This is a genomic window from Buttiauxella cochleicola (assembly GCF_021282435.1).
Lineage (GTDB): Bacteria > Pseudomonadota > Gammaproteobacteria > Enterobacterales > Enterobacteriaceae > Buttiauxella > Buttiauxella massiliensis.
On record NZ_JAJSOT010000002.1, the window covers coordinates 229,830 to 345,172 of the forward strand.

Annotated in this window: 102 protein-coding genes, 7 tRNA genes and 2 pseudogenes (2 of these 111 cut by a window edge); 60 read left to right on the top strand and 51 right to left on the bottom strand. The window is 49.0% G+C overall.

The window, feature by feature from the left end:
* The 4 genes from menD to LVQ77_RS06860 all read right to left on the bottom strand — a co-directional run.
* Positions 1-1,580 carry the 5' portion of a 2-succinyl-5-enolpyruvyl-6-hydroxy-3-cyclohexene-1-carboxylic-acid synthase gene (gene menD / locus LVQ77_RS06845; RefSeq protein WP_232904037.1) on the bottom strand. Its footprint begins 91 nt before the window's first position, so the window shows 1,580 of its 1,671 coding nt (coding positions 1-1,580); its start codon is at positions 1,578-1,580; the stop codon falls past the left edge of the window.
* 145 nt (positions 1,581-1,725) lie between these two features.
* Positions 1,726-3,027, bottom strand: coding sequence for an isochorismate synthase MenF (menF, locus tag LVQ77_RS06850; RefSeq protein ID WP_232865135.1), 1,302 nt, complete (start codon positions 3,025-3,027; stop codon positions 1,726-1,728).
* A 121-nt stretch (positions 3,028-3,148) separates the two neighbouring features.
* The gene (elaB, locus tag LVQ77_RS06855; protein WP_232904038.1) at positions 3,149-3,448 is read right to left on the bottom strand and encodes a stress response protein ElaB; all 300 of its coding nucleotides are present in this window, start codon (positions 3,446-3,448) and stop codon (positions 3,149-3,151) included.
* Positions 3,449-3,529: 81 nt separating this feature from the next.
* Positions 3,530-3,979, bottom strand: coding sequence for a GNAT family N-acetyltransferase (locus LVQ77_RS06860; RefSeq protein WP_232904039.1), 450 nt, complete (start codon positions 3,977-3,979; stop codon positions 3,530-3,532).
* 228 nt (positions 3,980-4,207) lie between these two features.
* Between LVQ77_RS06860 and LVQ77_RS06865 the strand changes: the two genes are divergently transcribed.
* Positions 4,208-5,758 (top strand): phosphoethanolamine transferase, encoded by a 1,551-nt coding sequence (locus tag LVQ77_RS06865; protein WP_503489110.1) that lies wholly within the window; start codon positions 4,208-4,210, stop codon positions 5,756-5,758.
* 79 nt (positions 5,759-5,837) lie between these two features.
* On the opposite strand, the gene LVQ77_RS06870 is transcribed toward LVQ77_RS06865, so the two are convergent.
* The gene (locus tag LVQ77_RS06870) at positions 5,838-6,044 is read right to left on the bottom strand and encodes a YbfA family protein (protein ID WP_034456665.1); all 207 of its coding nucleotides are present in this window, start codon (positions 6,042-6,044) and stop codon (positions 5,838-5,840) included.
* Positions 6,045-6,575: 531 nt separating this feature from the next.
* On the opposite strand from LVQ77_RS06870, the gene kdpF reads away from it, so the two are divergent.
* From kdpF to kdpE, 6 genes are read left to right on the top strand one after another with little or no spacing between them, the layout of a single operon-like run.
* Positions 6,576-6,665 carry a K(+)-transporting ATPase subunit F gene (gene kdpF, locus LVQ77_RS22340; RefSeq protein WP_120066070.1) on the top strand — a complete coding sequence of 30 codons (90 nt, stop codon included), beginning with the start codon at positions 6,576-6,578 and terminating at the stop codon, positions 6,663-6,665.
* The gene (kdpA, locus tag LVQ77_RS06880; protein ID WP_232904041.1) at positions 6,665-8,350 is read left to right on the top strand and encodes a potassium-transporting ATPase subunit KdpA; all 1,686 of its coding nucleotides are present in this window, start codon (positions 6,665-6,667) and stop codon (positions 8,348-8,350) included. The genes kdpF and kdpA overlap by 1 nt, the downstream gene beginning before the upstream one ends.
* 13 nt (positions 8,351-8,363) lie before the next feature.
* Positions 8,364-10,412, top strand: coding sequence for a potassium-transporting ATPase subunit KdpB (gene kdpB / locus LVQ77_RS06885; protein WP_232904042.1), 2,049 nt, complete (start codon positions 8,364-8,366; stop codon positions 10,410-10,412).
* A 12-nt stretch (positions 10,413-10,424) separates the two neighbouring features.
* On the top strand, positions 10,425-11,000 hold the full coding sequence (kdpC, locus tag LVQ77_RS06890; RefSeq protein WP_232904043.1) for a potassium-transporting ATPase subunit KdpC: 576 nt from the start codon (positions 10,425-10,427) through the stop codon (positions 10,998-11,000).
* Positions 11,001-11,036: 36 nt separating this feature from the next.
* Positions 11,037-13,724 (top strand): two-component system sensor histidine kinase KdpD, encoded by a 2,688-nt coding sequence (kdpD, locus tag LVQ77_RS06895; RefSeq protein ID WP_232904044.1) that lies wholly within the window; start codon positions 11,037-11,039, stop codon positions 13,722-13,724.
* Positions 13,721-14,398: a two-component system response regulator KdpE gene (gene kdpE, locus LVQ77_RS06900; RefSeq protein ID WP_232904045.1), complete on the top strand. Its 678-nt coding sequence runs from the start codon at positions 13,721-13,723 to the stop codon at positions 14,396-14,398. The genes kdpD and kdpE overlap by 4 nt, the downstream gene beginning before the upstream one ends.
* Positions 14,399-14,448: 50 nt before the next feature.
* Here the strand turns inward: kdpE and pgm are convergent, their stop codons facing one another.
* Positions 14,449-16,092: a phosphoglucomutase (alpha-D-glucose-1,6-bisphosphate-dependent) gene (gene pgm / locus LVQ77_RS06905; protein ID WP_232865143.1), complete on the bottom strand. Its 1,644-nt coding sequence runs from the start codon at positions 16,090-16,092 to the stop codon at positions 14,449-14,451.
* A gap of 25 nt (positions 16,093-16,117) precedes the next feature.
* Positions 16,118-16,666, bottom strand: a complete 549-nt coding sequence (gene seqA, locus LVQ77_RS06910) for a replication initiation negative regulator SeqA (protein WP_154149798.1) — start codon at positions 16,664-16,666, stop codon at positions 16,118-16,120.
* A 308-nt stretch (positions 16,667-16,974) separates the two neighbouring features.
* On the opposite strand from seqA, the gene ybfF reads away from it, so the two are divergent.
* The 4 genes from ybfF (at position 16,975) to fur (ending at position 19,585) form a co-directional block, all read left to right on the top strand.
* Positions 16,975-17,751 carry an esterase gene (gene ybfF / locus LVQ77_RS06915; protein ID WP_232904046.1) on the top strand — a complete coding sequence of 259 codons (777 nt, stop codon included), beginning with the start codon at positions 16,975-16,977 and terminating at the stop codon, positions 17,749-17,751.
* 135 nt (positions 17,752-17,886) lie between these two features.
* Complete coding sequence (ybfE, locus tag LVQ77_RS06920) at positions 17,887-18,168, top strand: LexA regulated protein (RefSeq protein ID WP_064517087.1); 282 nt, start codon at positions 17,887-17,889, stop codon at positions 18,166-18,168.
* 151 nt (positions 18,169-18,319) lie between these two features.
* Positions 18,320-18,850 (top strand): flavodoxin FldA, encoded by a 531-nt coding sequence (fldA, locus tag LVQ77_RS06925; protein ID WP_034456675.1) that lies wholly within the window; start codon positions 18,320-18,322, stop codon positions 18,848-18,850.
* A gap of 282 nt (positions 18,851-19,132) precedes the next feature.
* On the top strand, positions 19,133-19,585 hold the full coding sequence (fur, locus tag LVQ77_RS06930) for a ferric iron uptake transcriptional regulator (RefSeq protein ID WP_034456677.1): 453 nt from the start codon (positions 19,133-19,135) through the stop codon (positions 19,583-19,585).
* 89 nt (positions 19,586-19,674) lie between these two features.
* Here fur and chiQ read toward each other — a convergent pair whose 3' ends face one another.
* The 4 genes from chiQ to nagE all read right to left on the bottom strand — a co-directional run bounded on the left by chiQ (position 19,675) and on the right by nagE (position 25,789).
* On the bottom strand, positions 19,675-20,007 hold the full coding sequence (gene chiQ, locus LVQ77_RS06935; protein ID WP_232904047.1) for a ChiQ/YbfN family lipoprotein: 333 nt from the start codon (positions 20,005-20,007) through the stop codon (positions 19,675-19,677).
* A gap of 47 nt (positions 20,008-20,054) precedes the next feature.
* Positions 20,055-21,452 (bottom strand): chitoporin ChiP, encoded by a 1,398-nt coding sequence (gene chiP / locus LVQ77_RS06940; protein ID WP_151992868.1) that lies wholly within the window; start codon positions 21,450-21,452, stop codon positions 20,055-20,057.
* Between the two features lie 471 nt (positions 21,453-21,923).
* Entirely contained in the window at positions 21,924-23,591 is a 1,668-nt protein-coding gene (gene glnS, locus LVQ77_RS06945; protein WP_232904048.1) for a glutamine--tRNA ligase, read from the bottom strand.
* A 176-nt stretch (positions 23,592-23,767) separates the two neighbouring features.
* Positions 23,768-25,789, bottom strand: coding sequence for an N-acetylglucosamine-specific PTS transporter subunit IIBC (gene nagE, locus LVQ77_RS06950; protein ID WP_151992870.1), 2,022 nt, complete (start codon positions 25,787-25,789; stop codon positions 23,768-23,770).
* A 333-nt stretch (positions 25,790-26,122) separates the two neighbouring features.
* On the opposite strand from nagE, the gene nagB reads away from it, so the two are divergent.
* The 11 genes from nagB (at position 26,123) to LVQ77_RS07005 (ending at position 33,150) form a co-directional block, all read left to right on the top strand.
* Entirely contained in the window at positions 26,123-26,923 is an 801-nt protein-coding gene (nagB, locus tag LVQ77_RS06955) for a glucosamine-6-phosphate deaminase (RefSeq protein WP_064517071.1), read from the top strand.
* A gap of 149 nt (positions 26,924-27,072) precedes the next feature.
* Positions 27,073-28,221, top strand: a complete 1,149-nt coding sequence (gene nagA / locus LVQ77_RS06960) for an N-acetylglucosamine-6-phosphate deacetylase (RefSeq protein ID WP_151992871.1) — start codon at positions 27,073-27,075, stop codon at positions 28,219-28,221.
* Positions 28,222-28,228: 7 nt separating this feature from the next.
* Positions 28,229-29,449, top strand: a complete 1,221-nt coding sequence (gene nagC, locus LVQ77_RS06965) for a DNA-binding transcriptional regulator NagC (RefSeq protein ID WP_232864274.1) — start codon at positions 28,229-28,231, stop codon at positions 29,447-29,449.
* Positions 29,450-29,511: 62 nt separating this feature from the next.
* The gene (locus LVQ77_RS06970) at positions 29,512-30,264 is read left to right on the top strand and encodes an HAD-IIA family hydrolase (RefSeq protein ID WP_034456689.1); all 753 of its coding nucleotides are present in this window, start codon (positions 29,512-29,514) and stop codon (positions 30,262-30,264) included.
* A 402-nt stretch (positions 30,265-30,666) separates the two neighbouring features.
* Positions 30,667-32,331, top strand: coding sequence for an asparagine synthase B (gene asnB / locus LVQ77_RS06975; RefSeq protein WP_232904049.1), 1,665 nt, complete (start codon positions 30,667-30,669; stop codon positions 32,329-32,331).
* Between the two features lie 250 nt (positions 32,332-32,581).
* Positions 32,582-32,658: transfer RNA gene (locus tag LVQ77_RS06980), tRNA-Met, on the top strand.
* A 16-nt stretch (positions 32,659-32,674) separates the two neighbouring features.
* Positions 32,675-32,759, top strand: a tRNA-Leu gene (locus LVQ77_RS06985).
* Between the two features lie 19 nt (positions 32,760-32,778).
* Positions 32,779-32,853: transfer RNA gene (locus LVQ77_RS06990), tRNA-Gln, on the top strand.
* Positions 32,854-32,892: 39 nt separating this feature from the next.
* Positions 32,893-32,967 (top strand) — tRNA-Gln (locus LVQ77_RS06995).
* Between the two features lie 25 nt (positions 32,968-32,992).
* Positions 32,993-33,069: transfer RNA gene (locus LVQ77_RS07000), tRNA-Met, on the top strand.
* Positions 33,070-33,075: 6 nt separating this feature from the next.
* A tRNA-Gln gene (locus LVQ77_RS07005) sits at positions 33,076-33,150 on the top strand.
* Between the two features lie 112 nt (positions 33,151-33,262).
* Here LVQ77_RS07005 and ubiF read toward each other — a convergent pair.
* Positions 33,263-34,438: a 3-demethoxyubiquinol 3-hydroxylase gene (gene ubiF, locus LVQ77_RS07010; RefSeq protein ID WP_232864272.1), complete on the bottom strand. Its 1,176-nt coding sequence runs from the start codon at positions 34,436-34,438 to the stop codon at positions 33,263-33,265.
* Positions 34,439-34,564: 126 nt separating this feature from the next.
* Between ubiF and miaB the strand changes: the two genes are divergently transcribed.
* The 9 genes from miaB to LVQ77_RS07055 all read left to right on the top strand — a co-directional run bounded on the left by miaB (position 34,565) and on the right by LVQ77_RS07055 (position 44,180).
* Positions 34,565-35,992: a tRNA (N6-isopentenyl adenosine(37)-C2)-methylthiotransferase MiaB gene (miaB, locus tag LVQ77_RS07015; protein ID WP_232904050.1), complete on the top strand. Its 1,428-nt coding sequence runs from the start codon at positions 34,565-34,567 to the stop codon at positions 35,990-35,992.
* Between the two features lie 199 nt (positions 35,993-36,191).
* Positions 36,192-37,253: a PhoH family protein gene (locus tag LVQ77_RS07020; RefSeq protein WP_151992878.1), complete on the top strand. Its 1,062-nt coding sequence runs from the start codon at positions 36,192-36,194 to the stop codon at positions 37,251-37,253.
* A complete protein-coding gene (gene ybeY, locus LVQ77_RS07025; RefSeq protein ID WP_034456694.1) occupies positions 37,250-37,717 on the top strand; it encodes an rRNA maturation RNase YbeY in 468 nt (155 codons plus the stop codon). The genes LVQ77_RS07020 and ybeY overlap by 4 nt, the downstream gene beginning before the upstream one ends.
* A gap of 100 nt (positions 37,718-37,817) precedes the next feature.
* The gene (corC, locus tag LVQ77_RS07030; RefSeq protein ID WP_034494022.1) at positions 37,818-38,696 is read left to right on the top strand and encodes a CNNM family magnesium/cobalt transport protein CorC; all 879 of its coding nucleotides are present in this window, start codon (positions 37,818-37,820) and stop codon (positions 38,694-38,696) included.
* A 7-nt stretch (positions 38,697-38,703) separates the two neighbouring features.
* Positions 38,704-40,245, top strand: coding sequence for an apolipoprotein N-acyltransferase (gene lnt, locus LVQ77_RS07035; protein ID WP_232904051.1), 1,542 nt, complete (start codon positions 38,704-38,706; stop codon positions 40,243-40,245).
* A gap of 413 nt (positions 40,246-40,658) precedes the next feature.
* The gene (locus LVQ77_RS07040; protein WP_151992880.1) at positions 40,659-41,570 is read left to right on the top strand and encodes an amino acid ABC transporter substrate-binding protein; all 912 of its coding nucleotides are present in this window, start codon (positions 40,659-40,661) and stop codon (positions 41,568-41,570) included.
* Between the two features lie 470 nt (positions 41,571-42,040).
* On the top strand, positions 42,041-42,781 hold the full coding sequence (locus LVQ77_RS07045; protein WP_034456698.1) for an amino acid ABC transporter permease: 741 nt from the start codon (positions 42,041-42,043) through the stop codon (positions 42,779-42,781).
* Positions 42,781-43,455, top strand: coding sequence for a glutamate/aspartate ABC transporter permease GltK (gene gltK / locus LVQ77_RS07050; protein ID WP_151992881.1), 675 nt, complete (start codon positions 42,781-42,783; stop codon positions 43,453-43,455). Before LVQ77_RS07045 ends, gltK begins: the two co-directional genes overlap by 1 nt.
* A complete protein-coding gene (locus LVQ77_RS07055) occupies positions 43,455-44,180 on the top strand; it encodes an amino acid ABC transporter ATP-binding protein (protein WP_232904052.1) in 726 nt (241 codons plus the stop codon). The genes gltK and LVQ77_RS07055 overlap by 1 nt, the downstream gene beginning before the upstream one ends.
* Positions 44,181-44,232: 52 nt before the next feature.
* On the opposite strand, the gene dctP is transcribed toward LVQ77_RS07055, so the two are convergent.
* Both dctP and LVQ77_RS07065 read right to left on the bottom strand, forming a co-directional pair.
* The gene (gene dctP / locus LVQ77_RS07060; protein ID WP_232904053.1) at positions 44,233-45,279 is read right to left on the bottom strand and encodes a TRAP transporter substrate-binding protein DctP; all 1,047 of its coding nucleotides are present in this window, start codon (positions 45,277-45,279) and stop codon (positions 44,233-44,235) included.
* 24 nt (positions 45,280-45,303) lie between these two features.
* The gene (locus tag LVQ77_RS07065; protein ID WP_064517046.1) at positions 45,304-45,786 is read right to left on the bottom strand and encodes a zinc ribbon-containing protein; all 483 of its coding nucleotides are present in this window, start codon (positions 45,784-45,786) and stop codon (positions 45,304-45,306) included.
* A gap of 253 nt (positions 45,787-46,039) precedes the next feature.
* On the opposite strand from LVQ77_RS07065, the gene leuS reads away from it, so the two are divergent.
* From leuS to nadD, 4 genes are read left to right on the top strand one after another with little or no spacing between them, the layout of a single operon-like run.
* The gene (gene leuS / locus LVQ77_RS07070) at positions 46,040-48,622 is read left to right on the top strand and encodes a leucine--tRNA ligase (protein ID WP_232864267.1); all 2,583 of its coding nucleotides are present in this window, start codon (positions 46,040-46,042) and stop codon (positions 48,620-48,622) included.
* A 14-nt stretch (positions 48,623-48,636) separates the two neighbouring features.
* Positions 48,637-49,269, top strand: coding sequence for an LPS assembly lipoprotein LptE (gene lptE, locus LVQ77_RS07075; protein ID WP_232904054.1), 633 nt, complete (start codon positions 48,637-48,639; stop codon positions 49,267-49,269).
* On the top strand, positions 49,266-50,297 hold the full coding sequence (gene holA / locus LVQ77_RS07080) for a DNA polymerase III subunit delta (RefSeq protein WP_232904055.1): 1,032 nt from the start codon (positions 49,266-49,268) through the stop codon (positions 50,295-50,297). The genes lptE and holA overlap by 4 nt, the downstream gene beginning before the upstream one ends.
* Positions 50,290-50,943: a nicotinate-nucleotide adenylyltransferase gene (gene nadD, locus LVQ77_RS07085; RefSeq protein ID WP_232904056.1), complete on the top strand. Its 654-nt coding sequence runs from the start codon at positions 50,290-50,292 to the stop codon at positions 50,941-50,943. Before holA ends, nadD begins: the two co-directional genes overlap by 8 nt.
* On the opposite strand, the gene cobD is transcribed toward nadD, so the two are convergent.
* Positions 50,915-52,009 carry a threonine-phosphate decarboxylase CobD gene (gene cobD / locus LVQ77_RS07090; RefSeq protein ID WP_232904057.1) on the bottom strand — a complete coding sequence of 365 codons (1,095 nt, stop codon included), beginning with the start codon at positions 52,007-52,009 and terminating at the stop codon, positions 50,915-50,917. The genes nadD and cobD overlap by 29 nt on opposite strands.
* Positions 52,010-52,094: 85 nt before the next feature.
* Between cobD and LVQ77_RS07095 the strand changes: the two genes are divergently transcribed.
* The 10 genes from LVQ77_RS07095 to lipA all read left to right on the top strand — a co-directional run bounded on the left by LVQ77_RS07095 (position 52,095) and on the right by lipA (position 61,636).
* The gene (locus LVQ77_RS07095) at positions 52,095-52,706 is read left to right on the top strand and encodes an adenosylcobalamin/alpha-ribazole phosphatase (RefSeq protein WP_232904058.1); all 612 of its coding nucleotides are present in this window, start codon (positions 52,095-52,097) and stop codon (positions 52,704-52,706) included.
* Positions 52,707-52,957: 251 nt separating this feature from the next.
* Positions 52,958-53,275 carry a ribosome silencing factor gene (rsfS, locus tag LVQ77_RS07100; protein ID WP_151992890.1) on the top strand — a complete coding sequence of 106 codons (318 nt, stop codon included), beginning with the start codon at positions 52,958-52,960 and terminating at the stop codon, positions 53,273-53,275.
* Positions 53,276-53,278: 3 nt separating this feature from the next.
* Positions 53,279-53,749, top strand: coding sequence for a 23S rRNA (pseudouridine(1915)-N(3))-methyltransferase RlmH (gene rlmH / locus LVQ77_RS07105; protein ID WP_151992891.1), 471 nt, complete (start codon positions 53,279-53,281; stop codon positions 53,747-53,749).
* A 27-nt stretch (positions 53,750-53,776) separates the two neighbouring features.
* Positions 53,777-55,678, top strand: coding sequence for a peptidoglycan DD-transpeptidase MrdA (gene mrdA / locus LVQ77_RS07110; RefSeq protein WP_232864261.1), 1,902 nt, complete (start codon positions 53,777-53,779; stop codon positions 55,676-55,678).
* A gap of 2 nt (positions 55,679-55,680) precedes the next feature.
* Entirely contained in the window at positions 55,681-56,793 is a 1,113-nt protein-coding gene (mrdB, locus tag LVQ77_RS07115; protein WP_064553411.1) for a peptidoglycan glycosyltransferase MrdB, read from the top strand.
* Positions 56,794-56,809: 16 nt separating this feature from the next.
* Complete coding sequence (gene rlpA / locus LVQ77_RS07120) at positions 56,810-57,940, top strand: endolytic peptidoglycan transglycosylase RlpA (protein ID WP_232904059.1); 1,131 nt, start codon at positions 56,810-56,812, stop codon at positions 57,938-57,940.
* A 143-nt stretch (positions 57,941-58,083) separates the two neighbouring features.
* Positions 58,084-59,295 carry a D-alanyl-D-alanine carboxypeptidase DacA gene (dacA, locus tag LVQ77_RS07125; RefSeq protein WP_034457229.1) on the top strand — a complete coding sequence of 404 codons (1,212 nt, stop codon included), beginning with the start codon at positions 58,084-58,086 and terminating at the stop codon, positions 59,293-59,295.
* 111 nt (positions 59,296-59,406) lie between these two features.
* Positions 59,407-59,670, top strand: coding sequence for a DUF493 family protein YbeD (gene ybeD, locus LVQ77_RS07130; RefSeq protein WP_034456720.1), 264 nt, complete (start codon positions 59,407-59,409; stop codon positions 59,668-59,670).
* Positions 59,671-59,756: 86 nt separating this feature from the next.
* Positions 59,757-60,398, top strand: coding sequence for a lipoyl(octanoyl) transferase LipB (lipB, locus tag LVQ77_RS07135; RefSeq protein WP_232864259.1), 642 nt, complete (start codon positions 59,757-59,759; stop codon positions 60,396-60,398).
* 272 nt (positions 60,399-60,670) lie between these two features.
* Positions 60,671-61,636: a lipoyl synthase gene (gene lipA, locus LVQ77_RS07140; RefSeq protein ID WP_232904060.1), complete on the top strand. Its 966-nt coding sequence runs from the start codon at positions 60,671-60,673 to the stop codon at positions 61,634-61,636.
* Positions 61,637-61,734: 98 nt separating this feature from the next.
* On the opposite strand, the gene tatE is transcribed toward lipA, so the two are convergent.
* Positions 61,735-61,938, bottom strand: a complete 204-nt coding sequence (gene tatE / locus LVQ77_RS07145; protein ID WP_064517012.1) for a twin-arginine translocase subunit TatE — start codon at positions 61,936-61,938, stop codon at positions 61,735-61,737.
* Positions 61,939-62,065: 127 nt separating this feature from the next.
* Positions 62,066-62,854 carry a deaminated glutathione amidase gene (locus tag LVQ77_RS07150; RefSeq protein WP_232904061.1) on the bottom strand — a complete coding sequence of 263 codons (789 nt, stop codon included), beginning with the start codon at positions 62,852-62,854 and terminating at the stop codon, positions 62,066-62,068.
* Between the two features lie 107 nt (positions 62,855-62,961).
* Here LVQ77_RS07150 and crcB point away from each other — a divergent pair, with 107 nt between their 5' ends.
* Positions 62,962-63,345, top strand: a complete 384-nt coding sequence (gene crcB, locus LVQ77_RS07155) for a fluoride efflux transporter CrcB (protein ID WP_232904062.1) — start codon at positions 62,962-62,964, stop codon at positions 63,343-63,345.
* Positions 63,346-63,557: 212 nt separating this feature from the next.
* On the opposite strand, the gene cspE is transcribed toward crcB, so the two are convergent.
* From cspE to LVQ77_RS07190, 7 genes are all read right to left on the bottom strand, one after another.
* Positions 63,558-63,767, bottom strand: coding sequence for a transcription antiterminator/RNA stability regulator CspE (gene cspE, locus LVQ77_RS07160; RefSeq protein ID WP_004100146.1), 210 nt, complete (start codon positions 63,765-63,767; stop codon positions 63,558-63,560).
* Between the two features lie 201 nt (positions 63,768-63,968).
* A complete protein-coding gene (gene pagP, locus LVQ77_RS07165; protein WP_370645005.1) occupies positions 63,969-64,526 on the bottom strand; it encodes a lipid IV(A) palmitoyltransferase PagP in 558 nt (185 codons plus the stop codon).
* Between the two features lie 189 nt (positions 64,527-64,715).
* Positions 64,716-67,835, bottom strand: a complete 3,120-nt coding sequence (locus tag LVQ77_RS07170; RefSeq protein WP_232904063.1) for an efflux RND transporter permease subunit — start codon at positions 67,833-67,835, stop codon at positions 64,716-64,718.
* Positions 67,832-69,289, bottom strand: a complete 1,458-nt coding sequence (locus LVQ77_RS07175) for an efflux RND transporter periplasmic adaptor subunit (protein WP_232904064.1) — start codon at positions 69,287-69,289, stop codon at positions 67,832-67,834. Before LVQ77_RS07175 ends, LVQ77_RS07170 begins: the two co-directional genes overlap by 4 nt.
* Complete coding sequence (locus LVQ77_RS07180) at positions 69,289-70,545, bottom strand: TolC family protein (protein WP_232904065.1); 1,257 nt, start codon at positions 70,543-70,545, stop codon at positions 69,289-69,291. The genes LVQ77_RS07175 and LVQ77_RS07180 overlap by 1 nt, the downstream gene beginning before the upstream one ends.
* 11 nt (positions 70,546-70,556) lie before the next feature.
* Entirely contained in the window at positions 70,557-70,904 is a 348-nt protein-coding gene (locus LVQ77_RS07185; protein ID WP_232864253.1) for a copper-binding protein, read from the bottom strand.
* A 65-nt stretch (positions 70,905-70,969) separates the two neighbouring features.
* Complete coding sequence (locus tag LVQ77_RS07190) at positions 70,970-71,380, bottom strand: DUF2946 domain-containing protein (RefSeq protein ID WP_232904066.1); 411 nt, start codon at positions 71,378-71,380, stop codon at positions 70,970-70,972.
* 413 nt (positions 71,381-71,793) lie between these two features.
* Between LVQ77_RS07190 and dcuC the strand changes: the two genes are divergently transcribed.
* Both dcuC and rna read left to right on the top strand, forming a co-directional pair.
* Positions 71,794-73,170, top strand: coding sequence for an anaerobic C4-dicarboxylate transporter DcuC (gene dcuC / locus LVQ77_RS07195; protein ID WP_232904067.1), 1,377 nt, complete (start codon positions 71,794-71,796; stop codon positions 73,168-73,170).
* A gap of 94 nt (positions 73,171-73,264) precedes the next feature.
* Complete coding sequence (gene rna, locus LVQ77_RS07200; RefSeq protein WP_370645006.1) at positions 73,265-74,062, top strand: ribonuclease I; 798 nt, start codon at positions 73,265-73,267, stop codon at positions 74,060-74,062.
* Positions 74,063-74,065: 3 nt separating this feature from the next.
* Here the strand turns inward: rna and LVQ77_RS07205 are convergent, their stop codons facing one another.
* The 3 genes from LVQ77_RS07205 to LVQ77_RS07215 form a co-directional block, all read right to left on the bottom strand.
* Complete coding sequence (locus LVQ77_RS07205) at positions 74,066-75,379, bottom strand: MFS transporter (protein ID WP_064516995.1); 1,314 nt, start codon at positions 75,377-75,379, stop codon at positions 74,066-74,068.
* 57 nt (positions 75,380-75,436) lie between these two features.
* Entirely contained in the window at positions 75,437-76,384 is a 948-nt protein-coding gene (locus LVQ77_RS07210; protein WP_232904069.1) for a 2-hydroxyacid dehydrogenase, read from the bottom strand.
* Between the two features lie 144 nt (positions 76,385-76,528).
* A complete protein-coding gene (locus tag LVQ77_RS07215) occupies positions 76,529-77,521 on the bottom strand; it encodes a LacI family DNA-binding transcriptional regulator (RefSeq protein WP_232904070.1) in 993 nt (330 codons plus the stop codon).
* A 193-nt stretch (positions 77,522-77,714) separates the two neighbouring features.
* On the opposite strand from LVQ77_RS07215, the gene idnO reads away from it, so the two are divergent.
* The 3 genes from idnO (at position 77,715) to LVQ77_RS07230 (ending at position 79,211) form a co-directional block, all read left to right on the top strand.
* Entirely contained in the window at positions 77,715-78,479 is a 765-nt protein-coding gene (idnO, locus tag LVQ77_RS07220) for a gluconate 5-dehydrogenase (RefSeq protein WP_232904071.1), read from the top strand.
* A gap of 10 nt (positions 78,480-78,489) precedes the next feature.
* Positions 78,490-78,963: a NanQ anomerase/TabA/YiaL family protein gene (locus LVQ77_RS07225; RefSeq protein WP_232904072.1), complete on the top strand. Its 474-nt coding sequence runs from the start codon at positions 78,490-78,492 to the stop codon at positions 78,961-78,963.
* Between the two features lie 98 nt (positions 78,964-79,061).
* Positions 79,062-79,211: a hypothetical protein gene (locus LVQ77_RS07230; RefSeq protein ID WP_232864246.1), complete on the top strand. Its 150-nt coding sequence runs from the start codon at positions 79,062-79,064 to the stop codon at positions 79,209-79,211.
* Positions 79,212-79,254: 43 nt separating this feature from the next.
* On the opposite strand, the gene LVQ77_RS07235 is transcribed toward LVQ77_RS07230, so the two are convergent.
* Positions 79,255-80,085: an alpha/beta fold hydrolase gene (locus tag LVQ77_RS07235; protein ID WP_232904073.1), complete on the bottom strand. Its 831-nt coding sequence runs from the start codon at positions 80,083-80,085 to the stop codon at positions 79,255-79,257.
* A 288-nt stretch (positions 80,086-80,373) separates the two neighbouring features.
* On the opposite strand from LVQ77_RS07235, the gene LVQ77_RS07240 reads away from it, so the two are divergent.
* Together LVQ77_RS07240 and rnk are read left to right on the top strand one after the other, a co-directional pair.
* Positions 80,374-81,750 carry a GntP family permease gene (locus tag LVQ77_RS07240; RefSeq protein ID WP_151992913.1) on the top strand — a complete coding sequence of 459 codons (1,377 nt, stop codon included), beginning with the start codon at positions 80,374-80,376 and terminating at the stop codon, positions 81,748-81,750.
* A 149-nt stretch (positions 81,751-81,899) separates the two neighbouring features.
* Positions 81,900-82,310 carry a nucleoside diphosphate kinase regulator gene (gene rnk / locus LVQ77_RS07245; RefSeq protein ID WP_232864244.1) on the top strand — a complete coding sequence of 137 codons (411 nt, stop codon included), beginning with the start codon at positions 81,900-81,902 and terminating at the stop codon, positions 82,308-82,310.
* Positions 82,311-82,348: 38 nt separating this feature from the next.
* On the opposite strand, the gene malI is transcribed toward rnk, so the two are convergent.
* From malI to LVQ77_RS07260, 3 genes are all read right to left on the bottom strand, one after another.
* Entirely contained in the window at positions 82,349-83,365 is a 1,017-nt protein-coding gene (gene malI / locus LVQ77_RS07250) for a Mal regulon transcriptional regulator MalI (RefSeq protein WP_232864243.1), read from the bottom strand.
* Positions 83,366-83,577: 212 nt separating this feature from the next.
* Positions 83,578-85,077 (bottom strand): PTS transporter subunit EIIC, encoded by a 1,500-nt coding sequence (locus LVQ77_RS07255; protein WP_151992915.1) that lies wholly within the window; start codon positions 85,075-85,077, stop codon positions 83,578-83,580.
* A gap of 262 nt (positions 85,078-85,339) precedes the next feature.
* Positions 85,340-85,867 carry a metal-dependent hydrolase gene (locus tag LVQ77_RS07260; protein ID WP_232864242.1) on the bottom strand — a complete coding sequence of 176 codons (528 nt, stop codon included), beginning with the start codon at positions 85,865-85,867 and terminating at the stop codon, positions 85,340-85,342.
* Between the two features lie 374 nt (positions 85,868-86,241).
* Here LVQ77_RS07260 and LVQ77_RS07265 point away from each other — a divergent pair, with 374 nt between their 5' ends.
* Positions 86,242-87,795 carry a peptide MFS transporter gene (locus tag LVQ77_RS07265; protein WP_232864241.1) on the top strand — a complete coding sequence of 518 codons (1,554 nt, stop codon included), beginning with the start codon at positions 86,242-86,244 and terminating at the stop codon, positions 87,793-87,795.
* A 141-nt stretch (positions 87,796-87,936) separates the two neighbouring features.
* Here LVQ77_RS07265 and ybcJ read toward each other — a convergent pair whose 3' ends face one another.
* Together ybcJ and folD are read right to left on the bottom strand one after the other, a co-directional pair.
* On the bottom strand, positions 87,937-88,149 hold the full coding sequence (gene ybcJ / locus LVQ77_RS07270; RefSeq protein WP_064516971.1) for a ribosome-associated protein YbcJ: 213 nt from the start codon (positions 88,147-88,149) through the stop codon (positions 87,937-87,939).
* 1 nt (position 88,150) lies between these two features.
* On the bottom strand, positions 88,151-89,017 hold the full coding sequence (gene folD, locus LVQ77_RS07275) for a bifunctional methylenetetrahydrofolate dehydrogenase/methenyltetrahydrofolate cyclohydrolase FolD (RefSeq protein ID WP_232864240.1): 867 nt from the start codon (positions 89,015-89,017) through the stop codon (positions 88,151-88,153).
* Between the two features lie 187 nt (positions 89,018-89,204).
* Here folD and LVQ77_RS07280 point away from each other — a divergent pair.
* Positions 89,205-89,281, top strand: a tRNA-Arg gene (locus LVQ77_RS07280).
* A 103-nt stretch (positions 89,282-89,384) separates the two neighbouring features.
* Here LVQ77_RS07280 and LVQ77_RS07285 read toward each other — a convergent pair.
* From LVQ77_RS07285 to LVQ77_RS07310, 6 genes and pseudogenes are all read right to left on the bottom strand, one after another.
* Positions 89,385-89,837: pseudogene (locus tag LVQ77_RS07285) on the bottom strand (DUF4942 domain-containing protein); the annotation flags it as partial.
* 57 nt (positions 89,838-89,894) lie between these two features.
* Positions 89,895-90,140: pseudogene (locus LVQ77_RS22345) on the bottom strand (DDE-type integrase/transposase/recombinase); the annotation flags it as partial.
* A 479-nt stretch (positions 90,141-90,619) separates the two neighbouring features.
* Entirely contained in the window at positions 90,620-91,564 is a 945-nt protein-coding gene (locus LVQ77_RS07295) for a PfkB family carbohydrate kinase (RefSeq protein WP_370644992.1), read from the bottom strand.
* Positions 91,565-91,591: 27 nt separating this feature from the next.
* Positions 91,592-92,947: a carbohydrate porin gene (locus tag LVQ77_RS07300; RefSeq protein ID WP_232904074.1), complete on the bottom strand. Its 1,356-nt coding sequence runs from the start codon at positions 92,945-92,947 to the stop codon at positions 91,592-91,594.
* An 80-nt stretch (positions 92,948-93,027) separates the two neighbouring features.
* Positions 93,028-94,455 (bottom strand): glycoside hydrolase family 32 protein, encoded by a 1,428-nt coding sequence (locus tag LVQ77_RS07305; protein WP_232864238.1) that lies wholly within the window; start codon positions 94,453-94,455, stop codon positions 93,028-93,030.
* A 21-nt stretch (positions 94,456-94,476) separates the two neighbouring features.
* A complete protein-coding gene (locus LVQ77_RS07310) occupies positions 94,477-95,718 on the bottom strand; it encodes an MFS transporter (protein WP_232864237.1) in 1,242 nt (413 codons plus the stop codon).
* A 272-nt stretch (positions 95,719-95,990) separates the two neighbouring features.
* Here LVQ77_RS07310 and LVQ77_RS07315 point away from each other — a divergent pair, with 272 nt between their 5' ends.
* Entirely contained in the window at positions 95,991-96,986 is a 996-nt protein-coding gene (locus tag LVQ77_RS07315) for a LacI family DNA-binding transcriptional regulator (RefSeq protein WP_172893312.1), read from the top strand.
* A gap of 84 nt (positions 96,987-97,070) precedes the next feature.
* On the opposite strand, the gene LVQ77_RS07320 is transcribed toward LVQ77_RS07315, so the two are convergent.
* The 3 genes from LVQ77_RS07320 to LVQ77_RS07330 all read right to left on the bottom strand — a co-directional run bounded on the left by LVQ77_RS07320 (position 97,071) and on the right by LVQ77_RS07330 (position 100,195).
* Positions 97,071-97,325 carry a SemiSWEET transporter gene (locus LVQ77_RS07320; RefSeq protein WP_232864236.1) on the bottom strand — a complete coding sequence of 85 codons (255 nt, stop codon included), beginning with the start codon at positions 97,323-97,325 and terminating at the stop codon, positions 97,071-97,073.
* A 2-nt stretch (positions 97,326-97,327) separates the two neighbouring features.
* A complete protein-coding gene (melB, locus tag LVQ77_RS07325; protein ID WP_232864235.1) occupies positions 97,328-98,755 on the bottom strand; it encodes a melibiose:sodium transporter MelB in 1,428 nt (475 codons plus the stop codon).
* Positions 98,756-98,839: 84 nt separating this feature from the next.
* Positions 98,840-100,195, bottom strand: coding sequence for an alpha-glucosidase/alpha-galactosidase (locus tag LVQ77_RS07330; protein WP_232864234.1), 1,356 nt, complete (start codon positions 100,193-100,195; stop codon positions 98,840-98,842).
* A gap of 281 nt (positions 100,196-100,476) precedes the next feature.
* Here LVQ77_RS07330 and melR point away from each other — a divergent pair, with 281 nt between their 5' ends.
* Together melR and LVQ77_RS07340 are read left to right on the top strand one after the other, a co-directional pair.
* Positions 100,477-101,403, top strand: coding sequence for a transcriptional regulator MelR (gene melR, locus LVQ77_RS07335; RefSeq protein WP_232864233.1), 927 nt, complete (start codon positions 100,477-100,479; stop codon positions 101,401-101,403).
* A gap of 582 nt (positions 101,404-101,985) precedes the next feature.
* Complete coding sequence (locus tag LVQ77_RS07340; protein WP_232904075.1) at positions 101,986-102,420, top strand: class I SAM-dependent methyltransferase; 435 nt, start codon at positions 101,986-101,988, stop codon at positions 102,418-102,420.
* A gap of 15 nt (positions 102,421-102,435) precedes the next feature.
* Here LVQ77_RS07340 and LVQ77_RS07345 read toward each other — a convergent pair whose 3' ends face one another.
* From LVQ77_RS07345 to fucP, 8 genes are all read right to left on the bottom strand, one after another.
* Positions 102,436-103,047 (bottom strand): helix-turn-helix domain-containing protein, encoded by a 612-nt coding sequence (locus LVQ77_RS07345; protein ID WP_232904076.1) that lies wholly within the window; start codon positions 103,045-103,047, stop codon positions 102,436-102,438.
* 35 nt (positions 103,048-103,082) lie between these two features.
* The gene (locus LVQ77_RS07350; protein WP_232904077.1) at positions 103,083-103,766 is read right to left on the bottom strand and encodes an EAL domain-containing protein; all 684 of its coding nucleotides are present in this window, start codon (positions 103,764-103,766) and stop codon (positions 103,083-103,085) included.
* A gap of 51 nt (positions 103,767-103,817) precedes the next feature.
* Positions 103,818-105,947, bottom strand: a complete 2,130-nt coding sequence (locus LVQ77_RS07355; RefSeq protein WP_232904078.1) for an EAL domain-containing protein — start codon at positions 105,945-105,947, stop codon at positions 103,818-103,820.
* A gap of 654 nt (positions 105,948-106,601) precedes the next feature.
* Positions 106,602-107,309 carry an L-fucose operon activator gene (gene fucR, locus LVQ77_RS07360; protein ID WP_151994880.1) on the bottom strand — a complete coding sequence of 236 codons (708 nt, stop codon included), beginning with the start codon at positions 107,307-107,309 and terminating at the stop codon, positions 106,602-106,604.
* Between the two features lie 65 nt (positions 107,310-107,374).
* Entirely contained in the window at positions 107,375-107,797 is a 423-nt protein-coding gene (gene fucU, locus LVQ77_RS07365) for an L-fucose mutarotase (protein WP_151994879.1), read from the bottom strand.
* A 2-nt stretch (positions 107,798-107,799) separates the two neighbouring features.
* Entirely contained in the window at positions 107,800-109,263 is a 1,464-nt protein-coding gene (gene fucK, locus LVQ77_RS07370; RefSeq protein WP_232904079.1) for an L-fuculokinase, read from the bottom strand.
* An 87-nt stretch (positions 109,264-109,350) separates the two neighbouring features.
* Entirely contained in the window at positions 109,351-111,138 is a 1,788-nt protein-coding gene (fucI, locus tag LVQ77_RS07375) for an L-fucose isomerase (protein WP_232864228.1), read from the bottom strand.
* Between the two features lie 49 nt (positions 111,139-111,187).
* A complete protein-coding gene (fucP, locus tag LVQ77_RS07380; protein ID WP_255666839.1) occupies positions 111,188-112,537 on the bottom strand; it encodes an L-fucose:H+ symporter permease in 1,350 nt (449 codons plus the stop codon).
* A gap of 501 nt (positions 112,538-113,038) precedes the next feature.
* Here fucP and fucA point away from each other — a divergent pair.
* Entirely contained in the window at positions 113,039-113,686 is a 648-nt protein-coding gene (gene fucA / locus LVQ77_RS07385) for an L-fuculose-phosphate aldolase (protein ID WP_232904081.1), read from the top strand.
* A gap of 38 nt (positions 113,687-113,724) precedes the next feature.
* Positions 113,725-114,873: a lactaldehyde reductase gene (gene fucO / locus LVQ77_RS07390; protein WP_151994874.1), complete on the top strand. Its 1,149-nt coding sequence runs from the start codon at positions 113,725-113,727 to the stop codon at positions 114,871-114,873.
* A 191-nt stretch (positions 114,874-115,064) separates the two neighbouring features.
* On the opposite strand, the gene LVQ77_RS07395 is transcribed toward fucO, so the two are convergent.
* Positions 115,065-115,343 carry the 3' end of a glycoside hydrolase family 36 protein gene (locus LVQ77_RS07395; RefSeq protein WP_232864225.1) on the bottom strand. 1,836 nt of this gene lie beyond the right edge of the window, so only the last 279 of its 2,115 coding nucleotides appear in the window; its start codon lies off the right edge, out of view; the stop codon is at positions 115,065-115,067.

The following is a 115,343-nucleotide window of genomic DNA, read 5'->3' on the forward strand; positions in this document are numbered from 1 at the left end:
GAACACCAGGCATGGGTCACTGCTTCCTGCAACTCATCCCAGCTTGCCGGATTGTTATAGGAGAGGCTGAACATCGCTGCTGCGTGGGCAAAATTGACGTTTTGCGGCATGGTATAGAAGCGTTCGCGTTCGTCTGCAGGCGTTGGCAACAGCGAGAATATTTGCCCGCCATTATTATTCACGATCAGCAAAACGAAGGGAGCGGAAACCTGACGTAATAATGCCAGTGAGTTGATGTCGTAAAGTGCCGATAGATCGCCAACAATCGCCAGCGTTGAACGCGCGGTGGCTCGTTGCACGCCGGCAGCTGTTGAAAGTAAGCCGTCAATACCGCTTGCACCGCGATTGCTAAATACCGGATAACCAGCGGGCAATTGCGCGAAAGCATCAACCAGACGAACAATCAGGCTATTGCCGACAAACAGCTGCCCGGCTTCCGGTAACAATTCAGCCAGGCGCGCCGCAACCTGGGCTTCGCCGAATTCGAGAGTGCCCTTTTTAACCGCCTGCTGGGCGATTTTTGCAAGCGTAGTTAATTTCTCATCCCACGCCACGCGCTTTTCAGCGGGGTGAAGTTCGAGCCATTGTGTAATATCGCAACACAAGCGACGGCCACGATGATTCGCAGGATCAAGTCGGCCTGGCAAATTATCCACCAACCAGTACTCTTCAGGCTCGCAGGTTGCCTGCCATTGCAGAACGCGTTTTCCAGTCAGGCTACTGCCAAACTGAATAATAATTTGTGCTTCGGCAAGTTCGGTCACCGCCTGGCTGTTGCTCAGCCATAAATCTGCACATGGCAACGGCTGCCCAGTTTGCGATAGCACATCGCCAATTAACGGCCAACCGAGCATTTTCGCCCATGCAGCGACCTGTTTTCCTTCTTCAGGATTCAAACGCCCGGCAACCACCACGCCGCGTTTTTGACGCCAGAAGAACCAGTCACGCTGTTTAAGCACTTCCTGAGTCAGGCCAGTACGTAACCAGGGTTTATCACCTTGCCACCAGCCGCCCAATGCCTGTTGCCAGCTCATGCCTGTTTCATCAGGCTCGCCATACAGCGGCTCGGCGAATGGACAATTGATGTGAATCGCACCAGCCATCTGCTGGCCTAGTGCGTTATCGATAGTCGAAACCAACCAGCGCGCAGGAATATCCTGTGTTGGACGAGGTAAATTAATCGATTGAGTAGGATGGGAGCTAAAAATCCCAGGCTGGCGAATCGCCTGATTGGCGCCGCAATCAATAAGTTCCGGTGGACGATCGGCGGTAAGCACCACCAGTTTTTCACCGGTCAAACCCGCTTCGATAATCGCCGGATAGAGGTTTGCCACCGCCGTACCGGAAGTCACGATAATAGCGACCGGAGCCTGGCTTGCTTTTGCCAGACCTAATGCCAGGTGACCTAAACCACGCTCGTCAAAATGTGTATGACAAATAAAAGCCCGATTTTCGGCCGCCCCAAGGGTCAGAGGTGTAGAACGCGAGCCAGGGGCAATGCAGACGTGGCGCACGCCGTGGCGAGTCAGCGTTTCAAGGATTACCGTAGCCCAACGGCGGTTAAACGAGCTTATCGACATGATTCAGTCCTGAGTCAATTTTGCTGACTCATTATAATTATTGCTGGAACGGTTATTTTGATATGGGTCGGTAATACCCTTCAAACTGCATTTTTGTTGGCAACAAGCACGATGAAGTTCGAATTGTCTCAGACATACCTATAATTTAGAACGTTGATTTTGTTAATAACGTTCGCAACCCGGCGGCTTTATTTTCTATTTCCTGCCATTCTTCCGCCGCATCAGAACCTGCGACAATTCCAGCTCCGGCATATAAACGCACCATATTATTGATTACTTTTGCCGAGCGTAACGCAACGCAGAACTCACTTTGACGCTGCGAGATATAACCCGCCGACCCCGCATACCATTCACGCTCAAACGGTTCATTATGGGCGATAAATCCGCGCGCCACATCACGTGGCAACCCGGCAACAGCGGCAGTAGGTTGCAACATTGCAAGGCATACAGCATCGTCAGGCTGAGCCAAATCGGTCCAGATGCAACGGCGCAAGTGTTGTACCTTTCTCAGACGTACCACCTGCGGCGGCAATACATCAATAGCCCCCACCTTTTTTTGCAAACGCTGGCAAATATCTTCAACGACCAACATGTTTTCACGTTGGTTTTTATCGTCTTTGAGCAACCACTGCCCCAAAGACCAGGCTCGATGGTCGTCGGGATGGTTAGCAACCGTTCCGGCAAGCGCTTCGGTGCGTAAAGCGCTATCGATGCGCCGCCACAAGCGTTCCGGGCTCGAGCCAAGGAACGCATGGCTACCATCAAACACCATCAAGAAATGATAGCAATTCAGGTTTACCCGGCGACTGGCCGCCATAAACCCGGCTGCGGAAACTGCGGTAGTAAATTGCAGATCGGTGGCTCTCGCCAGGACGACTTTATCGAGCTCGTGCTGCTCAATTGCAGATATTGCACGGTCAACTAACTGATTCCATTCTGGTTGTGTTGGAATATGTTGCTCACCGACGCAATTTAAACGCTGTAATGGTAATTGCTTTGCAGGCAGCATTTGCTCAAGGAATTGAAGGGCTACCCGTGCATCATCTTGCAGGGAAGTTTCGCTGTAAATATTAAGGAAGAGAAAAGCATCGCCACCAATGCGCCGCCATTCAAGGCGTGGGAGAAATAAAAAACTGCTGGTGGGTGAAAATGCATTTACGCCAGTAATACGAACAGCTGGCTGGTCCGCATAGGCATCAATAAATGCCCTGGCGGCATCTAAGGTATCGAACTGGCAAACAGCACCGAGGGCGGCAATTTCGTCATCGCCATTGCGCTGTTGCCAGTAAAACTGAGGATAAAGACGTTGGCTAGTCAACCATGCGAGTGCATCTGAGGCATCACTGAGGGTAACAGCACAAGATAACTGCTGTAAGCCCGGTGCATCCGCAAATTCTGCGTTCAATGCAAGCTGTAACTGTTGCAGCGCGACGACAACTGAATTCACGTTTACCTCACCTTCCCTGAAAACCCCTGATTATACGTGGTCATGGCGGCAAAAAAAAATCCCACCCAATGGGTAAGATTTTCTTTAATCGGCACACGGTGAATTTATGTGCCGATTTGGGTTAGCGTCTGGCGAGTAACAGTCCTAACACCAGACCTGCCGCCGCCCCCACACCCACTCCTTGCCATGGTTTTTCATGAACATAATCATCAGCGCGATAAACCGCTTTTTTGGCCCGATAATAGTAATTATCGGAAGCGTTACTGACCCGCGCTTTGACTTCGCTGAGCGCCGCTTCTGCACGTGCTTTCAGCTCAATGTATTTTTGGTCAGCAGGATCACCTGAGGAACGCAGCACTTCTTCTAACGTTTCACTAAGCAGAGTTAAATCATCATCAAGACGAGATTCATACGGTTGCATCACTGTTCTCCGTGTTTAAAAAATACTCGTCCGCTAACTATAGACAACACTAGTGCTTTTTACCTGGCGATTAATCTGTCATTAACTATTTGCCATACCGATATGGGGAATACCGTCTTCGTCATACACGTCAGTAACTGGGGTAAATCCGAAGTGGGCATAGAACGATTGCAGATGAGCCTGAGCGCCTAAATAGACTGTTTTTTCTGGCCAATACTGGTGGCACGACGCCATCGCCTGTTCCATCAACTGGTAACCCAGTTTTTCACCGCGCACGCTTTTATCAACAATGACACGGCCAATCACTACCGGTTCAAACTCGCTGTCGCTTTTCAGGATGCGGGCATAGGCCACAAGTTTGCCACCCTTCCAACCAAGAATATGGCGGTTCTCACCCACCAGATCATCACCATCAATATCCTGGTAGGGGCAATTTTGCTCGACCACAAACACTTCATTGCGTAGCGCCAAAAGTGTGTAGAGATCGGTTACGCTCAATTCCGAATGGTGTAAATCTTGCCAAATCAACATGCTGTGCTCCAGTAGTTGTGATGAGGGGTTTATCCTCCCACATTTAGAGCAATAACTAAAAGGTTCAGTAGCTGATGTTCATCCTTCGACATACTGATTTATGTCAAAGAATCAATTCATCCAATGAATATATCTATTCTTAATTATGCCTTCCGGTATATTAATTCCCCGTTGATAGCACATTTTATAAGACCGTTTAAACGGTCACTCTTCGTGGACGTTATTTATATGTTAGGTAAAGCGCGCCAATTTATTCCTTTGGTTGTTTGTATATTAATTGTTGCAGTGGCGAATGTTTTGTTCTCACCAATGCATGTTATGTTTCAACGAATGATAATATTTGTATTATTAATGTTATCGTTTGGGTTAATTAAAAACAAACTCCTCCGCTTATTCGTGGCACTGCTGCCGCTATTGTTGGTGGCATGGGATGTTACGCTAACTTTCTATGCCCACGGCACCTTTGGCACAGAGTTTAGTTATGGTTTCGCAATGAGTGTACTGGAGAGCGATAGCCACGAAATCAGCGCAATGTTGTGGCTCTACAAAAAATATTGCTTCGGTTTTTTCGCCCTGGTCATTTTGTTATTACGCAGCGTTGCGACTATTCCTACGCCTGGTGATAAATGGCTCGCAAAATCACCGTTTTATTTATTAGCCATATTACTGTTCAGTAATATTGTGCAAGCGACAGTCCATAACATTAAGAAAAACAGCCAGGGAAGTATTACTGCACGTGTAATTAACTATTTACCTATAAGCAATGTTAAATACTTTCTTCAGGCATGGAGTGACCAGCGATTAATAAGGCAAATAGCAAGTCAGATCCCTGATTACCAGTTGCAAACACAGGAAACCGGTATTGATACTTATGTGTTGGTTATCGGGGAGTCAGCGCGTAGCGAAAACATGAGTATTTATGGCTACCCGCAACCCACCACGCCACAACTGGAGGCCGAGCGCAGCCACCTTCTACTCTGGAATCATGCCATTAGCGGCGCACCGATCACTATTACCGCCGTACCGCTGGCGATCACAGCAGATACCGTGCAAAACCATAATATCCACCATTACTCGGATAACATTATTAACCTGGCGAATCAGGCCGGTTTTGATACATCATGGTTTAGTAAGCAGGGGATGCTTGGTGATTACAATAATGCGATTACCGGTATCGCGATGAATGCCGCCCATAAACACTGGGTTAACAATGGGTTTGATGATGCGTTGTTACCCGATTTGCGTAAGGCTTTAAATCATCAAGGTAAACAGCTCATTGTGCTGCATATCTATGGTAGCCATGAACCGGAATGCACACGTTTTCCGACCACTGACGCCCCCTTCAGCAGGCAAAGTGATGGTATAGATGCCTGTTATGACAACTCGATCCACTTCACTGACAAACTACTCGGCAATATTTTCTCTCTGCTGAAAGACAGGCGAGCTTCTGTCGCTTATTTTTCCGATCACGCGCTGGAACGCGAACCGACACAAAACGTGGTTTATCACCACGGAGGGGTAAAACCAAGCCAGCACGCTTTTGAAGTGCCAATGTTTATCTGGTACAGCCAGCAGGTTAATAACCCAGATACCGGAACGGTAGAGGATATTTATTCAACGGTGAATAACGACAAAATATTGCGCCGCTGGATGGGAATTTCGCTACCTGGAGACAGGCCAGAAGAAACAGTGCAACTTACCGCTAACAGGCTGGCAGGGAAAGCACCCGTGATGGATACCACCAATCATATTTATAACTGGAAAGAGTTGGCACATTAACCCGCGATCATGAGCCGTAAAAAAGCCCCATCAGTTATGAGCTGATGGGGCTTTGATGTTTTATATCCGCTTAGCAAACTCAGTAAAAATCAGCGGATGCGGCTTCAGCCTGAGCCATCCAAACTGGTTTTTCGCTGGTTTTAGACCAGACGCGGTGCAGGTAGCTGTAAAAACGGGCGCGATCTTTCCAGAACAGCATCACTGGCAAAGCCAGAACACCTGCTACAACAACAAAAGTGCGACGCAGGATGACCTGATGCAATGGATAGTCTTTATATAGAGTCATAGGCTTCTCCCTTAAATTGTGACCGGTAGCAAAAACCGGGAAGTTGGAACTTGTTATCTGCCCAAAATAGTATCGCATTGGCTGAAAGTTTACTACTCATCCGACCACTAAAGGACACTTTTTGCCACTAATTTACATTCCCCTGCGTAATTAAGTTACAAAATAGTTAAATAAATACTAACCATTAGTTAATTAATGGCTTTATCCCAAAGTCACTTTGGGATGCAGGGCGAGGGGTATATGGCATTTTTATACTTTTTTTACACCCCGTCCCCAGACTTTTACGACATCTTTGCACTGAAAATTTCACACTCGTTGCATTACATATCAGCCCTAAATAATTCGAGTTGCAGGACAAAAGGCTTAATCCTTTTGAACAGCGCTTGCGCTGGCCCCAACGGGGCGAGGCTCTGCCGAGTAACGCGGCAATCGAGAGAATCCCGATGAGCTTACTCAAGTAAGTGATTCGGGTGAGCGAGAGCAGCCAACACACCTGCAAATCGAAGTATGAAGGGCACGCGGAGGTGGATTGTGAGTGCAGGACTGATCGTTGGAGTTGTGCTGGTCTTTATGCTGTTGGGATATTTAATTTATGCCCTGATTAATGCGGAGGCGTTCTAATGGCCGCTTCTGCATTCTTATTAATTGCCAACTTCCTGCTGGTGCTTTTTGCACTAGCAAAACCGCTGGGTAGCGTGCTTGCGCGGTTAATTGAAGGAGAACCGCTGCCAGGCGTGGGCCGTGTTGAATCGGTGATGTGGAAAGTTCTGGGAAGCGAAACGGCTGAAATGAGCTGGAAACGTTATCTTGCCGCGATCCTGGTCTTCAACGTTTTAGGTTTGCTACTGCTTTTCATCATCTTAATGACGCAAGGGAGTTTGCCGCTTAATCCACAGCAATTGCCTGGCCTTTCCTGGCATCTGGCGTTAAACACTGCTGTTAGTTTTGTCTCCAATACCAACTGGCAATCCTATAGCGGCGAAACCACGCTGAGTTATTTCAGCCAGATGGTTGGCTTGACAGTACAAAACTTCCTTTCCGCTGCAACGGGTATCGCCGTGGTGTTTGCACTGATTCGCGCATTTTCCCGTCATAGCGCCACTACGCTTGGTAACGCGTGGGTCGATTTAACTCGCATCACGTTATACATCCTGCTGCCGATTTCACTGTTGATTGCACTGTTCTTTGTTAGCCAGGGAACCTTGCAGAATATCGCCGCATATCAGCCGTTCACCTCGCTTGAAGGTGTGCAGCATGTCTTGCCTATGGGGCCGGTGGCTTCGCAAGAAGCGATCAAAATGCTCGGCACCAACGGCGGTGGTTTCTTTAACGCTAACTCCTCTCACCCTTTCGAGAACCCAACGGCGCTGACCAACTTTGTGCAGATGCTGGCGATCTTCCTGATCCCAACCGCTCTGTGTTTCGCCTTTGGTGAAGCTGTGGGCGACAAACGCCAGGGGCGCGCCATTTTGTGGGCGATGGGCATCATTTTTGTTATCTGCGTTGTGGTGGTGATGTGGGCTGAAACACAAGGTAACCCGCATTTCATGCAGCTTGGTGCTGATAGCAATATCAATATGGAAGGTAAAGAGAGCCGCTTTGGCATTCTGGTCAGTAGCCTATTTTCCGTGATTACCACCGCAGCATCTTGTGGCGCTGTTAATGCAATGCATGACTCCTTCACAGCATTAGGCGGCATGATTCCCATGTGGCTGATGCAGATCGGTGAAGTGGTGTTTGGCGGCGTCGGCTCCGGGCTGTACGGCATGTTGCTGTTCGTCTTGCTCACCGTGTTTATCGCTGGGTTGATGATTGGCCGCACACCGGAATATCTGGGTAAAAAAATCGACGTCGCAGAGATGAAAATGACTGCGATGGCAATCCTCGTCACCCCGACATTGGTACTGCTCGGTACCGCCCTTGCGATGATGACTGAGGCTGGTCGCGCCGGGATATTCAACTCTGGTATCCACGGCTTTAGCGAAGTGCTTTACGCCGTCTCATCTGCCGCTAATAACAACGGCAGCGCATTTGCAGGGCTTAGCGCCAACACGCCTTTCTGGAACGTGCTTCTGGCAGTATGCATGTGGTTCGGCCGCTTTGCGGTGATTGTCCCGGTGCTGGCGATTGCCGGAACGCTAGTCACTAAAAAGTCGCAAACCGCAGGCGTCGGTACGCTGCCGACTCACGGCCCTCTGTTTATTGGCCTGCTGATTGGCACCGTATTGTTAGTCGGTGCACTGACCTTTATCCCCGCCCTCGCATTAGGCCCGGTTGCGGAACACCTTTCCTTCGTGAATTTGTGATTAAGAGGCTTCCATGAGTCGCAAGCAACAGGCGCTATTTGAACCATCGCTGATTCGTCAGGCGCTAATAGATTCCTTTAAAAAACTTAACCCGCAGGTGCAGTGGCGTAACCCGGTGATGTTTATCGTCTGGGTGGGTAGCGTGATGACTACGGTCCTGGCGATTGCCATGTTCAGTGGAAAACTTCAGGCCGACGCACCATTTACCTTAGCCATCAGCATCTGGCTGTGGTTTACCGTACTGTTCGCAAATTTTGCCGAAGCGCTGGCTGAAGGCCGTAGTAAAGCGCAAGCCAATAGCCTGAAAGGGGTGAAGAAAACCAGTTGGGCGCGCAAATTACGCGCCCCTCACCATGACGCCCAAATGGACCATGTTCCCGCCGCCGATCTGCGTAAAGGCGACATTGTGCTGGTTGAAGCGGGCGACATTATCCCTTGTGATGGCGAAGTGCTGGAAGGCGGCGCATCAGTCGATGAAAGCGCGATTACCGGCGAATCCGCACCAGTGATTCGTGAATCAGGTGGCGACTTTGCCTCCGTCACTGGCGGCACGCGCATTCTTTCCGACTGGCTGGTGATTCAGTGCAGCGTGAACCCTGGCGAAACCTTCCTCGACCGCATGATTGCGATGGTGGAAAGTGCGCAACGCCGCAAAACGCCGAATGAAATCGCGCTGACGATTTTGCTGGTGGCGCTGACTATCGTCTTTTTACTGGCAACCGCCACGCTGTGGCCCTTCTCGCAATACGGTGGTGTGGCAGTTAGCGTCACGGTGCTGATTGCCCTGCTGGTTTGTTTAATTCCCACCACCATCGGCGGGCTGCTTTCAGCGATTGGTGTTGCCGGGATGAGCCGCATGTTGGGTGCAAACGTGATTGCCACCAGCGGGCGTGCCGTTGAAGCCGCGGGCGATGTCGACGTATTGCTGCTGGATAAAACAGGCACCATTACGCTTGGTAACCGCCAGGCTTCTGATTTCCTGCCTGCACCCGGTATTGATGAAAAAACTCTGGCCGATGCGGCGCAGCTTTCGTCGCTTGCAGATGAAACGCCGGAAGGCCGCAGCATTGTGGTGCTGGCAAAACAGCGCTTTAACCTGCGCGAACGCGACGTGCAAAACCTGCATGCCACCTTTGTGCCGTTTACCGCGCAAACCCGCATGAGCGGCATCAATATTCAGGACCGCATGATTCGCAAAGGATCGGTGGATGCGATTCGCCGCCACGTTGAGGCGAACGGCGGACACTTCCCGCCGCAAGTCGACACGCTGGTAGAAGGTGTTGCCCGCACAGGCGGAACACCGCTGGTGGTGGCAGAGGGTGCCAATGTGCTCGGTGTTATCGCCCTGAAGGATATCGTGAAAGGCGGCATTAAAGAGCGCTTTGCCCAACTGCGCCAGATGGGGATTAAAACGGTGATGATCACCGGGGATAACCGTCTGACGGCGGCAGCGATTGCTGCCGAAGCGGGTGTTGATGATTTTCTTGCGGAAGCAACACCGGAAGCGAAACTGGCGTTGATTCGCCAGTATCAGGCGGAAGGTCGTTTAGTAGCGATGACCGGCGACGGCACCAACGATGCCCCGGCGCTGGCGCAGGCGGATGTGGCGGTAGCCATGAACTCCGGCACGCAAGCGGCAAAAGAAGCGGGCAACATGGTGGATTTGGATTCTAACCCCACCAAGTTGATTGAAGTGGTACACATCGGCAAACAGATGCTGATGACTCGTGGCTCGCTGACCACCTTCAGTATTGCCAACGACGTGGCAAAGTATTTCGCGATTATTCCCGCCGCGTTTGCTGCAACTTATCCGCAGCTTAATGCGCTAAACGTGATGCACCTGCACTCCCCTGCCTCGGCGATTTTAAGCGCGGTGATTTTTAACGCGCTAATCATCATCTTTTTGATTCCACTGGCGTTACGGGGCGTGAGCTACAAACCGCTCAGTGCCGCAGCGATGCTGCGCCGCAACCTGTGGATTTACGGTCTGGGGGGTTTAGTTGTGCCGTTTATTGGCATCAAAGCTATCGACTTGCTGCTGACCGTCTGTGGCCTGGTTTAAGAGGAAAAACAAATGTCTGGTTTACGTCCCGCTATACTGTTACTGATTTTGCTCACCCTGATTACAGGGGGTTTGTACCCACTAATGACAACGCTGCTAGCCCAGTGGTGGTTCCCGGCACAAGCCAATGGTTCATTGATTATTGATACCACCGCGGTACGTGGCTCAAAGTTGATTGGACAAAACTTCACCGAGGCGAAGTATTTACAAGGCCGCCCTTCTGCTACGGCTGAAACGCCCTATAATCCCATGGCTTCAGGTGGCAGCAACCTGGCGGGAAGTAACCCTGAGCTGGATAAGGTGGTCGCGGCACGTGTTGCGGCGCAACGCGCGGCAAATCCGCAGGCTAATCCAGCGGTTCCCGTTGAACTGGTGACCGCATCAGCCAGCGGTCTGGACGGGCAGATCTCCCCGCAAACAGCAGCCTGGCAAATCCCGCGTATCGCCAAAGCACGCAATCTTCCGGTTGAACAGATCCAACGGTTGATAGACGAAAATACTACTCAGCCTTTGGTCGGTTTCCTCGGTAAACCGGTGGTGAATGTGTTGTTGGTTAACGTGGCGTTGGATGCTTTGCAAGCACCGTAAGCGACATCTACCAAAGCCAGGCTCAAAGGAGTTGTTATGACGCAGGAACCGCAGCGCCCCGATCCGGATAAGCTGCTAGAGCAGGTTAGCCGCCCAACACGCGGGAAGCTGAAAATATTTTTCGGTGCCTGTGCGGGCGTGGGGAAAACCTACGCCATGCTCCAGGAAGCGCAGCGCCTGCGCGCACAAGGGCTAGGTATTCTGATTGGCGTGGTGGAAACTCACGGGCGTAAAGAGACTGCTGCATTGCTTGACGGGCTGGATCTGCTGCCCGCCAGGCGCACGCACCATCGTGGACGCTGGGTTCATGAGTTCGACCTCGACGCTGCACTGGCGCGTAACCCTGCGCTGATTCTGATGGACGAGCTGGCGCACAGCAATGCGCCAGGCTCTCGTCACCCTAAGCGCTGGCAGGATGTGGAAGAGTTACTGGATGCCGGGATTGATGTATTTACCACCGTCAACGTGCAGCACCTTGAAAGCCTCAACGATATTGTCGGCGGCGTGACCGGGATTCAGGTACGCGAAACGGTACCCGACCCTATTTTTGATGCAGCCGATGAGATTGTACTGGTCGACTTGCCGCCCGATGATTTACGCCAGCGCCTGCACGAAGGCAAAGTGTATATCGCAGGCCAGGCCGAACGCGCCATTGAACACTTCTTCCGTAAAGGGAATTTGATTGCGCTGCGCGAACTGGCACTGCGCCGCACCGCCGATCGCGTTGACGACCAAATGCGGGCATGGCGTGATAATCAGGGTGAAGAAAAAGTCTGGCACACGCGTGATGCCATTTTGTTGTGTATCGGCCACAGTTCTGGCAATGAGAAACTGGTTCGTACCGCCGCACGCCTGGCAGCAAAACTAGGTAGCATCTGGCATGCCGTGTATGTCGAAACGCCACAGCTTCACCGTTTACCTGAACATCAACGCCGCGCTATTTTAGCTTCGCTTCGCCTCGCTCAAGAGTTGGGGGCAGAGACCACCACACTTGCCGATCCGGCAGAAGATAAAGCGATTTTGCGTTACGCACGCGAGCACAATCTCGGCAAGATTATTATCGGCAGGCGCACCACTCGTCGCTTCTGGAGCCGGGAATCCTTTGCCGACCGTTTAGCCCGCCGTGCCCCAGACCTCGATTTAGTGATCGTCGCCCTCGACGATAAACCCGCATCAGCGTCACCATCAGCCACGGACTCGCGCAGCTTTGCGGAAAAATGGCGCGTGCAGTTACGCGGCTGCGGGGTGGCGATTGCTTTATGTGCCATCACAACGTTTATTGCCAATCAGTGGCTGATGGACTTCGATGCCGCCAACCTGGTGATGCTCTATTTGCTGGGTGTCGTTATTGTCGCGCTATTCTACGGGCGCTGGCCTTCGGTGCTGGCAACTGTGATAAGCGTTCTTAGTTTTGATCTCTTTTTTATTGCCCCCCATGGCACGCTGGCGGTTTCTGATATTCAGTACCTGCTAACGTTCGCCGTGATGCTAACGGTCGGCCTCGTTATCGGTAATCTCACCGCGGGGGTGCGTTATCAGGCACGAATTGCCCGTTATCGCGAACAGCGCACTCGTCATCTTTATGAGATGTCGAAAGCCCTCGCCGCAGAACGCACTCCGCAAGATATTGCTGCCACCAGCGAGCTATTTATCAATAACAGTTTCAATGCTCGTACACAGTTGTTGCTGCCCAACGAAAATGGCCAATTAGAGCGGGTAAATGCCAGGGGCGAACCTCAAAACTGGGACGAAGCTATAGCGCGTTGGAGCTTTGATAAAGGCCAACCAGCCGGTGCCGGCACGGATACACTGCCCGGTGTGCCTTATCAAATTCTGCCGCTAAAAACACCGGAAAAAACTCTCGGCCTGTTAATTGTCGAACCGAATAATTTGCGCCAGTTAATGATCCCCGAGCAGCAACGGTTACTGGAGACCTTCACGTTACTGGCGGCGACTGCACTGGAGCGATTGTTACTGACCGCCAGCGAAGAACAAGCTCGGCTTTCCAGTGAGCGAGAACAAGTGCGCAACTCGTTGCTTGCAGCACTTTCACACGACTTGCGCACTCCACTGACGGTGCTTTTTGGTCAGGCAGAAATTCTGACGTTAGATCTGGCCTCTGAAGGTTCGAAACACGCTCCGCAAGCCAACGATATTCGCCAACACATCCTCAACACCACGCGCCTGGTGAACAACTTACTGGATATGGCGCGGATTCAGTCCGGTGGATTTAATCTGCGCAAAGAGTGGCTGACGCTGGAAGAAGTGGTCGGCAGCGCGTTAAAAATGCTGGAGCCAGGACTCGGCGGGCGGCATATTGATTTGGCGTTGCCTGACCCGCTGTTATTGATTCATGTTGATGGCCCGCTGTTTGAGCGCGTGTTAATAAATCTGCTGGAAAACGCCGTGAAATACGCCGGGTATAAAGCGGAAATTGGCATTCGTGCGCAGGCATCGGCTGATAAACTGGATCTGGAAGTCTGGGACAGTGGCCCCGGTATTCCTGTGGGCCAGGAACAGAAGATTTTTGATAAGTTTTCCCGTGGCAACAAAGAGTCAGCCATTCCTGGTGTCGGATTGGGTCTGGCAATTTGCCGGGCGATTGTCGAAGTTCACGATGGGAAAATTATTGCAGCCAACCGACCAGAAGGCGGAGCCAGTTTTCATGTTATTTTACCTCTGCCCCCACCACCTGAGCTGGCTGAGATGAACGAGGTTATGTGATATCAGTTTTGATTGTTGAAGACGAAAAAGAGATCCGTCGTTTTCTGCGCACTGCGCTGGAAGCCGAATCGCTGCGCGTACATGAAGCAGAAACATTGCAACGTGGTTTGCTGGAAGCCGCAACGCGCAAGCCCGATTTAGTCATTCTCGATCTCGGTTTGCCCGATGGCGACGGCATCGATTTTATTCGTGATTTTCGACAGTGGAGCCAGACGCCGATTGTGGTGCTTTCGGCGCGCAGCGATGAACAGGTGAAGATTGATGCCCTGGATGCCGGCGCCGATGACTATCTCAGCAAACCCTTCGGTATTGGTGAGCTGCAAGCGCGACTGCGCGTAGTCTTACGTCGCCATGCAAGTCTTGCGCAGCCCGACCCGGTTTATCAGTTTTCAAATATCAGCGTTGATCTCGCGAACCGCCGCATTACCCGCGATGGTGCAGAAATCCACCTCACGCCGATTGAATTTCGCCTGCTCGCCACGCTTATCAATAACCATGGAAAAGTGCTGACGCAGCGCCAGTTGCTTAACCAGGTTTGGGGGCCAAATGCGGTGGAACATAGCCATTATTTGCGGATTTATATGGGGCATTTGCGCCAGAAGCTGGAAAACGATCCCGCCCGCCCGACGCATTTGCTGACCGAAACCGGAATTGGCTATCGGTTCATGTTGTAGATCCGACAAACAAAAAAGGCGCCTTACGGCGCCCTCTTAAACTCTACAAATTACTTCGCGTTTTTCAGCACTTCGCTGACAATTTCTACCGCTTCTTTCTCAATTTGCAGGCGATGCTCTGCACCTAAGAAACTTTCACAATAGATTTTGTACGCGTCTTCCGTACCGGAAGGACGCGCCGCAAACCAGCCGTTTTTAGTCATCACTTTCAGGCCGCCGATGGATGCGCCGTTGCCCGGAGCCGCCGTTAAGCGTGCGGTGATCGGGTCACCCGCCAGGGTGCTTGCGCTCACCATTTCTGGGGAAAGTTTAGACAGTGCCGCTTTCTGTGCGGAAGTGGCGGAAGCCTGCAGGCGGTTGTAGCTAGGCGCGCCGAAGCGTTCAGCCAGTTCGTCGTAATGCTGCTGCGGGTTTTTGCCGGTTACAGCAGTAATTTCTGCCGCCAGCAGGCACATAATGATGCCGTCTTTATCCGTCGACCATGGTGTACCGTCAAAGCGCAGGAACGATGCCCCGGCGCTCTCTTCGCCACCAAAACCGAAGCTGCCATCGAACAGCCCGTCAACAAACCATTTGAAACCAACCGGTACTTCTACCAGTTTACGGCCCAAATCGTTCACTACGCGGTCAATCATTGCAGAAGACACCAGAGTTTTACCGACGGCAACATCTTTGCCCCACTGCGGGCGGTGCTGGAACAGATAGTTAATCGCAACAGCAAGATAGTGATTTGGGTTCATCAAACCTGCAGGAGTGACGATACCGTGGCGGTCGTAATCCGGGTCATTGGCGAAAGCCAGGTCGAACTTGTCACGCAGCGCCAGCAGACCTTCCATTGCGCACTCGGATGAACAATCCATGCGGATCGCGCCATCTTTGTCTAGATGCATAAAGCGGAAGGTTTGATCGACGTGATCGTTAACAATCGTCAGATCCAGATTGTAGTGTTTGGCGATGCGCTGCCAGTATTCGATACCGGAACCACCGAGTGGATCAACACCCAGCTTCAGGCCCGCTTTCTGGATGGCGGCCATATCAACGATATCCACCAGCCCTTCAATAAACGGCTGCACCAGATCTTGCTCTTGTACGTGGCCACTTTTCCACGCCTGATCAAGAGAGATACGTTTCACGTCTTTCAGACCTGCGGCCAGCAATGCATTGGCACGATCTTCAACAACTTTGGTGACATTAGTATCAGCCGGGCCACCATTTGGTGGATTGTATTTGATACCACCATCATCAGGCGGGTTGTGTGAAGGCGTAATAACGATACCGTCTGCCAGTGCACCGCCATTTTTGTTATGCGTCAGAATGGCGTGAGAGATAGCCGGCGTTGGCGTGTAGCCATTCGCCTGCTGCACAATGACATCCACACCGTTCGCAGCCAGCACTTCCAGTACGGAGATAAACGCAGGTTCAGACAGCGCGTGGGTATCTTTCCCCACGTAGCACGGCCCGGTAATGCCATTTTTTGCACGATCTTCTGCAATCGCCTGAGCAATCGCCAGAATGTGAGGCTCGTTGAAGTTTTGACGTGCCGCACTACCACGGTGACCGGATGTCCCGAACTTCACCGCATGTTCGCTATTCCCCACTTCAGGCTTCAGTACATAATACTGGGCCGTCAGTTGGGCTACGTTAATCAAATCGCTCTGTTGTGCCGGTTGTCCTGCACGAGGGTGGTTAGCCATTGGCCTTTCCTTCTGACGCGAGGTGTTAAATTGTGCCGCAAACCTTTTCAATCAATTCCGCCGGGAACTGCATTGATTGCATGATGTGTTCTATCATGCTGCATTTACGACCAGTATTGGTGTTAGTAATAACCCAGTATGGCGTTCCTGGAACATGCTTAGGTTTGGTCTGGTTTCCGTTTTGCAGCAACGTCTGTTCATTACCTGCAAAATAGACACGTGTACGACCATGCAGCGATTCAGTCGCTTCACCAAAAGCTTGAGCATCAAGTGTATACAGAGTTGAAAGCACCATCATGAAACGGTTAACCGCTTTCTTTTGCTCCGCATATTCATCGGACAGCAATAATTCACGAACCGCACGAACGCGATCGCGTGCTTTATTTACGGGTTTGGCTTCCGGAGCAGGTGCAGCAGTTGCCGCCGTCTGACCGGTAGTTGCTGGTGTAGCTGGAGTTTGGCCGGCGGTAAATTTCAACATGCGCCGTAAAATATCGGACGCGCTTTCACCAATGTGCTGCGTGTGGCTGGCAATATAGCGATAGAGCTCGTCATCAACTTCAATTGTTTTCATCTTAATCCAGTGCGATATCTTTTCTGAATTGACCCAAATAATTCGAGTTACAGGTAGGCGGCAAGGGAGCAAATCCCCAGGAGCTTACTAAAGTAAGTGACTGGGGTTTGTGAGTGCAGCCAACACCCCTGCAACTTGAAGTATGACGGGTATACAAGTTGTTGGGATTATAAGTACAAAACCCAACCTCGGGTAGCGCCAAGCTTTTGTCACACCACAAAGTCAGACTAAACTGGAAATTTGCGGCAGTGCGGCAGGATGCCGTTATGATACCCTAACCACACGAAGTAAAAAAAAAGAACTTTGCCATGAAATTGAATGCTCGCCTGCAAACTGCGCAACAATCGACTAGTAATTCCCCCATCGTCCTTATTCACGGTCTTTTTGGTAGCCTTGATAACCTGGGCGTGCTGGCCCGTGACCTTGGGCAGGATCATGATTTACTGCAAATCGATCTACGCAACCACGGGTTATCGCCACGAAGCGAAGAGATGAACTACGCCGCGATGGCGCAAGACGTCGTCGAAACGCTCGACGAGTATGGCATTGAGAAAGCCATTATTATTGGCCATTCAATGGGTGGCAAAGTGGCAATGGCACTGACTGCCATTGCCCCGGAACGTATTGATAAACTAGTGCTGATTGACATTGCCCCAGTGGATTATCAAGTTCGTCGCCATGATGAAATTTTCGCAGCGATTAATGCAGTTACCGAGGCAGATGTTAAAACTCGCCAGCAGGCCGCGACCGTTATGCGCGAGCATGTTGATGAAGAAGGTGTGATCCAGTTTTTGCTGAAATCCTTTGCCGATGGCGCATGGAAATTCAACGTGCCGGTATTGTGGGACCAATATGAGAATATTGTCGGCTGGGAAAACATTCCTGCATGGAATGAACCCGCGCTATTTATTCGCGGCGGGGCGTCTCCTTATGTTGATGAATCACATCGTAGCCAGTTGCTTTCGCAGTTCCCGCAGGCACGTGCGCACGTCGTGGCCGGGGCCGGTCACTGGGTTCATGCTGAAAAACCTGATGCTGTTTTGCGCGCAATCCATCGTTTTATCGACGAATCCGCAGCAAACTGATTAAAAACAAACCGACTGGCCGCAAGTTGCGGCTAACGCGTTGGCGCGCAAGCCATGCTGATGTATGATTGCGCGCTAAATTGCGCCAGAGCACCCCGCTCCGTGCCACCTGAATTCCCTGTCAGTAGTCTAATCATGGCAAAAGAACAAACGGACCGTACTACATTAGATCTGTTCGCGGACGAGCGTCGCCCGGGGCGACCAAAAACCAATCCGCTAACGCGTGATGAGCAATTGCGTATCAACAAACGCAACCAGCTCAAGCGCGATAAAGTACGCGGCCTGAAGCGAGTGGAGCTAAAGCTCAATAACGATGCGGTAGATGCTCTCAATCAGTTGGCTGAAGCGCGCAATATCAGTCGTAGTGAATTGATTGAAGAGATACTTCTCGAACAACTGAAGCAACATCTCAGTTAGTTTTAGTGCTATGTCCTGGTATGCAATTTTGCAGTCTGTGCACACCGGGGCGATAGCAGTTTCCGCACCACGAAGTGTTCTGCTATGATTGCCCTATCTGTGGCCAAATAGCAGCCACCATACCATTAAGTATCAAGAGGTTATTTTACTCATGGCAATCGTAGGCATTTTTTTCGGCAGCGACACTGGTAACACCGAAAATATCGCGAAGATGATTCAAAAACAGCTCGGTAAAGATGTTGCTGAGGTGCATGACATTGCTAAGAGCAGCAAAGAAGACCTGGAAGGCTTCGACATTCTGCTTCTCGGCATTCCAACATGGTATTACGGCGAAGCCCAGTGTGATTGGGACGATTTCTTCCCAACTCTGGAAGAAGTTGATTTCAATGGCAAACTGGTCGCGCTGTTCGGTTGCGGTGACCAGGAAGACTACGCAGAATACTTCTGTGACGCATTAGGCACTATCCGCGACATCATTGAGCCGCGTGGTGCAGCAATCGTCGGTCACTGGCCAACTGCTGGTTACCATTTCGAAGCATCTAAAGGTCTTGCAGACGATGACCACTTTGTTGGTCTGGCGATTGACGAAGACCGTCAACCAGAACTGACTGCTGAACGTGTTCAGAAGTGGGTCAAACAAGTTTCTGAAGAACTGAACCTGGCTGATATCATCAACGCCTGATTCCAGATGTGGCGCAACTATTAGGTTGCGCCACATTGATAGTTATTTCCGATTAAAATAATTGCTACAAATTTTTAACTTTTCAGTTTGTCCCTGTACAATGAACTCCTGACAAAATAGCTAACAAGGCAATCAAATCGCGACTCAACCGCCATTTCTTAGCTTGATTATGCATAATACTTGCGGTTCCCATTTAGAAGTGGCAGTTCTATAATGAGACGCATTCATCTTAACGCTCACCCTGAGTCCGAGCGAATCGTTAAGCAACAGGACAATTTCCGCATGACTGACAACAATACCGCATTAAAGAAGGCCGGCCTGAAAGTCACGCTTCCGCGATTAAAAATCCTTGAAGTGTTGCAGGGGCCGGTGAACCATCACGTCAGTGCGGAAGACTTATATAAACGTCTGATTGATATGGGCGAAGAGATTGGTCTCGCCACAGTTTATCGTGTATTAAACCAGTTTGATGATGCAGGCATTGTGACTCGCCATAACTTCGAAGGCGGCAAATCCGTGTTCGAACTCACACAACAGCATCACCATGACCACCTGATTTGCCTGGACTGCGGCAAAGTAATTGAATTCAGTGATGATTCAATTGAAGCCCGCCAGCGAGAAATCGCATCTCGTCATGGTATTCGTCTGACTAACCACAGCCTGTACCTTTATGGTCACTGCGCTGAAGGTGATTGCCGTACCGACGAAAACGCACACGAAATCAGCGAAAAGTAATCTGCACTTCCGGCATCCAGAATTGGGTGTCGGGTATAAAAAAACCGGTGAACAAACTCACCGGTTTTTTTATTGCCTGAATTCAGCGATTACTTATTGTTAGCGCGAATCTCTTGCCAGATTTTATCGCATTTTGCTTTCACGGCCTGGTCATTACCAGTATGGGTTGCCTGAATGCAGTTCTGGTAATCCAGGGTGCGAACCGTTTCTTTCTTCGCAAACTCCTGATGTTCCTTCTCCTGAGCCAGCACATTCAATACACTTTGGCAGGCCTGAATTTTATCCGGATTGCCTTCTGCGGTGTTAATACAGGCACTATACGCTTGCTTTAGTTTTGTATCTTCCGGAGCCGTTTTAGGTTGCTGCTGCGCACACGCACTCAAACCTAACGCCATCACCATAGTCAGTACGATTTTTTTCATGCTTGATATCCTTAAGAAAACCGGGCGCTTTCACGCCCGGATTCGAATCAGAAGATGGTGAACGGTGCGATGACGATGAATTTCACGTCACGCTCATCCTGGAAGATGTTGCCGTAACCACCGCCCCAGCTTGGGATGTCTGAATGGTTGTCGTACTGAGTGAAGTGCAGTTTGAACAGCGTGCCTTTCGCGCGACCATCCTGAACGGTGTACAACGCATCAAGGCTGTATGCAGATTCTTTCAGGCGATTATCCGCATCGTAGTAACCGTCAGTGGTTGGTTTAGAGCTTGGTTTAGCATCCCATGCGTACACATAAGAAGCACCCACTGCCCAACCTGCCAGATTCCAGTTGCTCAGGTCATACATCGCGCCTGCAAATACTGCTTTTTCACCGTTGGCGTTGAAGTCAGAGCGGTTATCCCACCACACATCAAGACGACCGTTTGAAGATGCATAAGTTGGGGTCATACGCTGCAGGAAGTAACCTTGCTGGCCATCGGCCTTAACAATAGTTCCTTCAAGACGCAAATCAACCTGTCCAACTCTGTATCCAAGAGTCAATGCCTGCAACCATGCAGTGCCATCGTACAGATCGTTAACGCTGCCATCAGAAACTTTGTCACGCGTACCGTAGAACTGGTAGCTGGTTGTTAACGGGCTACCCGCGATATCAAATTTGTAGCTTGCTTTGGTGAAGTACTGATCAACGTAGCCTTCAGCCTGGCCAAATGCCGCTTCGAGAATGAAATCATTTTTGAAGTCATACTTCGCACCAAGAGAGTGTAAATATTCAACTTTGGTGTTTTTGTCGTTCTGATAGAACTTGTCCATTTCCAGGTGCCATGGAGCTTTATACTCGTTGGTCCACATGTAGGAGAAGCTCAGCGCACCAGAATCGCCGTAATCAAAGTTTGCACCTGCTTCAGCGCCCTGGTAAGTACCAGGCATGAAGCTCCAGTGTGGTGCGAGCAAGGTTTGCCCGGTTGGCTGAATATAACCACCACGCGCCCAAACCGGGCCGTATTTGAATTTAGCTGCGGCTTTATAAAGGCTAATGCCGCTTTTATCACCGGAGAAATCTTCGTCGTAAGCTTTGTTTACAGAGGAGAATGCGATTTCGTTCGGGTGACCGCTGTCACCGTTTTCTGCCATTTCAATAGCAGTAAAGGCCGCAATATCCAGACCGAACATGTCAGCGGCGAAACCAGACTGGAAGTCCAGATTGGCGTTCCAGGTGGAATGCGCAAGGTTAGTTTCATATTTATCAGTCGTAACATCTTTACGGTCACGCTCACGCTGCCAGTAATAAACACCACCGGTCAGAGTCGAGTCATCCACAAAGCCTGCTGCGCTTGCCTGAGGGATGACTACCAGTCCTGAAAGAGCCGTGACACCTGCAATTGCAAGCGCCAGTGCACTACGTTTGCCACTAAACGTACGCATATATTATTCCTCTTTGACGTATCAATAATCGCCGGACGTTAAAAGACGCCTTATGGCGAAAAAAAGTAAAAATGCCTAACGGCTAAAGCGGTTATGGATATTTGCCCGCATTACTGCTGTGCTTAAGACTATTTTTCGCGACGCGAATTATCAACGACTTTGTAAGAGTTCATTCCGATATTATGACAGAGAGCACATAATTTATGAGCATTTGTAACAAATCATGCCTTGAGAGTTTTATCTTGATAATTACTATTTATAAAATACAAAACTCTACATGAGAGCGCTCACATATTTAAAAGAAGAATTTTTAATGTTCCGAGGTTGACCATAAAAAGTAGATAGGAAGAAGTGTAAATAACATTAATTCGCAACGCGAATGTGAAGATATATTTAAGCAAATGATTATAAAGCAAAAAAAACGCCGCGATTTGCGGCGTTTTTGTCAGATATTGACTTAGTAAAAAGGGGCTATTCGCCCATTTTCGCCCAGGTATCACGCAAGCCAACGGTACGGTTAAATACCAGTTTTTCGGCAGTTGCATAACGGCTATCCAGGCAGAAATAACCTTCGCGCTCGAACTGATACGCTTTGCCTTTTTCGGCATTTTGCAGACTTGGTTCGACGAAGCCTTGTTTGATAACCAGTGATTCCGGGTTAATCGTTGCAAGGAAATCTTCCGCAGCCCCTGGGTTTGCAACACTGAAGAGGCGGTCATAAAGGCGAATCTCAACAGGCAATGCGTGTTCCGCACTCACCCAATGAATCACACCTTTAACTTTACGGCCATCAGCTGGGTCTTTGCTTAATGTGTCCGGATCGTAGGAGCAATGCAGCATGGTGATATTACCTGCTTCATCTTTCTCAACGCGATCGGCTTTAATCACATATGCATTACGCAGGCGTACTTCTTTGCCCAACACCAGACGCTTATATTGCTTGTTAGCTTCTTCACGGAAGTCAGCACGATCGATATAGATCTCACGGATAAATGGCACTTGACGGCTACCCATCTCTGGTTTGTTAGGATGGTTAGGCATCGTTACCATTTCAACTTCACCCTGTGGGAAGTTTTCAATGATAACTTTAACCGGGTCGAGAACAGCCATAGCGCGTGGAGCGTTCTCGTTCAGGTCATCACGGATACAAGATTCCAGAGATGCCATTTCAACCGTGTTGTCTTGCTTAGTCACACCAATGCGCTTACAGAACTCACGAATAGAAGCGGCAGTATAACCACGACGACGCAGACCCGAGATGGTTGGCATACGTGGGTCATCCCAGCCCTCTACAACCTTCTCAGTCACCAGCTGGTTCAGCTTACGCTTAGACATGATGGCGTACTCGAGATTCAGGCGAGAGAACTCGTACTGACGCGGATGCGCAGGAATTGTGATGTTATCCAACACCCAGTCATACAGACGACGGTTGTCCTGGAATTCCAGCGTACACAGAGAGTGCGTAATGCCTTCCAGCGCATCGGAAATGCAGTGGGTGAAGTCGTACATCGGGTAGATGCACCACTTATTGCCAGTCTGGTGGTGTTCGGCGAATTTAATACGATAAATAACCGGGTCACGCATCACGATGAACGGCGATGCCATGTCGATTTTCGCACGCAGGCACGCAGTCCCTTCAGCGAACTCACCGTTACGCATTTTCTCAAACAGCGCGAGGTTTTCTTCCACGCTGCGGTCACGGTAAGGGCTGTTTTTACCCGGAGATGTCAATGAGCCGCGATATTCACGGATCTGCTCAGGCGACAGTTCATCCACGTACGCCAGCCCTTTATTGATCAGCTCAACAGCATAGTTGAACAGTTGATCGAAATAATTGGAGGAGTAGCGCACGTCACCAGACCAATGGAAACCTAACCATTCGACGTCGTGCTTGATGGAATCTACGAATTCGATGTCTTCTTTTGCCGGGTTGGTGTCATCGAAACGCAGGTTGCACTGGCCTTGATAATCTTGGGCGATACCAAAGTTCAGGCAGATGGATTTTGCATGGCCGATATGCAGATAACCATTTGGCTCTGGCGGGAAACGGGTGCAAATGCTGTTGTGCTTACCATTAGCCAAATCTTCATCGATAATCTGGCGAATAAAGTTAGTTGGGCGGGCTTCAGCCTCACTCATCGCGGGTTCCTCTGTGCAAAAACTTTAGTTATCGGCACATGATCTTATAAGCAAGCGTCGGAAACAACCTTTAGTTGCATAAATAAGGGTATAGGCGGGTGGCGTGCTAGAGGAACAAAAAAGCGGCTGGAGAAAATCTCCAGCCGCTAAAGGCACAATCTATGACTCAGGAGCGATTATTTGCCTTTAATTTCGTACAGAGGTGTTTGCCCCGCAACAACAGAACCTTGTGCCTGGAGTACCAGACCACTGTAGTCGTCGATGTTGCTACAAACTACTGGGCTAATCATGGAGCGGGCATTCGCATTCAGGAAATCAAGATCCATTTCCAGAATCGGCTGGCCTGCAACCACTTCAGCACCCTCTTCTACCAGACGAGTAAAGCCCTGGCCGTTCAGTGCAACGGTATCAATGCCCATATGGACAACGATCTCAGCACCTTTCTCGGTTTCCAGGCAGAACGCATGGTTGGTATTAAAGATTTTTACGATAGTACCGGCAGCTGGAGCGACAACTGTTTTTCCAGTTGGCTTAACAGCAACACCATCACCAACTGCTTTGCTGGCGAAGGCTTCATCAGGAACCTGGTCCAGCGCAACCACATCACCTGTCACTGGTGAAACCAGAGCAGCAATGGTTACAGCATTTGGAACTGCTTGTGGTTTAGCAGCAGCCACTGGCGCCGCGGTAGCAGCACTAACAGGAGCAGCCGCAACTTCACCTACAGTCTTCATGGAGTTGGCAATCTTCTCAGCTACAAAGCCGACGATGATTTGCACGCTGGTTTTGTTCAGACGGATAACACCGGTTGCACCCAGACGTTTCGCCAACGCTTCATTAACCAATGAAGAGTCTTTCACGTTCAGACGCAGACGAGTGATACATGCATCAATACCTGTCAGGTTAGCTGAACCACCTACCGCTGCGATGTACTGACGAGCCAACTCAGTTACATCTTGAGAGGCGTTGGCGCTAACATTCACGTCCTGACCATCAGCTTCATCACCTGCAACAGCCAGTTCACGACCTGGAGTCAACAGATTGAATTTGTTGATAGTGAAACGGAAGACCACGTAGTAAATCACGAAGAACACGATGCCTTGTGGGATCAGCATGTACCAGTGAGTCGCCAGTGGGTTACGGGTAGAAAGCACCAAGTCCACCAGACCCGCACTGAAGCCGAAACCAGCAATCCAATGCATGCTTGCTGCGATAAATACAGAGATACCGGTCAGCACTGCGTGAATCAGATACAGAACTGGAGCCACGAACATGAAGGAGAATTCTAACGGTTCAGTGATACCAGTAAAGAAGGCAGCAAACGCACCCGCCATCATGATACCCAATACTTTGGCTTTATTTTCAGGACGCGCGCAGTGGTAAATTGCCAATGCAGCACCTGGAAGGCCAAACATCATGATTGGGAAGAAGCCAGCCTGATAGCGACCAGTAATACCAACGATACCAGTACCTTCAGCGATAGATTTAGCACCGCCAAGGAATTTAGGAATATCGTTAATACCTGCAACATCAAACCAGAACACGGAGTTCAGAGCGTGATGCAGGCCAACTGGAATCAGAAGACGGTTGAAGAACGCATAAACACCTGCGCCAATTGAACCCATTTTCTGGATGTGCTCACCAAAGTTCACCAGGCCGCTGAAAACGATTGGCCAGATGAACATCATGATGAAGGCAACAGCAATCATCACAAAGGAGGTAAGAATTGGAACCAGGCGACGACCGCTGAAGAAGGACAACGCTTTCGGCAACTCGACGCTGCTGAAGCGGTTGTACAACTCTGCGGAGATAATCCCCACCATGATGCCCACAAATTGGTTTTCAATTTTAGTGAACGCCAATGGAACCTGATCCAACGGAATGTGTTTGATCATGGAAACAGCGGCTGGCGAACAGAGAGTCGTCAAAACCAGGAAACCGACAAAACCGGTTAGTGCAGCAGCACCATCTTTATCTTTGGACATACCGTAAGCCACACCAATGGCAAACAGCACTCCCATGTGGTCAATGATTGCAGCACCAGATTTGATGAACAACGCAGCTAATGCGCTATCACCACCCCAGCTAACCGGGTCAATCCAGTAACCAACACCCATTAATATGGCTGCGGCTGGTAGCGTGGCTACCGGCACCATCAGCGCACGGCCAACCTTTTGCATATAACCTAGAATACTCACGTTAATTCCCCCTATGAGACCCCGTTAAGGCTCGTTCAAAGCAGTTTTATTATTGTGTAACAAACCTTGAAAGCATGACGAAGATTCGCCAACTTTCAGAGTGTGTGAAAAATTAATTCGTATCGCAAATTAAACACCCTTTTTTTGTGATTAAAATCACCAAATATTGTTATTCCACTCCCCTTTGGCTAGCTATCGACTAAAACTTATTTTATCATCCGAAAAATCAAGACGGATTGATCCCGTAATAACTGGTTCGAAACTGGTTTACCCTTAGAGGGTTCGGATAACAATCTGGCTAAAGCTACTTTCTATTAACTTATGAGGTGAATGATGAGACTGATTCCCCTGGCTACCCCAGCTCAAGTTGGCAAATGGGCAGCACGCCATATCGTTAAGCGTATCAATGCGTTTAATCCGACAGCAGATCGTCCTTTCGTGCTGGGCCTGCCAACCGGTGGTACTCCACTTGAAGCGTATAAAGCGCTGGTAGAGATGCACAAAGCGGGCCAGGTTAGCTTTAAAAACGTCGTCACCTTTAATATGGATGAGTACGTTGGTCTGCCAAAAGAGCATCCGGAAAGCTATCATACGTTCATGCACCGCAATTTCTTTGATCATGTTGATATCCCAGCGGAAAATATCAACCTGCTGAATGGCAATGCTGACGATGTTGACGCAGAGTGCCGTCGTTATGAAGAAAAAATTCGCTCATACGGTAAAATTCACCTGTTTATGGGTGGTGTGGGCAACGATGGTCACATCGCATTCAACGAACCAGCTTCTTCTCTGGCTTCCCGTACTCGTATCAAAACGCTGACTCATGACACCCGTGTTGCAAACTCCCGTTTCTTTGATGGCGATGTTACTCAGGTTCCAAAATTTGCGCTGACTGTGGGCGTGGGCACTCTGCTTGATGCAGAAGAAGTGATGATTTTGGTCATTGGTCATCTGAAAGCACAAGCTCTGCAAGCAGCAGTGGAAGGCAACGTGAATCACATGTGGACCATTAGCTGTCTGCAACTGCACCCGAAAGCAGTGGTTGTTTGTGATGAGCCGTCCACCATGGAACTCAAAGTGAAGACGCTGAAGTACTTCAATGAGCTCGAAGCGGAAAATATCAAAGATCTTTAAATACTAACTTATACCCAAAATAATTCGAGTTGCAGCCAGGCGGCAAAAAAGTGAGTCCCCAGAAGCTTACTTGAGTAAGTGACTGGGGTGAGCTTTTGTAGCCAACACCTCTGCAACTTGAAGTATGACGGGTATAACCGGGGGTAATTATGTTTGCATTAACTCACGGTCGGATTTATACCGGCCATGAAATTCTTGATGATCACGCGATTGTTATCGCGAACGGCCTAATTGAACGCGTTTGCCCGCGCTCAGATCTCCCTGCGGGTATTGAGACTCGCGATGTGGGTGGTGCAATCATTGCCCCCGGTTTTATTGATGTGCAGCTTAATGGTTGTGGTGGCGTTCAGTTCAACGATTCCGCAGATGCGGTTACCGTTGAAACGCTGGAAATCATGCAGAAAGCCAACGAGCGTTCTGGCTGTACCAGCTACTTACCGACACTGATCACCAGCAGCGATGAGCTGATGAAGCAAGGCGTGAAAGTGATGCGCGAATACCTGGCGAAATATCAGCACCAGGCTCTCGGTCTGCATCTTGAAGGCCCGTGGTTAAACATGGTGAAAAAAGGAACGCACAATCCAAGCTTCGTGCGTAAACCTGATGCAGAACTGGTTGATTTCCTGTGCCAAAACGCAGATGTGATCACTAAAGTCACTTTGGCACCAGAAATGGTTGGGCCTGAAGTGATTAGTAAACTGGTTGCTTCCGGCATTATCGTTTCAGCCGGGCATTCCAATGCCACTGTAAAAGAAGCTAAAGTCGGCTTCCGTGCTGGTATCACCTTCGCAACCCACCTTTTCAACGCTATGCCATATATTACTGGCCGCGAACCGGGTCTTGCTGGGGCCATTTTTGATGAGCCAGATGTTTACTGCGGTATCATTGCCGATGGTTTACATGTGGACTATGCCAATATTCGTACTGCGAAAAAGGTCAAAGGCGATAAGCTGTGCCTGGTGACTGATGCAACTGCTCCGGCAGGCGCAAATATCGATGAGTTCATTTTCGCAGGAAAAACAATATACTACCGTGATGGTTTATGCGTAGATGAGAACGGTACGCTGAGCGGTTCAGCCCTGACGATGATTGAAGGGGTGTGTAACCTGGTTGAGCATGCGGGCATCGCATTAGACGAAGTCTTACGTATGGCCACCCTCTACCCTGCCCGTGCAATGGGTGTAGAGCAGCAATTAGGTACTATTGAAGCAGGGAAAGTCGCCAACCTGACGACCTTTACCCGCGATTTTAAAATCACCAAGACCTTTGTTAATGGTAACGAGGTCGTAACTGAGTAATTAAGGCATGACGACTGGCGGACAGGCTCAAATTGGTAATGTCGATCTGGTAAAACAACTGAATAGCGCGGCGGTATATCGCCTGATTGACCAACATGGGCCAATTTCTCGCATTCAGATTGCCGAACAAAGCCAGCTAGCACCTGCCAGCGTCACGAAAATTACTCGCCAGTTAATTGAGCGCGGGCTGATCAAAGAAGTTGATCAACAGGCTTCCACCGGGGGCCGCCGCGCTATCTCAATTATCACTGAAACCCGCAATTTCCATGCTATTGGCGTACGTCTTGGCCGCCACGATGCAACCATCACGTTATTTGACCTCAGCGCTAAACCGATTGCCGAAGAGCATTATTCTCTTCCTGAACGAACTCAGGAAACGCTCGAGCATGCACTGCTAAACGCTATTGCTCAATTTATCGAACAAAACACACGTAAAATGCGTGAGCTGATTGCGATTTCCGTAATCCTGCCAGGCCTGGTTGATCCTGAAAGCGGGGTGATTCGTTATATGCCTCATATCCAGGTCAATAACTGGTCGTTAGTCGATAGCCTCGAAAAACAGTTCAAAGTGACTTGCTATGTGGGTCACGATATCCGTAGCCTGGCGCTTGCTGAGCACTATTTTGGTGCAACACACGATTGCGATGACTCCATTTTGGTGCGTGTCCACCGTGGTACAGGTGCGGGGATTTTGTCTAACGGACGTATTTTTATTGGCCGTAACGGTAACGTTGGTGAAATTGGCCATATTCAGGTTGACCCATTAGGCGAACGCTGCCACTGCGGAAACTTTGGTTGCCTGGAAACGATTGCCGCCAATGCTGCTATTGAACACCGTGTGCGCCATTTACTCGAGCAAGGTTATAACAGCCGCCTGACACTTGAAGATTGCGATATTACTGCGATTTGTAAAGCTGCGAACAAAGGTGATGCCCTCGCCTGCGAAGTGATTGAACATGTTGGTCGCCACTTAGGCAAAGCCATTTCCATCGCGATTAACCTGTTTAATCCGCAAAAAGTGGTCATTGCCGGGGAAATCATCGAAGCCGAAAAAGTGCTTCTTCCCGCTATCGAAGCCTGCATTAATACACAGGTATTGAAAGCATTCCGTAAGAATCTACCCGTCGTGTGCTCAAAACTCGATGACCGTTCAGCCATTGGTGCCTTTGCTTTGGTAAAACGCTCGATGCTGAATGGCGTTCTGCTTCAACGTTTGCTGGAAAGTTAACTCAGCCGTGAGCCTTTTTACGATATAGTTACGCCTTCCTGAAATGTGAGCCAAGGTAATCAATGACCATTCAGAATGTAATTTGTGATATTGACGGTGTGCTGATGCACGATAACGTCGCCGTACCGGGTGCTAATGAATTCTTAGCCCGCATCATGGAAAAGGGTATGCCGCTGGTTCTGCTGACTAACTACCCGTCGCAGACAGGTCAGGATCTGGCGAACCGTTTTGCGTCCGCGGGTATTGATGTACCAGACAGCGTCTTTTATACCTCCGCAATGGCAACCGCGGATTTCCTGCGCCGTCAGGAAGGAAAAAAAGCGTACGTTGTCGGTGAAGGTGCGTTGATTCATGAACTGTATAAAGCTGGCTTTACCATCACCGATATCAATCCTGACTTTGTCATCGTCGGTGAAACCCGCTCTTATAACTGGGAAATGATGCACAAGGCCGCCTACTTCGTAGCAAACGGTGCGCGCTTTATTGCGACTAACCCTGATACACATGGCCGTGGTTACTATCCAGCCTGTGGTGCGCTTTGCGCGGGTATCGAGAAAATTTCTGGCCGCAAACCATTCTGTGTAGGCAAGCCAAGCCCGTGGATTATCCGCGCGGCGCTCAATAAAATGCAGGCACATTCTGAGCACACGGTGATTGTCGGCGATAACCTGCGCACCGATATTCTTGCGGGATTCCAGGCTGGCCTGGAAACGATTCTGGTGCTGTCGGGCGTTTCAACGCTGAACGATATCGATGCCATGCCGTTCCGCCCTTCGTGGATTTACCCGTCCGTTGCCGAAGTCGATATTATCTAATTAATGATTCGCCCGGTTTTCGCCGGGCTTTTAGCGATTCACCAATCTTTTTCCCCTTCTCTGAATACCAGTCTGGCAATTTCACCAATATTTGCCGATCCGCTAATTATTTCGCTCATTTCCTCATCATTTTTCAGTAATCAACAATCACCATTGAACTATTTATCTCTCCAGGGCTAAAGGACTTGCTTTCACGTCAATGATTGCGCATTTTCATAGTCATGCAACGCAGCTATTACCCAAAATAATTCGAGTTACAGGAAGGCGGCAAGTGAAGGAATCCCGATGAGCTTACTGGAGTAAGTGATTCGGGTGACTGAATGCAGACAACGCATCTGCAACTTGAAGTATGAAGGGTAAAAACAATTTAATGGCTCAAAGAAGCATTACGGAGAGAGTTCTATGTGTTCAATTTTTGGTGTTCTGGATATCAAGACCGATGCGGTCGAACTGCGTAAGAAAGCGCTCGAGTTATCTCGCCTGATGCGTCACCGTGGCCCAGACTGGTCTGGTGTTTACGCTAATGATAAAGCCATTCTGTCCCATGAACGTCTCTCGATTGTTGACGTTAACGCTGGCGCTCAGCCGCTCTACAACAAAGCCAAAACCCACGCCCTGGCTGTTAACGGCGAAATCTACAACCATCAGGCTCTGCGTGCAGAATACGGCGACCGTTACGAATTCCAGACAGGCTCCGACTGTGAAGTTATCCTCGCGCTGTACCAGGAAAAAGGCTCGGAATTCCTCGACGATCTGCAAGGTATGTTTGCCTTCATTCTGTATGACGAAACACAAGACGCCTATCTGATTGGCCGTGACCATATTGGTATCATCCCCCTATATATGGGTCATGACGAACACGGCAACATGTATGTTGCTTCAGAAATGAAAGCGCTGGTCCCGGTTTGCCGCACTATTAAAGAGTTCCCGGCAGGCAGCTATCTGTGGAGCAAAGACGGTGAAATCCGCAGCTACTACCAGCGTGACTGGTTCGAATACGATGCGGTAAAAGACAACGTTACTGATAAAAACGAATTGCGCCAGGCGCTGGAAGATTCCGTAAAAAGCCACCTGATGTCTGACGTGCCATATGGCGTGTTGCTGTCCGGCGGTCTGGATTCATCGGTTATCTCTGCGATTACCAAGAAATTTGCCGCCCGCCGTGTAGAAGATGAAGAGCGTTCCGAAGCCTGGTGGCCGCAGCTGCACTCTTTTGCAGTTGGCCTGGTCGGGTCTCCTGACCTGATAGCAGCGCAAGAAGTGGCAAATCACTTAGGCACCGTGCACCACGAAATTCATTTCACCGTGCAAGAAGGCCTGGATGCGATTCGCGATGTTATCTATCACATTGAAACTTACGATGTGACCACCATTCGCGCCTCTACTCCAATGTATTTGATGTCACGCAAAATCAAAGCAATGGGCATCAAGATGGTGCTATCCGGTGAAGGTTCTGACGAAGTCTTTGGCGGCTACCTGTACTTCCATAAAGCGCCAAACGATAAAGAGCTGCACGAAGAGACCGTTCGTAAGCTGCAAGCGCTGCATATGTTTGACTGTGCGCGTGCTAACAAAGCGATGTCTGCCTGGGGCGTTGAAGCTCGCGTACCGTTCCTGGACAAGAAATTCCTTGATGTAGCTATGCGCATCAACCCGAAAGACAAAATGTGCGGCAACGGCAAGATGGAAAAACATATCCTGCGTGAATGTTTTGAATCTTACCTGCCAGCAAGCGTTGCATGGCGTCAGAAAGAGCAATTCTCTGATGGCGTAGGTTACAGCTGGATTGACACGTTAAAAGAAGTTGCAGCGGGTCAGGTCACCGACCAACAACTGGAAACGGCAAGCTATCGCTTCCCGTACAACACACCAGGCTCTAAAGAAGCTTATTTGTATCGTGAAATCTTTGAAGAGTTATTCCCACTACCAAGCGCTGCGCAGTGCGTTCCAGGCGGCCCATCTGTTGCCTGTTCTTCAGCTAAGGCCATCGAATGGGATGAAGCATTCAAAACAATGAATGATCCATCAGGCCGTGCAGTGGGCGTTCACCAGTCCGCTTACAAATAATTGAGCAAAATGAAACACACGGGCCTACGGGCCCGTTTTTGTTTCTGCAATATTCCTCACCTCTTATCAGGGCTTTTCCCTAACATAAAACCACGAAATAACCGATTTTTGACGAATATTGCATCAAGCTGTTCGTAAGCTAATCAAACAGACTATTTACGCTAATTTTCGGGAAAAAATTGTTGACGCTAGAAGGCCAACTACGCATAATGCGCCCCGCAACGCCGATAAGGTGACGCAGAAAAAAGAAGGCTACTTAGCTCAGCTGGTTAGAGCACATCACTCATAATGATGGGGTCACAGGTTCGATTCCCGTAGTAGCCACCATTATTCTTTTTTTAGCGCGGGAGTGGCGAAATTGGTAGACGCACCAGATTTAGGTTCTGGCGCCGCAAGGTGTGCGAGTTCAAGTCTCGCCTCCCGCACCATTTTAAAGCGTTGCACAGTTGGGGTATCGCCAAGCGGTAAGGCACCGGTTTTTGATACCGGCATTCCCTGGTTCGAATCCAGGTACCCCAGCCAATTTTTCGACATAGCACGTTAGTTTTGTGCGCCCATAGTTGGGGTATCGCCAAGCGGTAAGGCACCGGTTTTTGATACCGGCATTCCCTGGTTCGAATCCAGGTACCCCAGCCAGTCGAAGAATAAAGTTTTAAAATTAGGCTACTTAGCTCAGCTGGTTAGAGCACATCACTCATAATGATGGGGTCACAGGTTCGATTCCCGTAGTAGCCACCATATTTTTGGGGTATCGCCAAGCGGTAAGGCTCTGGTTTCTGATACCAGCATTCCGAGGTTCGAATCCTCGTACCCCAGCCAAAAATGAAAAGCTCGCTTCGGCGAGCTTTTTGCTTTTCTGCATTTGGATATTCTCGTCAGAATTAAAGTCGGATATCGCTAACGCTAATCCGACCTAAGAAAGACTATCGACTCATAACCCTAACGCATACTTCAGCGCCTGGCGTTTAAGCACCCCACCACGTTCAGCCGCCATCAACCCTAAGTTTCGAATCACACGCAACGGCCCTAAAGTATTGCTAAAACCTGCGTAGAACAGATCCATACCGCTTTGCATCAGGAAATTATCCGCCTGCCTGCGCGTCTGGTAGCGCTTCAAAATACGCGCATCTGCCCAGTTTTCACCGTAGCTACGCGCTTTAATCATCACATCAAGTAAAGCGTCCACATCACGATAACCTAGATTCACACCCTGCCCCGCTAATGGGTGAATGGTATGCGCGGCATCGCCAATCAACGCCAGGCCCTGTTGGGTATATTGCAATGCATGGCGACGAGTCAGCGGAAATGCGCCACTGGCAATCGGTGTTACTTTACCTAAGCGCTCCGGGAAACTCGCCTCAATCGCTTTATGCAGTTGCGGTATCGTCATATTTTGCAGCTGGCGAATACGTGCCGGCGAATCGTACCAAACAAGCGAGGCCCAATTATCAAATAGCGGTAAAAACGCGTGCGGCCCGTTCGGCGTAAAATGCTGCCAGGTACTATCGCCTGGTGTTTGTTCGCATTTTACCGTAATGAGCATGCACGACTGACGATACTGCCAGGCATGAATACCAATTCCCGCCCAACGACGCACCTGTGAATTTGCGCCATCAGCTCCAATGACCATAGGAACCGTTAGGGTCCGCTCATCCGCAAAGTGTAACGTCCACTTCCCTGCCTGCCCGTGCATACGGTCAATGTGTGCAGGGCAAAGCAACGTGACATTCGGATGGGCCTCCAGCGCCTGCCACAACGCGAATTGTAAAACCTGGTTTTCGACCATATAGCCCAATTCTGGCAGCCCTAACTCTTGAGCTTTAAAGCTAACGTGGGCGCTTTCCCACTCCCAGGTTTCGAGCTGGCGATAAGCATGGCTACGCATTGAACGAATAGCATCCCAAACGCCAAGTGATTTCAACAACCCGACCGATGCACTACTGATAGCCGAAATACGCACATCGGGTTGGCTTGTTGCGTCAAAGGCAGCAGGAGCCTGCTGCTCAATCACCGCAACCTGAAAACCATTTTGCGCGAGGCCAAGGGCTGCGGCCGCGCCGACCATCCCCCCACCCACTACCGCGACATCAATTGACTGATTCAACATGATGAGTTTGTCCTTAAATTGTCTATGCTGATTCTACCGGATTTTTACGCAAGCTGGTCACATCAAGGCCAAAGCATTACAATACGCCGCCTGAATTCCTGGCTTTAACTGAGCAATGGCAAGTCGATGACAAAAAAACTCCATATCAAAACCTGGGGCTGTCAGATGAACGAATACGATTCATCGAAGATGGCCGATCTGCTGAATAGCACACATGGCTATACGCTTACGGACAACCCAAAAGAAGCGGACGTATTGCTACTCAATACCTGCTCTATCCGTGAAAAAGCCCAGGAAAAAGTGTTCCATCTGCTTGGCCGCTGGAAACTCTTAAAGCGTAAAAATCCCAATATCATTATTGGTGTTGGCGGTTGCGTTGCTTCCCAGGAAGGTAAGATGATTCGTAGCCGTGCACACTATGTTGATATTGTTTTCGGGCCACAAACGCTGCACCGCCTGCCTGAAATGATCAACAAAGTGAGTGGCAACCGTAGCCCAATCGTTGATGTCAGCTTCCCTGAAATCGAAAAGTTCGACCGTCTGCCAGAGCCAAAAGCCGATGGCCCGACTGCATTCGTTTCTATTATGGAAGGCTGTAACAAGTATTGTACTTACTGCGTGGTGCCTTATACGCGTGGTGAGGAAGTGAACCGTCCGTGTGATGATGTGCTGTTTGAAATCGCACAACTCGCAGCGCAAGGCGTGCGTGAAGTGAATCTGCTCGGCCAGAATGTGAATGCTTACCGCGGGCCGACTTTCGATGGTGGCATCTGTTCATTCGCTGAACTGCTGCGCCTGGTGGCTGCCATTGACGGCATTGACCGCATTCGCTTCACCACCAGCCATCCGATTGAATTTACTGACGATATCATCGAAGTTTACCGCGATACTCCAGAACTGGTGAGTTTCCTGCATCTGCCGATTCAATGCGGTTCTGACCGCGTCCTGAATTTAATGGGTCGTACGCATACCACGCTGGAATACAAATCGATTATTCGCAAACTGCGCGCCGTGCGTCCTGACATTCAAATTAGTTCTGATTTCATTGTTGGTTTCCCTGGCGAAACCCAGCAGGACTTCGAGCAAACCATGAAAGTCATTGGCGATGTTAATTTTGACGTGAGCTACAGCTTCGTCTTTTCTTCTCGCCCGGGCACACCAGCCGCCGATATGGTTGATGACGTACCAGAAAAAGAGAAATTGCAGCGCCTCTATATTCTGCAAGAGCGTATCAACCAGCAGGCCATGGAGTTTAGCCGTAAGATGGTTGGCACCACTCAGCGTGTCCTTGTCGAAGGGACATCACGCAGAAACATTATGGAGTTGACCGGACGTTCCGAACACAACCGTGGCGTCAACTTTGCAGGCACCCCGGATATGGTCGGTAAATTTGTTGATGTCGAAATCACCGAAGTCGCGACCAACAACTCCCTGCGCGGAAAAGTAGTTCGCACCGAAGACGAAATGGGACTGCGTATTGCCGAGTCTCCGGAGTCAGTAATTGCTCGCACACGTAAAGAGAATGAGATCGGTGTAGGGTTCTATCAGCCTTAGTCCCCCCCTCAATGCCCGTGGGTTCGCTAACGCCGTGACCCCATGGGCATTTTCATTTGTTGCACTTGCATTCGGAAGCATCCACCCAAATATCAAAAACCAGGCTTGCGCCATCTGCCCACGCCGTAAATAATCTTTTTATGGCCTGCAATTATGCAGCAATACATTCTACTGGCCCTGTGCGACCCCGAGGATAAGTTTGAATATCGAGACACGTGAAATTACGCTAGAACCCGCAGACAATGCGCGTCTGCTAAGCCTGTGTGGCCCATTTGATGACAATATCAAGCAGCTTGAACGTCGGCTGGGGATCGAAATCAACCGTCGTGACTATCACTTCAAGCTGACGGGCCGCCCGATTCTGGTCAATGCTGCCGCAGATATTTTGCGTAACCTGTATGTCGATACCGCACCGATGCGTGGCGAAATTCAGGATATAACTCCTGAGCATATCCACCTCGCCATTAAAGAAATTCGCGTGCTGGAACAGTCTGCTGAAAGCGTTCCAGAGTACGGCAAAGCAGTGAACATCAAGACTAAACGCGGCGTCATCAAACCGCGTACACCGAACCAGGCGCAGTACATCGCCAATATTCTCGACCACGACATCACCTTTGGTGTCGGCCCTGCGGGTACAGGTAAAACTTACCTCGCGGTTGCGGCAGCCGTTGATGCACTGGAACGCCAGGATATCCGTCGCATTCTGCTGACCCGTCCGGCCGTTGAAGCGGGCGAAAAGCTCGGCTTCTTGCCTGGCGATTTAAGCCAGAAAGTTGACCCTTATCTGCGCCCGTTGTACGACGCCCTGTTTGAAATGCTCGGCTTTGAGCGTGTTGAGAAACTGATCGAGCGTAACGTCATCGAAGTGGCACCACTCGCCTATATGCGTGGCCGCACGTTAAACGATGCATTCATCATTCTGGATGAAAGCCAGAACACCACTATCGAACAGATGAAAATGTTCCTGACGCGCATTGGTTTTAACTCCAAAGCAGTGATTACAGGCGACGTCACCCAAATAGATTTACCAAAAAATCTGAAATCGGGCTTACGTCATGCAATCGACGTACTGGCCGAAGTCGATGAAATCAGCTTTAACTTCCTTAATAGTGAAGACGTTGTCCGCCACCCGGTTGTGGCACGTATTGTGAATGCCTATGAAGCGTGGGAAAACGCGGAACAGGTTCGTAAAGATGAACTCGCAGCAGAGCGCAAGCGAGAAGCGATGGCAATCAATGCTGCCGCTCAGGAGAGTAAATGAGTCAGGTTATACTGGATTTACAGGTCGCGTGTGAAGACGCAAACGGCCTGCCTACGGAAGAACAATTTCAGGCATGGCTTGATGCGGTCATTCCACAATTTCAGGAAGAGTCAGAAGTCACGATTCGCCTGGTGGATGACGCAGAAAGCCACGATCTGAACCTCACTTATCGTGGGAAAGATAAATCCACCAATGTGCTCTCGTTCCCGTTTGAAGCGCCTCCGGGCATTGAACTGCCACTATTGGGCGACCTGATTATTTGCCGTCAGGTTGTGGAGCAAGAAGCAAAAGAGCAGCAAAAACCGCTGGATGCGCATTGGGCACATATGGTCATCCACGGCAGTTTGCATCTGCTTGGTTATGACCATATTGAAGATGAAGAAGCCGAAGAGATGGAATCCCTGGAAACAGAGATAATGCTTGCTCTTGGGTATGCTGATCCGTACATTGCCGAGAAAGAATAGTCGCTACGGTAAATGATTACCGTAACGCATCAGGTGCAGGCAGCGAGCCATTAACTGCCTGCTATCTATTAATTAACCGAGGGGCCACAAACCTAACGCCATGAGCGACGACAATTCCCAAAACAGTGACACACCTGCCAGTAAGAAGGGATTCTTTTCCCTGATTCTCAACCAGCTATTCCACGGTGAACCTAAAAACCGTGACGATCTGCTGACACTCATCCGTGATTCTGAGCAAAATGATCTGATCGATCAAGATACCCGCGACATGCTTGAAGGCGTGATGGATATCGCCGACCAACGCGTCCGCGACATCATGATCCCTCGCTCGCAAATGGTAACGCTCAAACACAACCAGACGCTGGACGAATGCCTCGATGTGATCATCGAATCCGCACACTCCCGCTTCCCGGTGATCAGTGAAGACAAAGATCATATCGAAGGGATTCTGATGGCTAAAGATTTGCTGCCGTTTATGCGCAGCGATACTGAGCCATTTAGCATGGAAAAAGTGTTACGTCAGGCAGTTGTTGTGCCGGAAAGTAAGCGTGTTGACCGCATGCTCAAAGAGTTTCGTCAGCAGCGCTACCACATGGCGATAGTGATTGATGAGTTTGGCGGCGTCTCCGGACTTGTCACCATCGAAGATATTCTCGAACTGATTGTTGGGGAAATTGAAGATGAGTATGACGATGAAGAAGACGGTGATTTCCGCCAGCTAAGCCGTCACACCTGGACGGTTCGCGCTCTGGCCTCAATCGAAGATTTTAACGACACCTTTGCCACCCATTTCAACGATGACGAAGTTGATACCATTGGTGGATTGGTGATGCAGGCCTTTGGCCACTTACCTGCCCGTGGCGAAACCATCGAAATCGATGGTTATCAGTTCAAAGTCGCGATGGCAGATAGCCGCCGTGTTATTCAGGTTCATGTCAGAATTCCGGACGACTCGCCACAACCGAAACTGGAAGATTAATTCAAAGATGGCTATAGCCCTACTCCTTCAACGCCAGCGCGTGCGTCTGCTGCTGGCGCTGCTTTTTGGTGCCTGCGGAACGCTGGCTTTCTCCCCTTACGATTTTTGGCCTGCCGCGATTGTTTCTCTGGCTGGGCTTCAGGGGCTGACACTTAATCGACGCGCTATTCAAAGTGCGTGGATTGGTTTCTTCTGGGGGCTGGGGCTATTTGGCTCAGGCATTAACTGGGTGTATGTCAGCATCGCGCAATTTGGCGGGATGCCCGGCCCGGTTAACGTCTTCCTGGTGGTGCTGCTGGCGGCTTATTTATCGTTATATACCGGCTTATTTGGTGGATTCCTCAGCAAACTTTGTCCGAAAACGACGTGGTGGCGCGTAGCGATTGCTGCTCCGATGCTATGGCAACTCACCGAGTTCCTGCGCGGCTGGGTATTAACCGGCTTCCCGTGGCTACAGTTTGGTTATAGCCAGATTGATGGCCCGCTGAAAGGCATCGCGCCGATTCTCGGCGTGGAAAGTGTAACGTTCCTGTTGATGATTATCAGTGGCCTGTTGGTGTTTGCGCTGCACGAGCGTAACTGGCGCCCGGCCGTGATTGCCGCAGCACTGTTAGTTCTGCCCTGGCCGTTGCGTTCGATTCAGTGGTATCAGCCGCAACCTGAGCGCACCGTTGATGTGGCGATGGTCCAGGGAGACATCCCGCAATCCCTGAAATGGGATGAAAACCAGCTGCTCAATACGCTAAAAATCTATCTCGATAAAACTCAGCCGCAGATGGGTAAATCCCAGCTGATTATCTGGCCTGAATCGGCAATCCCCGATCTGGAGATTAACCAGCAGCAATTCCTGACGATGATGGACGATTTGCTGCGGTCGAAGCACAGCTCGTTGATCACCGGTATTGTTGATGCACGTTTGAATAAACAGAATCGCTACGATACCTACAACACCATTATCACGCTGGGCGAAGGCAATCAGTACAGCTACAACAGTGCCGATCGTTACAACAAGAATCACCTGGTGCCGTTCGGTGAGTTCGTGCCGCTGGAATCCATCCTGCGTCCGCTGGCTCCGTTCTTTGATTTGCCAATGTCATCATTCAGTCGCGGGCCGTATTTACAGCCGCAGTTGGAGTCCAATGGTATTAAGCTGACACCTGCGATTTGCTACGAAATTATCCTGGGAGAGCAGGTGCGCGATAACTTCCGCCCTGATACAGATTTCCTACTGACTATTTCGAATGATGCATGGTTCGGCAAATCGATTGGCCCATGGCAGCATTTCCAGATGGCGCGTATGCGTTCACTGGAGTTGGGTCGTCCGCTTCTACGCAGCACGAACAATGGTATTACCGCCGTGATTAATGCTAACGGTGATATCGACGCAATGATCCCGCAGTTTACTCGCGAAGTTCTGGAAGCGAAGGTCACGCCAACGCGGGGTATTACGCCATATGCACGCTTTGGCGACTGGCCACTGTGGGGCGCAACACTCATCTTTGGCTTCGCCTCTGTTCTGTTGGCACTGCGCACACGCCGCAAATCCTGATTCTGCATTACCAAAAAATGGCCAGCTCATGCTGGCCATTTTCATTTCTGGCACAACCTTTGCAAAATATTACTCACTAGAAAGACACAAAATGCTGAATCACTACCCTGTGAGCAGCATGAAGCATTGAGTTGCACCAAACGATGACAAACCCAGCACCAAAGTAGTGCAACGGAAGATTTTTGCCTCTAAACGGTGCGGCACGCTTCGCAAAAATAAACATCTGGATAGCAAAATCTTTACATTAAGCTAGGTTAAGTGTTAACAAAAAGACAAAGAATTAAGCTTATTCAATAACACACAACAACAAAAATATACTTGGCAGCATTCAGCCCTTGCGGCTCGAAGGATGACAGGTAAAACACTCACAACGGGTATCAATGCCTCATGGCATTAAGATAAAGGAGTTGGTAATGCAATTACGTAAACTAGCCTCAGCTTTGCTGGTAATGGGTTTAGGCGCTGGAATAGCACACGCCGAAGATGCTAAACCTGCAGCTCAACAAAGTACTCTTGATAAGATCGCCGCAAACGGCGTCATTGTGGTCGGTCACCGTGAGTCTTCTGTTCCTTTCTCTTACTACGATAACCAACAAAAAGTCGTCGGCTATTCACAGGATTACTCCAACGCTATCGTTGAAGCCGTGAAGAAAAAGCTCAACAAGCCTGACCTGCACGTTAAGTTGATCCCGATTACTTCTCAGAACCGTATTCCATTGCTGCAAAACGGCACTTTCGATTTTGAGTGCGGTTCTACCACCAACAACCTGGAACGCCAGAAACAAGCATCGTTCTCCGACACTATCTTCGTCGTCGGTACCCGTTTGCTGGTTAAGAAAGGTGGCCCGATTAAGGACTTCGCTGACCTGAAAGGCAAAGCAGTTGTTGTGACTTCTGGTACCACTTCTGAAGTTCTGCTCAACAAGCTGAACGAAGAGAAGAAAATGGACATGCGTATTATCAGCGCCAAAGACCACGGTGACTCGTTCCGCACCCTGGAAAGTGGTCGTGCCGTTGCCTTTATGATGGATGACGCCCTGCTGGCGGGTGAACGTGCTAAAGCGAAGAAACAGGATAACTGGGAAATTCTTGGCACTCCGCAATCCCGCGAAGCCTACGGCTGTATGCTGCGTAAAGACGACCCAGAGTTTAAGAAGCTGATGGATGACACCATCGCTCAGGCACAGACATCTGGTGAAGCGGCGAAATGGTTTGATAAGTGGTTTATGAATCCAATTCCACCGAAAAACATCAATATGAACTTCGCTCTGTCTGACGACATGAAAGCCCTGTTCAAAGAACCAAACGATAAAGCACTGAACTAAACATACCCGTTAGCATTCGAGTTGCAGGACAAAATGCCTCTGGCATTTTGAACAGCGCTTGCGCTGGCCCCGAAGGGGCGAGGTCGCAGACCGAGTAACGCGGCCAGTGAGCTTATCCCGATGAGCTTACTTCAGTAAGTGATTATTCGGCCCATCCATGGGCCTCACCCCTTCGGGGCGCTGGTTACAGCGTTCAAATCTGCTCCCGGCAGATTTGTCGGGTAAGTGAGTGCAGCCAACACCCCTGCAGCTTGAAGGATGGCGGGTATAGAACAAGGGGCCGGGATGACCCAGCCCTCTCGATTGACGAACTGAAGCTCGGACAGACTATGCGTCGGATGGCCGTTCCCCATCCGGCGTGAAAGTACCCCCAAAATCTCAGGCATAGATCTGAAGTCGGGGTACAAGCTTCTCATCAATCTTCGAGGGTAGCGCAGCTCGCTACCCTCAATTTTTTCTCGGAGTATGTTATGTCTATAGACTGGAACTGGGGAATATTTCTACAGCCCGCCCCGTTCGGCAACACCACCTATTTGGGCTGGATTTGGAATGGCTTCCAGGTCACCGTCGCCCTATCCATCTGTGCATGGATAATCGCTTTTCTCGTCGGCTCTCTGTTCGGCATTTTACGCACCGTTCCAAATAAATGGCTGTCGAGCCTTGGCACGCTGTATGTCGAGTTATTCCGTAACGTACCGCTTATCGTGCAGTTCTTTACCTGGTACTTAGTGGTGCCGGAATTGCTGCCCGAAAATCTTGGCATGTGGTTTAAATCTGAGCTTGACCCGAATGTACAATTCTTCTTGTCATCGATGATTTGCCTTGGCCTGTTTACCGCAGCTCGTGTATGTGAGCAAGTTCGTGCCGCCATTCAGTCTCTGCCTCGCGGGCAAAAAAATGCCGCATTGGCGATGGGTTTAACGCTCCCACAAGCTTACCGCTATGTGCTGCTACCAAACGCCTATCGCGTAATTGTGCCGCCAATGACATCTGAAATGATGAACCTGGTGAAAAACTCAGCTATTGCATCAACCATTGGCCTGGTCGATATGGCGGCGCAGGCGGGTAAATTGCTGGATTACTCCGCGCATGCTTACGAATCCTTTACCGCAATCACCCTCGCGTATGTCCTGATTAACGCTGTGATTATGCTGGTGATGTATGTCGTTGAACGTAAAATTCGCCTGCCTGGCAATATGGGAGGCAAATAATGTACGAGTTTGACTGGAGTTCTATTCTCCCCGCAATGCCTTACCTGATGCAGGGGTTGATCATCACCCTGAAAATCACCGTTACGGCGATTATCTTCGGTATCGTTTGGGGTACGCTGCTGGCTGTGATGCGCCTGTCGCCGATTAAGCCCATAGCCTGGTTTGCCAGCGCCTACGTCAACGTTTTCCGCTCTATCCCGCTGGTGATGGTGCTGCTGTGGTTCTACCTGGTTGTGCCAGGTATTCTGCAAAAAGTGCTAGGGCTTTCCCCTCAAACCGACATTCGTTTAATTTCCGCAATGGTGGCATTCTCGATGTTTGAAGCTGCCTACTATTCCGAGATTATCCGTGCCGGTATTCAGAGCATCTCTCGTGGGCAATCAAATGCGGCCCTTGCATTGGGGATGACTCACTGGCAGTCAATGAAACTGATTATCCTGCCGCAGGCGTTCCGCGCCATGGTGCCATTGCTGTTAACGCAGGGCATCGTCTTGTTCCAGGATACGTCACTGGTATATGTATTAAGTCTGGCTGACTTCTTCCGTACCGCTTCCACCATTGGTGAGCGCGACGGAACCCAGGTCGAAATGATCCTGTTTGCCGGTGTAGTGTATTTCGCAATCAGCCTGAGTGCTTCGCTGTTGGTCAGCTACTTGAAGAAAAGGACAGTGTAATGATTTCCCTGAAAAATGTTTCTAAATGGTATGGTCACTTTCAGGTGCTAACCGACTGCTCAACAGAAGTGAAAAAAGGTGAAGTAGTTGTTGTTTGTGGGCCATCTGGCTCCGGTAAATCAACGCTAATCAAAACGGTGAATGGCCTGGAGCCGGTGCAAAAAGGCGAAATTGTTGTTAACGGCACGCAAGTGAACAACCAAAAAACTAACCTTGCGGAATTGCGCTCGCATGTAGGAATGGTGTTCCAACACTTTGAGCTTTTCCCACATCTGTCGATTATCGAAAACCTGACCCTTGCTCAAGTAAAAGTGCTGAAACGCAACAAAGAAGAGTCGCGTAAAAAGGGGCTGAAACTGCTCGAGCGCGTTGGGTTGACCGCACATGCGGATAAATTCCCGGCACAGCTTTCTGGCGGCCAGCAGCAACGTGTAGCGATTGCCCGTGCGCTATGTATGGACCCTGTGGCAATGCTGTTTGATGAACCGACTTCAGCCCTTGACCCTGAGATGATCAACGAAGTGCTGGACGTGATGGTTGAGCTGGCAAACGAAGGAATGACCATGATGGTGGTAACACACGAGATGGGCTTTGCTCGTAAAGTGGCGAACCGCGTGATCTTTATGGATGAAGGGAAGATTGTCGAAGACTCGAATAAAGAGGATTTCTTCAACAACCCGCAGTCCGAACGTGCAAAAGACTTCCTGGCGAAAATCCTGCACTGATTCGGTATTAAGTCGCGTAATCCCCCTCCAGAGCGGTGGTTGCGCGGCAAAATTACTTCATAGTCTCGTTCATTAACACTGTGACTTTATTCATCACAGGACCTGCGTCCTTCAAGCCTTTACTCTCTTGCTCCTTCACCCATTTGCTTTGCACATCCTGGTAATGGGTCGCCGTTTCCCAATGTTTAACTTCATCAGGTTTCAACTCGCGAATATTTACACCGTTATCACGCAACTCACTCACCATGCCATCGAAACTGCTGTCCATCACCGAGCCTAAAGTCTGATACGCTTTTTGGGCGGCGCGTTGAATTGCTTGCTTGTCTTGATCGGCAAGTTTGTTCCAGGTGTCTTTATTCATCACCAACGGATAAACATGGCCCAACCACAGATCTTTGGAGATCAAAACATTAGGGGCTGTTTTATGCACGTTGAGCTCAAAACCGCTGTCGACGTTAACCATTAATCCGTCCAGAGTTCCTGCTTTCAGCGCGTCATAAATTCCCTCGCCCCACGGCATAGAAACGGGAATGGCACCGCTGTTTTTCAGAAAGTCCTGATGCCAGAAACTGGCTGAACGCCACTTGGTTCCTTTGATATCACCTAATGTGCTCAGGGGTTTGGTACTGAAAAAAGCCACGGGATAGCCGGTCGCGAGGAAAATGTTAACCACATTTTGCTTTGCTAACTCAGCCTGGAATTCAGGGATAGTGGCGTAAGCCTTGCGGAAAAACTCAACCTGTTTATCACCCGTTGGCCCGACAGGGAAACTTTTGAAAATCTGCTGCAGGGGAAATTCCTTCGCCGTGTATTCAGGCACCACGATTGCCATATCAGCAACCTTCCCTTCTTTAACGACACCCAAAGCATCATAGCTACGAGCCAGTTCACTGTTCCAGTGATCGTCAACCTTCAGGCGGCCGTGCGATTCCTTCTCAATTTCGGCAAAGAAAACATTCTTGATAAAGCTGGTGCGCATCCCGCCCAGTGGTTCATGGTCGGAATATTTCAGAATTTGAACTGCCGATACCGTGGTGGGCATCAGCATCATGGTGAGGAAGACGGCCAGAATTTTTCTGGCCAGGGGTTTTCGTTGCATTGCGGTTCCTTCGCGTTGTGAAAATTAAGGTTCAAATGGGCGACGGCTAAACTGGTTATGCCCGCATTTCGGGCAAACGGGCAGCACATCAGGGGTATAAATCGCCAGGTGGAAATGGCAATTCTCACAAACCAAATTGCCAAGACCGACCACTTCACCGCTATGATAAACGCCGTGATGGTTGAGATCCTGGAAAACTTCGCGCCACTCGAGCTGCGTTTTGTCTGTGATATCAGCCAGTTCCTGCCAAAGGCTCTCTTTAATCACGCGCATGAATACGCTGTCGGTAAATTCATCCTGGCTTTCGTTATAGCTGCGAGCAAACTCTTCTAAATCACGACGGACTGCACGTGTCACTTCATCTACTTCGGTACGAGTCAGCTCCCCGGTTTCGTTCATGCGTTTACGCGCGCTGTCGACCAGTTCGTCAATATCGCGCTCTCCATTGCGTAACCGTTCGGTGAGTGAGGCCACCAGTTCACGGTAAAATTGAGCAACCTTGTTCATCGTCTACCTGCCTCCTTGAAGAGTTTCATGCGTTCAGTGTCATGTAACTGACTATAATAGTAGACCTTAATCGGGCATCTCTTTGTTAGATTGACCACAAGCAAGGTAAATATCTGCAAATGAGAAATGGTGATCACGGCCCTTGAAAGGCTGTTTTGCCGCACTCTTATCGGCTATGCTATGCGGATCAAATCACACGTTAGGATTGAAACCTAACCTGTAGCTGTTTTTCATCACAGGACCATTGGCTGCCATGCAAGAGCAATATCGCCCGGAAGAGATAGAATCCAACGTACAGCTTCACTGGCAAGAGAAGCGTACTTTTGAAGTAACCGAAGACGAAGGCAAAGAGAAGTATTACTGCCTCTCGATGCTACCCTATCCTTCTGGCCGACTACACATGGGCCACGTTCGTAACTACACCATCGGTGACGTTATCGCACGTTACCAGCGTATGCTTGGCAAAAACGTACTGCAGCCAATCGGCTGGGATGCGTTCGGCCTGCCAGCAGAAGGTGCAGCGGTAAAAAACAACACCGCTCCAGCACCGTGGACTTACGACAACATCAACTATATGAAGAACCAGCTCAAAACGCTGGGCTTTGGTTATGACTGGAGCCGCGAGCTGGCGACCTGTACCCCAGAATACTACCGTTGGGAACAGCAGTTCTTTACTCAGCTGTACAACAAAGGCCTGGTTTACAAAAAAACCTCCGCGGTTAACTGGTGCCCGAATGACCAGACCGTTCTGGCAAACGAACAGGTTATCGACGGTTGCTGCTGGCGTTGTGACTCCAAAGTTGAGCGCAAAGAGATCCCTCAGTGGTTTATCAAAATCACCGCTTACGCTGACGAACTGTTAAACGATCTGGATACGCTGGACCATTGGCCTGAACAGGTCAAAACCATGCAGCGTAACTGGATTGGCCGCTCCGAAGGCGTTGAAATTACTTTCGACGTTGAAAACAGCGCTGAGAAGCTGACCGTTTACACCACGCGCCCGGACACCTTTATGGGTGTGACCTATCTGGCCGTTGCCGCAGGTCACCCAATCGCACAGCAAGCCGCACTGAACAACCCAGCGCTGGCTGAGTTCGTTGAAGAGTGCCGTAACACCAAAGTTGCTGAAGCTGAAATGGCAACCATGGAGAAGAAAGGCGTTGCTACTGGCATTAACGCTATTCACCCACTGACTGGCGAATCTGTTCCAGTTTGGGTGGCAAACTTCGTCCTGATGGAATACGGCACAGGCGCGGTAATGGCCGTTCCTGGTCACGACCAGCGCGACTGGGAGTTTGCGACTAAATATGGTCTGCAAATCAAACCGGTTATTCTGAATGCTGACGGCAGCGAGCCTGACTTGTCTGCATCTGCAATGACCGAAAAAGGCGTGCTGTTTAATTCAGGTGAATTCGACGGTCTGGACTTCCAGAACGGCTTTAACGCTATTGCCGACAAACTGGCTGCCAAAGGTGTTGGCGAACGCAAAGTTAACTATCGTCTGCGCGACTGGGGTGTTTCCCGTCAGCGTTACTGGGGCGCGCCAATTCCAATGGTGACTCTGGAAGACGGCACTGTTATGCCAACGCCTGCCGATCAACTGCCGGTTATCCTGCCTGAAGATGTCGTGATGGATGGTATCACCAGCCCAATTAAAGCCGATCCTGAGTGGGCAAAAACCACTATTGATGGCAAACCTGCGCTGCGTGAAACCGATACTTTCGATACATTCATGGAATCATCCTGGTACTACGCGCGTTACACCTGCCCGCAGTACGACAAAGGCATGCTGGATTCCAAAGCGGCAAACTACTGGCTGCCGGTTGATATCTACATTGGTGGCATCGAACACGCCATCATGCACCTGCTCTACTTCCGCTTCTTCCACAAACTGATGCGCGACGCTGGCATGGTGACCTCTAACGAGCCTGCCAAACAACTGCTGTGTCAGGGTATGGTGCTGGCTGATGCGTTCTATTACACCGGTGTTAACGGTGAGCGTAACTGGGTTTCCCCGGTTGATGCGATTGTAGAACGTGACGAGAAAGGCCGTATTATCAAAGCCTCTGACGCACAGGGCAATGAACTGGTCTATGCTGGCATGAGTAAAATGTCGAAGTCGAAAAACAACGGCATCGACCCGCAAGTGATGGTTGAACGCTACGGCGCAGATACTGTTCGCCTGTTTATGATGTTTGCATCTCCTGCGGATATGACGCTGGAATGGCAGGAATCTGGCGTTGAAGGGGCTAACCGCTTCCTGAAACGTGTCTGGAGACTGGCTTACGAGCACACCAGCCGTGGCGCAGCACCAGCATTAGACGTTGCTGCATTAAGTGAAGATCAAAAAGCATTGCGCCGTGATGTTCATAAAACCATCGCGAAAGTGACCGATGATATTGGTCGTCGTCAGACCTTTAACACCGCAATCGCTGCCATCATGGAATTGATGAACAAACTGGCGAAAGCACCACAGGACGGCGATCAAGACCGCGCACTGCTGAATGAAGCGCTGATTGCTGTAGTTCGTATGCTTTATCCTTTCACCCCGCATGTTTGCTTCGATATGTGGCAGTCTCTGGGTGGTGAAGGCGATATCGACAACGCACCATGGCCGCAGGCTGATGAAAAAGCGATGGTCGAAGACTCGCTGCTGGTGGTTGTGCAGGTGAACGGTAAAGTTCGCGGCAAAATCACTGTTCCAGCGGATGCAACGCAAGAACAAGTGCAGGAACGCGCAGGTCAGGAACATCTGGTTGCGAAATATCTTGAGGGTGTGACCGTACGTAAAGTGATTTACGTTCCGGGCAAACTGCTCAATTTGGTTGTGGGCTAAGCGCAGGAGGAACCGTGCGACATCCCTTTATCAGCTTGTTAGTTACTTTGGCGGTGCTTGTCACTGCCGGGTGCGGTTTTCACCTGCGTGGCAGCACGCAGGTTCCAGATCAAATGAAAACCTTGATCTTCAACTCTGGCGATCCGAACGGCCCACTAGCGCGCGAAGTACGCTCTCAGTTGCGCCTTAACGGCGTTACGATAGTCAGCGATACCGGAACGGGTGTTCGCAAGGATATTCCGTCGCTGCGCTTACTAGGCAGCTCGCTCGGAAAAGATACTGCATCTGTCTTCCAGGATGGTCGCACAGCGGAGTATCAAATGGTTATGACAGTTTCAGCGCAGGTGCTGATTCCGGGTCATGACATTTATCCGATTAACGCCAGAGTATATAAGTCATTCTTTGATAACCCACTCGCTGCACTGCAAAAAGATGCCGAGCAAGATTTATTGATCAAAGAGATGTACACCACGGCAGCTCAACAGCTTATTCGTAAGCTGATGACCGTGCATGTTGCTGATGTTGCTGAAACCGAAGCAGCTGAGACGCCTGTTACAGGCGCAACCTCAACCTCTACGCCAGCAACGCCAGCAACGCCAGCAGGCCGTACGTCGACCACGCTTTCGGCCACATCTGGTAGCCAATGATAAGGTTGTACCCTGAACAACTTCGCGCGCAGCTCAATGAAGGGCTGCGCGCGGCGTATCTGCTACTCGGGAACGATCCGCTATTACTCCAGGAAAGCCAGGATGCCATTCGCCAGATGGCTGGCACCCAGGGTTTCGAAGAACACCATACCGTTCAGATTGATGTCAGTACCGACTGGCAAGATCTGTTCTCGATTTGCCAGGCTTTAAGCCTGTTCGCCAGTCGCCAGACACTTCTGTTGCTACTACCAGAAAATGGCCCAAACACTGCGATCAATGCCCAACTAGAAACTCTGGTGTCCCTGCTGCATGACGACATTCTTCTGCTGGTGCGTGGGAACAAATTCACCAAAGCTCAAGAGAATGCAGCGTGGCTAAGTAAACTGGCCGAACGCTGCGTTATTGTGACCTGTCAAACCCCGGAACAGGCTCAATTACCGCGCTGGGTAGCCCAACGCGCTAAACAGATGAATCTCACACTCGATGATGCGGCCAACCAACTGCTTTGTTATTGCTATGAAGGAAATCTGCTGGCACTGTCGCAAGCGCTTGAACGTCTTTCGCTGATTTGGCCTGATGGTACGTTGACCTTGCCTCGGGTTGAGCAAGCGGTAAACGATGCAGCTCACTTCACACCATTCCATTGGGTGGATGCGATTCTGGCAGGGAAAAGTAAGCGCGCATTGCATATTCTGCAACAGCTCCGGTTGGAAGCCAGTGAACCAGTGATTTTGCTGCGTACAATCCAACGTGAACTGCTACAACTGGTTAATATCAAACGTCAATCGGCTAACACCCCACTACGCACGTTATTTGATCAACAACGCGTATGGCAAAATCGTCGCGCGCTGGTGACTGAAGCACTTAATCGCTTATCTGCCGAACAGCTTTATCAGGCGGTGCGTTTGCTTAGCCAAATCGAAATGACGCTGAAAAAAGATTACGGCCAGTCGGTCTGGGCCGAGCTGGAAGGGCTTTCTCTGTTGCTGTGCCATAAAGCACTGCCGGAAATTTTCATCGATGGCTAAGAGTGCGCCGAGGTTAACTGCTCTGTATGGCGGGACGTTTGATCCCATCCATTATGGGCATTTAAAACCGGTCGAAGCACTGGCAAAACAGGTGGCGCTGCAACAAGTCACTATCATGCCGAATAACGTCCCTCCACATCGTGCGCAGCCGCTGGCTAACAGTGAGCAGCGCAAAACCATGGTCGAACTTGCCATTGCTGGGAACCCGCTGTTTAAGCTCGATGACCGTGAACTCCAGCGCGAAACACCGTCGTACACCGTTGAAACTCTCGAACAGCTACGCTCGGAGATTGGAGCTGAACAACCGTTGGCGTTTATTGTGGGACAGGACTCGTTGCTTAGCCTGCAACGCTGGCATCGTTGGGAAACACTGCTGACGTTATGCCACCTGCTGGTTTGCCAACGTCCCGGATATTCTCTGTCGATGAACACACCAGAAGAACAGCAATGGCTTGAAGCGCATCAAACCACTGCAGTTGAACAGCTCCATAACCAGCCTGCCGGTAAGATTTACCTCGCGCAAACACCAATGTATGACATTTCGGCAACGGCTATCCGCCAACGATTAGAACAGCATCAGCCCTGTGATGATCTGCTCCCCCCAGCAGTAGCTGAGTTTATTCGCCGGCACCATTTATATTGCTAAGAATGCGCTGCATGGCAGCCAGCAGTTTGTCGTTGTCGACTGGGCTTTTAATCGCCACGCGGTAATAGCGCGAATCTAGTCCCGGATAATTCGCACAGTGACGAATTAAAATATTCTCTTCCAGCAACCGTCGTTGCAGATCTAAACCTTCAATTTCACAACGTAGAAAAATATAGTTCGCCCGTGGAGCCCACACTTTAATTCCCGACAGTTCGCCAAGACCTTTAAACAAGCGAGGTTGCTCGGTGCCTAGCCAACGATAACTCGCCTCAATATAAGCACTATCATTGAGAATCACCTCTCCTGCTAATGCCGCAAACGCATTAATGGTCCAGGGTTCTCTTTGTGTTCGAATACGTCCAACCACGTCTGTATTGGCACTCACCATATAGCCAAGTCGTAGTCCGGCAATAGCAAAAAATTTGGTGAGTGAGCGCAGAATATAAAGTCGGGAGAACTTTGCTAAGTGCGGAATCAGGCCTGGCTCATCGGGTAAAAAATCGAGGAAGGCTTCATCAATGATTAAATCGATGTGGTTTTCCTGGCAACGCTGCGTAATAGCCAACAGTAAAGATTTATCAGGCATCAAACCGGTTGGGTTATTCGGTGTGCATAAAAACAAGCAATCCAAATCGGGGGTTAATGCTTGTAATAATGATTCATCAGGTTGCCAGCTTTGTTCTTCACTAAGATGGAAATCAATTATTTCGCAATTAATTTGCGTTAGCGCACGATGATACTCGGCAAAACCTGGCGTCAATAACAGCGCCTTACGTGGCAAGAGTTGCTGCACGAGATTAAAAATCAGCTCCGTTTCGCCATTGCCTGCCAATACCCAATCCTGGGGGACTTGATGATGTTCTGCCAAAGCCTGGTGCAGCGAGCGATATTCAACATCAGGGTAACGTTCAGCAATAGCCAGGTTTTCGGTAATGGCGCGCTTCAATGAATCGGGCATACCTAATGGGTTAATATTGGCACTAAAATCGATAAGTGAATTTGCATCCACACCCATAACAACTGCAGCTTCAATGATATTGCCACCGTGCTGACTACTGAACGCCATATATCCCCCCAATAAAACAGACTTCGAGCTTGAGGCGCAATGATACACTTATGCCAGGGCCAGCCAATGTTTGTACGAGGATGAGATGAAATTATGGTTAGTGCGCCATGGGCAAACCCAGGCAAATTTAGACGGTCTTTACAGTGGTATTTCTGAAACTCCACTGACTGCAGAAGGCATCAACCAGGCCGAAGCGGTAGGCGATATGCTAAGTCATGTTACTTTTGAGAAAGTACTTTGCAGTGAGTTGGGCCGGGCACAACACACCACTCAATTGATTCTCCAGCAACGTAAAATTCCCGTAGTGACCGAACCACGCCTTAATGAGATGAATTTTGGTGACTGGGAGATGCGCCACCACCGTGATTTACAGCGTTTGGATAGCGAAAACTACGCCGCATGGTGCAATGACTGGCAAAACGTTATTCCCCACAATGGTGAAGGCTTCCAGCTTTTTTCCCGCCGTGTAAGCGAGTTCTCCGCATCGTTATCCGCGTTGCCAAAAGATGAAAATGTTCTGATTGTAAGCCATCAGGGAGTACTGAGTCTGCTTATCGCCACCCTGCTCAACATGCCACCCGCGTCATTGTGGCACTTTGTAATTGAACAAGGGGCATGGAGTTCAATTGAGATTCGAGAGGGGTTTACCACGCTCAGAACTCTCAATAACCGTGCTATTTGTCCACCGGTGCAATAAGTTGCCAGCGTCTCTGGTATCGTCAACCATTGACACTACACCTCAGACTGTTATGCTCCGCTGCCATAATTTCCTGCCCGCAAGCATGACTTTCCAAAATAGTTTTACAAAAATGGCGATGCAAACCAGGCCACTCGGTGGGATGATACCCCGCTTTGAGCGCCGCATTGCCGAATTGTCAGTAAAGCTGCCCCATTATGGGTATCATGCGGGCTAAATCGAACACACTCTACTTTTCCCAGGGGGAACACTTGCAGGGTAAAGAATTTCAAGATTTCATCGTTGATAAAATCGACGACCTCAAAGGCCAGGACATCATTGCTCTGGATGTTAAGGGTAAATCAAGCATCACTGATTGCATGATTATCTGTACCGGCACCTCTAACCGTCACGTTATGTCCATCGCTGAACACGTCGTAGAATCATCTCGCAAAGCCGGTTTTGAAGCTTTGGGCGTGAAAGGCGTGAATGCGACTGACTGGGTGGTTGTTGACCTTGGCGAAATTATCGTCCATGTGATGCAAGAAGAAAGCCGCCAGCTATACGAATTGGAAAAGCTCTGGGGTTAATGAGTGAAGCTGCAATTAGTAGCAGTTGGCACCAAAATGCCTGACTGGGTGCAAACCGGCTTTACCGAGTACCTGCGTCGTTTTCCCAAGGATATGCCATTCGAACTGGTAGAAATTCCTGCGGGAAAACGCAGCAAAAATGCTGATATCAAACGCATTCTCGAAAAAGAAGGTGAAATGATGTTGGCAGCGGCCGGCAAGGGCAACCGAATTGTCACGCTGGATATCCCGGGGCAACCTTGGGATACACCGCACCTTGCCGTGCAGCTTGAACGCTGGAAACAGGATGGTAGAGATGTAAGCTTGCTGATTGGCGGCCCAGAAGGACTCGCTCCAGCATGCAAAGCTGCTGCAGAGCAAAGCTGGTCACTGTCCACTTTGACAATGCCACATCCTTTAGTCCGGGTGCTGGTAGCGGAAAGCCTCTATCGTGCGTGGAGCATTACGACCAACCATCCTTATCACCGTGAGTAGATATCGTCAGGTAGAACAAAGCTGCGGATGAAATTACAGAATTCTTTTCGTGACTATACAGCTGAGTCTGCGCTTTTTGTGCGCCGGGCGCTGGTCGCGTTTCTTGGTATTTTGGTACTAAGCGGTGTGCTTGTTGCCAACCTTTATAATTTACAAATCGTCCGTTTCACCGACTACCAAACTCGCTCGAATGAAAACCGCATAAAGCTGGTCCCTATTCCGCCTAGCCGCGGCATTATCTACGATCGCAACGGCACACCACTCGCACTTAACCGCACCATTTACCAAGTGGAAATGATGCCGGAAAAAGTTGATGACGTGCAGGCAACACTTGAAGCGTTACGTTCAGTCGTGGACTTAACTGACGAGGATATTGCCAACTTTAAGAAAGAGCGAGCACGCTCTCACCGCTTCACCTCTATTCCGGTCAAAACCAACCTCACCGAAGTGCAGGTTGCACGTTTTGCCGTGAACCAGTACCGTTTCCCGGGTGTTGAGGTTAAGGGCTATAAACGCCGCTTCTACCCGTATGGCTCAGCACTAACACATGTCATTGGCTACGTTTCCAAAATTAACGATAAAGACGTTGAACGCCTTGATAAAGACGGCAAGCTGGCAAACTACGCCTCAACGCATGATATCGGTAAGCTCGGTATTGAACGTTATTACGAAGATGTCTTACATGGTCAGACCGGTTATGAGGAAGTTGAAGTAAACAACCGTGGCCGTGTGATTCGCCAGCTCAAGGAAGTACCGCCGCAAGCCGGGCACGATATCTATCTGACTATCGACCTTAAGCTACAGAATTATATTGAAACCTTATTAGCAGGAAGCCGCGCAGCAGTTGTGGTCACCGACCCACGTACCGGCGGCATTCTGGCGCTTGTTTCGATGCCAAGTTACAACCCGAACTTGTTCGTTGACGGCATCTCAAGCAAAGACTATTCCGGTTTGCTCAATGACCCGAACACACCGCTTATTAACCGTGCAACGCAAGGGGTTTACCCTCCGGCTTCCACGGTGAAACCGTATATGGCGGTATCCGCGTTAAGTGCCGGGGTGATCACCCGCAATACTTCCCTCTTTGACCCAGGCTGGTGGCAGTTGCCTGGTTCTGAAAAGCGCTATCGTGACTGGAAAAAGTGGGGCCACGGCCGCCTGAACGTCACCAAAGCGCTTGAAGAATCCGCTGATACCTATTTCTATCAGGTCGCTTACGACATGGGCATCGACCGTATGGGCGAGTGGATGCGTAAGTTTGGCTACGGGCACTATACCGGTATCGATCTCTCTGAAGAGAGGTCCGGTAACATGCCAACGCGTGAATGGAAACTGAAACGCTTTAAAAAGCCGTGGTATCAGGGTGACACTATTCCGGTCGGTATCGGCCAGGGCTACTGGACCGCGACACCGATTCAGATGAGTAAAGCAATGATGATCCTGATTAACGATGGCATCGTTCGCGTTCCTCATTTCCTGATGAGTACTGTTGAGAATGGTAAGCAAGTTCCGTGGCAGCAGCCGGTACAGCCTCCTGTAGGTGATATCCACTCTGGTTTTTGGGAAATTGCTAAAGACGGTATGTATGGCGTAGCCAACCGCCCTAACGGTACAGCCCATAAATATTTTGCCAATGCACCATATAAAATTGCGGCAAAATCAGGGACGGCACAGGTCTTTGGCCTGAAAGCTAATGAAACTTATAACGCTCATAAAATTGCTGAACGCTTACGCGATCATAAATTGATGACTGCGTTCGCCCCTTACGATAATCCGCAGGTTTCCGTCACCATGATTCTGGAAAACGGCGGCGCAGGCCCCGCTGTAGGCACCATCATGCGCCAGATTCTCGACCACATTATGCTCGGGGATAACAATACGGTACTGCCTACTGAAGTACCCGCACCACCGGGGGCTGAGGACCAATGACCATGACTGATAATCCAAATAAAAAGTCGTTCTGGGATAAAATCCACATCGACCCGCTCTTCCTTGTGACCATTCTGGCGCTGCTTATCTTTAGTGCGCTGGTAATCTGGAGCGCCAGTGGCCAGGACATGGACATGATGGAGCGTAAAATTGGCCAGATCCTGATGGGACTGGTTGTGATGATCGTGATGGCGCAAATCCCGCCTCGCGTGTACGAAGGTTGGGCTCCTTATCTGTATATTGTCTGCATAATATTATTAGTGGCGGTGGATGCGTTTGGAGCGATATCCAAAGGTGCACAACGCTGGCTTGACCTCGGCATTGTGCGTTTCCAGCCGTCAGAGATCGCAAAAATTGCCGTGCCGCTGATGGTGGCGCGCTTTATTAACCGCGATGTCTGCCCACCAACACTGAAGAATACCGGCATCGCGCTGATACTCATTTTCATGCCGACACTGCTGGTTGCCGCTCAGCCCGACCTGGGAACGTCTATCCTCATTGCCGCATCAGGACTGTTCGTACTGTTCTTATCCGGTATGAGCTGGAAACTTATCGGTGTTGCAGTGCTATTGGTTGCCGCCTTTATTCCGATTCTGTGGTTCTTCCTGATGCACGATTACCAACGTGCACGCGTAATGATGTTGCTTGATCCGGAAAGTGACCCTCTCGGTGCGGGCTATCATATTATTCAGTCTAAAATTGCTATTGGTTCTGGCGGATTACGTGGCAAAGGTTGGTTACACGGAACACAGTCGCAACTTGAATTCTTACCTGAACGCCACACTGACTTTATCTTTGCTGTTCTTGCCGAAGAGCTAGGCTTGGTGGGTGTTCTGGTATTACTGGCTCTCTACCTATTGCTTATCATGCGCGGCCTTATCATTGCCGCTCGTGCTCAGACCACATTTGGTCGAGTAATGGCTGGTGGGCTAATGTTGATTTTATTCGTATATGTGTTTGTTAACATTGGTATGGTTAGTGGTATCTTACCGGTGGTCGGCGTACCTTTGCCGCTGGTGAGCTACGGGGGCTCGGCCCTGATCGTTCTGATGGCCGGGTTTGGTATCGTGATGTCGATACATACCCACAGAAAAATGTTATCAAAAAGCGTGTAAGTGGATGAGGTGCGTAATGGTTAAGCGTTGGCTTGGGATCTGTGTCGTTGCTGCAATACTGGCTGGCTGCTCGTCTGATGATAGTGATCAACAACAGGTAAACCAGCAACCGCAACCGGCGGTGTGTAATGGCCCGACGGTTGAGATAAGCGGCGCGGAACCGCGCTTTGAACCGTTGAGTCCTTCAGCTAATCAGGATTACGAAAATAACGGTAAACGCTACAAAATCGTGCAAAATCCGGCAAACTTTAGCCAGGCAGGTTTTGCCGCTATTTATGATGCGGAACCAGGTAGCAACCTGACAGCATCGGGTGAGCCATTTGATGCGACTGCACTGACTGCTGCCCATCCAACACTTCCTATTCCAAGCTATGCGCGTATCACAAACCTCGCAAATGGGCGCATGATTGTCGTGCGTATTAACGATCGTGGTCCTTATGGCAATGATCGTGTCATTTCATTATCACGCGCCGCAGCCGACCGTTTGAACAACTCGAACAACACCAAAGTACGCATCGACCCAATTATTGTTGCCCAGGATGGCTCCATGTCCGGACCAGGGACTGTGTGTACGACTGTTGCCAAACAGACCTACATCCTCCCCGCTCGCCCTGATTTAAGTGGTGGAATGGGCAGTGCTTCTTCAGGAATGCCAACGGAAGCTCCGCAAGGTGAGGTACGCGCTATTAGTAACTCCTCGCTAAAAAGTGAAGACACTACCGGAGCCCCGGTCAATAGCAGTGGTTTCTTAGGTGCTGCAACGCCACTGGCCCCCGGTGTGATTGAAAATGACCAGCCTGCTGTTGCAGCTGCTCCTGCAGTAGCAGCAGCACCTGTACAACAAAATGCACCGGTTACTGCGCCAGGCTCAGTTCAGGGTAGCGTACAGACAGCAGCTCCAGTTGCCACAGCTTCCGGGCGTTATGTCGTTCAGGTCGGAGCAGTCAGCGATCAGAATCGTGCGACTCAGTGGCAACAAAAACTTAGCCAGCAATTTGGTGTGCCGGGCAAGGTTTCCACTAATGGTGCTATGTTCCGTGTACAGCTTGGGCCATTTGGCAGTCGGAACGAAGCGGCCGCTCTGCAACAACGTTTAATGAGTGAAGCCCAGCAGCAATCTTTCATCACTAACGCACCCGCTATGTAAGTGGTTGTGTCTGGCATCCGTCGTGCGTCAATTAATGTAAATTCCATTAACAAATGATGCGCAAAGACGGATGCCAGCAAAAATCGCTTTTGCTATAGTAAGGCACTTTTTTTATTCCCATCATGGATGTCGTTGTTCTAATCATGAATACAGCCCCTTCTTTTCGTTTTGTTAAACGCCTGGCGCTCACTACGGCCCTCACTCTTTCGGGGATGGCTGTCGCACACGCTGACGACCTGAACATTAAAACCATGATCCCAGGCGTCCCGCAGATTGATGCGGAAGCGTACATCCTGATCGATTACAACTCCGGTAAAGTACTGGCTGAGTCTAATGCTGATACTCGTCGTGATCCTGCAAGTTTGACCAAAATGATGACCAGCTACGTCATCGGTCAAGCGATGAAAGCCGGTAAATTTAACGAAAGCTCGATTGTGACTGTTGGACAGGATGCATGGGCGACCGGCAACCCGGTATTTAAAGGTTCATCATTGATGTTCCTGAAACCAGGCATGCAGGTGCCGGTATCACAGCTGATTCGCGGTATTAACCTGCAATCAGGTAACGATGCATGTGTTGCAATGGCCGATTTCGTGGCCGGTAGCCAGGATGCATTTGTTGGTCTGATGAATAGCTATGTTTCCGCATTGGGTCTGAAGAACACCCATTTCGGGACCGTACATGGTCTCGATGCCGAAGGCCAATTCAGCTCAGCGCGTGATATGGCGTTGATTGGCCAGGCGCTGATTCGCGATGTGCCGAACGAATACGCTATTTACAAAGAGAAAGAGTTCACCTTCAACAATATCCGCCAGACAAACCGTAACGGCTTGCTGTGGGATACCAGTCTGCAAGTTGATGGCATCAAAACAGGTCATACCGATGCTGCAGGTTACAACCTGGTAGCCTCTGCAACTGAAGGCCAGATGCGCCTGATTTCAGCAGTACTTGGTGGACGTACGTACAAAGGCCGTGAAACCGAAAGCAAAAAACTGCTGACCTGGGGCTTCCGTTTCTTTGAAACTGTCTCGCCACTGAAAGCCGGTAAAGAGTTTGCTTCTGAGCCAGCCTGGTTTGGTGATAACGATCGTGCATCGCTCGGGGTTGATAAAGACGTTTATCTGACAATCCCTCGTGGTCGCATGAAAGATCTGAAAGCGAGCTATGTACTTAACACCACTGAACTGCACGCACCACTGCAGAAAAACCAGGTTGTTGGTACCATCAATTTCCAACTCGATGGGAAAACTATCGAGCAACGCCCACTGGTTGTCCTTCAGGAAATGCCAGAAGGTAATTTCTTCAGTCGTATCATTGATTACATCAAACTGACATTCCATCATTGGTTTGGTTAATAATTGAACACTTGAAAGAATAGAAGTCGTCCCCATATACTATGAATCAAAGCAGCTCCCGCCCCTCCAGGCGGGAGTTATCATTTTTAATGCCGTAACGCTGGAGCTACCATGAAAACCAATCTGAAAGAATTGCTCGAATTCCCGACTCCCTTTACTTACAAAGTGATGGGTTTGGCGAAACCCGAGCTGGTTGATTTGGTCATTGAGGTGGTGCAGCGCCACGCACCTGGTGACTACACCCCGCAGGTTAAACCGAGCAGCAAAGGTAATTATCATTCTGTGTCGGTTACCATTAAAGCAACCCACATTGAGCAAGTTGAGACCCTGTACGAAGAACTCGGCAAAATCGAAATCGTTCGTATGGTGCTGTAATTCATACCCGGCCACTAGGCCGGGTACTGCTTTTTGCCCCGGTGAGATATACTCCCTCATCTTTCTAACCTGCCGGAGACGATGTTTTGTCTCAAGATACTATTCAAATCCGCCAACTTGGCCTGCAACCCTACGAACCCATTTCTCAGGCGATGCATGATTTTACCGATACCCGTGATGAAACGACCGCCGATGAAATTTGGCTGGTAGAACACGAGCGTGTCTTTACACAAGGCCAGGCAGGTAAAGCGGAGCACGTGCTCGTTCCTGGTGATATACCCGTGATTCAAAGCGATCGGGGCGGCCAGGTCACTTATCATGGACCCGGTCAGCAAGTGATGTACGTGTTGCTTAATCTTAAGCGTCGTAAGCTCGGCGTTCGGGAACTGGTCACTATTCTTGAGCAAACAGTGGTCAATACCCTTGCTGAATTTCAAATAGACGCTTATCCACGCGCGGATGCTCCTGGTGTCTATGTTGATGGACGTAAGATTTGCTCTCTGGGTTTACGTATTCGTAAGGGCTGTTCATTTCACGGGCTGGCATTGAATATTGATATGGATCTCAGCCCTTTTCTGCGAATCAACCCCTGTGGATATGCAGGACTTGAGATGACACAGGTCAGTTCACTACGCGCTGGAACGTCACTTGAAGATGTACAACCATTGCTCATCAATAAATTCATCGAGCTATTGAATAATCCGCCGGTTAAATACTTACCTGCTTAAGATTTATTACTCTGACAACTGCATCCTCGACGAATTACAGGCTGCGTAGTCACATCGACCTCCCGGCGGTTGCTATGAGGTCGATTTGCTAATTGTTAACCTCGAAAAGCGCACAATCCAACAACTCATTTACAATTCTTTCCCCATTTACTGCTTTGTCAGGCTGATTTATTCCCTTCAGTGATGATATACTTCGGGCGCTATTAAAAAATAGTTGATAAATAAAACATTCGATTAGCCTGATTTTTTTCAGCAACTGGAACACGTACGATATGAGTAAACCTATTGTAATGGAACGCGGCGTCAAGTATCGCGACGCCGATAAAATGGCTCTGATCCCGGTGAAAAACGTGGTGACTGAGCGCCAGGAGCTGTTAAGAAAACCAGAATGGATGAAGATCAAACTTCCATCTGATTCGACCCGAATTCAGGGTATCAAAGCGGCAATGCGTAAAAATGGTCTGCACTCTGTGTGTGAAGAAGCTTCCTGCCCTAATCTGGCGGAATGTTTTAACCACGGAACGGCAACCTTTATGATTCTTGGTGCAATCTGCACTCGTCGCTGCCCATTCTGCGATGTGGCTCATGGTCGCCCTGTCGCACCTGATGCCAATGAACCAGCCAAGTTAGCCCAAACTATCGCTGACATGGCATTACGCTATGTCGTTATCACGTCTGTCGACCGTGATGACCTGCGCGACGGTGGAGCTCAACATTTTGCCGATTGCATAAGCGCAATTCGTGAAAAAAATCCGACCATCAAAATTGAAACATTAGTGCCAGATTTCCGTGGCCGAATGGACAAAGCGCTAGAAATTCTTACCGCCACGCCGCCTGATGTGTTCAACCACAACCTGGAAAACGTACCGCGTATTTATCGCAAAGTACGCCCTGGTGCTGACTACAACTGGTCGTTGAAATTGCTGGAGCGTTTTAAAGAAGCGCATCCGGATATCCCTACCAAGTCGGGTTTGATGGTAGGTTTAGGCGAAACGAACGCAGAAATTGTCGCAGTGATGCGTGACTTACGTCGCCACGGCGTCACTATGTTGACGCTGGGCCAATATTTACAACCAAGCCGCCATCACTTGCCAGTGCAGCGTTATGTTAGCCCTGACGAGTTCGAAGAGATGAAAGCAGAAGCTCTGGCTATGGGCTTTACCCATGCAGCTTGCGGCCCGTTTGTTCGCTCTTCATACCATGCAGATCTACAAGCTAAAGGTATGGAAGTTAAATAACGATGTAACAAATCGTTACCTTTAATTTGCGCCAGGCACAAAAAAACCGGCATAAATGATGCCGGTTTTTTTATATCTGGTCGAAAGCTGCGTCGTGATCAGTCTTTATGCGTAATACGGTCAGTTGTTGCATCCGTATCGTTGGCAGACTTAGCGGTAGTCTCGTCTTCATTCATGGCTTTCTTGAAGCCCTTGATTGCCGAGCCGAGGTCACCACCCAGGGTGCGCAACTTCTTGGTGCCAAATAACAAAACAATCAGCGCACCGACCACCAACAACTTTGTAATACTAATCTCACCCATAACAACCTTCTTTAATCATGTGTGCCGTGGATACGGCGAACAATACACTGAGACAATTAACGGTCATTTTCTCGCGCGATACAATAGCAACCTGTAACAAGTTGAATCAAGATCGAGTTAAAAAACATCATAACAATTTGGGTAAACCAAACCGGCGGTTTTTCAAGACAGGTAACATGGCCCTTACTTCAGTTAAATATTCGCCATCCAACTCAGCATAGATCAAAGCCGGTCGCTGATTTGCAGATGCAATGACAACGCCGAGCGGATCCATAACTCGACTGTGACCAATATTTTTATTACCGCATTCACCTGATGCCACAACATAACATGTGGTATCAAGCGCACGAGCCGCCAATAACGTTGACCAATGCATCTCTTTATTTGGGCCACGTAACCATGCCGCAGGCAAGACTAAAACATCCGCGCCCGCTAAAGCCAGACTCAAAGCCATCTCTGGAAAACGCAGATCGTAGCAGGTCATTAAGCCCACTTTAAAACCTGCTACCTCAATTAATGGCGGCAATACCTCACCTGCATCAACCAGGCGCGATTCTTGTACATTAAACGCATCATAGAGATGAAGTTTCTGATACCGAGCTATCACCTCACCGTCACGAATTACCAGCAAAGTATTTGCCGCACGACCCACCGTGGTTTTGATATGCAATGTCAGTATGGTTGTAAGATTATCATTACGACTCTGCTCGCAAAGCTTATCGATAAATTCATCGTCCATGATTTGCGCTGATTTTACGGATAAATCGGGGTCGCTATCATCACGAGCCAGGACAGCCTCGGGTAATACCAGCAATTGTGCCCCTGCAGCTTGTGCTTGCGCCATCAACCCCAGACAGGTTTGTACATTTTCCTGCCATACCTTGCTCACCGCAAATTGTCCTACTGCAACTTTCATTGTCATCTCTCAACAGGCTGCGAATAATTTCAGTATACCGGGTGTGAAACTTCCCGTGCTGAAGTTACACTCAAGCACTTTAAAATAAGAACGAACAGGAAACTATCGTGTTGCAGATGCTTTTAGCCGTGTTTATTGGCGGTGGGACAGGAAGTGTTGTGCGTTGGTTATTGAGTATGAAGCTCAACCCAGTACATGCGGCGATTCCCGTTGGGACATTGACTGCAAACCTGGTCGGCGCGTTTATTATTGGGCTGGGGCTGGCGCTGTTTACCAGAATGACTCACCTCGACCCTGTCTGGAAACTGCTAATCACCACAGGTTTTTGTGGCGGCCTTACAACTTTTTCGACTTTCTCGGCAGAAGTTGTTTTCTTACTACAAGATGGGCGTCTGGCCTGGGCTGGATTGAATATGCTGCTTAATCTCGCAGGTTCACTCACCATGACTGCCATCGCATTTTGGATAGTTTCTGTAGCCTACGGTCAATGATTCAAGCCACGTTAAGGTTAGCTTAATTTTTGTCTGCCACTCTGGATCAAAATGAGTGTGAGGCAAACTTATGAAAGAACGTGTTGCTGGATGGACAGCGGTGCTGATGAGCACGTTGATTGTGATGTGCTTTGTGAAAGTTTATCTTTTCCCCTGAATTCAAAGCAAAAAAAACCCGCCTTAGCGGGTTTTTATATTCTACTGGTAAAGCCTTAGATAGGCATTACGTTTGCAGCAGATGGGCCTTTGGCACCGTTAGTGATTTCAAACTCAACGCGCTGACCTTCAGCCAGGGTTTTGAAACCATTGCTCTGGATTGCAGAGAAGTGTACGAACACGTCTTTGCTACCATCTTCCGGAGTAATGAAGCCAAAGCCTTTTGACTCGTTAAACCACTTAACGTTACCTTTAATCTTAGACATCTAAATTACCTTTACATGAAAAACGACACAAATGCTGTGTCGGGCATCAGTACACCAATTGTGATGGATTTTGTCCAGCCCAGAATTGCTAAAAAGTGATAAAAATTACTACCTCTTTTAAAAACTGTGCAGCAGTCCGTATTTTTGAATACCAGACAGCAAAAATACGCGATTTGTATGATTCCAGACTACCAATGCCCATCAGAATTGGAAGCGTAACCAGGCAAAGTAAACGTTACCGTTGTTGTACGTGCCGGGTATATAAGTCATCTGGAACGTTGCAGGGCCATAACCTACCGATGCCAAAGGTAAAATCACGGGAATCGGAATGTATTTCCAGTTATCACGCGCTGTTGCCCCCAGCGTATAGCCCAGACCAAGACGGAAGTTATCATCCGTCAAAGGACGCCAGATCTTCTCCCAGCCATAGCCACCGATAGGTTCCCATTTGTTATAGGAATCTTTGAACGCCATCAGATATAAACCATGCCAGTTGCCGCTGTCATCCCAACGCGTTTGCCCGAACCCAATCCCCCAAGGGCGTTCGTTATAGCGATCGGTTTTTTCTTTGTCGTATGCAAAGCGAGCATGCCAGGTTATTGCTGGCACATACAAATCATAATGTTGCGGCTCGTTCCATGTTTGTGAAACGTTATCAGAAAAAGTATTCCAGGCGTCACCTAATACACTATTTTGGCTCGCCATTGCAGCAGGCAGCACCATTAATGGTGATACAAAAATAATAACAGAAAAGATGATTTTATTTGTTAGTGTCACATTGATTTCCACATCAAAATCCAATATACAGCCTAACAAATTATATATTAACAAAAGCTAAATAAGCCTATGGCTAATTCCTAAAAACAGCCTTTCACGCTTATTTGAATATCCCAAAAAAAATCACCCTTGTTGTTTTTATAAGCTAAAAACAACAAGGGTAACCGACTATTATTTATGCTTTTTTAGTAACACATACATTGCGGGGATGACTAGCATCGATAGTAATGGGGCTGTAATCATGCCGCCAATCATCGGGGCCGCAATACGGCGCATCACTTCTGATCCCGTACCGTCGCCCCACATAATCGGCAATAAACCTGCCATTATAGTCGCAACAGTCATCACTTTAGGCCTGACGCGTAACACTGCCCCCTCATGAAGGGCGCGCATTAGCATGGGTTTTCCTCCCTGTGGATCTAACGCTTTATGCCTCGCAATAGCTTGATTTAAATAAAGTACCATTATTACGCCAAATTCAGCTGCTACCCCAGCCAATGCAATAAATCCTACCGCACCCGCAACGGATAAATTATATCCCAGCAAATATAGCAACCAAACACCACCAATAAGTGAGAATGGTAAAGTCCCCATTATTAACAACGCATCACTTACACGTGAGAATGTTACATAAAGCAAGACGAAAATAATGACCAGAGTGAATGGTAAGACTATTCTTAATTTAGCACTTGCTCGCTCTAAATATTCAAATTGACCAGACCAGGATAATGAGACGCCATCAGGTAATTTCACCTGCTGGGAAACAGCACGCTGCATATCTTCCACTGCTGATTTTAAATCGCGCCCACGTAAATCCACATAAACCCAATTAGATAAACGGGCATTTTCACTTTTCAACATTGGTGGACCATCAGTGATAGTGATATCTGCCAATTCAGAAAGCGCAATCTGGCTACCATTCGCGGTAATCACCGGCAAGTTTTGCAATTTTTGGACGTTGTCACGTATTTCGCGCGGGTAGCGAATATTGATCGGATAGCGTTCACGTCCCTCAATCGTTTCACCGATATTTTGGCCACCAATCACCGTCGCGACTAATGACTGTAACTCTTTGACTGAGACGCCATAGCGCGCCGCTTTAAGCCTGTCGATATTGATATCAACATAGCGCCCACCACCGAGTCTTTCCGCAAGAGCGGATGTGACACCAGGAACTTGCTTCACCACTCGCTCGATTTGCTCAGCCACCTGCTCAATGGCGGCAATATTATTGCCATTTACTTTAATGCCTACCGGACTTTTGATACCCGTCGCCAACATGTCCAGGCGGTTACGGATAGGTGGCACCCAAACGTTAGCAATTCCCGGTACTTTCACCACGCTATCGAGTTCACTAACCAGCTTATCCATCGTCATTCCTGGCCGCCATTGATCGCGCGGCTTAAAACGAATAGTGGTCTCGATCATGGTTAGCGGTGCAGGATCGGTTGCAGTATCTGCACGTCCAGCTTTACCAAATACCGTCGCCACTTCAGGCACGGTTTTGATTAAGCGGTCTGTCTGTTGCAGTAGACGTCCGGCTTCACGTGCGGAAATACCCGGCAGCGTTGATGGCATGTACAGCAAGTCGCCTTCATCAAGCGGTGGCATAAACTCACTTCCAAGTCGGCTCAGCGGCCATAACGTCGCCAATAATACTAACCCTGCAACCAGCAGCGTAGTTTTCGGGCGCGCCAGCACTTTATCCAGCAGTGGTTCATAGGCTGCAATTAACCAACGGTTGATGGGATTTGCCTTTTCATCAGGCATTTTCCCGCGAATAAAATAGCCCATCAGCACTGGCACCAGCGTGATTCCCAACCCTGCCGCCACCGCCATGGCGTAGGTTTTGGTGAATGCCAACGGCGAAAACATGCGCCCTTCCTGCGCTTCGAGGGAAAACACCGGGATAAACGACAGCGTGATAATCAGCAAACTACAGAACAGTGCAGGCCCCACTTCCACGGCAGCTTGTTCTGATATCCGCCAGTAATCAGCTCCTGCTGGCTGTTTGCCAGGGTTGTCATGCCGCCACTGCTCCAGGACTTTATGCATGTTTTCGATCATCACGATCGCCGCATCAACCATCGCCCCTATCGCAATGGCGATCCCACCCAGCGACATTATATTGGCGTTCACCCCCTGGTAGTGCATGACGATAAATGCACCCAAAATCCCCAGCGGCAGGGTGATCATCGCCACCATTGCCGAGCGGAAATGGAACAGGAACAGCGCGCAAATAATGGCGACGACAATAAACTCTTCCAGCAACTTGTGGGACAGCGTTTCAATCGCGTTTTCAATCAGATGCGAGCGATCGTAAACCGGAACGATTTCGACTCCCGCTGGCAAACTTTTCTGGATTTGCTGGAGTTTTGCCTTCACTGCATTAATGGTATCCAGCGCATTCTTGCCATAGCGCATTACAATGATGCCGCCCGCAACCTCACCTTCACCATTAAATTCCGCCACGCCCCGGCGAATTTCAGGCCCCATGCGCAGCGTTGCTACATCGCTCAATAACACCGGCACGCCTTCGCGCGTGGTGATCACTACCTGTTTAAAATCATTCAGATTTTTCAGGTAACCTGCCGTGCGCACCATATATTCGGCTTCGCCCATTTCGATGACCGAACCGCCACCTTCCTGGTTAGCACTTTGCACTGCACTAATAACTTGTTCATGTGTGATGTTCAGCGCCCGCATGCGCTGCGGATCGAGGACGATTTGGTACTGTCGAACCATGCCGCCTACGCTCGCAACTTCCGAAACATTCGGCACAGTTTTGAGCTCAAATTTAAGCGTCCAGTCTTGAAGGGCGCGTAAATCTGCCAGGCTGTGTTTGCCGGTTCGGTCCACCAGCGCATATTCATAAACCCAACCCACCCCCGTCGCATCCGGCCCTAACGAGGCTTTAGCTTCAGGAGGTAACTGCGACTGAACCTGGCTTAAATACTCCAGAACCCGCGAGCGCGCCCAGTACGGATCGGTGCCATCTTCAAACAGAATGTAGACATAGGAGTCACCAAACATCGAAAACCCGCGCACAGTTTTCGCGCCTGGTACCGAAAGCATGGTAGTGGTCAGCGGATAAGTAACCTGATCCTCAACGACCTGTGGCGCTTTGCCTGGGTAATTGATACGAATGATCACCTGTACGTCTGAGAGATCGGGCAGCGCATCCAGCGGTGCGCGTTGCAGCGACCAAATTCCCCATGCAGCCATCATGATCGCCGCAAGCAACACCAGCAGCCGGTTTTTAAGTGACCAACGAATAACGGCGGCAATCATTTCATTGCCCCCGCCATCGGCATCAGATGAGTGATTACTGCGCCATGTTCGTCATCCATTGTGAAACTGAACATCACGCGATCCCCAACCTTCACACTCTGCGCGTCAGCGGCTGATTTCAGAGCAAAGTCCATGGTCATTGCATTCCATTTCAACGCTGGGATCGGTTTGTGCGAAAGGGTAATCGCGTCATCAGCAATGCCTTTTACTACGGCTTCCCCTTGATATTCTTGGGCAGTTGCCTTGGCAGTTTTCTCCTGTGGCAATGCACTACGAAGGCTTGCTTCGGAATCAATCAGGAACTGCCCGGAGGTCACAACTTTATCGCCCTCTTTCAATCCTTGTTTAATCTCAACCCAGCCATTTTGCGCCGCCCCAACCACGACATTCACCGGGTTGAAATGACCATCGTCCTGAGCGACTAACACTCGGCTATTACTGCCCGTTTCAATCATCGCCTCTTCAGGAATAGCCAGCACTGGCGGGAGATTAAGCTGCCTGGCTAGTTTCACATTGAGATACATCCCAGGCTTGAGCTTCATTTGATGATTGTCCACCACGATGCGCGCTTTCAGCGTTCGGGTGGACGTATCCATATTGGGGAGTAGTTCACTCACGCGGCCATGGAAAGTCTCACCAGGCCAACTATTGCTCGATGCCTGAATCTCACTTCCCACTTGCAGCACCTGCGCCTGAATTTGTGGGTAATCAATCACAATCCACACAGATTCGAGGCTGGCAACCTCAAACAACGGTGCGGTTGGTGTAACCTGCGCCCCTTCACGCGTTTCCAGCTTGTTGATGTAGCCTGCTTGTTTAGCCCGCACTGTCACACGCGTTTGCGGTTTCCCGGTGCGCTCAACCTGGTTGATAATTTCCGCAGGCATAAACTGGAGTTGCAGGCGCTCACGCGCGGCAGAACTTAACGTGCTATCACCCAAACCGCGCACCGCCAGATATTCCTGTTGAGCTGCTGTCCATTCAGGTATCCACAGCTGTGCGAGTGGTTCACCTGCTTTCACAAATTGCTGCGGCGCATTAACAAATAGCTTCTCAACGACGCCATTAGCACTGGCCGGAATAATCTGCACGCTGCGCTCATCGGTAGAAACAGTGGCAAATGCATCAAACTGATAATCCAGCACTTTCTTCTCAACCAGCGCTGTTCTTATTCCCAGATTTTGTTGTTGGCGAGCGCTTACCGTCACTCCGCCATCTTCAGTGGTTTCATCGGCGTAACGCGGCACCAGGTCCATATCCATAAACGGCGATTTACCTGGCTTATCGAAACGCTGTCCGGGCGTCATCGGGTCATACCAATAAAGAACTTTGCGTTCTGGCTGAACAGATTGTGTAGTAGTGGTGGAATGGCTTTGTTTACCCGTGTAATACCCAGCGCCAAGTGCCGCCGCGATAGTGAGCGCTAACAATGAGAGTTTCGTTATGGTTTTCATTATTGGTTGTCATCCTGTGGCGTCAGGTAGCGGATGGCGGCCCAGGTTTCAGCCACGCTTTTTTCAGCGCTATTCGCGGTCAGTTCGGTATCGAGTAAGGTGCGGCGCGCAGTGAGCAAATCGGAAAGCGTGGATTGCCCGGCACGGTATTGCGCTTCAATCAGTGAAAGACGCTGGCGTTGCAACGGCAGAATCTCTTCTTGCTGGCGCAGCCAGAGTGTTTGAGCTGCCTGATACTGCGCGACAAGCGTGCGCACCAATGCTATACGGTCGCGGTTCGCCAATGCCAATTGGTCGTTGGCTTCCATTGAACGCGACATATCCGCCGCGAGATCTTTGTCCTGGCGCTGAGATTTAAACATCGGTAAATCGACGGTAAACATCACGCCTGCCATATCGTCGTAATCATCGGCGCGATGGGCGTAATAAACCTCAACCCCCACGTTCGGCTTCGCGGCGACTGCAGACTGCGCCGAACGCGTTTTGGCAACATCCGCCTCACGTGCCGCTTCTATCACTTCCGGGTGCTGCCCGACATTTTGTTCCAGTATTTCCGGGTCCGCAGGCAAGCGCTGATAGCGCGGTAATGTGCCGCGTGTGTCCTCAATGTTCTCACCGGTTAATTGCAGTAACCGAGTTTGCGCCAGCGTCACATCGCGCTGGGCGAGCGTGACTTTGTCCTGCATACCCAATAGCGTCATGCGGATATCCACTACGCTGGATGCCGGGGAACTACCACTGGCGACGGTGGTTTTTTGCACGCTGATTTGGCGTTCGGTTTCTGCCACCAGCTTTTGAGCGCCCACCAGCACCTTTTGCGATAACGCTAAATCGAGCCAGGCCTGCGCCGTAACTCTTTGTAACGTCGCTCGAATCACTTCCGCTTTCGCAGCGCTGCTGGCCGATTGCGCCAAAATAGTTTCTGCTTTACGGTCGCGTTTTTCCTCGCTGACGTAATCCTGCATGATGCCAATGCGCTGCATGGTCATGCCTTCACGAGTAAAACGGTGGCTGTTGCTGCCCTGTACCGGCACGTTTTCAATGCCGAATTTCAATTTCGGGTCGGGTAATTCGCGGGCAGAATCAGCCATCGCATTCAGCGCGTTGCTCTGATTACGGTTGGCAGAAAGTTCTGCGGAATAATGAACGGCCGCGGCCAGGGTCTGTTGCAGGCTGAACTCTGCCGCATTTGCGACAGAGACAGACACAGCAAACAGCACCCCGCCGAGCCATAAGCTCAGGGAATGTTGTTTCATAATGGCCTCAGTTACTTAGTCGGGGTAACCGAAGCGAGTTGGTAACCTTCAGCCTGCTGGCTAAAAGTGAAATCAACCGTGTCACCGGCTTTCACCGTCGCTAATGAACCCGCTTCAGGCAAGCTGAATGTCATCGTCATTGCGGGCCAGTTAAGGGCAGCGATAGGTTTGTGGGCAATTGAAATGGAATCGTTGGTGACTTTCTTTACCACACCATGGCCGTGGTAAACCTCAGAGGCCATTGGCTGAGCCATCGACATTTCATGAGTCATATCGTGAGAAGCTGCGTGAGCCAAAGTAAAGAAAGCTGATACTGACAGCGCAACGGCTGTAAAGAAACGTGCAGAAATAGCAGACATAAAAATCTCCAGAACTAAAGTCAAAGGATGAAATCCGTAAGGGATGAACCAAGACAGTGCTGGAGTTACTCTCTAAAACGACAAAACCGTATTGTGGCCGGAGGGCCAGTTGCAGGCGGAGTTAATAAGGCAACCGAGGTAACCGTTTCAGTGCATTCGGGGATCACTAAGGCCAGAGTATCGGTAACCGGCAATGCGGCCAAAGAACTGTAGCCGTTATCTTTTTGCATCACGTCCGGAATGCAATGTTTATCACACAGCGTTCCCTTCGCTTTCACCATATCCCAATGGTTTTTCATCAGCATATGTTCGCTATGCTGAACGGAAAGGGATGGCGCGCTAATTTCTACCGGGCAGTCATGCGATGCCACTGCGACCTGGCTGTTGACAAACAGCCAGCCAAACGCCAACAGCAGCATCAAAAGATGCTTTCTGAGGAAGCGTAAACGGCTTGTCGACCAGAAAGTGGATTGCAACTTGGTTACCCCAAAATATACGAGGCGGCAGTATAAGCATTAGACCTTTTTATTTTAAAGAGATTTTTAGTTGCTTTACATTCAGATAGGTAATTAACAATTATGTAATATAATTTTAATTTAATTCCCTCCATATGATTATTAACAGAGCAATAAGCGATATAAATATATACCGCTTATCAATAAGTAAATGTCATAATTGCAAGGCTGCCGACAAAAGTGTCATGGCAGCAGAACGAAGCTTACTAAATTTGATGCTCATCAGAATTCTGCACCAATGATTCAGGCAGATTGGCACCGTTTTCGCCGACGACTGCAAAGCGTCTTATTTTTTTATTTTCTGGCATGGCGTTGCGCTCAGGTACTGCTCACCCCTTAATGGGTAAAGATGCCGAACGCGACAGGGGACTCAAATGCTAACTACTCTTGAATTACTTATTGGGGTTGTGGTTATTGTCGGTGTAGCTCGCTACATCATCAAGGGCTACTCCGCGACCGGCGTATTATTCGTCGGTGGTTTAACGTTACTGATTATAAGTGCCCTGATGGGCCACAAGGTTTTACCTGGCAATGCCGAAAGCACCGGGTATACCGCAACTGATATCGTTGAATATGTCAAAATCCTGCTGATGAGCCGCGGTGGCGATCTTGGCATGATGATCATGATGCTGTGCGGTTTCGCATCATATATGACGCATATCGGCGCTAACGATATGGTGGTTAAGCTTGCGTCTAAACCACTGAAATTAATTAACTCACCCTATATCCTGATGATCGCCGCTTATTTCGTGGCTTGTCTGATGTCGCTGGCGGTTTCATCTGCAACCGGCCTGGGTGTGTTGCTGATGGCAACGTTGTTCCCGGTCATGGTGAACGTGGGAATTAGTCGTGGTGCGGCAGCAGCAATTTGTGCTTCTCCTGCAGCAATCATCCTGTCCCCAACTTCTGGTGACGTAGTGCTGGCGGCAAAAGCTGCAGAAATGTCATTGGTTGATTTTGCCTTTAAAACCACCGTGCCAATTTCTATCGCTGCCATTATTGCCATGGCGATTGCCCACTTCTTCTGGCAACGCTACCTGGATAAAAAAGAAAACGTCAGCCACGAAATGCTCGATGTCAGCGAAATCCAGACTACTGCGCCTTCTTTCTATGCCATTCTGCCATTTACGCCAATTATAGGCGTGCTGATTTTCGACGGCAAATGGGGTCCACAACTGCACATCATCTCAATTTTGGTGATCTGTATTCTGATTGCCGCGGTGATTGAATTCTTCCGTAGCTTCAAAGCGCAAACCGTCTTCTCTGGCCTTGAAGTCTGCTATCGCGGCATGGCTGATGCCTTCGCCAACGTCGTTATGCTGTTGGTTGCTGCGGGTGTGTTTGCACAAGGCCTTAGCACCATTGGCTTTATCCAGAGCCTAATATCGATTGCCACCTCGTTCGGTTCAGCAAGTATCATTCTGATGCTGGTGCTGGTCGTGCTGACGATGTTGGCTGCGATGACCACCGGTTCCGGTAACGCACCGTTTTATGCCTTCGTTGAGATGATCCCGAAACTGGCCCACTCATCTGGTATCAACCCTGCGTACCTGGCGATTCCGATGCTGCAAGCCTCCAACCTTGGACGCACCATTTCTCCGGTTTCCGGTGTGGTTGTTGCGGTTGCAGGGATGGCAAAAATCTCTCCATTCGAAGTGGTAAAACGCACGTCAGTCCCCGTTGCTGTTGGTCTGATTGTCGTGATTATCGCCACCGAAATTCTGGTGCCGTCTGCTGCTATTCTGCCTTAATCTTTAGCTTTGTAATAAGCGCCTCATTGAGGCGCTTTTTTTATGTTTAAATAAAGTGACTTCTGGAAGCCTGAGCGAGAAAACGATGAAATTAATGTGGCAAAACACGCTAATCCTGACTTCCCTACTGGCCACCAGCCATCTGTTACACGCGGAAGAACTCATCGCCAAACAGTATGCCGATTTTGACCGTTACGTGTTGGCTCTGTCCTGGCAAACCGGTTTTTGCCAGAGCATGCATGAGCGTAACCGCAACGAACCTGCCGAATGTAAAACTCAGCAAGAGCAAAATGACAAGCGCACTTTCTTAACCGTGCACGGCCTATGGCCAGGTTTGCCAAAATCGGTAGCGGCGCGCGGCGTGGATGAAAAACGATGGATGCGCTACGGCTGTTCAACCCGCCCGGTGCCGAACATGGCTGAAGTTCGCGGTTCGCAAAAATGCCAGGCACCAGCACCTGCGTTATCAACAGATATCGCCAGCAAACTTGCGGGTGTCATGCCAGGGGCTGGAGGTCAGTCGTGCCTTGAACGCTATGAGTTCGCAAAACATGGCGCGTGTTTTGGTTTTAACCCCAACGCCTATTTCGGCACCATGGTTCGCCTGAACAATGAATTCAAACAAAGCGCTTTCGGTGAATTTTTGGCAACAAACTACAGCAAAGTCGTCACGCGAAAAGCGTTCAATAAAGCGTTGGAAAAGAGCTGGGGAAGTGATGCGGTGAAGGCGGTAAAACTGACCTGTAACGGGAACCCGGCATACCTGACGGAAATGCAAATCTCGCTTGATGCTGCAAAAATTAATGTCCCGCTTAATGAAGGTTCGTTTGCCACACAAAGAAATCCAGGCAACTGCGCGAAGCAGTTCCGCCTGGATGCTGTAGGTTATTGATCGTTAAGCAACATGTGGCTGTTTAGCCGACTCATCTGCGACTGGCTTTCCATTATCGGGAGTCAGATCGCAGTTCTTTGGTAGCGTCAGAGTTATCAGTGCCGCAATCACCAGCGAACCAGCCAGGGCGCAGACTGCCATGTTCTGCCCATAGAGATAAATCATCATCCCCACCAGCCACGGGCCACAGAAGCCTCCCAGATTGCCTAAACCGTTAATCACACCACGTGCCCCACCGGCAACTTCTGGAGATGCAATTCGCCCCGGAATCGACCAGAACGGACTGGTTGCAGCCTTCAGGAAGAACCCGCACACCACTAAAGCAATATAGGCCGCGATAATGTTATGACGTAAAACTACCGATGCCAGCAATGCCGCGGCAAAGCACAACAGTGAAATCATCACCCACAGTCGGCGTTTACCGGTTTTATCGCTGAGCATTGAGATGACATAGATACCGATAATCGTCGCGACAAATGGCACTATTGCCAGCAGCCCGACACCCGCCATATTCGCGCCGGTAAGGTTTTTGAGGATTGTCGGCAGCCACAGCGTGTACCCGTAATCACCGGTTTGGTAGAAAAAGTTAAGTGCAACCAGCTTCATTAGACTGCTGTTACGAAATACATCGCGCAACGGAGCATTACTTACCGGCTGCTTCAGGCTTCGCGCCTGACGGTCGCGTTCAAATTCCGCCAGCAGGTATTCACGTTCTGCAGCAGGTAACCAGCGAGCCTCCTGCGGACGGTCGCTAATCAGCCACCACCACACCGCCAAGACCACAATCGACAGCAAACCTTCGATGATAAACAGCCAGCGCCAGTCCAGACTCTGAATAATCGCACCCGAGATTGGCGCGGTTACCATACCGCCGATAGGAGCGAACATCATGACGAAAGCATTCGCTCGCCCAATTTCGCGGTCCGGGAACCAGTTGCTGATCATCGTTAACACGACTGGCAGCATTCCGCCCTCGGCGACACCGAGCACAAACCGCAGAACTAAGACCTGATAGTGGTTGGTGACAAAACCTGTGGCGACAGAAACGATAGCCCACGCCACCAGCGACCAGGCGATAAACCGTTTACCACTACCGTTCACCGCCGCCCGCCCACCGGGAATCTGCAAGAAAAGATAACCGATGAAAAATATCCCGCTGGTGAGACCTGCCATTTGGCTGGTTATACCTAAATCAGCCTCCATTCCACCGGGAAGTGCAAAACTAATATTCACCCGATCCATAAAAGAAATAATACAGGCGATTAAAATAGGCGCGACCACGCGCCACCAGCGAGTGCCGGGGATTTTCTTTTCCATGGTATTTATCCGTGACAATAAAAGTCATTGCCCTTTTTAATAAAGGGCTCCGGGAAATTACTTAATACGGTGCGGTAGAGGTTTATGGTTGAAATAAGCCTCAACGTTTTCAAATACGATATTACTCATGCGCTGGCGTGTTTCATGTGTGGCGCTGGCAACATGCGGTTGTAATACCACATTCTCCATACAGATTAATTCAGCAGGTACATTAGGTTCATTCACAAAAACATCCAGCCCGGCACCGGAAATATCACCATTTTGCAAAGCGGTAATTAAATCCTGCTCATTGATAATACTGCCGCGAGCGATATTAATGACCAATGCATGTTTAGGTAATGCCTCGAATACTTGTTGATTCACAATGCCGTGACTTGCCTTGCCACCCGATACCGCAACAATAAAAAAATCACTATTGCGGGCAAGACTTAATACATCCTCACACCAGTGATACGGCAGTGAGCTATCCATTTCGCGATCGGTGTAATAAATTTCCATATCAAAGCCGATGGCACGACGGGCAATGGCTCGGCCAATATTCCCCATCCCAAAGATGCCGATACGTTTACGGCTCACCTGGGTTGCCAATGCAGGGCTTTCCTGAAGCCAACGCCCTTCTCGTACGAAGCGGTCACCCTGGCAGAGCTGGCGAGCGCTACTCAACAGCAAACCGAAAGCCAGGTCAGCGACATCGTCGGTGAGTGCCCCGGCAGTAATGGTCACCGCAATATCGCGACGGCGAGCATATTCCAGATCCACCGCATCAGTACCGACACCAAAAACAGCAATCACACCGACCTGTGGCAGATTTTCCAGCACGGCGGTAGTCACGCCGATATCCCCACGCGTCACAACAGCACCAATTTGTGCGCCGTTATCAGCAAGCCAGGCCGCAGCGTCAGACTGCTGGTAAAGGCGATGAACGGTGTAATGTGTCTCCAGTTGCTGCTGAAGTGCATCCATCACTGGAGCAATAAGTAATACGTGTTGGGTAGGTTGCGACATGGTTCCCCCGGTTAAGTCAGCTAAGTCAATATTTCTGCTTAACATCAAAGCCTTTTTAAGCGCAGGGTTTTGCGACGTAGGTCACGCCAATCCATGTTAGAAAACCGTGTTACCGTTAGCGTGATCGCTTCAGCATTTAAGCGACTACAGTGTGCCACCAAGAGATAAGCGATAGTGCAAATCGACTTGTTCAATTGTTGGTTGTTTATTGATTTTCTTCAATAAAATTTCCGTGGCGACTTTCCCAATCTCAAAGCGTGGCGTGACAACACTGGCAAGTTTTGGAACCGTAACCTGGCCGATTTCCAGGCCGTGAAAACCAGCAATTCCCATCTGTTCCGGCACACGAATGTTGGCAGCCAGGCATTCTTGTAACACGCCTGCAGCGAGATCGTCATTAGTACACAAAATACCGTCCATATCCGGGTACATCTGGCGCGCCATCGCCATCATTCCTGTTCCTATGCTTACAGAAGAAACTTTATTTGGCATTAGCCGTCCGTCAGTCAAATCCGCGTCAGCCATGGCTTTGCAATAGCCTTCATACCGCTTGATATCACGCACATCGGCCATCGAACCTAGATAGATAATCCGCTTCTTGCCGCTGGCAATTAGCATATTGGTCATATCAAATCCGGCACGGAAGTTATCAAAGCCGACGTTAATGCGCCCGCTACCAGAGACCAGGTCCATCACTTCAGCCACAGGGATTCCGGCAGCACTTAAATACTTCTCGGTCCGCAGCGTATGCACGGTTTCCGTCAGGATAAGTCCAGCGACGTTAAAACCCAGCACCGTGGCAATTTGTTCTTCTTCGCGCTCGCGGTCGTAATCGTAATTAACCACGAGAGTCTGGTATCCCATCGGCTTTGTTACGGATTCGATACCTGCCAGTAAATCGGCAAAAATCTGGTTATTAAAGGAGGGAATAATGACGCCGATTCGCGGCTGCATGTTGCTCGCCAAAGCCCTGTTTTCAGGGTCAGGCATATAATTCACTTCCGCCATAACTTCAGCAATTCGGGCGGCAGTTTCCGGGGCGACTTTATCCGGTGTGCGCAAATAACGGCTGACGGTCATTTTTGTCACCCCCGCAAGGGCGGCAATGTCCTGCAATGTAATGCGCTGGTACTTCATCTGGTTTTCCTGATAACCCGCGGAAAAAGGATTATGCCTCGCATCCTTAACAAAAGAAAAGCTACCACACTTCACACTCCAGGTATCATGCGGGCGTAACACCATTCGCAGTGATCTACTTCACAGTTTTACCCGCTCTGAACCGCTTTGATAAGGGATATTAAATACGATGCAAAAATAACAGGAATTCACCATGACGAATTTGTTTACGCTCGATAACAAACGCGTATTAATTACCGGCTCTGCACAAGGAATAGGCTTTTTATTAGCACAAGGCCTGGCTGAGCATGGTGCTGAAATTATCATCAATGATATTACTGCTGAACGCGCCGAACATGCGGCAATGAAATTACGTGACAGTGGTTATACCGCCTGGACTGCTGCATTTAATGTTACCGACCCGGAAGCGGTGGAAACTGCGATTGAAAATATCGAGCAAGAGATCGGGCCGATTGATGTATTAATTAATAATGCTGGCATTCAGCGTCGCCATCCATTTACTGAATTTCCGTTCAACGAGTGGAACGATATTATTGCCGTTAACCAGACTGCTGTATTTTTAGTTTCACAATCTGTTTCACGACGCATGGTAAAACGCCAGGCCGGCAAAATAATCAATATTTGCTCAATGCAGAGCGAGCTGGGCCGCGACACAATTACGCCATATGCCGCAGCAAAAGGCGCGGTGAAAATGTTGACCCGCGGTATGTGCGTGGAACTGGCGCGTTACAACATCCAGGTTAACGGTATTGCGCCGGGCTACTTCAAAACAGATATGACCAAAACGCTGGTCGACGATGAAGCTTTCACCCAGTGGCTTTGCAAACGCACGCCAGCGGCTCGCTGGGGTGATCCTGAAGAATTGATTGGTGCTGCGGTGTTCCTGTCGTCAAAAGCGTCAAACTTCGTGAATGGCCACCTGCTGTTTGTTGATGGCGGCATGTTGGTTGCGGTGTAAGGGGGGAAATATGATTATTGATAAACTTGAGAATGCCGCTCAAAACCCGGTATACCCAACTGTGATTCATCATGCGTTACAAGCCATTATCGCAAACCGTCCACAGCAATTAGCCAACGGCAAATACCCGATTGAAGGCGAGCTTATCTATTTCTCGGTGTTTGATGGCAAAACAATACTCCTGGAAGAGCAACGCCCTGAATTGCATGCCCGTTATATCGACGTGCATATCGTGCTTGAAGGCGAAGAGATAATCGGTGCCGCACCGGTGGATCAACAGCAGCAACAAGATGGTGAGTTTGACGAACAAAATGATATCGGGTTCTATAAAAACATGGGCTGTGAAACATTGATAAAACTACGGCCAGGGGACCTGACGATTCTTTTCCCCGGCGAGCTTCATCGCCCTATGGCAACGCTAAATGAACCGGCTGCGCTGAGGAAAATTGTAGCGAAGATTGATATGAGTTTAATTAACAGATAGCACTTGTTCGATTAAATACGGAAGACAAAAAACAATCAGTTCACTATTAGTTCCGGGTTTGTAGACATATGCTTTGTTTATCAAATGCGGAGGTAATTATGAACAAAACGAAACGTTTTTTAATGCAGTTAAAAGCCCAATTCGAACGTGAAGAAAAAGCGCATAAGCTGTTGGGTTTGATTTGGCTTTCACCCCAACAACGCTATGAAATTTTAAAAGAGATTATGTTGCCGGTCGCGGTTAAATGAGTGGCTGAATGGCGGGTAATAGCCACTTACCCGCCTACAACAGCTAACCTTTCAAAAATGCCAACAAATCATCATTAACCCGGTCTTTCTCCGTGGTGCAAATGCCGTGTGAGCCACCTTCATAAACTTTGAACGTCGCATCTGGCAGTGTCGCCGCTGTCACCTTACCGCAGGTTTCAAAGGGCACAATCTGATCGTCGTCGCCATGAATAACCAGCGTCGGAATGGTCATTTTCTTCAGGTCTTCGCGCAAATCGGTTTCCGAGAACGCTTTGATACAGTCATACAACGCTTTGATGCCACCTTGCATGCCTTGCTCAACAAAACTCTCTCTGACACCTTCTGAGATTTCAGCCCCTGAGCGGTTATAGCCGTAGAACGGTAGCGTCAGCTCTTTGAAGAAGTCCGCACGGTTCGCACGCACGCCTTCGCGGATACCATCGAACACATCAATGGGTACACCATTTGGGTTGAAGTCCGTTTTGACCATGATGGGCGGAACGGCACTTATCAGCACCGCTTTTGCCACACGACTGGTGCCATGGCGGCCAATATAACGTGCCACTTCCCCGCCGCCGGTTGAATGCCCAACGTGAACGGCATCTTTGAGATTGAGATGCGCGGTCAATTCGGCAAGATCATCGGCGTACTGGTCCATGTTATTTCCGTCCCAGCTTTGCGATGAGCGCCCATGCCCTCGCCTGTCATGAGCAATAACCCGAAATCCTTTCTGCCCTAGGAAAAACATCTGGTCTTCAAACGCATCCGCCGTTAATGGCCAGCCGTGGCTGAATACTACCGGTTGTCCTTCTCCCCAATCCTTAAAGTAAAGAGAACTGCCGTCCTTTAACGTGAGTTTGTCGTAATGGCTCATGATATCTCCGGTTCAGGTGATGACCGCACAAGGCCTGAGTGAAACGTGCCTATAAAGAGTAATGCAAGTTTTGCCCATGGCAGGTTTATTTACGGTCAGCAATTAATCAATGCGGCTTATGGACGGTTTCTTTCGATAGTTTGAAGTTGCTCTCAAAATGTTAATAAACATGGAGCACTCCATTCCCGAAGGCGTCATGTTACCGATATCATGTTACCGGTATCAGAGAGATGGTGATTTATGCTTAACGCATATCTTGCCTACTAATTCGGCGCAGAGGACAAACATATGACCGAAATAACAGCACATTACGGCGCAGGGACCCTACTTGGGATCGCAGCTTGTGCAGTCGTACTCCTACTTATTCTCATCATGCGCTTCAAAGTGCATGCATTCTTAGCATTAACTCTTGTGAGTGTTGTTGTTGCACTGGTCACCGGTGTGCCGTTCGATAAAATTGTCCCAACAATTTTGGGCGGTTTTGGTAGTACCCTGGCGGGCGTTGCCCTGCTGGTTGGCCTGGGTGCCATGATTGGTCGTTTACTTGAAATCTCTGGCGGTGCCAAAGTATTGGCTGACACCCTGGTCGGGAAATTTGGTTCACACCGCGCGCCATTAGCGCTTGGCGTTGCATCTTTGCTGTTTGGCTTCCCAATCTTCTTCGATGCGGGCCTGGTGGTGATGCTGCCAATTATTTTCAGCGTAGCAAAACAATTCGGTGGTTCTACGCTGAAATATGCGCTGCCTGCTGCGGGTGCATTCGCTGTAATGCACGCACTTTTGCCGCCGCATCCGGGTCCGGTTGCTGCAAGTGAATTGCTGGGCGCGAACATTGGGCTTCTGGTCATAGTTGGCCTGGTTATCGCGATTCCAACCTGGTATCTCGGTGCGTATCTGTTTGGCCTGTATGCTGGCAAGAAATTCGAAGTACCATTGCCTTCTTCTTTCCTCGGCAATGTAGAAGCTGATCCAAACCACCAGCCACCATCTTTTGGCACTGTATTGTCAATTCTGCTGCTGCCACTGGTGCTTATTTTCCTTGATACCGGCCTGAACACAGCAACTGTGCTCGGTTGGGTAACGGCTGACAATATCGTAGTTCAGTTCCTGCGCATGTTGGGTAAAACCCCGATTGCATTGCTGATAACTGTATTCTTTGCTCTTGCTGTGTTTAGTGGTCGTCATAGCCGCCAGCATCTGGAAAAAGTGTGCGATGGCGCGCTTGGTCCAATCTGCGGCATCATTTTGGTGACCGGTGCGGGTGGTATGTTCGGTGGTGTTCTGCGTGCCAGCGGCATTGGTGATGCACTTGCTGGTGTGCTGTCTGATACAGGTATGCCGGTGATTGTTGCCGCGTTTGTTATCTCTACCGCTCTGCGTGTGGCACAAGGTTCTGCGACCGTTGCTCTGACTACCACTGCGGCACTTATCTCGCCAATGGTTGCGGCAACGCCAGGCCTGAGCCAGTTCGATCTGTGCTTCATCGTGGTGGCAATTGCAGGTGGTGCAACTGTTCTGTCTCACGTGAACGACTCCGGTTTCTGGCTGGTTGGCCGTTTCCTGGAAATGGACGAGAAAACCACACTGAAAACCTGGACTGTGATGGAAACGCTGATTGGTACTATCGCTTTCCTGTTCGCATTAGTGGGTAGCATTATTCTGTAACTGCAGTTTGTGACTCAGGTCACTTTAAACTATACGTTAAGCTCAGTATTATCACTGCAGACCAAACCCTCACTCTTACCGGTGAGGGTTTTCTTTTGTAAGGTCCACATCAGGCACATGAGTGCCTGTTTTTTTACACGGAGAGAAATATGTCCAGACCAGCCATTATCATTAATGAACTCGATGCCGAGCGTATTGACCGTTTGCTGGAGCAACCACAATTTGCTAACCAGCCGGTAGCTACAGTGCTGAACGCAGAACTGGACAGAGCAGAAATGTGTAAGCCTGAAGATATTCCGGCCGACGTCGTAACGATGAACAGCCGCGTTAAATTCCGCGATCTATCCTCAAAAGAAGAGCATGTTCGCACGCTGGTTTACCCGATAAACCTAACAGACAGCGACAATCAACTCTCAGTCATGGCGCCGGTTGGCGCAGCACTGCTGGGTTTGCGTGTGGGCGCGACAATTAACTGGACGTTACCGAACGGTAACCAGACGCATCTGGAAGTGCTGGAGTTGCAATACCAGCCGGAAGCCGCTGGCGAGTACCACCGTTAAATGATGTGTCCCCCTTTCTTGAAGGGGGACAATAATTGTCAAGCCGATTCCCTTAGCACCAACTCCCCTGAAATAATAATCTTCTGAGCAGGCAGCGCCGGCTCTTTAATCTTATTCACAATCAATGTTGCCGCCTGTCGGCCTGCTTCTTCGCTGGATGACGAAACGTAAGTGAAACGTGGCGAGGTGAGATTAATGTGCATCATGTCTTCGAAACCAATCAACGAAACCTGTTGAGTCAAAAACACGTCTTTACCAACCGTTCGCCCAACCTGCTGGATACCATTGAGGCAGCCAATAATTGCTGATGGTGAATGGCAGAGCATTGCGGTGATTTTGCTGTTTTTCTCAAGCAATTGACGAGTTAAACGTGCAGCATTCTCGGTGTCGTTTTCACAAACTGGAGCCCACTCTTCGCGAAACGGCAAATTGTATTGCGCCAGTGCATTGCGATAGCCCAGTAAACGCTCTTCGCGCATCAAGTTCGATGCCGTTCCACCCAAATAGGCGATATTTCGATGACCACGGTCAATCAAATAACGCGTCGCCTGGTTTCCGGCCTGGCGATTATCCCGCCCAATCACGTCACGATGGCTGCTTACCGTGGACTCCGCGATAATCACCGTCGGCAATGGGCATTCAGAAATGAGTGAGGGGATCGAGGCTAAACGGTGGTTAGCATCCAGATAAATAACACCCGCCACGCCTTGCTGCGAAAAAGATGTTAAACACTGTTGCAGCTGTTGATCATCGTCCTGTGGGTGGCCAAGAAAAACCATATAGCCTTGTTTTTCCAGATAATGGACGACGCTTGCCATAACGTTTACACAAAAGGAGTCATTGAAATCACGGATAACCAGGCCGATAAGATTTGAGGTGCTGGAACGCAGATTCGCCGCCGCAACGTTATGGACGTAGCCAAGCTGTTTGATCGCAGCGTTAACCTTTTCAATAGTTGCCTCAGAGATCTTACCTTTTTGGCGCAGTACCAATGACACGGTGGAGACAGAAACTCCCGCCAGTTGGGCTACATCAATAATATTGACCTTTTTCATCCCGTTCCTATGCACTAAATATCCTTGTTATCAATACCATAAAGCCCCCAGTAAACATACCGGGGGCTAACTATTTTGCATCTCTTTCCCCTATAGCATTCAAGTTGCAGGAAGGCGGCAAAAGAACGTAACCCCAGGAACTTACTTGAGTAAGTGACTGGGGTAAGTGAATGCAGCCAACGCATCTGCAGCTTGAAGGATGACGGGGAAAGTTATTTACCAATCATTGTGGACATCGTCTGTGCGATAAATTGCGCTCGTGCGCCAAATATCACCTGAATGCCCGAATCGCCAACAAACACTACCCCGCGCGCGCCGAGACTGTTGAGACCGTCTTTGTCTACGCGGTCGCTTTTTTCCACTTCCAGACGCAGACGCGTAATACATGAACCAACAGAGTTAATGTTCTCTGCCCCACCCAACAAGCCGATAATATCGCCAGCAAGTTCAGTGTCGGTTTTATCGTTAGCGTTGGCAGTAATATCAGCGCGGCCCGGTGTTTTCACATCGAAACGGCGAATAACAAAACGGAAAGTGAAGTAATAAATCAGCGCCATCGGTATACCGACAATCACAGCCGACAAGAAGTTAGTCTGATAACCGTTGAAAGACGGCAGGATCCCGAAGGAGATGTAGTCAATCATGCCTGCCGAGAACGACTTGGCGATATGCGCATGCAGCAGGTACATACACATGTAAGACAGGCCAGCCATAATGGCGTTGAATACATACAGGATTGGCGCAACAAAGATAAAGGTAAATTCAACCGGTTCAGTAATGCCTGTCAGGAAACAGGTCAATGCCGCAGAGAACAGAATACCGGAGGCAATTTTCTTATTTTTGGTGTTCGCTTCGTGATACATCGCCAGACATGCTGCAGGCAGTGCAAACAGCATAAGTGGGAATTCACCCTGCATGAATTTGCCTGCGTTATGGTAGCTGTCGCTGCTAAAGGATTTCACACCTTCTTCGAGCATCTTGAACCAGATTGTCTGGTCCCCGTGGATAACCTGGCCTGCTGTGGTCGTGTACTCACCAAATGAATACCAGAATGACGGATACCAGATGTGGTGCAGCCCCAACGGAATTAACGCACGTTCAACCAGACCGAAGATAAACGTTGAAAGCGCCTGATTATCACCATTCACAATAACCGACAGCGAATCAATTCCCGACTGGATATATGACCAAATCCATGGCAATGCCATCCCGAGCAGGAAGGATAAAAACGCGGTAGCAATGGCAACAAAGCGTTTACCCGAGAAGAAACCGAGGAACTCAGGGAGCTGCATGGTGTGGAATTTGTTATAGCACCATGCGGCCAGAATGCCGGAAATCAGGCCACCAAACACCCCCATCTGCAACGTCGGGATGCCAACAACCATGGCATATTTCCCACCCGCTGCCGCCATTTCTGGCGTGATATGCATCACCGTGCCAATTGTGACGTTAATAATAAAGACTGATACCGCCGCCGACAGTGCAGCAATCCCCGATTCAGCAGCCAAACCCACAGCCGAGCCAATCGCAAACAGCATCGGCAGGTTGTCGAAAATCACCCCACCCGCATTCATCATTAACGGCAAATGGAATTTATCGCCGAAGGCCAGTAACAAGCCTGCCGCCGGCAACAAAGAGATAGGTAGCATTAATGCACGACCTATCATCGACAATTTAGATAACGATTTTGTAATACTGGATAGCAAACTCATAAACAATCCCCCGGTGTTGACGCCGCCTACGCGTTTTTGGTTTTACGCGTTTTTATGCTTGGTAGAACGTTCTAGTAGAACGTTCTACCTATACTGACGAAACGTTTTTTGCCCGGCAACTAAAATATGCGTTGTAGCCATACTGTTATCGAATATTTGAAGTTGAGCAGGTTTTGACCTGCAATTTATAGGGGCTTATTGGAAGTGAAGCAGATGTTGTGAGGCGGATAATCTCGTGTCATCCGCCAAAAGCATGACGCCGTTACCGCAAATTCTTACGTATAACAAACAGCAAGAACGCCATCAGCAAACCTGGCAACCAAACCCATTGTAGTTCAGACCAAATTACCGCCTGACCACGGGGTTCGAGGTAGCGGGAGAGCTGAAAAGGAGCGACACGTATCACCTGCCATGGCGCAAAAAATCGTTCATCTGACCACGGCCATAGCCAGCCAACACCCTTGCCGCCTGTAGTAACCGAGTCCAACAGGCTATGCGAAAGCAGTGACACCGTCAGGAATAACCAGACGCGAACAAAACCTGCGCGGAACCAACGATAGCCAAACAGACACAGTAGCGGCACCACAAATGCAAACAGCAAAGAGTGCGTGAACCCACGGTGACCAAAAGCATTGCCATACGCCACGCCAAATTTAAACGCCAGTACATCGGCATCCGGCAACATCGCCAGAATGATCCCGCCCAATAGCAGACGTGGAGGAATAATTTTTGTGCCAAGCCCTAATCCTAAACAAATGGGTACTGCAGCATGAGTGATGATAGTTGGCATAGAAGGCGTTGTCTGATGAGTGGAAAAAGCAGAATAGCTCAGGATAAACAAAAAGAAACCAGGCTAAACATCCGAAACTGGTCGCCACCTCCCCTCTACCAGCCTGGGTTAAGAGGAACATTTTACCGTGATAATTTATAGCTTCGCGATCAAGGTTTTCACACCAAAACCTGCCAATCGACATCTCATATCTGCCGCTATAAAATCTGTAAACGTAGACATTTGTCGACTTTTCATCTAAAAGTTCTGCGGTTGGCATTAGACAAATCTCGCCAGCTAATAATAATGGCTGAATGTTAAAGAGCGGCAAGTCAGCTAGCCGCCGGGCATTTCGCCACTGATCAACACAACCACACACCCTCTTGGGAGAATTTATGCAATCCTCGGTTAACAACAACGAGAGCCGAACGTTCTTCGGTCATCCTTACCCGTTAGGCTCACTGTTCTTTACTGAGATGTGGGAGCGATTCTCGTTTTACGGGATCCGTCCCTTACTCATTTTGTTTATGGCAGCAACGGTTTACGACGGCGGTATGGGGCTTGCGCGTGAAAACGCATCGGCAATCGTCGGTATCTTTGCTGGCTGTATGTATCTGGCGGCGCTGCCTGGCGGGTGGCTTGCTGATAACTGGTTAGGGCAGCAGAGAGCCGTATGGTATGGCTCGATTCTCATTGCCCTTGGCCACCTGTCGATAGCGCTTTCCGCGTTCATGGGCGACAACCTGTTCTTCATCGGCCTGATGTTTATCGTTCTTGGCTCTGGCTTGTTCAAGACGTGCATCTCAGTCATGGTCGGAACGCTGTATAAAAAAGGCGATGCGCGTCGTGACGGCGGTTTCTCGTTGTTCTATATGGGCATCAACATGGGTTCGTTTATTGCCCCCCTGATCTCCGGGTGGCTGATAAAAACCCACGGCTGGCACTGGGGCTTCGGTATCGGCGGTATCGGAATGCTGGTTGCGCTGGTTATCTTCCGTGTGTTCGCCGTTCCGGCCATGAAACGCTACGACAGTGAAGTGGGCCTCGATTCAACCTGGAACAGCCCGGTTGCTAAGAAAAACGGTGTCGGTGGCTGGTTGCTGGCACTGGCGGTCGGCGTGGCTGTTATCGTGACCCTGATTGCAAAAGGTGTGATCGTCATTAACCCCGTTGCGGTTGCCAGTGTGCTGGTATACGTGATTGCGGCGTCGGTAGCGCTCTATTTTATCTATCTGTTCATGTTCGCGGGTCTTAACCGCAAAGAGCGCGCCAGGTTGCTGGTTTGCTTTATTCTGCTGGTCTCTGCGGCCTTCTTCTGGTCTGCATTTGAGCAGAAACCCACTTCGTTCAACCTGTTTGCAAATGACTACACCGACCGCATGATCGGCGATTTTGAGATCCCTGCGGTGTGGTTCCAGTCAATCAATGCGCTGTTTATCATTTTACTGGCACCGGTATTTAGCTGGGCATGGCCGCGCCTCGCACGTAATAACATCCGCCCAAGCAGTATCACTAAGTTTATCATCGGCATTTTATGCGCCGCTGCAGGTTTTGGTTTGATGATGCTGGCAGCACAAAATGTTCTGAACAGCGGCGGTGCTGGTGTGTCGCCACTATGGCTGGTGGGAAGCATCCTGATGCTGACACTCGGCGAGCTGTGCCTGAGTCCAATTGGACTTGCGACCATGACGCTGCTGGCTCCAGAAAGAATGCGTGGCCAGATGATGGGACTGTGGTTCTGCGCCAGTGCGCTGGGTAACCTTGCGGCAGGCCTGATTGGCGGTCACGTGAAAGCCGACCAGTTGGATATGCTGCCTAACCTGTTCGCGCGTTGTTCCATTGCGTTACTGATCTGTGCGGCTGTACTGTTCGTGCTGATTATTCCGGTACGCAAAATGCTGGAAAATGCTCAGGTGAAGACAGAACAAAAACCGGTTAGCAACGCCTGATTAGTCATATCGTCACCCGCAATGAGGCCAGTCTGACGACAGGCCTCATTCTTTGAGCAGGCCCGAAAATATTCGTAGAATTGCAGAAAATTAATGCAGAAGGGGAAACCCTCGCCGGAAAGCGAGGGTTAAACGGGAAGCTTAAGCTTCGACCGTGATGCTCAGTGTTTCAAAAACCACAGTCTGGCCTGCAACGATTTTGCAGCGTTTGCGGGTTTCCACTTCGCCGTCTACTTTCACCAGCCCTTCCGCAATCACCGCTTTCGCCTGTGCGCCGCTTTCACACCAGCCTTCCAGCTTCAGCAGATCGCATAATTCAACGTGTGGGTGTTTACCTAATGAGAAGGTCGCCATTTTATTCTCCATGGACATCATGATATTCCTCGCAAGCCTGCAAGGTATTCTGGATAAGAGTGGCGACGGTCATTGGGCCAACGCCACCCGGAACCGGCGTAATATACGAGGCTTTGGCAGCGGCTTCATCATAATTTACGTCGCCGACCACTTTACCGCTCTCCAGACGGTTAATACCCACGTCCACCACAATCGCCCCTTCCTTGATCCAATCACCTGGAATAAAGCCAGGTTTACCAACAGCAACGATCACCAAATCAGCATTTTCAACGTGATGACGAAGGTTTTTGGTAAAGCGGTGAGTCACGGTAGTGGTGCAACCCGCCAACAGCAGTTCCATGCTCATCGGACGGCCAACAATGTTGGATGCGCCAATCACCACGGCGTTCAGGCCGTAGGTATCAATACCGTAACGCTCAAGCAGCGTCACGATGCCACGTGGCGTACAAGGGCGCAGACGCGGCGAACGCTGGCACAGGCGACCTATGTTGTAGGGATGGAATCCATCAACATCTTTATCCGGGTCGATACGCTCCAGAACTTTCACATTATCGATACCTGCAGGCAGTGGTAACTGCACCAGGATACCGTCAATTTCTTTATCTGCGTTAAGCGTATCAATCAGCTCCAGCAGCTCTGCTTCAGAAGTCGTGTCAGGCAAATCGTACGAGCGGGAAATAAAGCCCACTTCTTCACATGCCTTACGTTTACTTCCAACATAAATTTGCGAAGCAGGATTCTCGCCAACCAGAACAACCGCAAGTCCTGGAGCACGTTTTCCAGCGGCAATTCGGGCTTTCACTTTTTCAGCAACTTCAAGCCGTACCTGCTGCGCAATCGTTTTACCGTCAATAATCTTTGCTGCCATCAGTCAGATGATTCCGTCTGTAATCGAAAAGGGAGGGGATTGTTTCTATTTTGTCAGAAGCGCGGCTCGCTGTCAGGCATTGTTAAGCCTTTATGCTCAATTGTCGCGCAGGCAGTTCAAAAGCCATTGACTCGTAAGGTACTGACCGTATAATCCGAACCCGCAATGCTTCCGAAAGGAATACAGTGCGCCCTTAGCTCAGTTGGATAGAGCAACGGCCTTCTAAGCCGTAGGTCACAGGTTCGAGCCCTGTAGGGCGTACCATTTAAAATCAATGAGTTACGCAAAACCCCCTCACTAAAAACCACGCATCCATAAAGTTTATGTAACGGCTGGTGTAAGTAAATTTTCTCAACACCCATCAACATTAGCGTGGCTTAGCCAGCATTCCCGGATAGTACTTAGCGATGATGTCATTCATCCTTTCAATCAGAGCCAGGCGTTTAAACGTCAAATGGGCAGTTCCCTTCTAAAAGTAACGAATACTGAAGAACTCATCCTCGTAAACTTCCTTAGTCGGATTATCCCGAATATGCTCCATCAACCAGGTAGAGATATCACTACGGTTGTCAGGTATCGGTTTGCAATCGAGTAAAAACAGCATCCGCTCCAAATCTGCCAATTGATCACGCCTCCAGCCCCAGTTCAGACTAAATCCCCAGAGGTTATGCATCACCAGATTGTTAAAGATGATCTTTTTACCAAAGCTGCAAGGACTATTGGTTTTGTAATCCCACGACAGCCCTTTAAAGACATTGATAATGCCACGCTCAAATACATCCATTTTGTTCCGATGTAGCTGCTCAAAAGTACTGAGGATAACGTCAGTCGGTTTTCCCCTGGCTTCCCAGGCCATCGTTAATGCTTTTCCTGTCAGACCTGAGTCCGGAGAAAACGACATCGCCCAGCCTATTGGCTTGCGGGAAAATAAATCCAGAACAACCGCCAGATAAGCCCAGCGTTTGCCCGTCCAGATGTAGGTCACGTCGCCGCACCAGATCTGATTAGGTTCCGTTACTGCAAACTGGCGATCCAGATGATTAGGGATATCCACATGCTCTTTTGTGGCTTTTTTGTAGCGATGCTCCGGTTGCTGGCAACTAACAATATTCAGCTCTTTCATTATCTTACTGGCCAGTCAGCGACTCAACGGAACACCTTTTGCGCTGACCATATCGGCAATGCTCCGGGCCCCCGCAGAGCCATTACTGGCATGATGAACTTCACGAACCAGGTTCAGTATAACGATGTGTTTTGCATCAGGTTTCTGCGGTCGGCTTAGCAAGTACCGATAGCTACTGCGATGGATCCCGAACACATTACAAATAAAAGCAACAGGAACCGCGTCCTGAATTTCTCAAATAACGAGAATTGCTCAGGGAGTCTGACATCAAGAGCGCGGTAGCCTTTTTTAATATATCGCTTTCCATTTCAACACGTTGCAGTCGTTTTTCTAATTCACGAATGCGAAGTTGCTCAGGCGTCATCGGAGAGGCCTTTGGGGATTTACCTGCGCGTTATTCTTTCAGTTGTCGAACCCACTTATCCATCTTGGATTTGCCGACATTCATTGCCGTTGCAGCGGCGGCAACGGTGTAGGCGTTATTTCACCTCAACATCTGGCAAAGGTGCACGTGCGATAAACTTCTGCACGGTGTCCCTGTCTGCTGTGGCGGCAAGCGCTCCTTTTTGCATCGTGACCAACGCGCCACAGGCGCTTGCCTGGGCTAATGCCTGCTTAAGTTGGGTGAGATTTTGTGGCAGTTGCTCAATTGCAATATGCGCCAGCAGACCAGCAACAAAGGCATCTCCGGCCCCGGTAGTGTCGATACTCTCAACGTTATAACCGCTGAAATGAATAACCTGATTTTGCCATAATACCTGGGCCCCTTGCGCCCCGAAGGTAATCACTTTGATGGCAGCCGGAAGCGCCTTTAAGGCGTTGACTGCCGCAGTATACTGATGGGTGCCAGCAAGCCAGTACCACTCTTCTTCTGACAATTTAAGAATATCGGCCTGCATGGCGAAATGGTGCACAGCAGACAGCATTTGCTGCCTGTCGGGCCACATCTGCTCGCGTAAATTAACATCAAAACTTAGCAGCCCACCCGCTTGCTTAATCTTCCCTATTGCTCGCGTGAGTGTTTCACGGCAGCCTTCTGCCACCAGCGCCAACGAACAAAAGTGCAAAATATCTGCGCCAAACTCCGGCAGTGTCTCCGCGGTGATGAACTGATCGGCTGACGGGTTGACCAAAAACGTAAATTCGCGCTCGCCGCCTTCGGCCAAAGAAACCAACACCGTGCTGGTGCGATGCACAGAGTCTGTCTGCATATGTTGGGTGTCCACGCCGTAATCAACCAGCGTGCGCTGCAAATATGTGCCAAATGTATCGTCCCCGACCCGGCCGATAAAACCACTCTGGCAACCCAGCCGTGCGCACCCCACCGCAACGTTAACCGGGGCGCCGCCTGCGCAGGCGCGATATTGCATGTCCGCAAGTGGTAGCAAATCCACAACCGCATCACCATATGTCCAGATATTCATGACTGCTCCTTAAAAAATCGTCACGCGTTAAAACAAGTATTTAAAACGCAGGCGTGCGCCATAACGTGGTTGATCATCACCTTCTTCTTGTGCTGTAGAATTAAGCCAGGAAGCGTAAGCGCCGAGGTAAATATTGAAATTGGGCATATCCATAATATTTGGCAATTGCCAGGAGGTGTGGATTGTATGGATATCGTAATTGCCAGGGGCCAGGATCGCGCATTCGTTACCACACTCACTGTTCAATCCGGAAATATTGAAGTCAGAAATTTTGTTATGTGCATAGATATAACCTAACTCAACACGATGCCAGAGCGCATTAATCCCGGTGCTAAAGTCTTTTTCGTCTTCTGCATTCATATAAGCGGTATTAAGATTTACTACCACACCCTCTTGCGGATTGTTTTTCAATGTATTCCAGCTCATTGTTAAACCATACCCTGTACGCCCGGATTGATCGTGCCAGGTTCCGGCAGCATCTTTATAGCCGTAGGCGTTGTTAATAAGGTTTGTTTCCATAGCCGCCGCCATAGAATAGTCTCCTGAACGCCAGGCAATAACCGGGCGGACGTAAACCACATTTTTTTGATTATCGAGTTCCGTTCCATGATAACGCTGGTCGACATACAGTGAACTGCCATCTTCTACCAGCGTATTCACTTCCATATACCAGTTATCTAACGTCTTACTGAACAGCAGATTTCCCCCGCTGTTACTACGCCCTCGCGCCTCTTTCATCATATAGATGTAGCCATAACCGTCGCTATACAGGTCATTAGCAGTGTTTCCGGAATACTCGATAAAGGTGTCCTGGTTGAGCGGGAACATATCGTAGGCTTCAAAGCGCCCGACCTTTACTAACCAGTCTTGCTTTTGCCCAAAGAAGAATGCCGCATCATCAAGGTTCATTTTCCCGTTCATATCCGCCAGCGGTTGAACAGTAAAACCGGCATATTGGCCATTCGACGAGTGTTGAATACCGTCAACGCCTAACAGAATTCTCCCATTAATATCCCAGCGTTCTTTATCTCCCGGCGCCCAATTTTTATTAGCGCTGGTTTTCACCGAAGTTAAACTGCCGGTACGGCTGGCGCCATCAATATTAAATTCCACGTCGCCATAGAACTTTAATTCCGCGTTATTATTTAAAGCCAGTTTAGGTGTGGGTTTTTGTTCTACCGAAATTATTTTATTTTCATTTTCTGTGGTGGGCACTTGTTTTAATGTTGCAATTTCCGACTCTGCTTTATCAGCGCGTTTTTCAGCATCCTGTAAGCGTTGTTCAAGCAAAGCAAAACGTTGTTCAATGGTTAACGGTGATTGTGCAAAACCCGAGGTAGAATATAAACCGGCGCAGAGCACCGACCCGATTATTATTTTCATCGAATTATTCCTTTATAATTTTAATAATGCCGAAGTGCTATACCGCGGAAATAATTACCGCGGCATTTATTTATCCCTATTTATTCTAAATGCCAGGCTCCACATTCAACGAATTCGGCACTTCCTGACCAGGCAAAGAGACTCAACAGGCGTGACTGCGGATATATCCTGCTGCTCAGACAAGCTTCACCGTCATTGACGAACACTTCTACCGATGAACTGTCAAAAAAAACCCGAAGTTTCAACGTTGCTGCATTGGGGAGTGGGATGCTCCGTTGCCCACAGAGACCGAACTCCGGGTAATTGCGCTCCAGAACCAATCGTTGTGCCTGGTTATCGACATACAGGCGCATACCGTCCTCCAGCGCCATGCCGTATTGCTCTGCATCGCAGGCGGCCAGTTCCCACTGCAAAATGACTTCTGTGGTTTCACAGTTATTCATCACCGGTAGCGTTTTGTTGCTCAGGGTGCTGACAGGCCAACTGAACCAGCTCTGGCGTAGGTTTTCCAGCTCTCTGGCAGGGCGCATTTGCAGGCGATTATCGGCAGTGAGTGTCAATTCACGTGGTAGCGTCAGCATGCCTGCCCAGCCGTCTTGTTGTTCCGGCATCGGGGATTCCCACATGGCCATCCAACCCATGACGATGCGGCGGCCATCCGGGGCAAGAAAACTTTGCGGCGCATAGAAATCGTGCCCGTGGTCCATCTCCTGGAACGTGCTCTGTTGCACGAAAGTCGCACCCGGTTGCCACTGACCAACCAGATAACCACTCTGAAATAAGTTACGATTTTCATAACCCTGAGCCGCCATACCCTGTGGCGAGAACATCAGGATCTGTTTGCCGTTAAGAGTGAAGAAGTCCGGGCATTCCCACATGAAGCCCATGCCCTCGCCCGCTTCGGCCAGCACACCCTCTTCTTTCCAGCGTCGTAAGCACTCGGAACGGTAGAGCCTGACCTGCCCGGTATCACCCACGCGCGCGCCCACCACCATGTACCATGCATCTTCTTCCTGCCACACTTTCGGGTCGCGGAAATGATGCAGACCCGCAGGGGTGTCAATCACCTGGCCCTGACGGGAAAATTCGATGCCATCTTTGCTGGTTGCCAGGCACTGCACCTGGTAGAGGTTGTTGTCATTGGTCGGATCACCGTGAAATTTATGGCCGGTGTAAATCAATGCCAGTTCATCAGCATTCACCACCGCAGAACCCGAGAAACAGCCATCTTTGTCTTCCGGCCCAACCGGTGCCAGCGCCACCGGCAAATGTTCCCAGTGCAGCATATCGCGGCTGCGCGCATGCCCCCAGTGCATCGGCCCCCATTTCGTGGAGTAAGGATGATGTTGATAAAACGCGTGATACCACCCGTCAAACCAAACCAGCCCGTTGGGGTCATTCATCCAACCCGCTCGCGGAGCAAGGTGGTAGCGTGGATACCAGCGCATGTTCAGTTGGTCTTGTTTTTCGTTCAGCGCCTTCTCGGCATTAGCAATCAATAACGTCATGACAACTCACTCTTGGGTAATTCAAATGGTGGAAGGTTGCGACAGCAGCCCGTCGGATGAGGACTTATTGCCTCGCAAAAAGAAAATCGAAAGAAAAGTGGTACAGAACACCATCAGCCCCATGATTAGATAAGACTGGGCAAATCCGTATTTTTCATAGCTGTAGCCCGCAAGCGGCGACAGGAAGGCCGCAATCACTGAGCTGGTGCAGGCAAAGCCCACCAGATAGAGCGTTGATGAGAGGCGTTTATCAAAATTGAGGCTGTTGTATTTGAAGATCGAGACCAGCAGGATAGGCAATTCCACCGCGTGCAGGAGTTTAGTTATCGAGATAAGAACCGGCCCTTCCACCAACCCGGATGCGACCATTCTTAATGCCATGACCATGCCGGCAAAGATCAGCCCATTCTTCGCGCCAATGCGATTCACTAACCAGGGGGCGCAGAACATTCCTGCCGCTTCCAGAAACACCTGAAATGAATTGAGGTAGCCAAACATCGCGTTGCCTTCACGCAAAGTGGCAAATTGTGAAGCGAAATAGACCGGGAACTGCTGGTCGTAAACGCCGTAAATACAGGTGCCCACGACGAAGAAGATCAGCGCCCGGAATTTTGGCAGGGTGATTAAGCGCAAAGCATCTGCGATCTTCACTTTTTCTGCACCCAGTTCGACTGTTTCCAGGCTCGCAGCCGTATTGACTTTTAACTGTATCAACAGGAAAAAGAACACTAACCCTGAGCAAGAAGCGACGAGGAAGTTAAGTTTAGGGTTGATATTAAACAGCAAACCGGCAAAGAACGTCGCCACCGCCCAGCCCAGTGACCCCCACATGCGGGCTTTGCCAAATTCAAATGTGCTCTGGCGTGCCACCCTTTCGGTATAAGACTCCAGAACGCCAATCCCGCCGTTGAAGGTTAAACCGATAAACAGGCCGCCAAAAACGCTCCCCAGCAGAATATTCACGCTAAGCAGGTAGCCAAAAATCAAATAGGCCGGGCCAGATAGAATCAGCAATGCGGTGATGTACCACAGCAGGTTCTTCCTTAACCCTAGCCTGTCCTGAATGAAGCCGTAACAAACCTGCGCGCAGAGTGCCGAAACCGAAAGCACCGAGAAAATAATGCCGGTGTCAGTAGCTTTTAAACCCACTTCCTGGTGTAACCAGATAGAAAGTAACGAGCTGGAAGAGGACCAACTGACGAAAAAGAAGAACAGTAACGCGCTTAATAACGGATAACTGCGGGAGTGATGTTTTTTCATCAAAGCAATCTCATGTAGGGTCAATGATGAAATGATAACGTTAACATTAACGAAATCTCATGAAGTTTAGCGATGAGACATGATGTTAATCACATAAGTTAACGTTAACATGACATGTTTGAGATCGTGATCAAATTTTCATGTCGATGGCAGGGATGTATTACAGCGACTCGTCCCCCAAAATATCGCGTCAGCCTTTTACATCACAATCTGAGTTGTATAGCCTGATGCACAAAGGGCTCGGGTTGAAATTTCTCTTATCAGGATAGGTACTTATGGCATCGCTTAAAGATGTGGCCAAACTTGCAAATGTCTCATTGATGACGGTGTCACGTGCATTAAACAACCCGGAACGGCTTAAACCCGACACCCTGACACGCGTTCAGGCTGCTATCAGCCAGCTGAATTATGTGCCCGACTTGTCTGCTAAAAAGATACGCGGTGCCCGGGCAACGCCCGACACCATCGGTGTGCTGGCGCTCGATACGGTCACCACGCCTTTTTCTGTTGAGATTACCTTATCGATTGAAGAAACGGCCCGGGCTCACGGCTGGAACAGTTTTGTGGTGAACATGTTTTCCGATGATAGCCCGGAGACGATGGTCGATTTGCTGCTGTCACACCGCCCCGGCGGCATTATCTACACCACGATGGGGCTGCGCCAGGTCCCTATACCACCAAAGTTACTCACCCTTCCCTGTGTACTGGCCAACTGTGAAAGCTTGCACGACCCGGTTGCCAGCTACATTCCTGACGACGAACAAGGGCAATATGAGGGGGTGAAAGCGTTACTGACCGCAGGATACCGGCAGCCATTGTGCCTGCATTTGCCCTCTCAACATCTGGCCACGATTCGCCGGCGTAAGGGACTAGAGCACGCTTGCCGTGAAATGGGCGTAAACCCGGATCATTTGATTCACCATTACATGGAATTGGGCGATGAACATTACCGCGACATTCCGGCAATGGTTGAAGCCCATATGCCTGATGGAAAACCCCGCTTTGATTCGGTGGTGTGCGGTAACGACCGCATCGCATTTATGGTTTACCAGGTACTGCTCTCCAGAGGCATCCGCATTCCGCAAGATGTGGCTGTGCTGGGTTATGACAATATGGTGGGAATTGGCGATCTGTTTCTCCCACCGTTGTCGACAGTACAACTTCCCCATTACGACATTGGCCGTCTGAGCGCACTGCATATCATCAATGGGGATACCCACCGCGATACCGTGCGCGTCAATAGCCCGTGGCTGCTACGGAATTCTATCTAATCTAAAGGTCACGCAATGGATGTTGTAGGGTGGATAAACGTTATCGTCATCCACCGTTTGAACCCTTCGCTTATCTGACATGCATTAGCGCAGGCGGTACTTCATAATCAAGATGGGTAGAGCAAACAGCAATGTCAGAAGATTCGCCGCGCTAATAGCCAGGTCATTGATTAATAGCCCATAAAAAAACCACATCATCAACCCACAAACAAACATCGCATACATCAGGCCGGAGATGCCTTGCGTGTTGCGTGTGGAAATCACTTTCACCGCCTGCGGCAAAAATGACAACGTCGTCAGGCTTGCCGCCATATAACCAATTACAGATACCCATTCCATGATTACGCCTTCGCGTCTGAAGTTTTCGCCATGCTGATGCTAACGGGTTGGGGCTCTACAGGCGCTGTAGATTTACGGTACTTATCCAACAGGTGGATCTGTATTTTTCTCAGCATATCGCCATTCAGTTTGTAGAGGCGGAAGTAGAAAACCAAGGTTATCAGGAAGAAAACCGCAGGTAGCGCAATCATGATGAACTGCATACCGGCGACGGTGCTTTCAGACTGTGCCACATTAGGTACATAACCAATGATGCCAAGGACCAGAGCGATGAAGAATGCAGCAAATGCCGAGCCCCCTTTTACCACCAGCGTTTGCACCGAATAGGCAATGCTTTCGCAACGAACATTGAGTTTATACTCGCCATAATCCACGGTGTCCGCCACCATAATGACCTGTAGCACCCAGAACAACGCCGTCCCTACGTTGAGCAAAATTCCCGCAATGGAAATCAACCACACATTGTGATACCCCGCCAGCGCTATCCAGAGCAGTACCCCGCCACCAAGAATCGGCAATACCGATGCACCCGCCCACAGTAAGCGGCGTGACAACGCTTTTACCAGCCGAGGGAACAGAATCAGGGTTAACAGGTTTGCCGCCCCTGCGTAAGACATGTAATACGGGAAGAGGCTGGCGTCACCGATAACGTAGGTGAAGTAATAAATCGCAAATCCGGAAATAATGTTTGATGCGATGTTGTAAGCCAGCGCCATACCCAGCAGGCAAGAGAGCTGATCGTTTTTATAGATCAGCCCCACGATGGCTTTTAAGCTGATGCGGCTACTGTCTGCGGTTGCGTCACTGTCTGATGAGTAGACCTCTTTTACGTTGCGCAGCGTGATGAGGGTTGAAGCAATGAAGAAGGCTATCAACACCAGTGTAAACATCTGGAAGCCGAAACCACGGTCTTCGCCGCCGACATAGCTGACGAACGGTAGCGTAATGCCTGCGGTGATAAACCCGGACAAACTGGCAAAGAAACGTGGAAACGGCACCAATTGTTCGCGTTCACGTTTATCCAGGGTAATGGTAGGCACCATCGACCAGAATGGAATGTCCATGATGGTGTAGGTCATGCCCCATAAGATATAGGTCACGCAGACGAACACTAACTGCGTTGTGCCTTCAAACAGATGCGCACTGAACAGTAAAAACAGCACAATCGAGTTGGCAATCGTCCCCACCAGGATCCACGGCTTAAATTTCCCCCAGCGGCTACGTGTACTGTTGACTATCCAGCCCATGATCGGGTCGTTGATAGCATCCCAAATCCTTGCGACTAAAAACAGCGTGCCCACCACGCCCACCGATAAACCTACAATATCGGTGTAGTAATACATCAGGTACATGTAAACGATGCCAATAGCGAAATCTTTACCGAACGCCCCAAATCCATAACTGAGTTTTGTTGTAATTGATATGCTCATATAGGGTACCGGGTCACTGTTACCAGTGCCCTCCTTCTGTTATTAGATATGCGAGAAGCCGGGCCTCACGCCCGGCGTACTGAATTATGCGCGATGAAGCCAGGCCGGTAACCAATCACCGTGTGCTGCAATCAGGTCATCAACCAGGGCATAAATCTCTTCGATGCCGAGTACGGCTGAAGTATGAGGGTCAAGCAGAGTAGCGTGATAAACCCGGTCGCGATTTTCTGTCAAAATCGCTTCGGTCAGTAAGGTCTGAACATTCACATTAGTTTGCATAAGTGCAGCCAGATGCGACGGTAGTGTGCCAACACGGGTCGGTTGAATTCCGTTAGCATCCACCAGGCACGCCACTTCAACACAGCAGCCCTGCGGCAGGTTGTCGATAAGGTTATCGTTGCGCACGTTGCCATAGATAACACTCGGCTCGCCGGTCCACAGCGCGTTCATAATGGTGCTGGCATATTCACGAGATGGCTTGATATCGATGCTTTCTGCCGTTTTGTACTCTTCAAGCTCCTTGCGCCAGTTAGCCAGTTGCTCAACACAACGTTTTGGGTACTCATCCAACGGGACTTTATAACGCTCAATCAGGTCTTCGCGCCCGGGCTTAATAAACCACGGCGTATATTCCGCAAAGTGCTCAGAAGATTCAGTTACGAAATAGCCCAGCTTTTTAAACATCTCGTAGCGGACGATATTTTCACAGCGTGGATTACCATGCAGGTTAGGCTTCGGCGCTTCCCCACTTTCGTAGGCTCGCAGCAGATCCGGATAAATACTGACGTACTCGCCCTGCTCATTTTTTTTCTCAAGCGAGAGATAAAACGCCATATGGTTGATACCGGCGCTGCGATAGCGCAACGAAGCCGGATCGAGCGATAAATCACGCGCTAACTCTTCAGCCGTGCCCTGCACCGAGTGGCACAGCCCAACTTGTTTAATCTGCGGGTAGCGCGCGTACATCGCCCAGGTGTTCATCGCCATCGGGTTCACGTAGTTAAGCATCGTGGCATCGGGGCAGACTTGCGTCATATCTTCACATATCTGCCATAAATGCGGGATGGTACGCAGGGCACGCATAATGCCGCCGGGGCCTAACGTATCAGCAATGGTTTGTTCCAGTCCGTGCTGTTTACAGACAGCGAAGTCCGTGACGGTACAGGGTTCGTACCCGCCAATCTGGAAAGCGACTACCACGAAATCGGCATCCTGAAGGGCTTGTTTCTGGTCGGTATGACAGGTGATTTTTCCGCAGGCACCTGCTGAATCCATCAGTTTGCGTACCACAATGTGCGACTCTTCCAGACGCGTCTCATCAATATCCATCAAGGCGATATGGGCCGATTTCAGCGCCGGACGATGAAAAACATCTCCGAGAATATTTTTTACAAAAATCGTCGAGCCTGCGCCGATAAAGGTAATTTTGGGTGCTGACATTTTCTTTCTCCGTGGCATACGTGGCATGAGTGAACCCCGCTAGCCTGGCACGCCAGGTGCCCGTTCTCCTCCCTCTTCCTCGCTTAGCATTCCGGAAAGCTCAGATTGGTTTCACCCCGCGCTTAAATCTGAGTTTTCCGGAGTTTTTTACCAGGAAAGCAGAGAATACCGGCTTATCGGTTTAAAAACGCACGCTTCTATCGCCAAATTTGTGCCGCTCTCACAGTCACCCAAAGAGTTTTGTGCCAGTATTTCTGACAATTCAGGAAACGGAGAGAACAATGGACATCATCCCAAATTGCCTGCCGCCAGACCCGCATATGTGCAGCAGTACCGATAGCAATACGCGCAGCCCTTTGTCGCTCTACTCCGAATACCAACGCATGGATATCGAGCTGCGCAGGCCGCGGAGTATGGAAGCCTGCCACTGGCACGGGCAGGTCGAGGTGAATGTGCCGTTTGATGGCGACGTAGAATATTTGATTAACAATGAAGCGGTGCAGATTAAACAGGGGCATATCACGATATTTTGGGCCTGTACCCCACATCAGCTCACCCGCCCTGGCGACTGCAAGAATATGGCTATCTTTAGTCTTCCCATGCACCTGTTTCTTTCCTGGCCGCTGGACCGGCAGCTTATTAACCATATCACCCACGGCACGGTACTTAAGTCCCTGACCGCACAGCAGCTCAGCCCCTTTGAAGTGCAGCGCTGGCAGGAGGAGATCAAAAGCCCCAACGAACAAATTCGCCAGTTAGCCATCGATGAAATTTGCCTGATGTTCAAGCGTTTTAGCCTGTCGGGTTGGCAGCCGATTCTGGTGAATAAACCCGCCCGTACACGCAGCAGCGGCAACAATGTGTCACGCCATGCGCAATTTTATGTCAGCCAAATGCTGGAATTTATCGGCGAGAATTACGACCAGGCGTTGACCATCGAACAGGTTGCTGAACACGTCAAACTCAACCCGAATTATGCAATGGGTATATTCCAGCGTGTGATGCAGCTCACCATGAAGCAATACATCACGGCGATGCGCATTAACCATGTACGGGCACTTCTTAGTGATACGGACAAGTCGATTCTGGATATTGCCCTCACCGCTGGGTTCCACTCCAGCAGCAGTTTCTACAGCACATTTAACAAATATGTCGGGATGTCGCCGCAGAATTATCGCAAGCTGCGCCAGTTAAGAGGTGCCGGCTAATCAGCCGGGGCGCTTAAAAATTATGCGCTTACGTCCAGTTTTAGTTGGTAAAGGGGTCTGACGCTCAGTTGTACGAAAACTCACGTTAAGGGTAAAGGCAGCGTTACAAAATCGTCTCCCAGGAGGCTATGTTTCATAGTGTGAAGACTAATTGCCGCTAATCACTTTACAGAAGATAATGATTATTGAGTCCGGATTTAGGTTGTAGGGCGCAATCTGGTTGCGGAATTAATGATCATTTTTATGAAGTGGAATACTAAATCTGGCCCCCTGAATCGAGGCGATATCATCGCATCATAGTCAAGACAAGTGACACAATGTCCAGAAATAGCAGACGTAATTTTAGCCCAGAGTTCAGACTTGAGGCTGCCCAGTTAGTTAATGATCAGCACTACACCGTTACCACAACGGTTACAGCAATGAAATTAGTTTTCTTATCCTCCAAAAGCCCCCCTTCTTAGACTATTCGCAACCAATTCAATCCAGATCAAATTTCAAGGGATCATCGTTGTACACAGAGTGCCAATTTAGGGATAGTACCGACAGCGTATCCTGTTTTAAATGGGCAAAACGGTAATTATGATGAATATCTATGAAGAGCAATATCGACTATTAAAGCACAATGGTGCGCAGGCGTGGGCTGGTGAAGGTTATAAGCGAGCTCATCAACAATTAACTGTCATTCTGCAAGAATTAAAACAACGTAGTACCCTCCCCTCCCCCGGAGCTTCGTTTCTGGAATTAGGCTGTGGAAATGGTGCAATGTCTTCTCAATATATGGCAGAGCATGGCTATGAAGTATCCGGTGTTGATATTTCACAAACTGCAATTGAGTGGGCGATAGAGCGATTTTTGACACTTGGGCTTAAGGGGCATTTTACCCAGGGCGATGTCTGCCATCTTAAGCAGCTGGAAGAAGAGATCAGCAATCAGGGATTCTCGATTATTTATACCGACCTGAATCATAATCCATGGTGGGATCATGCCACTATTTGTTGTAAGCCATCACAGGAATGATGATGTGTGATAAGATCAAGCCATCTCATTCAACTCAATCAATTTCCCGCGGTAAAATTTTATATCTCCTGAGCCTTCTAGCTCTCTTACAACCTTCTGAACGGCACTCCTCGATATATTATTTCTGGAAAGAATAAAATTGTACACAGAAGTTGTGTGTCTTTCTGGTTCACCTAAAGCCCAAATTTCCTTCAAATGTTCAACAACGATTTCCCTGGCTGATGATTTATGAATTAGTTTTCCTTTAGGCATGCAGATATATAAATACTTTCTGATTATAAAAAAAGCATCTTGCCATAAATTATTCTCTGTAAATAAATCAAAAGCAATATTCGAATCAAGGATCCACATAGAACATTCGCTTTTACACTGGATGAAATGTGTCAGCCCAATATCATGTATATGCCCAAGCCCAATAACTGCGGGCGCTTTAATAGAGTTAGTCAGTAGCCCATCTTCAATACGATGAATAGTAACAATGCCCGATTTAAGGAATGCAACCTGATTATCCTGAATAAGGTCTACGTGCTGCCCCTTTTTTCTAAGTGCAAAAAATGCATGTTTACATTTTTCTATCTCTTCACCGACTACTTTTACTGAGTGCGAGATATCCGTTCGACTGTTCATATCATAAGTGCCCTATTAATACCTTCTGGATTAATTTAAAGTATTACTTCTTCAATTGGCACTGGCTTACCCGTGTGGTATCCCTGTAACCAATCTACACCTATTCTTATTAGCTCTTGCTTGATCTCTTCATTTTCAACAAATTCTGCAACGACCTGCATTTTTTTGATTTTAGCAACGGTGCAGAAAGATCTAACTAAAAAGTGATTTAAGTCATCATGAAGAATCTTGCGGATAAAAGATCCATCTATCTTAAGAATATCAGCTTCTATTTCTTCCAGGCGAGAATAGCTGGAGCAACCGGTACCAAAGTCATCAATGGCTATCTTGCAACCAAGACTGCGCATCTTTTCAAGCTTTAAAGCGGCTACTTTAGTATCAATAATGTCCGTTTCGACGATTTCAAAAATAATTCTGCCCGGTGATATTTCGTACTTCTTGAATAGCACCGTCAAATGGTCAATAAAATAGATATGATGAAGCGTCCGCGGGGCTAAATTAATACTAAATTTACTTTCAGATTTTGATTCATCAAGTGACTGTATAAATCTGAATGTTTGTTCAATAACAGTCATATCTAACTGAGCAAGAATCCCAGCTTGTTCTGCAATAGGAAGAAATGCGTCAGGAAATAAGAGCTTTCCATCTTTGTTTCTGATCCTAATAAGGACTTCATGATAGTATAAATCTGTACGTGATGAGATTACAGGCTGAGCCATGATCAATATGTACAAAAAAACATCCGTGAGAGATTAAGCCTCGCTTTAACATCATGATGTTAATTGCAGCTCCTTTTCATAGGTTGAAACACTATTAGAGTAATGATGATTTTCTTTCAGGACCTGGCATAATTTTTCAACTGGTAACGGACGCCAGAAAAGGAACCCTTGTGCCAGTTCGATACCAACAGAGCGAACCTGGGCAAGTTCCTGGTCTGTTTCAATCCCTTCAATAAGAACCTGGCGCAGCTCATCTTCAGTTTCAACACCTTCAATAACAAGATTGCAGTGCGTGAGTCGGCACAGTCTGGTGACTTGTTTTAAAAACTGCAGCCCACCATTTTCAGCTAGCCCCTGCACAAGTGAACGATCAAGCTTTATCTTGTCGAGCGGATATCGTGTCAGATAATTCAGTGTCGAGTACCCGGCTCCAAAATCATCAAGAGCAATACGAATCCCCATTGATTTTAATTTTGTCAGCACCGAGGCCACATTTACCGGGTCGATAACAGCTTGTGACTCTGTAATTTCCATCTCAAGAGTCCAGCCTGGAGGTAAAGGTTTTTCCAGCACTTGGGATATCACTTTAAATAATCTCTTGTCCAGCAGTGTCTGCGCCGAGACATTGACCGACAGAGTCATTTCATTAAATTCTTGAAGATGATGATGTAGATAATTAACAGATTGCTCGATAACCCAGAAATCTATATCTGCCATCGCTTTGAGGCGATCATAATATTGTAGGAAAGTAGGTGGCGTAATTTTACCATCTTCACCCTGATGGCGGATTAATGCCTCAACCCCAATAATGCGACGGTCGGAGATCCGTACCTGAGGCTGAAAATAAAGAATGAAATGACCACTCGATTGTAAGTGTTGCACCTTGCTCAGTGCATCAAGATAAGATTTTTCTTCGGACTGCAGCGTATGCCCAGGAACCAGGTCTAAATTTGTTGGTGGTAAAAACAAATTCAACTCAGGGGTTTTTAGTTTGCTAATAGACCATTTTCTAACAAATGGTGTGTAGATAAGCGCGCTTACGCCAATAATAACGATATTCAGTATAATGGCGGAGACCGATCCCCCAGTGGCAAGCCAGGTGCTCAAAATAGGTGGAACGCTCCAGTTTACCGTTTCAGAAACCGGCGGCACCAAATGCCAGACTGTTGCAGTGTACGCTATCGTATAGGACACGGCTGGCACCAGAACAAAAGGGATTATCAGCAAGGGGTTCATGACTATCGGCAAACCAAAGATTAATGGTTCATTCACATTAAACAGCGACAGCGGAAGCGATAAGCCAAGCAAATTCCTGTGCGGAGATTTTTTATTCAACAATATGCATAGCAACATTCCCAGGGTATTTCCTGTGCCACCCATGGTGCACCAGATATTATAAAAAACGGGGCTAATAATATTTAGCTGCCCTTGCCCTGCATGCCAGGTAGCAATATTGCTATTCATTTCGGCAATAAATCCGGCATCAATATCGGCACAAATAAAATACCCATGAATACCAAAGAACCACGGTATGCAGCGAAGAACAATATAAATCAACCCATCGATGAAGTTATCAGGGTAAGAGTGCAGTAGCGTTTGCGATATTACGGGCAAAATTAAAAGGTAAATGGAGTGGGCTACCACGCCAATAATCAATGTGGAAAAGGTGATAATGAGTACAGAACAGAAGAAAAGAGCTGATGTTTTTCGGCTTTTGCTTTTCAGGAAATCAACTGAATCCACTAAAGCGATAGTTTTTTCCAGCAATAAATTGACCGTAATGCCTGAAAGTAAAGCTAAGGGAACAGTAATATCAAAGAAGAAAAGCTTATCATTACTGATAACCCTGCTAATAAATAGCAAGCTACAGAAATTAATAGTCAAAAAGTGGATAACTGAATAACGATTACGAATTGCCCAATGTAAAGCCATAAAGGCATTTATTGCGATGGGCATAAATTCTGTAAGCGTTTCTTGTAACTGGAACAACTGTACCGAAAAACTCCCCCACCCCAGCTGGTTACAGACGATTGAGCCAACAAGAAGTAATGCACGGATGATGGCAAAGGGGACAATAGCTAAGGAGCTTGCGACAATAGACTTTATAACTCGGTTATTGAATAACAAAATCCGACTGTTGTTGAGCTGATAAATAAAAGTGTTCTGAAACCATGTACTCATCTCAAAAATACTCTTTTTTGGACATTTATTGCCTGACTGAAAACTATATTTATAAAAATTCCGATTATTTCCAAATGTTGAATTTTTTGTATGAGTTATAATTCATCAGAGTTTCTTATTAATTAGTGTTGCCAGAAAGATGCATATATTTTGCTAGTTATGACGCAATGCAAACACAATTGTTAGAGTGGTGTTAGCCCGGAAGCTATTGGCATGCTCAATATATAAACACAGATCGATATAAACGATCAATAAATTAATTTCGATAGATTTAATCAATAGGTCTTATAGATCATTCACCGGCAATAGATCGATAAAACCTATCAATTTGTTTGGTTATGTGATTAAGTTTTAAAAAAATGTTAATTTTAATTGTGTGGTTTTTTTAATTACGGAAATTAAATTCGAATAATTACTTCAAGATATTACGGAGGAACGAATGCAGTCTAATAATTAAAAGATCAATAAACGAACAATAGTGTAAGTGTTTGTTACACATATTTATTTGCCGCAAGCACAGTGTTTCAACATTCAACTCAAGTTGGCCGTATTAATTCATTTTGGAAAAATGAGTTTACAACTCCTGTCCTGGCAAGCAGGAGAGTTGTTTTTGTAGATCACATTATTATATTGAATTAATAACCTGTGAATGCGCTAGGCATTTTGATTTGAAATAACCAGTACAACATCTTCCACACAGCCGATTTTTATTTCACTGGTTCTATTTATTTTACTCTTGTCGATAAGCAATAAAGATTGTGCTGCGCGCTTCATGAGTAATGATTTAAATTCCGCATTGTAAGCATTGGAATCCCATAGCACGCCATCCTTATCAACTCCCTCACAAGAGAAAAGAAACAGGTCGATATCCAGTTCTTTAAGTTGGGAAATAATTGCAGGATTGACGTAACAAGCATATTTACGTTGTAGCAAGCCACCGGAACTAATGAGCTGTATATTTTTCCATTTTGCCAGTTCCTGGCAAATACGCACACTATTGGTAAAAACAGTGATATCAATATCCGGGAGTTGTTTTGCCAGATACCAACATGTTGAACTCGCGTCGAGCGCGATGGTCATTCCAGCACTAATCCACGGTAGTGTCTGGCGCGCAATATCGGCCTTGCTGGCAAAATGGCTTTTGAGGCGAGCGCTAAATGGGTCTCCACTGTCATGAGTGTCGCGCTTGATGCTCTTAGCTCGCCCATGCTGGCGAATGATTTTCCCCTGCGTCTGTAAAGCATTCAGATCACGACGGATGGTTTCTTTACTGACCTTTAATAGCTCGGCGAGATCTTCAGTTGTCAGGGTTTCATGTTGTCGAATGAGTTCTACTATAGCCGCATGACGCACCGTTTTCACAAGCCCTCTCCTCTACCTGAAACAACCATGCGCCGGTGGCGCATGGCAAAACAAGGAGTCTGAGACTACGGCGTAACCCCTTTCTTTAACAGAATATTCCCGTATTTAGCGGTCTCACCTGTGATGACGATCGCAAATGCCTGCTGCGCTCGTTCATAGAATGCAAAGCGATCAATACGGCTGACCTTATGTTGCGGCTTTTCACCAAATAAAGCCTGCAAATACCGGGTTTCAACACATGGATCTAATTCATCGCCTTCAACTGCCGCCATCATGACGAGCGGGGGGGCGTAACTATCGAGTTCAAATAACGGAATAATTGCGGCCAGTAACTCGCTCACTTTTAAACCATCGGCGCGGATAACATTCGGGCCCATGCTATGGGCAGGAAAATGCGCATCTGAAAAAATGATTTCATCGCCGTGACCCATTTCGGCCAATGTTTTAAGTAGCTGAGGAGAAATTAATGGAGATATGGTTTTTAACATCGTTAAACCTCTTCGAATATTTCGGAGCACTGGCAAGCGAGGTCTTGATATTGCGCGCTTTGCTTGCCTGGATAATAAGACTGGTAGCGATAGTTAACTTGCTGACGTGCTTGTTCTGGTGAGGTGTAAAAGTTGACACCACTCCAGGCAAACATTGCCGCTCCCAGAACGGTGGTTTCCGCATCTTGTAATACTTTGATAGGTAGATTGAGGACATCCGCTTTAATTTGGTTCCACAGTGGGTTTCGGCTCCCTCCCCCAACCAGCAGCAACTCTTGAGCTTTAAAACCGCCGATATCTTCCAGCACTAACAAGTTTTGCTGTAGCTGCCATGAAAGACTCTCTAACGCTGAGCGATAGAAATGACCGCGTTCTGTATGTAGATGCACACCACTCCAGCCTGCCTGCTCGCGCCTGTCGAGAAGTTGGCAGTTCATACGTAAACCTTCAGAACCTGGTGGGATCGTTTTGGCTTCAGCGATCATCTGCTCATATACAGCAGGCAATGTGCCATCCGGCCAATACAGCTTACGAACCCATTCCAGAACACCGGAGGCCAGCCATTGCAAACCGGGATTAAACAGGCCAGAACAGCTATCAAGCTCGCATGTTGAACCTACAAAACGTGGCAGCAATGAGGTGTTAACCTGCGGGGTGCGTACCATCAGGATTTCCCAGGTTCCAGATGAAAGCACTGGTTGATCTAAACCCGCGCCAGAACCAAACAACGCAAACTGGGTATCATGCCCGGCTGAAATAACCGCTGTTCCTGCTGGTATTCCAAGGCGTTGTGCCATATGAGGTAAGAGATTGCCGATATGCTCGCCTGCGGCGACAAGACGTGGAAACAGCTCTATTGGCAGGCCGGTACGCTGAAAAATAGTCTTGCTGAAGATTTCCTGCCGAACATCTAATAATTGGCTGGTTCCTGCCATCGTGCGGTCGGTCGTGAATTCGCCCGTTAGCCGCTGATTAATCAATGAAGAGATAAATAGCCAGGCGTGCGCTTTTTCCAGCAACTCAGGGCGGTTTTCTTTTAGCCAGATAAGTTTATATAAGGTGTTAAAGCTGAATTGACCGATACCCGAAATAGTTTGTAGCTCACCGGGGGTAATGTAGCGGTCAATTTTTTCCATAATTTCTGACGTGCGGGGGCATTTCCAACTAATTATCGGATAAATGAGCTCCCCTTGAGCATCCACCAGCGCGCCATCCACACCAAATGTTGTGACACTCAACGCGTGAATTTTATCGCCTTTGAGCTGCGGAATAATTTGCATACAGCAGTCGGAAAAGCGCTGCAAAATGTCATCGAGCGACCAAATGTGCCATTGGTCATTTTCTTCAGCAGCAAGACTTACATTGGGTAAAGCCGCTTTAGCGACCACATTGCCTTGCGAATCCACGGCAATGGCACGGATGTTAGTGGCGCCACAGTCCAGAACAATCACCACATCACGATTCATGATGCTTCCTTTGATAAGTATAAATGTGCCCCCCTCAAACAAAGGGAGGCGACAAAGGGGCCTGGTTATAAGCAGCCCCCTGGAGCATTATTTTTTATACAGTGGCCCGTAGTTTTGGCAGGCGCGATAGTCCTGGCCTTCCACATCCATACCATGAGCACCCCATGAAGATGGGCGATAAATGTCACCGTCCTCCACGTTATGCATACACACTGGAATGCGCAGCATTGACGCAAGGGTAATAAGGTCAGCACCCACATGCCCAATAGTCAGCACACCGTGATTAGCGCCCCAATTTGCCATCACAGAGTAAACATCAGTGAATGGGCCTTTGCCTGTCAGGCGTGGGGCAAACCATGTGGTTGGCCATGTTTCATTAGTGCGTTTATCCAGAATGTCATGCACATCTTTTGGCAGCTCAACGCTCCAGCCTTCCGCAATCTGCAAGACCGGCCCAATGCCCTTAATAATATTGATACGGGACATCGTGAATGCCACGCCACCGCGAGTGAGGAAGCGTGATGAATAACCGCCGCCACGGAAATATTCATGGATGGCCGGGCACCATTCGGTAGCTTGCAGGCAGTCATCAGCCTCTTTCTTGCTGATTTTCCAATGCGGCTTCATGGTTGGCTTGCCCTGCTCATCAAGCTGGCGACATGAACCATCAAGTGCTGCAGAACCGGAGTTAATTAAATGGATAATTCCTTGCTCAGCATGCCCGGTCAAATCGGTACCGGTTACGCGTTTCACCGCTTCTGGGGACCAGTATGTACGCACGTCAGCGAATACCTGGGCCGTACCCGTGAGCATATGCCCAAACAACATTGCCACACCGTTCAGACTGTCATTTTCGGTCGCAAGCACATACGGCTTGCGCACCCCATTCCAGTCAAAGGAGCTATTTAACAAGGCTTCAGCGGTATCACCATTCGGGTATTGATCCGTCCAGTGACGTTGCCCCTGGAAACCGGCGGCGATGGCGTTATAACCAAGGGATTCTTCAACAAAACCTTTTTGTGCCAGCGCAGGATTGCCCTGCATCATGTCGCGGATACACATCGCCATCAGCAAGCTTTCACGCAATACCTGGCGGCTGCTTTCAGGGGAACGGCGGTATTGTTCCGCGTTAAGATCCGGCCCGAAACGGAAGTTTTTATCGGCCCAGGCCAGTGCCAGCTCTAGTTCCTGTTCATCATAAATTTTCTGATCAATACGACGACGTAGCTCGGTCATATCAACAGACTGCACCTTCATACCCAGCCAGGATTCAAAGAAATTGTGGTCCACAATGGAACCTGCAATCCCCATTGAAACGCCACCCAGAGACATATAGCTTTTGCCTTTAATACTCGCCACAGCCAGGCCTGCCCGGGCAAAACGCAGCAGTTTTTCTTGTACATCCGCAGGAATAGATTCATCGCCGCCATCTTGTACGTCATGGCCATAGATTGAGAACGCGGGGATCCCTTTTTGGCTGTGGGCAGCTAACGCCGCGGCCAGATAAACTGCGCCAGGACGCTCTGTACCATTGAACCCCCAGATAGCTTTCGGGCGGAACGGGTCCATATCGATGGTTTCACTGCCATAACACCAGCAAGGCGTCACAGTAATGGTAAGGCCAACATTCTGTTTACTGAATTTGTCGTCACAAGCTGCTGACTCTGCCATTCCGGCGATGCAGCCATCAGCGATAATGCATTCAACCGGTGAACCACAGGCATGGTGAAGTTGTTCGCTCAGCAGTGCTGCCGTGGCTTTCGCCATATTCATGGTCTGCTCTTCCAGTGATTCACGTACCCCCATACGGCGACCATCAATCACAGGGCGAATACCAATTTTTGGTAAATTTTTAGACTGGTGTTGGCTGTTCATTTTATTCCTCAAATTAATCAGTAAATTGCACTTATTAAGGTTGAATTGCTTAAGCCGTTACACGCGGCATTACGTTTGATCTGAATTTGGCGAAAATGAAAATAATGGCGAAGCACAGCGCGGGGATGATTTCAGCAGCCGGGATATTGCCCGCCGCATCACTGACGAACCCCATAATCGGGGTGACAATCCCGCCACCGACAATAGTCATCACGATAATTGATGAACCATATTTGGTATCCTGGCCCAGTCCCTTGATGCCTAAGGAGAAAATCGTTGGATATTGAATGGACATAAACATGCTGCATAAAGTCAGCGCTATCAGGCCAAGATGCCCGCCCAGCACGGCTGAGATGATGCATAACAACATGGAAACGAAGGCATAGATGGCCAAAACTTTAAAAGGTGCATAGCGGCGGATTAACCATGTGCCGCTGAAGCGTCCGATGAAGAAACAGACCATGGTGGCGGTAAGATAGTTGGCGGCAAACCCTGGCGTAGTCCCCGGCAGCTCTTCGATAGCGTAACGAATCAAGTAACTCCAACAGGCTGTTTGTGCGCCGACGTAGCAAAACTGAGCTAATACAGCCCAACGCCAGTGACGAATACGCAGCAGGCGAGATATAGAAGCCATGACTGAACCAGCTTCTTTACTTTCGTCATGGGAATCACTTTGAATCGAAGGAAACTTGGTCAACGCAATTAATAGCGCCACAACTAATACGACCGCTACGATTATCATGTAGGGAGACTGAACGGCGAGCACCAGGCTGTGGTTATAAGCACCAAGCTGGTCAGGCGTCATACTCTTTAATACTTCATCTGATTGATGAGGAACATGGGAAAGAATAAGGCCCTGACCAAATACTACGGCAACAATGGCTCCGAAAGAGTTAAAGGTTTGAGCTAAGTTAATTCTAAAATGCCCTGACTCTTCAGGCCCTAACACAGTAACAAACGGGTTAGCTGCGGTCTCCAGGCAACCAAGCCCTGCTGCTATAATAAACAAACCAATTAAAAACAATGAATAACTCATTCCTTCCGCAGCAGGCCAAAATAAAGCCGCCCCAATGGCATACAATAACAACCCAGTAATAATACCGGCTTTATAACTCATCTTCTTCATCAATATCCCGGCAGGGATAGGAATAAGGAAGTAGCCAAAATAAAATGAAGACTGAATAAGCCCAGCCTGGAAATTTGTTAATGTAAAAGCCTGTTGGAATTGCGGTAGTAAAATATCGTTAAGATTGTTCGCTACAGCCCACAGGAAAAAGAGTGAACATAATAATGCAAAAGGAATGGCGTAGTTCCCTTTGCGCTCATTGCTGGCAACGCAGTAGCTCTCTGACTGAATTGAAACTTGTCCCATAGCACCCTCGTTAAATATTAAGTACATCTGCTTTTATTTCCGCAGCAACATAATCAATACAGTCAGCCAATTTCTAATCTGACAATCATGCGGCTTGTGCGGTAAGTGCAGCTATTCTTAAAACAAAAAACGCTTAAAAATATGAGTTCAGTCACATTAAGCATTATTGGCAGGTGAAGTGTGAGCATGATCACTTCAGTAAAAGAATTAATATGCCCGTTTCCGTCATGCATTGAATAAAAAACACAACATGCATGCCCGATTGGTTTTATTTATTTTAAAACGGGCACTTTTAGATATTTAACGACATAAATTGTCATAAATTGCCCGTTTAAATTCACTTGAGATAAAACGGACATTTTTACTATTTCCACAATTGCGTTATTGAATCTAAATAAGCCATTTAACTTGATGAAGATCACACTTTCTGAACTGGCAACTTCTTAATAACTCTTGCTGGATAAAGATAAAAATCACATTCCCCATTCATGTTTATTTTTTATTCAATAAGTTTAGAGAGGCAATAAAATGGAAAGAGATTTACTCGCACGTGAAATCATTCACACCTGTCTGGAAATGACTCGCCTGGGTCTAAATCAGGGAACCGCTGGCAACGTCAGCGTGCGTTACCGGGATGGGTTACTCATCACCCCCACTGGCATTCCTTATGAAAATCTCACAGAGGAGCAGATTGTTTATATCGATGCCGACGGTAAACATGAAGAGGGAAAGGTTCCTTCCAGCGAGTGGCGCTTTCATCAGGTAGCTTATGAGACGCGCCCAGATGCCAATGCTGTCGTGCATAACCACGCGGTGAATTGCACCGCGATATCCATTCTTAACCGCCCAATTCCGGCCATTCATTACATGATTGCCGCAGCAGGCGGAAGCACCATTCCTTGTGCACCTTATGCCACCTTTGGCACCAAAAAACTTTCTGAACACGTTGCGGTAGCGCTTAAAAACCGTAAAGCCACGCTTTTGCAGCATCACGGCATGATCGCTTGTGAAACGAACTTACAGAAGGCTCTTTGGTTGGCTCATGAGGTTGAAGTTTTAGCGAAGCTCTATCTTTCAACTCTGCCAATCACTGATTCCGTCCCGGTCTTGCCTGATGAAGAAATCGCCATTGTGCTTGAGAAATTTAAAAGCTACGGCCTGCGTGTTGAAGAATAAACCCGCCAGAAATTCATTTCTAAGCAAGGATTTTCATAATGACCAAAAGAATGATTTTGAATGAAACGTCATGGTTTGGGCGTGGTGCTATCAATGAATTAGTGCCTGAAGTTATGCGCCGGGGTTATGGCAAAGCACTGATAGTGACCGATGCCCAACTGGTTGCCTGTGGCGTGGTCGAAAAAGTGACATCAAAACTGGATGCTGCTGGGCTTCATTACCAGGTTTTTGATGCCGTTACACCTAATCCAACCATCAAAGTAGTGCAGCAAGGGTTAGCGGCTTTTCAGCAAAGTGGCGCCAATTATCTGATTGCTATTGGTGGAGGATCTCCACAGGATACCTGCAAAGCCATTGGCATCATCAGCGCCAATCCAGAATTTGAAGATGTACGTAGTTTAGAAGGCATGGCGCCTACACACAGCCCAAGCGTGCCGATTTTGGCGATTCCAACCACAGCAGGTACTGCGGCAGAAGTGACCGTCAACTACGTCATCACCGATGAAGAAAATCGCCGCAAATTTGTCTGCATCGATCCTCACGATATCCCGCTGGCCGCTTTTATTGATGCTGACATGATGGACGGAATGCCCCCCTCATTAAAAGCAGCGACCGGGGTTGATGCGCTAACCCATGCCATCGAAGGCTATATCACTCTTGGCGCCTGGGAGCTCACTGATGCTTTGCATCTTAAAGCCATTGAAATTATTGCATCTTCTCTGCGTGATTCGGTTGCAGGCAAAGCAGAAGCCGTTGAGAAAATGGCATTAGGGCAATATGTGGCGGGAATGGGATTCTCAAACGTGGGGTTAGGGTTGGTTCACGGAATGGCACACCCGTTAGGTGCGTTTTACAACACACCTCATGGCGTCGCTAATGCAATTTTGCTACCGCACGTGATGCGCTACAACGCAGAATTTACGGGTGAGAAGTATCGTCATATTGCGCAGGCAATGGGCTTTGAAGTGACTCACGCAACTCTTGAACATGCGCGAGAGGCGGCAATTCAGGCAGTAGAATCTCTTAATCGTGATGTTGGTATTCCCGCGACATTAAGAGAAGTTGGGATGCGTAAAGAAGATATTCAGGAGCTGGCGCAGGCAGCGTTTGACGACGTGTGCACGGGAGGAAATCCTCGTGAAGCGAAGATTGAAGAGATTGCCGAGTTATATTTAAAAGCACTATAAACCCTAAATAATTCAAGTTGTGGAACAAAAGGCTTTGGCCTTTTGAACAGTGCTTGCGCTGGCCCGCGAAGGGGCTAAGGCGAACAGCCAACGCATCAACAATTTGAAGTATGACGGGGATAAATTGCCTGAATAACAACCACGTTTCTAAATATCAGGGGCTGCCGAATAACACGCGGCCCCTGATGATCTTAATTTATCGCGTTAATTTCAAAGATTGCCGCCGAACGATTAGGCATAGATATCCGCATCTCCCCACGCGTTCCATCCCAGTGAGGCTCATGAGTGATGGTGGTTGGGTAACCTTGCTTAATCACAACCTCTTTTGCCGCCAGTTCGCTAATAGGTAACACACAAACAGCCTGTTCCCCTTCACGACGCCACACCGCCAGCAGTCGTTTTCCACCTGGTGCGATCAGCCCTAAAGCCACCCACTCATCCGAGAAGCGGGACAAACCGAGCGGCCAGAA

What these genes read in the sequence shown, in the direction of transcription:
- chiP (WP_151992868.1), bottom strand. Translation starts at nt 21,452, where the DNA reads ATGCGTACGTTTAGTGGCAAACGTAGTGCACTGGCGCTTGCAATTGCA.
- holA (WP_232904055.1), top strand. Translation starts at nt 49,266, where the DNA reads ATGATAAGGTTGTACCCTGAACAACTTCGCGCGCAGCTCAATGAAGGG.
- ybeD (WP_034456720.1), top strand. Translation starts at nt 59,407, where the DNA reads ATGAAAACCAATCTGAAAGAATTGCTCGAATTCCCGACTCCCTTTACT.
- LVQ77_RS07150 (WP_232904061.1), bottom strand. Translation starts at nt 62,854, where the DNA reads ATGAAAGTTGCAGTAGGACAATTTGCGGTGAGCAAGGTATGGCAGGAA.
- kdpD (WP_232904044.1), top strand. Translation starts at nt 11,037, where the DNA reads ATGACGCAGGAACCGCAGCGCCCCGATCCGGATAAGCTGCTAGAGCAG.
- LVQ77_RS07300 (WP_232904074.1), bottom strand. Translation starts at nt 92,947, where the DNA reads ATGAAAATAATAATCGGGTCGGTGCTCTGCGCCGGTTTATATTCTACC.
- LVQ77_RS07205 (WP_064516995.1), bottom strand. Translation starts at nt 75,379, where the DNA reads ATGGAAAAGAAAATCCCCGGCACTCGCTGGTGGCGCGTGGTCGCGCCT.
- fucU (WP_151994879.1), bottom strand. Translation starts at nt 107,797, where the DNA reads ATGTTAAAAACCATATCTCCATTAATTTCTCCTCAGCTACTTAAAACA.
- corC (WP_034494022.1), top strand. Translation starts at nt 37,818, where the DNA reads ATGAGCGACGACAATTCCCAAAACAGTGACACACCTGCCAGTAAGAAG.
- LVQ77_RS07330 (WP_232864234.1), bottom strand. Translation starts at nt 100,195, where the DNA reads ATGTCAGCACCCAAAATTACCTTTATCGGCGCAGGCTCGACGATTTTT.
- LVQ77_RS07235 (WP_232904073.1), bottom strand. Translation starts at nt 80,085, where the DNA reads ATGAGCCATTACGACAAACTCACGTTAAAGGACGGCAGTTCTCTTTAC.
- LVQ77_RS06870 (WP_034456665.1), bottom strand. Translation starts at nt 6,044, where the DNA reads ATGACTCTATATAAAGACTATCCATTGCATCAGGTCATCCTGCGTCGC.
- rlpA (WP_232904059.1), top strand. Translation starts at nt 56,810, where the DNA reads ATGGTTAAGCGTTGGCTTGGGATCTGTGTCGTTGCTGCAATACTGGCT.
- LVQ77_RS07185 (WP_232864253.1), bottom strand. Translation starts at nt 70,904, where the DNA reads ATGTCTGCTATTTCTGCACGTTTCTTTACAGCCGTTGCGCTGTCAGTA.
- LVQ77_RS07315 (WP_172893312.1), top strand. Translation starts at nt 95,991, where the DNA reads ATGGCATCGCTTAAAGATGTGGCCAAACTTGCAAATGTCTCATTGATG.
- ybfE (WP_064517087.1), top strand. Translation starts at nt 17,887, where the DNA reads ATGGCAAAAGAACAAACGGACCGTACTACATTAGATCTGTTCGCGGAC.
- LVQ77_RS07215 (WP_232904070.1), bottom strand. Translation starts at nt 77,521, where the DNA reads ATGAAGTACCAGCGCATTACATTGCAGGACATTGCCGCCCTTGCGGGG.
- dacA (WP_034457229.1), top strand. Translation starts at nt 58,084, where the DNA reads ATGAATACAGCCCCTTCTTTTCGTTTTGTTAAACGCCTGGCGCTCACT.
- LVQ77_RS07225 (WP_232904072.1), top strand. Translation starts at nt 78,490, where the DNA reads ATGATTATTGATAAACTTGAGAATGCCGCTCAAAACCCGGTATACCCA.
- fldA (WP_034456675.1), top strand. Translation starts at nt 18,320, where the DNA reads ATGGCAATCGTAGGCATTTTTTTCGGCAGCGACACTGGTAACACCGAA.
- melB (WP_232864235.1), bottom strand. Translation starts at nt 98,755, where the DNA reads ATGAGCATATCAATTACAACAAAACTCAGTTATGGATTTGGGGCGTTC.
- LVQ77_RS07305 (WP_232864238.1), bottom strand. Translation starts at nt 94,455, where the DNA reads ATGACGTTATTGATTGCTAATGCCGAGAAGGCGCTGAACGAAAAACAA.
- fucA (WP_232904081.1), top strand. Translation starts at nt 113,039, where the DNA reads ATGGAAAGAGATTTACTCGCACGTGAAATCATTCACACCTGTCTGGAA.
- nagB (WP_064517071.1), top strand. Translation starts at nt 26,123, where the DNA reads ATGAGACTGATTCCCCTGGCTACCCCAGCTCAAGTTGGCAAATGGGCA.
- fucI (WP_232864228.1), bottom strand. Translation starts at nt 111,138, where the DNA reads ATGAACAGCCAACACCAGTCTAAAAATTTACCAAAAATTGGTATTCGC.
- fucK (WP_232904079.1), bottom strand. Translation starts at nt 109,263, where the DNA reads ATGAATCGTGATGTGGTGATTGTTCTGGACTGTGGCGCCACTAACATC.
- LVQ77_RS07355 (WP_232904078.1), bottom strand. Translation starts at nt 105,947, where the DNA reads ATGAGTACATGGTTTCAGAACACTTTTATTTATCAGCTCAACAACAGT.
- ybfF (WP_232904046.1), top strand. Translation starts at nt 16,975, where the DNA reads ATGAAATTGAATGCTCGCCTGCAAACTGCGCAACAATCGACTAGTAAT.
- LVQ77_RS07170 (WP_232904063.1), bottom strand. Translation starts at nt 67,835, where the DNA reads ATGATTGCCGCCGTTATTCGTTGGTCACTTAAAAACCGGCTGCTGGTG.
- lnt (WP_232904051.1), top strand. Translation starts at nt 38,704, where the DNA reads ATGGCTATAGCCCTACTCCTTCAACGCCAGCGCGTGCGTCTGCTGCTG.
- LVQ77_RS07210 (WP_232904069.1), bottom strand. Translation starts at nt 76,384, where the DNA reads ATGTCGCAACCTACCCAACACGTATTACTTATTGCTCCAGTGATGGAT.
- LVQ77_RS07095 (WP_232904058.1), top strand. Translation starts at nt 52,095, where the DNA reads ATGAAATTATGGTTAGTGCGCCATGGGCAAACCCAGGCAAATTTAGAC.
- LVQ77_RS07180 (WP_232904065.1), bottom strand. Translation starts at nt 70,545, where the DNA reads ATGAAACAACATTCCCTGAGCTTATGGCTCGGCGGGGTGCTGTTTGCT.
- miaB (WP_232904050.1), top strand. Translation starts at nt 34,565, where the DNA reads ATGACAAAAAAACTCCATATCAAAACCTGGGGCTGTCAGATGAACGAA.
- LVQ77_RS06865 (WP_503489110.1), top strand. Translation starts at nt 4,208, where the DNA reads ATGTTAGGTAAAGCGCGCCAATTTATTCCTTTGGTTGTTTGTATATTA.
- LVQ77_RS07260 (WP_232864242.1), bottom strand. Translation starts at nt 85,867, where the DNA reads ATGCCAACTATCATCACTCATGCTGCAGTACCCATTTGTTTAGGATTA.
- ubiF (WP_232864272.1), bottom strand. Translation starts at nt 34,438, where the DNA reads ATGTTGAATCAGTCAATTGATGTCGCGGTAGTGGGTGGGGGGATGGTC.
- leuS (WP_232864267.1), top strand. Translation starts at nt 46,040, where the DNA reads ATGCAAGAGCAATATCGCCCGGAAGAGATAGAATCCAACGTACAGCTT.
- cobD (WP_232904057.1), bottom strand. Translation starts at nt 52,009, where the DNA reads ATGGCGTTCAGTAGTCAGCACGGTGGCAATATCATTGAAGCTGCAGTT.
- elaB (WP_232904038.1), bottom strand. Translation starts at nt 3,448, where the DNA reads ATGCAACCGTATGAATCTCGTCTTGATGATGATTTAACTCTGCTTAGT.
- glnS (WP_232904048.1), bottom strand. Translation starts at nt 23,591, where the DNA reads ATGAGTGAGGCTGAAGCCCGCCCAACTAACTTTATTCGCCAGATTATC.
- fucP (WP_255666839.1), bottom strand. Translation starts at nt 112,537, where the DNA reads ATGTACTTAATATTTAACGAGGGTGCTATGGGACAAGTTTCAATTCAG.
- LVQ77_RS07065 (WP_064517046.1), bottom strand. Translation starts at nt 45,786, where the DNA reads ATGAACAAGGTTGCTCAATTTTACCGTGAACTGGTGGCCTCACTCACC.
- chiQ (WP_232904047.1), bottom strand. Translation starts at nt 20,007, where the DNA reads ATGAAAAAAATCGTACTGACTATGGTGATGGCGTTAGGTTTGAGTGCG.
- LVQ77_RS06860 (WP_232904039.1), bottom strand. Translation starts at nt 3,979, where the DNA reads ATGTTGATTTGGCAAGATTTACACCATTCGGAATTGAGCGTAACCGAT.
- LVQ77_RS07255 (WP_151992915.1), bottom strand. Translation starts at nt 85,077, where the DNA reads ATGAGTTTGCTATCCAGTATTACAAAATCGTTATCTAAATTGTCGATG.
- LVQ77_RS07350 (WP_232904077.1), bottom strand. Translation starts at nt 103,766, where the DNA reads ATGGCTCAGCCTGTAATCTCATCACGTACAGATTTATACTATCATGAA.
- pgm (WP_232865143.1), bottom strand. Translation starts at nt 16,092, where the DNA reads ATGGCTAACCACCCTCGTGCAGGACAACCGGCACAACAGAGCGATTTG.
- dcuC (WP_232904067.1), top strand. Translation starts at nt 71,794, where the DNA reads ATGCTAACTACTCTTGAATTACTTATTGGGGTTGTGGTTATTGTCGGT.
- gltK (WP_151992881.1), top strand. Translation starts at nt 42,781, where the DNA reads ATGTACGAGTTTGACTGGAGTTCTATTCTCCCCGCAATGCCTTACCTG.
- mrdA (WP_232864261.1), top strand. Translation starts at nt 53,777, where the DNA reads ATGAAATTACAGAATTCTTTTCGTGACTATACAGCTGAGTCTGCGCTT.
- dctP (WP_232904053.1), bottom strand. Translation starts at nt 45,279, where the DNA reads ATGCAACGAAAACCCCTGGCCAGAAAAATTCTGGCCGTCTTCCTCACC.
- LVQ77_RS07345 (WP_232904076.1), bottom strand. Translation starts at nt 103,047, where the DNA reads ATGAACAGTCGAACGGATATCTCGCACTCAGTAAAAGTAGTCGGTGAA.
- rna (WP_370645006.1), top strand. Translation starts at nt 73,265, where the DNA reads ATGTGGCAAAACACGCTAATCCTGACTTCCCTACTGGCCACCAGCCAT.
- seqA (WP_154149798.1), bottom strand. Translation starts at nt 16,666, where the DNA reads ATGAAAACAATTGAAGTTGATGACGAGCTCTATCGCTATATTGCCAGC.
- melR (WP_232864233.1), top strand. Translation starts at nt 100,477, where the DNA reads ATGGACATCATCCCAAATTGCCTGCCGCCAGACCCGCATATGTGCAGC.
- LVQ77_RS07295 (WP_370644992.1), bottom strand. Translation starts at nt 91,564, where the DNA reads ATGAATATCTGGACATATGGTGATGCGGTTGTGGATTTGCTACCACTT.
- nagC (WP_232864274.1), top strand. Translation starts at nt 28,229, where the DNA reads ATGACGACTGGCGGACAGGCTCAAATTGGTAATGTCGATCTGGTAAAA.
- LVQ77_RS07240 (WP_151992913.1), top strand. Translation starts at nt 80,374, where the DNA reads ATGACCGAAATAACAGCACATTACGGCGCAGGGACCCTACTTGGGATC.
- folD (WP_232864240.1), bottom strand. Translation starts at nt 89,017, where the DNA reads ATGGCAGCAAAGATTATTGACGGTAAAACGATTGCGCAGCAGGTACGG.
- idnO (WP_232904071.1), top strand. Translation starts at nt 77,715, where the DNA reads ATGACGAATTTGTTTACGCTCGATAACAAACGCGTATTAATTACCGGC.
- kdpB (WP_232904042.1), top strand. Translation starts at nt 8,364, where the DNA reads ATGAGTCGCAAGCAACAGGCGCTATTTGAACCATCGCTGATTCGTCAG.
- LVQ77_RS07175 (WP_232904064.1), bottom strand. Translation starts at nt 69,289, where the DNA reads ATGAAAACCATAACGAAACTCTCATTGTTAGCGCTCACTATCGCGGCG.
- malI (WP_232864243.1), bottom strand. Translation starts at nt 83,365, where the DNA reads ATGAAAAAGGTCAATATTATTGATGTAGCCCAACTGGCGGGAGTTTCT.
- LVQ77_RS07055 (WP_232904052.1), top strand. Translation starts at nt 43,455, where the DNA reads ATGATTTCCCTGAAAAATGTTTCTAAATGGTATGGTCACTTTCAGGTG.
- ybeY (WP_034456694.1), top strand. Translation starts at nt 37,250, where the DNA reads ATGAGTCAGGTTATACTGGATTTACAGGTCGCGTGTGAAGACGCAAAC.
- nagA (WP_151992871.1), top strand. Translation starts at nt 27,073, where the DNA reads ATGTTTGCATTAACTCACGGTCGGATTTATACCGGCCATGAAATTCTT.
- rnk (WP_232864244.1), top strand. Translation starts at nt 81,900, where the DNA reads ATGTCCAGACCAGCCATTATCATTAATGAACTCGATGCCGAGCGTATT.
- kdpA (WP_232904041.1), top strand. Translation starts at nt 6,665, where the DNA reads ATGGCCGCTTCTGCATTCTTATTAATTGCCAACTTCCTGCTGGTGCTT.
- mrdB (WP_064553411.1), top strand. Translation starts at nt 55,681, where the DNA reads ATGACTGATAATCCAAATAAAAAGTCGTTCTGGGATAAAATCCACATC.
- asnB (WP_232904049.1), top strand. Translation starts at nt 30,667, where the DNA reads ATGTGTTCAATTTTTGGTGTTCTGGATATCAAGACCGATGCGGTCGAA.
- LVQ77_RS07320 (WP_232864236.1), bottom strand. Translation starts at nt 97,325, where the DNA reads ATGGAATGGGTATCTGTAATTGGTTATATGGCGGCAAGCCTGACGACG.
- LVQ77_RS07045 (WP_034456698.1), top strand. Translation starts at nt 42,041, where the DNA reads ATGTCTATAGACTGGAACTGGGGAATATTTCTACAGCCCGCCCCGTTC.
- LVQ77_RS07340 (WP_232904075.1), top strand. Translation starts at nt 101,986, where the DNA reads ATGAATATCTATGAAGAGCAATATCGACTATTAAAGCACAATGGTGCG.
- fucO (WP_151994874.1), top strand. Translation starts at nt 113,725, where the DNA reads ATGACCAAAAGAATGATTTTGAATGAAACGTCATGGTTTGGGCGTGGT.
- LVQ77_RS06970 (WP_034456689.1), top strand. Translation starts at nt 29,512, where the DNA reads ATGACCATTCAGAATGTAATTTGTGATATTGACGGTGTGCTGATGCAC.
- cspE (WP_004100146.1), bottom strand. Translation starts at nt 63,767, where the DNA reads ATGTCTAAGATTAAAGGTAACGTTAAGTGGTTTAACGAGTCAAAAGGC.
- fur (WP_034456677.1), top strand. Translation starts at nt 19,133, where the DNA reads ATGACTGACAACAATACCGCATTAAAGAAGGCCGGCCTGAAAGTCACG.
- LVQ77_RS07040 (WP_151992880.1), top strand. Translation starts at nt 40,659, where the DNA reads ATGCAATTACGTAAACTAGCCTCAGCTTTGCTGGTAATGGGTTTAGGC.
- LVQ77_RS07265 (WP_232864241.1), top strand. Translation starts at nt 86,242, where the DNA reads ATGCAATCCTCGGTTAACAACAACGAGAGCCGAACGTTCTTCGGTCAT.
- tatE (WP_064517012.1), bottom strand. Translation starts at nt 61,938, where the DNA reads ATGGGTGAGATTAGTATTACAAAGTTGTTGGTGGTCGGTGCGCTGATT.
- ybcJ (WP_064516971.1), bottom strand. Translation starts at nt 88,149, where the DNA reads ATGGCGACCTTCTCATTAGGTAAACACCCACACGTTGAATTATGCGAT.
- nadD (WP_232904056.1), top strand. Translation starts at nt 50,290, where the DNA reads ATGGCTAAGAGTGCGCCGAGGTTAACTGCTCTGTATGGCGGGACGTTT.
- lipA (WP_232904060.1), top strand. Translation starts at nt 60,671, where the DNA reads ATGAGTAAACCTATTGTAATGGAACGCGGCGTCAAGTATCGCGACGCC.
- LVQ77_RS07230 (WP_232864246.1), top strand. Translation starts at nt 79,062, where the DNA reads ATGAACAAAACGAAACGTTTTTTAATGCAGTTAAAAGCCCAATTCGAA.
- kdpC (WP_232904043.1), top strand. Translation starts at nt 10,425, where the DNA reads ATGTCTGGTTTACGTCCCGCTATACTGTTACTGATTTTGCTCACCCTG.